This window comes from Brenneria sp. L3-3C-1, assembly GCF_016456245.1.
GTDB lineage: Bacteria > Pseudomonadota > Gammaproteobacteria > Enterobacterales > Enterobacteriaceae > Brenneria.
Genome location: NZ_JAEMHF010000012.1, coordinates 1 through 96,071, shown reverse-complemented (window position 1 = coordinate 96,071; position 96,071 = coordinate 1). Strand labels below are relative to the sequence as shown.

85 protein-coding genes, 2 tRNA genes, 2 rRNA genes and 3 pseudogenes are annotated in these 96,071 nt (G+C 51.7%); 58 read left to right on the top strand and 34 right to left on the bottom strand.

The features are described from left to right. The first annotated feature begins 170 nt into the window (after positions 1-170). The 3 genes from rrf (JG725_RS18580) to rrf (JG725_RS18570) all read left to right on the top strand — a co-directional run bounded on the left by rrf (JG725_RS18580) (position 171) and on the right by rrf (JG725_RS18570) (position 672). Positions 171-286, top strand: a 5S ribosomal RNA gene (gene rrf / locus JG725_RS18580). A 156-nt stretch (positions 287-442) separates the two neighbouring features. After that, positions 443-518 (top strand) — tRNA-Thr (locus tag JG725_RS18575). A gap of 38 nt (positions 519-556) precedes the next feature. After that, a 5S ribosomal RNA gene (rrf, locus tag JG725_RS18570) occupies positions 557-672 on the top strand. A 316-nt stretch (positions 673-988) separates the two neighbouring features. Here the strand turns inward: rrf (JG725_RS18570) and pssA are convergent. The 4 genes from pssA to trxC all read right to left on the bottom strand — a co-directional run bounded on the left by pssA (position 989) and on the right by trxC (position 6,454). Beyond that, a complete protein-coding gene (pssA, locus tag JG725_RS18565; protein ID WP_172291642.1) occupies positions 989-2,344 on the bottom strand; it encodes a CDP-diacylglycerol--serine O-phosphatidyltransferase in 1,356 nt (451 codons plus the stop codon). 165 nt (positions 2,345-2,509) lie between these two features. Beyond that, entirely contained in the window at positions 2,510-5,158 is a 2,649-nt protein-coding gene (locus tag JG725_RS18560; protein WP_199379346.1) for a bifunctional acetate--CoA ligase family protein/GNAT family N-acetyltransferase, read from the bottom strand. 50 nt (positions 5,159-5,208) lie between these two features. Continuing rightward, positions 5,209-5,907 (bottom strand): tRNA-uridine aminocarboxypropyltransferase, encoded by a 699-nt coding sequence (locus JG725_RS18555; protein WP_199379344.1) that lies wholly within the window; start codon positions 5,905-5,907, stop codon positions 5,209-5,211. A gap of 127 nt (positions 5,908-6,034) precedes the next feature. Beyond that, positions 6,035-6,454 carry a thioredoxin TrxC gene (gene trxC / locus JG725_RS18550; protein WP_172291645.1) on the bottom strand — a complete coding sequence of 140 codons (420 nt, stop codon included), beginning with the start codon at positions 6,452-6,454 and terminating at the stop codon, positions 6,035-6,037. Positions 6,455-6,725: 271 nt separating this feature from the next. Here trxC and JG725_RS18545 point away from each other — a divergent pair, with 271 nt between their 5' ends. Continuing rightward, on the top strand, positions 6,726-7,886 hold the full coding sequence (locus JG725_RS18545) for a tRNA/rRNA methyltransferase (RefSeq protein ID WP_199379342.1): 1,161 nt from the start codon (positions 6,726-6,728) through the stop codon (positions 7,884-7,886). 94 nt (positions 7,887-7,980) lie between these two features. After that, complete coding sequence (locus tag JG725_RS18540) at positions 7,981-8,424, top strand: DUF3574 domain-containing protein (RefSeq protein ID WP_199379340.1); 444 nt, start codon at positions 7,981-7,983, stop codon at positions 8,422-8,424. A 39-nt stretch (positions 8,425-8,463) separates the two neighbouring features. Here the strand turns inward: JG725_RS18540 and emrB are convergent, their stop codons facing one another. The 13 genes from emrB to JG725_RS18475 form a co-directional block, all read right to left on the bottom strand. After that, positions 8,464-9,999 carry a multidrug efflux MFS transporter permease subunit EmrB gene (gene emrB / locus JG725_RS18535; protein ID WP_172291648.1) on the bottom strand — a complete coding sequence of 512 codons (1,536 nt, stop codon included), beginning with the start codon at positions 9,997-9,999 and terminating at the stop codon, positions 8,464-8,466. A gap of 17 nt (positions 10,000-10,016) precedes the next feature. After that, positions 10,017-11,192: a multidrug efflux MFS transporter periplasmic adaptor subunit EmrA gene (gene emrA / locus JG725_RS18530; RefSeq protein ID WP_172291649.1), complete on the bottom strand. Its 1,176-nt coding sequence runs from the start codon at positions 11,190-11,192 to the stop codon at positions 10,017-10,019. 296 nt (positions 11,193-11,488) lie between these two features. Next, positions 11,489-12,004 (bottom strand): transcriptional repressor MprA, encoded by a 516-nt coding sequence (gene mprA / locus JG725_RS18525; protein ID WP_172291650.1) that lies wholly within the window; start codon positions 12,002-12,004, stop codon positions 11,489-11,491. A 188-nt stretch (positions 12,005-12,192) separates the two neighbouring features. Continuing rightward, positions 12,193-12,522 (bottom strand): L-valine transporter subunit YgaH, encoded by a 330-nt coding sequence (ygaH, locus tag JG725_RS18520; RefSeq protein WP_172291651.1) that lies wholly within the window; start codon positions 12,520-12,522, stop codon positions 12,193-12,195. Further along, entirely contained in the window at positions 12,519-13,268 is a 750-nt protein-coding gene (locus tag JG725_RS18515; RefSeq protein ID WP_370541773.1) for an AzlC family ABC transporter permease, read from the bottom strand. Before JG725_RS18515 ends, ygaH begins: the two co-directional genes overlap by 4 nt. A 99-nt stretch (positions 13,269-13,367) precedes the next feature. Continuing rightward, positions 13,368-14,576 (bottom strand): MFS transporter, encoded by a 1,209-nt coding sequence (locus tag JG725_RS18510; protein WP_199379338.1) that lies wholly within the window; start codon positions 14,574-14,576, stop codon positions 13,368-13,370. Positions 14,577-14,933: 357 nt separating this feature from the next. Beyond that, a complete protein-coding gene (proX, locus tag JG725_RS18505) occupies positions 14,934-15,938 on the bottom strand; it encodes a glycine betaine/L-proline ABC transporter substrate-binding protein ProX (RefSeq protein WP_172291653.1) in 1,005 nt (334 codons plus the stop codon). Between the two features lie 97 nt (positions 15,939-16,035). Beyond that, entirely contained in the window at positions 16,036-17,274 is a 1,239-nt protein-coding gene (gene proW, locus JG725_RS18500) for a glycine betaine/L-proline ABC transporter permease ProW (RefSeq protein WP_172291654.1), read from the bottom strand. After that, on the bottom strand, positions 17,267-18,469 hold the full coding sequence (gene proV, locus JG725_RS18495; RefSeq protein ID WP_172291655.1) for a glycine betaine/L-proline ABC transporter ATP-binding protein ProV: 1,203 nt from the start codon (positions 18,467-18,469) through the stop codon (positions 17,267-17,269). The genes proW and proV overlap by 8 nt, the downstream gene beginning before the upstream one ends. A 774-nt stretch (positions 18,470-19,243) precedes the next feature. Then, positions 19,244-19,630, bottom strand: a complete 387-nt coding sequence (hpxZ, locus tag JG725_RS18490; RefSeq protein ID WP_172291656.1) for an oxalurate catabolism protein HpxZ — start codon at positions 19,628-19,630, stop codon at positions 19,244-19,246. 27 nt (positions 19,631-19,657) lie between these two features. Then, positions 19,658-21,034: an AtzE family amidohydrolase gene (locus JG725_RS18485; protein ID WP_199379336.1), complete on the bottom strand. Its 1,377-nt coding sequence runs from the start codon at positions 21,032-21,034 to the stop codon at positions 19,658-19,660. After that, positions 21,031-21,228, bottom strand: a complete 198-nt coding sequence (gene hpxX, locus JG725_RS18480) for an oxalurate catabolism protein HpxX (RefSeq protein ID WP_172291658.1) — start codon at positions 21,226-21,228, stop codon at positions 21,031-21,033. The genes JG725_RS18485 and hpxX overlap by 4 nt, the downstream gene beginning before the upstream one ends. A 24-nt stretch (positions 21,229-21,252) precedes the next feature. Then, positions 21,253-22,839 (bottom strand): gamma-glutamyltransferase family protein, encoded by a 1,587-nt coding sequence (locus tag JG725_RS18475; protein ID WP_199379334.1) that lies wholly within the window; start codon positions 22,837-22,839, stop codon positions 21,253-21,255. Positions 22,840-23,067: 228 nt separating this feature from the next. Between JG725_RS18475 and JG725_RS18470 the strand changes: the two genes are divergently transcribed. From JG725_RS18470 to hpxK, 8 genes are all read left to right on the top strand, one after another. Then, on the top strand, positions 23,068-23,907 hold the full coding sequence (locus JG725_RS18470) for a MurR/RpiR family transcriptional regulator (protein WP_172291660.1): 840 nt from the start codon (positions 23,068-23,070) through the stop codon (positions 23,905-23,907). Next, positions 23,907-24,278 carry a hypothetical protein gene (locus JG725_RS18465; protein ID WP_199379332.1) on the top strand — a complete coding sequence of 124 codons (372 nt, stop codon included), beginning with the start codon at positions 23,907-23,909 and terminating at the stop codon, positions 24,276-24,278. Before JG725_RS18470 ends, JG725_RS18465 begins: the two co-directional genes overlap by 1 nt. After that, entirely contained in the window at positions 24,220-25,005 is a 786-nt protein-coding gene (locus JG725_RS18460) for a transporter substrate-binding domain-containing protein (RefSeq protein WP_199379352.1), read from the top strand. Before JG725_RS18465 ends, JG725_RS18460 begins: the two co-directional genes overlap by 59 nt. Positions 25,006-25,017: 12 nt before the next feature. Beyond that, positions 25,018-25,686 (top strand): amino acid ABC transporter permease, encoded by a 669-nt coding sequence (locus tag JG725_RS18455; RefSeq protein WP_172291662.1) that lies wholly within the window; start codon positions 25,018-25,020, stop codon positions 25,684-25,686. Beyond that, entirely contained in the window at positions 25,686-26,339 is a 654-nt protein-coding gene (locus JG725_RS18450) for an amino acid ABC transporter permease (RefSeq protein WP_172291704.1), read from the top strand. The genes JG725_RS18455 and JG725_RS18450 overlap by 1 nt, the downstream gene beginning before the upstream one ends. Further along, positions 26,320-27,063 (top strand): amino acid ABC transporter ATP-binding protein, encoded by a 744-nt coding sequence (locus JG725_RS18445; RefSeq protein WP_172291663.1) that lies wholly within the window; start codon positions 26,320-26,322, stop codon positions 27,061-27,063. The genes JG725_RS18450 and JG725_RS18445 overlap by 20 nt, the downstream gene beginning before the upstream one ends. Before the next feature lie 175 nt (positions 27,064-27,238). Next, entirely contained in the window at positions 27,239-28,483 is a 1,245-nt protein-coding gene (locus JG725_RS18440; RefSeq protein WP_199379330.1) for an alanine--glyoxylate aminotransferase family protein, read from the top strand. Further along, positions 28,480-29,754, top strand: a complete 1,275-nt coding sequence (hpxK, locus tag JG725_RS18435; RefSeq protein WP_199379328.1) for an allantoate amidohydrolase — start codon at positions 28,480-28,482, stop codon at positions 29,752-29,754. Before JG725_RS18440 ends, hpxK begins: the two co-directional genes overlap by 4 nt. Here hpxK and JG725_RS18430 read toward each other — a convergent pair. Together JG725_RS18430 and JG725_RS18425 are read right to left on the bottom strand one after the other, a co-directional pair. Continuing rightward, positions 29,744-30,511: an amidohydrolase gene (locus JG725_RS18430; protein WP_199379326.1), complete on the bottom strand. Its 768-nt coding sequence runs from the start codon at positions 30,509-30,511 to the stop codon at positions 29,744-29,746. The genes hpxK and JG725_RS18430 overlap by 11 nt on opposite strands. Next, positions 30,499-31,656, bottom strand: coding sequence for a pyridoxal phosphate-dependent aminotransferase (locus JG725_RS18425; RefSeq protein ID WP_199379324.1), 1,158 nt, complete (start codon positions 31,654-31,656; stop codon positions 30,499-30,501). The genes JG725_RS18430 and JG725_RS18425 overlap by 13 nt, the downstream gene beginning before the upstream one ends. Before the next feature lie 151 nt (positions 31,657-31,807). On the opposite strand from JG725_RS18425, the gene JG725_RS18420 reads away from it, so the two are divergent. The 3 genes from JG725_RS18420 to JG725_RS18410 are packed head-to-tail and all read left to right on the top strand — an operon-like array spanning position 31,808 to position 33,665. Continuing rightward, a complete protein-coding gene (locus tag JG725_RS18420; protein ID WP_199379322.1) occupies positions 31,808-32,422 on the top strand; it encodes a methylthioribulose 1-phosphate dehydratase in 615 nt (204 codons plus the stop codon). Then, positions 32,419-33,123 carry an acireductone synthase gene (gene mtnC / locus JG725_RS18415; protein WP_199379320.1) on the top strand — a complete coding sequence of 235 codons (705 nt, stop codon included), beginning with the start codon at positions 32,419-32,421 and terminating at the stop codon, positions 33,121-33,123. The genes JG725_RS18420 and mtnC overlap by 4 nt, the downstream gene beginning before the upstream one ends. After that, positions 33,120-33,665, top strand: a complete 546-nt coding sequence (locus JG725_RS18410; RefSeq protein ID WP_199379318.1) for an acireductone dioxygenase — start codon at positions 33,120-33,122, stop codon at positions 33,663-33,665. Before mtnC ends, JG725_RS18410 begins: the two co-directional genes overlap by 4 nt. 194 nt (positions 33,666-33,859) lie before the next feature. Here JG725_RS18410 and mtnA read toward each other — a convergent pair whose 3' ends face one another. Continuing rightward, on the bottom strand, positions 33,860-34,888 hold the full coding sequence (mtnA, locus tag JG725_RS18405; RefSeq protein ID WP_199379316.1) for an S-methyl-5-thioribose-1-phosphate isomerase: 1,029 nt from the start codon (positions 34,886-34,888) through the stop codon (positions 33,860-33,862). Positions 34,889-35,031: 143 nt separating this feature from the next. Here mtnA and mtnK point away from each other — a divergent pair, with 143 nt between their 5' ends. Continuing rightward, positions 35,032-36,234, top strand: coding sequence for an S-methyl-5-thioribose kinase (gene mtnK / locus JG725_RS18400; RefSeq protein ID WP_199379314.1), 1,203 nt, complete (start codon positions 35,032-35,034; stop codon positions 36,232-36,234). Between the two features lie 35 nt (positions 36,235-36,269). On the opposite strand, the gene yajD is transcribed toward mtnK, so the two are convergent. After that, positions 36,270-36,620, bottom strand: coding sequence for an HNH nuclease YajD (gene yajD / locus JG725_RS18395; RefSeq protein WP_172291673.1), 351 nt, complete (start codon positions 36,618-36,620; stop codon positions 36,270-36,272). Between the two features lie 145 nt (positions 36,621-36,765). After that, positions 36,766-39,216 carry an acyl-CoA dehydrogenase FadE gene (gene fadE / locus JG725_RS18390; RefSeq protein ID WP_199379312.1) on the bottom strand — a complete coding sequence of 817 codons (2,451 nt, stop codon included), beginning with the start codon at positions 39,214-39,216 and terminating at the stop codon, positions 36,766-36,768. A 302-nt stretch (positions 39,217-39,518) separates the two neighbouring features. Between fadE and lpcA the strand changes: the two genes are divergently transcribed. Together lpcA and JG725_RS18380 are read left to right on the top strand one after the other, a co-directional pair. After that, positions 39,519-40,106, top strand: a complete 588-nt coding sequence (lpcA, locus tag JG725_RS18385) for a D-sedoheptulose 7-phosphate isomerase (RefSeq protein ID WP_172291675.1) — start codon at positions 39,519-39,521, stop codon at positions 40,104-40,106. A gap of 41 nt (positions 40,107-40,147) precedes the next feature. Then, positions 40,148-40,915, top strand: coding sequence for a class II glutamine amidotransferase (locus JG725_RS18380; protein ID WP_172291676.1), 768 nt, complete (start codon positions 40,148-40,150; stop codon positions 40,913-40,915). On the opposite strand, the gene dpaA is transcribed toward JG725_RS18380, so the two are convergent. Further along, the gene (dpaA, locus tag JG725_RS18375; RefSeq protein WP_199379310.1) at positions 40,886-41,617 is read right to left on the bottom strand and encodes a peptidoglycan meso-diaminopimelic acid protein amidase; all 732 of its coding nucleotides are present in this window, start codon (positions 41,615-41,617) and stop codon (positions 40,886-40,888) included. The two genes, JG725_RS18380 and dpaA, sit on opposite strands and share 30 nt — an antisense overlap. 326 nt (positions 41,618-41,943) lie before the next feature. Here dpaA and dinB point away from each other — a divergent pair, with 326 nt between their 5' ends. Further along, positions 41,944-43,002: a DNA polymerase IV gene (gene dinB / locus JG725_RS18370; protein ID WP_199379308.1), complete on the top strand. Its 1,059-nt coding sequence runs from the start codon at positions 41,944-41,946 to the stop codon at positions 43,000-43,002. A 44-nt stretch (positions 43,003-43,046) separates the two neighbouring features. On the opposite strand, the gene pepD is transcribed toward dinB, so the two are convergent. Both pepD and JG725_RS18360 read right to left on the bottom strand, forming a co-directional pair. Further along, on the bottom strand, positions 43,047-44,507 hold the full coding sequence (gene pepD / locus JG725_RS18365; RefSeq protein WP_199379305.1) for a beta-Ala-His dipeptidase: 1,461 nt from the start codon (positions 44,505-44,507) through the stop codon (positions 43,047-43,049). A gap of 274 nt (positions 44,508-44,781) precedes the next feature. Beyond that, a complete protein-coding gene (locus tag JG725_RS18360; RefSeq protein ID WP_199379304.1) occupies positions 44,782-45,165 on the bottom strand; it encodes a hypothetical protein in 384 nt (127 codons plus the stop codon). A 232-nt stretch (positions 45,166-45,397) separates the two neighbouring features. Between JG725_RS18360 and gpt the strand changes: the two genes are divergently transcribed. The 12 genes and pseudogenes from gpt (at position 45,398) to JG725_RS20915 (ending at position 55,048) form a co-directional block, all read left to right on the top strand. After that, entirely contained in the window at positions 45,398-45,856 is a 459-nt protein-coding gene (gpt, locus tag JG725_RS18355) for a xanthine phosphoribosyltransferase (RefSeq protein ID WP_172291681.1), read from the top strand. Positions 45,857-46,060: 204 nt separating this feature from the next. Beyond that, positions 46,061-47,311: an esterase FrsA gene (gene frsA, locus JG725_RS18350; protein WP_172291682.1), complete on the top strand. Its 1,251-nt coding sequence runs from the start codon at positions 46,061-46,063 to the stop codon at positions 47,309-47,311. Positions 47,312-47,370: 59 nt separating this feature from the next. Beyond that, positions 47,371-47,745 carry a sigma factor-binding protein Crl gene (gene crl, locus JG725_RS18345; protein WP_172291683.1) on the top strand — a complete coding sequence of 125 codons (375 nt, stop codon included), beginning with the start codon at positions 47,371-47,373 and terminating at the stop codon, positions 47,743-47,745. Between the two features lie 116 nt (positions 47,746-47,861). Beyond that, positions 47,862-48,965 (top strand): glutamate 5-kinase, encoded by a 1,104-nt coding sequence (gene proB, locus JG725_RS18340; protein WP_172291684.1) that lies wholly within the window; start codon positions 47,862-47,864, stop codon positions 48,963-48,965. A 10-nt stretch (positions 48,966-48,975) separates the two neighbouring features. After that, positions 48,976-50,229: a glutamate-5-semialdehyde dehydrogenase gene (gene proA / locus JG725_RS18335; RefSeq protein ID WP_199379302.1), complete on the top strand. Its 1,254-nt coding sequence runs from the start codon at positions 48,976-48,978 to the stop codon at positions 50,227-50,229. A 190-nt stretch (positions 50,230-50,419) separates the two neighbouring features. Next, positions 50,420-50,495, top strand: a tRNA-Thr gene (locus JG725_RS18330). Positions 50,496-50,670: 175 nt separating this feature from the next. Beyond that, positions 50,671-51,885 (top strand): integrase arm-type DNA-binding domain-containing protein, encoded by a 1,215-nt coding sequence (locus JG725_RS18325; RefSeq protein ID WP_199379300.1) that lies wholly within the window; start codon positions 50,671-50,673, stop codon positions 51,883-51,885. Positions 51,886-52,211: 326 nt separating this feature from the next. Next, the gene (locus JG725_RS18320; RefSeq protein WP_199379298.1) at positions 52,212-52,412 is read left to right on the top strand and encodes an AlpA family transcriptional regulator; all 201 of its coding nucleotides are present in this window, start codon (positions 52,212-52,214) and stop codon (positions 52,410-52,412) included. 150 nt (positions 52,413-52,562) lie between these two features. Then, entirely contained in the window at positions 52,563-52,847 is a 285-nt protein-coding gene (locus JG725_RS18315; RefSeq protein ID WP_199379296.1) for a hypothetical protein, read from the top strand. A 72-nt stretch (positions 52,848-52,919) separates the two neighbouring features. Next, entirely contained in the window at positions 52,920-53,222 is a 303-nt protein-coding gene (locus JG725_RS18310; RefSeq protein WP_199379294.1) for a hypothetical protein, read from the top strand. A 68-nt stretch (positions 53,223-53,290) separates the two neighbouring features. Beyond that, the gene (locus JG725_RS18305; RefSeq protein ID WP_199379292.1) at positions 53,291-53,530 is read left to right on the top strand and encodes a DNA-binding protein; all 240 of its coding nucleotides are present in this window, start codon (positions 53,291-53,293) and stop codon (positions 53,528-53,530) included. A gap of 750 nt (positions 53,531-54,280) precedes the next feature. Then, positions 54,281-55,048, top strand: a pseudogene (locus tag JG725_RS20915) (hypothetical protein). A gap of 432 nt (positions 55,049-55,480) precedes the next feature. Here the strand turns inward: JG725_RS20915 and JG725_RS18295 are convergent. From JG725_RS18295 to JG725_RS18285, 3 genes are all read right to left on the bottom strand, one after another. Then, positions 55,481-57,214: a hypothetical protein gene (locus JG725_RS18295; protein ID WP_199379290.1), complete on the bottom strand. Its 1,734-nt coding sequence runs from the start codon at positions 57,212-57,214 to the stop codon at positions 55,481-55,483. Positions 57,215-57,273: 59 nt separating this feature from the next. Beyond that, on the bottom strand, positions 57,274-58,359 hold the full coding sequence (locus JG725_RS18290; RefSeq protein WP_199379288.1) for a DUF4297 domain-containing protein: 1,086 nt from the start codon (positions 58,357-58,359) through the stop codon (positions 57,274-57,276). Positions 58,360-58,804: 445 nt separating this feature from the next. Then, entirely contained in the window at positions 58,805-59,182 is a 378-nt protein-coding gene (locus tag JG725_RS18285) for a hypothetical protein (protein WP_199379287.1), read from the bottom strand. Between the two features lie 632 nt (positions 59,183-59,814). Here JG725_RS18285 and JG725_RS18280 point away from each other — a divergent pair. The 3 genes from JG725_RS18280 (at position 59,815) to JG725_RS18270 (ending at position 61,826) form a co-directional block, all read left to right on the top strand. Continuing rightward, a complete protein-coding gene (locus tag JG725_RS18280) occupies positions 59,815-60,369 on the top strand; it encodes a lipoprotein (protein WP_199379285.1) in 555 nt (184 codons plus the stop codon). A 16-nt stretch (positions 60,370-60,385) separates the two neighbouring features. After that, complete coding sequence (locus JG725_RS18275; RefSeq protein WP_199379283.1) at positions 60,386-61,045, top strand: hypothetical protein; 660 nt, start codon at positions 60,386-60,388, stop codon at positions 61,043-61,045. A 163-nt stretch (positions 61,046-61,208) separates the two neighbouring features. Next, entirely contained in the window at positions 61,209-61,826 is a 618-nt protein-coding gene (locus JG725_RS18270) for a hypothetical protein (protein ID WP_199379281.1), read from the top strand. 155 nt (positions 61,827-61,981) lie between these two features. Here JG725_RS18270 and mobQ read toward each other — a convergent pair whose 3' ends face one another. After that, the gene (mobQ, locus tag JG725_RS18265) at positions 61,982-63,379 is read right to left on the bottom strand and encodes a MobQ family relaxase (protein ID WP_199379280.1); all 1,398 of its coding nucleotides are present in this window, start codon (positions 63,377-63,379) and stop codon (positions 61,982-61,984) included. A gap of 692 nt (positions 63,380-64,071) precedes the next feature. On the opposite strand from mobQ, the gene JG725_RS18260 reads away from it, so the two are divergent. Further along, positions 64,072-64,329 carry a hypothetical protein gene (locus tag JG725_RS18260; RefSeq protein WP_199379278.1) on the top strand — a complete coding sequence of 86 codons (258 nt, stop codon included), beginning with the start codon at positions 64,072-64,074 and terminating at the stop codon, positions 64,327-64,329. Further along, positions 64,326-64,610, top strand: a complete 285-nt coding sequence (locus tag JG725_RS18255; protein ID WP_199379276.1) for a conjugal transfer protein TraD — start codon at positions 64,326-64,328, stop codon at positions 64,608-64,610. The genes JG725_RS18260 and JG725_RS18255 overlap by 4 nt, the downstream gene beginning before the upstream one ends. A gap of 88 nt (positions 64,611-64,698) precedes the next feature. Here JG725_RS18255 and JG725_RS18250 read toward each other — a convergent pair whose 3' ends face one another. After that, positions 64,699-65,148, bottom strand: a complete 450-nt coding sequence (locus JG725_RS18250; RefSeq protein WP_199379274.1) for an acetyltransferase — start codon at positions 65,146-65,148, stop codon at positions 64,699-64,701. A 206-nt stretch (positions 65,149-65,354) separates the two neighbouring features. Here JG725_RS18250 and JG725_RS18245 point away from each other — a divergent pair, with 206 nt between their 5' ends. Together JG725_RS18245 and JG725_RS18240 are read left to right on the top strand one after the other, a co-directional pair. Continuing rightward, on the top strand, positions 65,355-66,929 hold the full coding sequence (locus JG725_RS18245; protein ID WP_233356491.1) for a shufflon system plasmid conjugative transfer pilus tip adhesin PilV: 1,575 nt from the start codon (positions 65,355-65,357) through the stop codon (positions 66,927-66,929). Between the two features lie 151 nt (positions 66,930-67,080). Continuing rightward, the gene (locus tag JG725_RS18240; RefSeq protein WP_199379272.1) at positions 67,081-67,641 is read left to right on the top strand and encodes a type 4 pilus major pilin; all 561 of its coding nucleotides are present in this window, start codon (positions 67,081-67,083) and stop codon (positions 67,639-67,641) included. A gap of 121 nt (positions 67,642-67,762) precedes the next feature. Here the strand turns inward: JG725_RS18240 and JG725_RS18235 are convergent, their stop codons facing one another. Beyond that, complete coding sequence (locus JG725_RS18235) at positions 67,763-68,881, bottom strand: UvrD-helicase domain-containing protein (RefSeq protein WP_199379270.1); 1,119 nt, start codon at positions 68,879-68,881, stop codon at positions 67,763-67,765. After that, the gene (locus JG725_RS18230; protein WP_199379268.1) at positions 68,878-70,530 is read right to left on the bottom strand and encodes an ATP-dependent endonuclease; all 1,653 of its coding nucleotides are present in this window, start codon (positions 70,528-70,530) and stop codon (positions 68,878-68,880) included. Before JG725_RS18230 ends, JG725_RS18235 begins: the two co-directional genes overlap by 4 nt. A 303-nt stretch (positions 70,531-70,833) precedes the next feature. On the opposite strand from JG725_RS18230, the gene yafN reads away from it, so the two are divergent. Both yafN and JG725_RS18220 read left to right on the top strand, forming a co-directional pair. Then, a complete protein-coding gene (gene yafN / locus JG725_RS18225; protein ID WP_009111694.1) occupies positions 70,834-71,127 on the top strand; it encodes a type I toxin-antitoxin system antitoxin YafN in 294 nt (97 codons plus the stop codon). After that, complete coding sequence (locus tag JG725_RS18220; RefSeq protein ID WP_233356490.1) at positions 71,124-71,528, top strand: type II toxin-antitoxin system YafO family toxin; 405 nt, start codon at positions 71,124-71,126, stop codon at positions 71,526-71,528. Before yafN ends, JG725_RS18220 begins: the two co-directional genes overlap by 4 nt. A 251-nt stretch (positions 71,529-71,779) precedes the next feature. On the opposite strand, the gene JG725_RS18215 is transcribed toward JG725_RS18220, so the two are convergent. Together JG725_RS18215 and JG725_RS18210 are read right to left on the bottom strand one after the other, a co-directional pair. After that, positions 71,780-72,352: a DUF1349 domain-containing protein gene (locus JG725_RS18215; protein ID WP_199379266.1), complete on the bottom strand. Its 573-nt coding sequence runs from the start codon at positions 72,350-72,352 to the stop codon at positions 71,780-71,782. A gap of 136 nt (positions 72,353-72,488) precedes the next feature. Further along, a pseudogene (locus tag JG725_RS18210) lies at positions 72,489-73,214 on the bottom strand (PTS transporter subunit IIC); the annotation flags it as partial. Positions 73,215-74,217: 1,003 nt separating this feature from the next. Between JG725_RS18210 and tssB the strand changes: the two are divergent. From tssB to JG725_RS18125, 17 genes and pseudogenes are all read left to right on the top strand, one after another. Next, a complete protein-coding gene (gene tssB / locus JG725_RS18205; RefSeq protein WP_172291687.1) occupies positions 74,218-74,721 on the top strand; it encodes a type VI secretion system contractile sheath small subunit in 504 nt (167 codons plus the stop codon). A 32-nt stretch (positions 74,722-74,753) separates the two neighbouring features. Further along, on the top strand, positions 74,754-76,232 hold the full coding sequence (gene tssC, locus JG725_RS18200; protein ID WP_172291688.1) for a type VI secretion system contractile sheath large subunit: 1,479 nt from the start codon (positions 74,754-74,756) through the stop codon (positions 76,230-76,232). A 5-nt stretch (positions 76,233-76,237) separates the two neighbouring features. Continuing rightward, positions 76,238-76,669, top strand: coding sequence for a type VI secretion system baseplate subunit TssE (tssE, locus tag JG725_RS18195; RefSeq protein ID WP_172291689.1), 432 nt, complete (start codon positions 76,238-76,240; stop codon positions 76,667-76,669). A gap of 2 nt (positions 76,670-76,671) precedes the next feature. Continuing rightward, positions 76,672-78,438: a type VI secretion system baseplate subunit TssF gene (tssF, locus tag JG725_RS18190; protein WP_172291690.1), complete on the top strand. Its 1,767-nt coding sequence runs from the start codon at positions 76,672-76,674 to the stop codon at positions 78,436-78,438. Continuing rightward, complete coding sequence (gene tssG, locus JG725_RS18185) at positions 78,402-79,400, top strand: type VI secretion system baseplate subunit TssG (RefSeq protein WP_172291691.1); 999 nt, start codon at positions 78,402-78,404, stop codon at positions 79,398-79,400. Before tssF ends, tssG begins: the two co-directional genes overlap by 37 nt. 2 nt (positions 79,401-79,402) lie before the next feature. Then, a complete protein-coding gene (tagH, locus tag JG725_RS18180) occupies positions 79,403-80,623 on the top strand; it encodes a type VI secretion system-associated FHA domain protein TagH (RefSeq protein WP_199379264.1) in 1,221 nt (406 codons plus the stop codon). After that, positions 80,623-81,144: a type VI secretion system lipoprotein TssJ gene (tssJ, locus tag JG725_RS18175; RefSeq protein ID WP_172291693.1), complete on the top strand. Its 522-nt coding sequence runs from the start codon at positions 80,623-80,625 to the stop codon at positions 81,142-81,144. The genes tagH and tssJ overlap by 1 nt, the downstream gene beginning before the upstream one ends. 2 nt (positions 81,145-81,146) lie before the next feature. Next, complete coding sequence (gene tssK / locus JG725_RS18170) at positions 81,147-82,487, top strand: type VI secretion system baseplate subunit TssK (protein ID WP_172291694.1); 1,341 nt, start codon at positions 81,147-81,149, stop codon at positions 82,485-82,487. Positions 82,488-82,499: 12 nt separating this feature from the next. After that, positions 82,500-83,276, top strand: a complete 777-nt coding sequence (gene icmH, locus JG725_RS18165; RefSeq protein ID WP_199379263.1) for a type IVB secretion system protein IcmH/DotU — start codon at positions 82,500-82,502, stop codon at positions 83,274-83,276. Between the two features lie 13 nt (positions 83,277-83,289). Further along, a complete protein-coding gene (gene tssH, locus JG725_RS18160; RefSeq protein ID WP_199379261.1) occupies positions 83,290-85,887 on the top strand; it encodes a type VI secretion system ATPase TssH in 2,598 nt (865 codons plus the stop codon). Between the two features lie 2 nt (positions 85,888-85,889). Continuing rightward, positions 85,890-87,428, top strand: a complete 1,539-nt coding sequence (locus JG725_RS18155; protein ID WP_199379259.1) for a sigma-54-dependent Fis family transcriptional regulator — start codon at positions 85,890-85,892, stop codon at positions 87,426-87,428. After that, on the top strand, positions 87,428-87,991 hold the full coding sequence (vasI, locus tag JG725_RS18150; protein WP_172291698.1) for a type VI secretion system-associated protein VasI: 564 nt from the start codon (positions 87,428-87,430) through the stop codon (positions 87,989-87,991). Before JG725_RS18155 ends, vasI begins: the two co-directional genes overlap by 1 nt. Positions 87,992-88,003: 12 nt before the next feature. Next, positions 88,004-89,413, top strand: coding sequence for a type VI secretion system protein TssA (tssA, locus tag JG725_RS18145; RefSeq protein WP_172291699.1), 1,410 nt, complete (start codon positions 88,004-88,006; stop codon positions 89,411-89,413). Positions 89,414-89,437: 24 nt separating this feature from the next. Continuing rightward, complete coding sequence (gene tssM / locus JG725_RS18140) at positions 89,438-92,941, top strand: type VI secretion system membrane subunit TssM (RefSeq protein WP_199379257.1); 3,504 nt, start codon at positions 89,438-89,440, stop codon at positions 92,939-92,941. 41 nt (positions 92,942-92,982) lie between these two features. Beyond that, entirely contained in the window at positions 92,983-94,413 is a 1,431-nt protein-coding gene (locus JG725_RS18135; RefSeq protein ID WP_199379255.1) for a VasL domain-containing protein, read from the top strand. Between the two features lie 64 nt (positions 94,414-94,477). Continuing rightward, the gene (locus JG725_RS18130) at positions 94,478-95,851 is read left to right on the top strand and encodes a tetratricopeptide repeat protein (RefSeq protein WP_199379348.1); all 1,374 of its coding nucleotides are present in this window, start codon (positions 94,478-94,480) and stop codon (positions 95,849-95,851) included. Between the two features lie 110 nt (positions 95,852-95,961). Beyond that, positions 95,962-96,071: pseudogene (locus JG725_RS18125) on the top strand (type VI secretion system tube protein Hcp); the annotation flags it as partial.

Here is a 96,071-nt window from a genome sequence, read left to right as displayed (position 1 = left end):
AGCGTAGCGATACGTTGAGCTGACCAGTACTAATGACCCGAGAGGCTTAACCTTACAACACCGAAGGTGTTTTGGTGAGAGACGCAGAAGATAAATGATATTCAGCTTGTTTTGAGATTGGTTCTGATGGTTACAGAGAAAGCTGTAACGGTTGGAATAAAACAGATTTGCCTGGCGGCGATAGCGCGGTGGTCCCACCTGACCCCATGCCGAACTCAGCAGTGAAACGCCGTAGCGCCGATGGTAGTGTGGGGTCTCCCCATGTGAGAGTAGGGAACTGCCAGGCATCAAATTAAGAAGTTGCAGTGAAATCCTAGGGGCGGTTCTCTACTCGATAGAGAGTAGGAAAAAAGCCGCAGGCTTTTAAACGTTGCGGAGCAACGGCCCGAAGGGTGAACCATGAAATGGTTCATAAACTGCCAGGCATCAAATATTCAGGTGCGCTGATATGGCTCAGTTGGTAGAGCGCACCCTTGGTAAGGGTGAGGTCCCCAGTTCGACTCTGGGTATCAGCACCAGTAATTTAGGTTAACGTTTTCAGTTTAAAAAGAATTTACCTGGCGGCGATAGCGCGGTGGTCCCACCTGACCCCATGCCGAACTCAGCAGTGAAACGCCGTAGCGCCGATGGTAGTGTGGGGTCTCCCCATGTGAGAGTAGGGAACTGCCAGGTTTCAATTAAGACATAAGGCCAGCCTTTACAGGTTGGCCTTTTGTTTATCTTGTCTTTATAAAATTCGCCTGGAACAGCGGTAATATACTGTGCCGCATAGCAATTTTTCGGAATATAAACTGGAACAGCCTCGAGATGATTCGGCGCTGTTCAAGTTTATAAGGCCAGCCTTTACAGGTTGGCCTTTTGTTTATCTTGTCTTTATAAAATTCGCCTGGAACAGCGGTAATATACTGTGCCGCATAGCAATTTTTCGGAATATAAACTGGAACAGCCTCGAGATGATTCGGCGCTGTTCAAGTTTATAAGGGCGGGATTAAAGAATACGGCTGATCAGTCTGTCGATACGAATGCGGCGCAAACGTCGAATGAGCTTGCGGACTTTTACCGGATATTGCGCAATGCTTTCCAGTTCCATATAACTTGTGACGACCTGGGTATGGACTTTGATATTGTCCAACTCTTCCAATCGCTGTGCTAACAGAACCTGTTTGGGATCGTGAATTAATATGGCGTTTTCCAGATCCAGACGCCAGGCGCGAGGATTAAGGTTGTTTCCCGTCAGTAGCTGCCATTTATTATCAATCCACATACCTTTCAGGTGGAAACTGTTGTCGCCATCTTTCCACAAGCGAACGACGAGCTGCTGATTATCAATATAGCGCTGTAATCGGCTCAGGAACCGACGCAGGTTGATTTCATAGAGATAAGGCAGGGCGCCGATGATCTTGAATGGCTGATCTTCCGGAATATAAAAATCATTCGCGGTTTTATCACCGATGATGATTTCTACTTTCTTTCCTTCCCGTAATAACCGGATGATATTGCGAACCAGCAGAGCGGGCAGGTTAAAATAAGGTGTACACATCACCAGGTGCTCATCTGTGCAATACATCAGATGATGGATGGTTTTATTCAGTGGACTCTGTTTGCCTAACCCGACCAATGGCGTAACGGTCAGTTGATCGTTAACGTCGCCGCAGTCAGGCGTGTGATAGGTTGCCGTACGCAATGCCTGGCGGAATTGCCGGGTTTCGTTTTTGATTTCCAGGCTTTTAGGCCGATCGGTACGATCTAACCGGTTGATCGCCGGGGCCGACAGTATATTTTGAATATACTCGGCCATAGTATCAGCCAGTATTGGGTTATGAATTATCTGATAGCGATCATAGCGGTATTTATCGTGTTGATGCAGGTAGACATCGTTCAGGCTTGCTCCGCTGTAGATCACGGTGTCGTCAATGATAAAGCCTTTTAGATGCAGAACGCCCAGCGCCTCACGGGTGTTTACGGGGATACCGTAGATAGGGAAGCGCGTATCAGGATATTTCCGCGCCATATCGCAATACCAGTCGGCATTGGTATTTTCTGCCGCTGCGCCTATCCGCCCGCGTTGAGCGCGATGCCAGTCTACCAGGATACGGGTATCAAGTTCGGGATGCTGCCGTTTAGCCTCATATAACGCAGACAATATACCCATTCCGCCATCGTCATGCTCCAGATACAATGCCACAAGGTAAATACGTTTTCTGGCATTCAGAATGGCATTGACCAGCGCGGTGCGGAAGCGTTCAGGCGAATGAAGTGTCTGAACGTCATCAGCTGTCTGAGGGATTTTGGGTAATTGTGCAAGGTGTTGTTGGTATTTATTGCGTTTAAATTTTGACAACATCACAGTGCGTTTCTTCTCTCATCAGTTATGACCCGCAGGCCATCATCAAAAGTTAAGGAATTGCTGAATCGGCGATAATACCATTAGTTGCCTGCGGTTGTGAGCAAGTTTTGCCATTGACAGCCAGATCGTCTCTTGATGCGGGAGCTATATCACGTATGGTGATTAATTTTCCAGCGGTAGTTCCAGCGTGACGATCCCTTCTTCCAATTGGACGTCGACACTAAAGCCAAGTTTCTTCGCCAGCGTAATCATTCCCTGATTATGCGGCATGGTGATGCCATTCAGCCTCCCCAGCCCATGTAATCTGGCATACTGGATGAGCTTTTCCAACAGGCGCCGGCCCAGACCTAATCCCTTTAAATCGGAACGAACCAAAACGGCGAATTCAGCGCTGGTATTATCGGGATCGGAGATGGCTCGCGTAACGCCAATAATCTCCGCGCCTTCTTCCGACTGGCGTACGGCAACAAACGCCATTTCCCGATCGTAGTCAATCTGGGTCATATTGGCTAAGTCTTCGTGATTAAATTCATTAATTTCGCTGAAATAACGGTAATACAGGTCTTCCTTGGTGACTTTGGCGATAAATTTACTCAGCAAAGGTTCATCTTCGGGCAGGATAGGGCGGAATAGGCAGATAGCGTTGTTTTTAAGCGTGACGGTTTCTTCCAGCTCCTGCGGGTAAGGGCGGATAGCCAACCTTGACTGTGGATCTCCGCTAAACGGCGTCAGATGGAGAGTGACGTCCAGTAAGGTAAATTCATCCCCGGAGGCCAACAGAGGATGGATATCCAGCCGGGATATTTCCGGGCAATCGAGAATCAGGTTTGAAACCTGTACCAGTAAACGGCTGAGCGCCGGAATATCCAAAGGACGCAGCGCGCTGCGGCTACGAATTTTCCCCCCTTTTACCGCCTGCAACACCAGATAGCGGGCCAGCGTCATATTCAGCGGCGGCAGCGCCACGGCGGCCTGTTTCTCCCGCCATTCAACGCCGCCTTCCCCCAGCATGATTAACGGCCCAAATACCGGATCCTGTTCGACAGCGATCCGTAGCTCCTGAGCTCCGGCCCGGTTCGCCATGCTTTGTACCAACAGACCGTGAATGCGCGCTTGGGGATAGGTCTGTTTTACCCGATCGAGAATCGCATCGGCGGCCTGCTGAACTTCTCTGGCCGTTCGTAAGTAAAGCATGACGCCCTGAACTTCCGACTTATGGGGAATATCCGGCGAGCGTAGCTTAATGGCGACCGGATAGCCTATCTGCTCGGCGATGTATACCGCTTCAGTGCTGCCATTGGCGATCCAGGTTGGTAGGGTGTTTAAACCGTAAGCCTGTAGGATAGGCTGGACTTCATGAGTATCCAACTGAGTGACGCCATCGGCCAGTGCCTGGTGAATCAGCGTATGGGCCTGGCTGGCATTGACGGTTAAATCCTGCGGCAGCGCGGGGGTTTCCATCAGTTGCTTCTGGTTACGGCGATATTCAACGATGTGCATAAATGCCGTCACCGCGCCTTCCGGCGTGCGGTAGGTGGGGATGCCCGCCTCGTTGAATAAGCGGCGCGCTTCCTGTGACGAAAACTCGCCGCACCAGTTTGTCAGCAGCGTAATACGTTTGCCGCGCGGGTGTTGCCGGAAAAGCGTAATCAGTTGTTCGGCGCTTTCGGTGCCGGGTGCGGCGGCGCTGGGAGCATAAATGATAAGCAGCGCATCAATGTCATCGCTATCCAGTAAAACAGTAACCGCGGCCAGATAGGATGCGGTTGTTGCGTCTTCACGCAGATTAAGCGGGTTACCAATAGCGATGTGTCGCGGTAATTTTTCCCGCAGCATTTGCTGCGTGGTTTCACTGAGGATCGCCAGTTTTCCCTGTCTGCTCAGCAACCGATCGAGAGCCTGTGCCGCCGGCGCAGCGCCGTTGCTGACGAGCAGCAAACGCTCGCCACGCAACGGACGCAGATGGCTAAGGGTTTCCACTGCCGAAAACAGTTCATGCGTGTCACGTACCCGCAAGAGGCCCGCGCGTTGGATTGCGGCGTCGTAGGCGGCGTCTAATCCCTGATGCCGGCTGTTGAACAATTGTTGCGCCTGCTGGCTGCGTCCGCTTTTTATCACCAGAATCGGTTTGTTTCTTGAGGCGCTCCGGGCCGCCGAAAGGAAACGACGGGCATCGCTGATATGCTCGAGGTGTAACAGGATCGCGCTGGTTTTGCCATCGCGAGCCAGGAAATCCAGCAGGTCGTCAATATCAATATCCAGGCTGTCGCCCAATGCAATAAAATAGGAGAAGCCAATACCCCGCTGCTGCGCCCAGTCCAGAATCGTGTTGGATACGGCCGCGGATTGAGAAATAAACGCCAGTTTGCCTTTCATAATGGGAACGGGCGAAAAGCTGGCGTTAAGTCCCTGCCAGGGGGCGAGCAGCCCAAGACTGTTAGGGCCTAATAAACGCATGTGATAACGCACCGCACAGGCTTTTAATTCACTGAATTGAGCGGGCTGGGCCGATAAGATAATGACGGTTTTACAACCGCGCAGCCCGAGATCTTCCAGCAACGCCAGATTGCGCTCGGCGTTGGTACAGATAACCGCAAGATCGGGTGTCATGGGCAGGCTGGCGACATTCGGATAGGCCAGCACGCCGCAGACGGCGCGATATTTCGGGGTGATGGGGAGCACCGGCCCGTTGAAGTTCCCATCCAGCAAATTCCGCATCATCAGAAAACCCGCCCGTCCCGGTTTTTCTGACGCGCCCAGAACCGCTATCGACTTGGGACGTAATAGTGCTTCCAATCCGCGCTGGCTCATAAGTCACCTTTTTAGAAGAAGACGATTTGATACTAAACGTTTTCGGCGGTTTATGCTGTGATGATGGGTAGAATTTCCCGTAAGGTATGATGTGGCTTCCCGGCCAGATAGCGTTCGCGGAAGCGATCGAAATGAACGGAGAGCGACGCGGCGGCGGTATCGTCTCCGGCTTGTGCAAGCAGGGCTATCGCAATTTCAGCGGTGCAATGTTGTCCGGCGTGGCTGGCTTCCCGTAGTTGATAGCGGGAAAGCGCATCGACATTCAGTGACAGAATGGGTAATCCATCCAGATAGGGGCTTTTGCGGAACATTTTCCGCGCTTCCGGCCAGGTGCCGTCAAGCAAGACAAACAAAGGCGGTTTCCCCGAGGCGGGCAATTGGCGGAACACCTGACGCCCTGGTTCGGCGTCGTCGGCTAAAAAAACCAGATAAGGTTGATAGTCCGAATTTTTTAAGGCGGTGAGCAACTGCGGATCGGGCGATGTGCGGGACCAGAGAAATGCCTGCGTATCCGGCAGGATATCGGCGATCAATCGCCCGGTGTTGCTCGGTTTCAGCGGTTCGGTATCGAACATCACCAGACAGAAACGACTGTGGGAATCCTGCGGCCGGATGGTATGGCACAGACAGGCTGTAGCCGGCAGCAGGCAACGCTGACACCGTACCACACGGCAGCCGCGGGCGCGGAACGGTTTGGTTGATTGCTCAAGACGCTGCTGGCGCAGACGAAGAACGGCATTGTTGATCATGAAATATTGAGCATCTCAGCATTCTGCCAGGAGCCTGTTTACGACCTGCGGCTTTAGGGAATATCCGCAGAAACAGGCTCCGAAAGGCGTTATTCTAATCGAGATGCCGCCTGACCAAAAGGCGCGTTTACAGTGACTCGTCCAACCAGCTTTCAAAGGGGGCTTTAGGCAGCGCGCCGTTGAGCATGTCGACCAGTTGTCCTTGTTTAAACAGCATCAGTGTTGGAATCGTGCGGATGCGGAAACGCGCGTTGAGCGCAGGTTCCGATTCTGTATTAACTTTAATAAAGCGTATTTTTTCGCTGCGTTCCTGTGCGACACTTTCAAACACTGGCGCAAAGTTGACGCAGGGACCACACCATGGCGCCCAGAAGTCGACGACGACGGGCAGATCATCCAGTAGCAGTTTATCCAGTGTCGCTTCGGTGGCATTGATAACCTCGCCCGTGAACAGAGATTCTCCACAGCGGCCGCATTTTGCGTGGTCATTAATATGTTCTTCGGGCAGACGGTTTGTTGTGTGGCAAGATGCACATACCGTATTCATAACGAGGCCTCAGATAAAAAAGGGCTAAATAATGTGCTGTTGATGAAAACCGTTGCGGGTAGGCAATTAGATGTCGACAGCATGTTAAATAAATAGAGTATTACTTAAGCAATATGTTACTTATTGGTTGATTAAGTATGGCGGGCAGGTCAGTAGTCAACAACGTGGTTTACTCAATAGCTACGATAGTTTTTGGCTTTTATGACAAGCAGGTAGCTAAGCGGGTGTACATAAGGTAATCTTCGCGCCCAGCGCGTAGGTGGAGAGAACGATGAGCGATTCATTTAATAGTAAAAGCGGCAAAGTCCGCGTGATGTACGTCCGTAGCGATGACGAGGGCGATAAAGAGAATAAAAACAAACGTCCGGCAGATAAAGATCGTCGCAGTGAAAGCGGACGCGGTCAGCGTGAAGGCGGCAGTTCGCGGGATAGCCGCGGCAAACCTCAGAATCCGCGCGATAAGAACCCGCGTCATGCCCGCGAGAACCCTTCCCGTGAAGGCGATGCCCGTGAAAAAAGTCCGTGGGGCAAAGAGCGCAACGATCGCGGCGCTGAGCGCCCGCGTCGTCCTCGCAGCGAAGAGGGCGGCTATGCGGATTCACCGTGGAAGACCGTGTCTCGCCCTCCGAGTGAAGAGGCTGAACCCGATCATGGCGGTATCAGCGGTAAAAGCCAGATAGATCCCGCGCAGATCCGTCGTCAGCGTCAGGAAGAAACGCGCGTTTATGGTGAAAATGCCTGTCATGCGTTGTTTAAAAGTCGTCCGGACGCGATTGTTCGCGCCTGGTTTTTGCAGGAGGTTACGCCGCGTTTTCGTGAAGCGTTGCGCTGGATGGCGGCTAACCGCAAGGCTTATCATGTTGTTGAAGATGATGAACTGATCAAAGCGTCCGGCACTGAGCACCACGGCGGCGTTTGCTTCCTGATTAAAAAGCGTCAGGGGCTGGATGTGAGTGAATACCTGCAAACGGCCGGCGAAAGTGATTGCGTACTGGCATTGGAAGATGTGGGTAATCCGCATAACCTCGGCGGCATTATGCGAAGCTGTGCGCACTTTGGCGTGAACGGCGTGCTGGTTCAGGACGCGGCGTTGTTGGAGTCCGGGGCGGCGGTGCGTACCGCTGAAGGCGGCGCCGAGCATGTGAAAGCCATCAATGCCGATGATTTCCTCTCTGTGCTGGCCGAGTTCCGCAAGGCCGGGTACACCATCGTGACCACCTCCAGCCATAAAGGGACGGCGTTATCAAAAACCTCATTCCCGGCCAAAACCGTGATTGTTCTCGGGCAGGAAGGCGGCGGTCTGTCGGATAGCGCCTGGCAACAGGGCGACGTCAAGATCTCGATTGAAGGAACCGGTAAGGTTGAAAGCCTGAACATTTCAGTGGCGACGGGGATTTTGCTGTCCGAATGGTGGCGACAGAATCACGCCTGATAAAAGAAAAGTCGCTTACGCTAGGGTTGCGGGAGAAAGTCGATGCCGCGCCTTTAGCCGTAAATTTGCGATGATGAATATGGGATGTTCTTTGATGACACGGAAAAAATCAATTCACACAGCGACATCGTTGCTCCTCGGGGCGTTTTTTATCAGCGGCTGTACTCAGACGCCGCATGTTCCCGATACCGCTCGCTCGTCGTCCCAGGCCTGCCATATCGGAGATAGGCAGGTGCAAACCACGCTGTATTTCGGCCTCAATCGTCCTTCCGGCCCGCCGGTTTCCGATGCGGAATGGAAAGCCTTTGTGGATAACGACGTCACGCCGCGCTTTAAAGCCGGCTTGACCGTGTTCGACGCCAACGGACAGTGGTTAGGGCAGGATGGGAAGATTGTCCGGGAAAACAGTAAAGCGTTACTGCTTATCCATGGACCCGACCACGAAAACGACATAGAAACGCTGCGCACGCGCTACAAGGCGCGTTTTGCGCAGGAGTCCGTAATGCGGGTTGATGCGCCGGTTTGCGTCGCATTTTGATGTTTCCCGTCCCCCCCGTAGCGGGAGGGACGGAAAAAACTAGTGCGCGCCGCCGCCTTTACCACCTGAGGTGAACGGCGGACGCGCAAACCACACCAGCACCATCAGCACAAGAAATATTCCCGCCGCGGCCCAGAAGATTTCGTTGGCGGAAATAATCAATCCCTGTGCGGTAATTTCTTTAGCGATATACGCCGAGGCCTGCGACTGGCTCATTCCCAGCGCCTGTAGCTGCTGATAGGTTTCCTGAGCTAGCGGATTATAAGGCGTCACCGATTCCGCGAGGTGCTCATGGTGTAGTGATTCACGCTGCGCCCATAATGTGGTGGTGATGGAGGTGCCGATAGAGCCCGCCAGCGTCCGGGTAAAATTGGACAAACTGGACGCCGCCGCCATGCGTTCCGGCGGGAGACCGGATAACGTAATGGTGGTCAGCGGCATAAAGAAACAGGCTACGGCAATTCCCTGTACAAACTGCGGCCACGCGGAGGCGCCAAAGTCCATTCCCGGTTCAAAAGTGTAAGCGCGCCAGTAAAAACAGACGGCATACATAATGAAGCTGAATGTGACCAGTTGACGCATATCCAGACGCGGGGCGAAGCGACCGATAATCGGCGACAACAGCACGGGCATCAAGCCGACGGGCGCGGAAGCCAGTCCCGCCCAGGTTGCGGTGTAGCCAAAGACCGTCTGTAATAGCTGCGGCAACAGAACGATCGCGCCGAAATAAAACATATAGGCCAGGCTGAGGCACAAACAGCCAATGGTGAAGTTGCGGGATTTAAACAGGGACAAATCCACCACCGGGTGGTCGTCGGTCAACTCCCAGACGATCAAAAACGCCAGTGATATGACGGCAACCACCGTGAGGACAATAATCTCACGGGAGTTAAACCAGTCCAGTTCTTTCCCCCGATCCAGCATCATCTGGAGACTGCCGATACCGACAATCAACAATGCCAGACCGATGGTGTCAATGGGCTTGATTTCGGTTTTAGTTTCCCGCCCGCGCAAGGTTTGCAGGGTAATGATCACGACCGCCACACCCAGCGGAACGTTGATAAAGAATATCCAGCCCCAGTGGTAATTATCGCTAATCCAGCCCCCCAGAATCGGCCCGCAAATCGGGGCGACCACCACGGTCATGGACCACAGCGCCAGCGCGATGCTGCGCTTGGCGGGCGGGTAATTATTGAGCAACAGGCTTTGCGACAGCGGGATCAGCGGTCCGGCGACAATCCCCTGTAGCACGCGGGCGAAAATCAACATCTCCAGACTGGTGGAAACGCCGCACAGCCAGGAGGTGAAGGCAAATAAAATGGTAGACAACAGGAAAAGACGGACTTCCCCGAAGCGTTTGGCCAGCCAGCCGGTGATGGGAATAGAGATGGCGTTGGCAACCCCGAAAGAGGTGATTACCCAGGTTCCCTGCGAATTGGACGCCCCCAGGTTACCGGCAATCGTCGGGATGGCCACGTTGGCGATTGTGGAGTCCAGAACCTGCATAAATGTCGCCAATGATAAAGCAACAGTCATCCAGGCCAGGCTGGCGCCCTTAAGCGGTGTTCTCTGCACGCTGCTCTCCTGACAGATTAACCGGCATTAGCCTGAATGATGTCGCCAATCATCTGGTTGACCGGGGCGAGATCCAACGCCAGCGCGTCGCTTTGATAAGCCGGCGTGCTGCGCGAGGTTTCGGCCAGCGCTTTACCCTCGGTATTCGCGGTATCTACGTTAACCAAGGCGGACAGGCCGATACGCAAGGGATGTTCGGCAATCTGCTGTGGATCCAGCTCAATACGCACAGGCAAACGTTGCACGACCTTTATCCAGTTACCGGTGGCATTCTGGGCCGGGAGCAGTGAAAACGCGCTGCCGGTGCCCATATCCAGACCGACGACTTTGCCTTGATAAACCACATCATCACCATAGATATCGGAAATGACGGTTGCTGGTTGACCAATGCGCATATTGGCCAACTGGGTTTCTTTAAAGTTGGCGTCAACCCACAGATGATCGGCGGGCACAACGGCCATTAGCGCCGAGGTGGCGGAAATTCTGGCGCCGACCTGAACGCTGCGGCGTGAAATATAGCCATTTACCGGGCTGACGATTTTTGTCCGTTGCAACGCCAGCCAGGCGTCACGCATTTCCGCCGCCGCCTGTTGTACCGCGGGTTGCTGCTCTAACGGCGTGTTCAGGATCATGGCCTGATTGGCCTGATACTGTTGTTTGGCGACCTCCAGAGACGCTCTGGCGCCCGCTACGGCATCCCGTGCGTGCTGGACTTCTTCACGACCGATGGCATTCGCGTTGCCCAGTGTTTCACGACGGTTTAAGTCGCTCAGGGCTTTATTCAGCTCGGTCTGACGTAATTCAATATTGGCCTGATACTGTTTGCTGTTAATAATGAGCTGATGCGTTTGGCGCACGCTGCTGGCGAGTGCGGTCTTGGCGCGTTCAAAGGCTTGTTGCGCATCGGTCGGATCCAGTTCGACCAGCACGTCGCCTTGTGTAACAAAATCAGTATTGTCAACATTCACGCGCGTGACGCTGCCTGTCACCTGCGCCATAACCTGAATTTGATTACCGGCGACATACGCATCATCCGTGTGCTGGTGATGTCTGAGGATCAGGAACCAGTAAATAAACCAGATGCAGCCGAGGACGATAAAGATAAAGGTCAGTAGCATCAGTATCCGTTTGCGCTGTCTTTTCTTGTTTTTCCGTACTGGCAGTGGGGCCTGATTTTCTACGTTTTCACTCATTGTGTTCTCTCTCTTCTTATTCTTTTCTTACCTGGCATCAAGATATTTTTGTTCCTGACAACAACGCCGTCATGGATGGCGATGTCGAATCGCTCCGCAGGTGACACATCGGTAGTTCTCAGGTGACCGACCGGTAGTGATATTCAACCGCGACGCATCGTTAAGCGACGGCATGACCGGCTACTGAAAAGTAAACGGCATTGTCCGTGGTAAACATGGACGCCCCAATGAAATGAACAAAGGGGAATGTCGGCTACAACGAGGGTGGTGATATTATTATTTTTTAAATTAATCGGTTATGAGTTTTCGAGCTCGTCCATTTCATCCAATCGGGTCAGCAGTTTTCGCATTAATGTTTCAAGCTGTTTTTGCTCATCGATATTGAGGGTGGACCAGAGAAAATGCAGGCTTTTATGCTGCGGGGGAATGAGCTGGTCAAGGAAAGCCTTACCTTCTTCTGTCATATGCAGGTGAAGGCAACGTCTATCGCTATGGCTTTCTCGCCTTTCTATCCAACCTCTTTTTTCCAGATCATCGGCAATGCGGGTGGCATTGGTTCGTGATGATCCCAGCGCGGCACTGAGTTCTGAAGGTTGAATACTGTAAGATTCCTGTGATTCCAGAGTAATTAACGCCATGAACAAGGTTTCATTAATACCTTGGTCTTTAAGGATTTTATTTCTGTGTTCCAGTATCTTGCTCTGCATATGCATACATAAACGCAACAGCAGAACCTCCTGGCGTGGAAAATCCGGCTTGCGTGAAGCGCGCAGGTTTAACATTTTTTCTATTGGTGCAAACGAACTATCCATTTGTATTAACCTCAGTAATCACGGTCTGCATAGTAACTAAAGTTACTACTTGGGTAAATGACCTTATGTTAGATAAGCTCGCCTATTCTGTGACAGAAAGTAAACAACGAACGGTTGGAAATCGGAACAATACCCGGTGGGGGGAAAGAGAATATCGTGATGGTAGAGAATGATGGCGCGCGGAGAAATCAGAAAAATTTGATTGCGAGTCCGTAGCAAAATGCACCAAGCAAGGTCGAAAATACGATACTGCGGGTTTTATAGAAGCAACCGGTCAGTACGATGAATCCGACCAGCGTAGGCAGCAGTTTCTCATGGTGTTTGAGGATGTCCGGTACGCTGGAAACGATCAGTAGCGCACAGATCGAGGCAATACCGATGCTGTCCAGCAGCAGCGCGGTTTTGCCGCGCTGCAAAGAGCCGGAGGCCCGGGAAGAACCCAGCTTCAGCGGCAAGTAACGGAAAAGGTAATTCACCAGACCGACGATCAGTCCGATAAGGATAATCTGTGTACTCATGATTTTACCTGGGTAGATGAGGCGGGTTGGAAAAGCGCGGCCAGACAACCACCGCCGATGCCGATCAGAATCGCCGCCGGAATGGATGAGATCAACAGACCGAATAACGCGCCCCCTAATGCACAAATGACCACCAGACTTTGTCTCCGCTTGAATGAAGCCAGCAGGAAACTTAGAAACAGGGCCGGCAGCATGAAAGAAAGGGCGGCTTCCACCGCGGGATAATCCTCCAGCGGGCCGTTGCCGGATAGCGCGCCAACGGCCGTTCCCAGGCACCATGACAGCCAGGATGAAGCTGCGACGCCCAGCATCCAGTTTTCCGACCAGCATCGGTTATTGCGCGCCAGTCGCGCCGCCGCCGCCGCAAAGACTTCATCGGTCAGACCAAAAGCCCATAGCGCGGTTTTGCCGGTGGGAATGCGCTGTAGAATACGGTGGCGCAAGGCCGGGCCATACAGGACGTGACGCACATCCATCGCCATCACGGTTAATGCCGCAACCCATATCGACATGCCTGCGCTGAGCAGCGCCGTGATGACGAACTGACTGGCGCCGGCATAAATAATGCAGGATAGAAAAATCCCCTCCAGCGGTGTGAAACCTAATTTGACCGCATTCATGCCAAAGGCAAAGGCGACCGGCAGATAGCCGATAACAATGGGCAGGCTGTCAAACACGCCTTCGCCAAAGGAGGCGCTAGCGAGTAAGGATGACGTCGGCTGCGCCAGTTGGTCGGATGCGTTCACAGTGCTCACAGGGTTGATGGCTGATTTGCAAAACCTTATCAAAGCGTGATGGAAATTTCACGCTCCGTTTTCGTCGGCCGATACGCGCAGCAGTACGCTTTAATGGCCTGATGCGGCGGCCGTTAGCTGACGTTCATAATGATGTCCTTTCCACCATACCAGCAGGTTTAACAGGCTGGTAATACTGCCTGCCGTACAGACGCCGAGCCAACCCCAGTGCTGATAGGCCGATGCCGAGATCAGCGAACCGAGCGCGCCGCCGATAAAGTGGAGGGTCATATAACCGGCCGTCAGGCGGTTACGCGCCTCAGGCATCATGCGATAAATCACGCTTTGGTTGGTTACATGTACGCTCTGAACGGCCAGATCCAGTACGATGATACCGATTAACAACAGCGCCACCGACTGAATGCCAAAAGCCACAAACAGCCATGACAGCAACAACAGTATCAGGCCGACGCTGGTTGTTTGTCTGGCTTTACCCTCATCGACCAGACGGCCCGCGCGTGAAGCCGCCAGCGCGCCGGCGACCCCGGCTAGCCCGAACAGACCGATAACGCCTTCTGAATAATGGTAAGGGGGAGCGGCCAGCAAAAAAGCGATGGAGGTCCACAGGATGCTGAAGTTGGCAAAGGAGAAACAGCCCAGCAGCGCGCGGGTACGTAATAACGGCGAGGCGGCGAACAGGCTGAATATTGAGGATAAAAGCTGCGGATAATTAAGCGTATTTTGCTGTTGAATCCGCGGCAGGGCACGCCAAAGTATCAATGCCATGATGACCATCAACGTACTGGCGACCCAATAGACCGTACGCCAGTCGCCGAGTGAAGCCAACGCGCCGGCGACGGTTCGGGCCAGCAGAATGCCCAGCAGCAGGCCGCTCATAATGGTTCCGACCACTTTCCCTCGGGTTTCCGGAGTGGCCAGCGTGGCCGCTAACGGAACCAGGAGCTGTGCAACGACCGAGAATAGACCTGTCAGCGTGGTTCCGGCGATCATCGGCCACAACGTGGAGGAAGAGGCGGTAATCACCATACCGCCCGCAGCGAGTAATGTCATGCCGACAATCAGCCTCCGCCGTTCAAACATATCGCCGAGCGGCACCAGAAACAGCAGACCGACGGCATAGCCTAACTGTGCCGCCGTAACGATAAAACCGGCCTGATTGACCGAGAGCTCAAATGCTTTGGCGATGGTATCCAGCAAGGGTTGAGCGTAGTAGTTGCTGGCGACGGCAAGGCCGGTGGCCACTGACATTATGAGCGTCAGGGACAGGCTCAGACCCGATTGTTCTTTGGGAGACGGCATATTCAACGTGGGTTATATACTAATAAAACGGCAGTATCGGACAGGTAGTGAAGAGATGCCAGAAAATATTCGATTGCGTTCGGCTGGCGTACCGACGGGATGTGGTCAGGGAACGGAAAGCTGATGACCGAAAAATAAAGGCGGCAAAGCCGCCTGAGGTTGCTGACAAAGCCTGGTGAGCGGCGATAATGGATGGATCGTAAAGACGCTGCAAGTACGTCCCTGTAAGCTCGAACCGCGCCATCCCTGGCGCGGACGCTTTACTCTTCCATTCCATTATCACCGTTCGATAAAGGGTGATAGGTTTGTCAACGGTCTGAGGCGGCAAAGCCGCCTTTGAGGTGTATGGCAAATAACTTACTTGGCTGCTTCGGCCGCCGTTTTGACCCAACCGTCAAACAACTGCTGGTGGGCTTTGATCCAGCCGTCAACATGCCGTTCAATATTCTGTTGAGAACCTTCGCCTTCATGCATACGCAGATTCTGCGCATTAACATCGGCCAGCGGCAGTTTCATGATGGAAAACAGCTTCGCCGCCGCCGGATTTTTCTCGGCCCATTGTTTATTGGCGGCGATCTTCATGCTGTTGACCGGGAAACCGTAGTCGGCGCCATTGGGTAATTTGGTGCTTATACCCTGTTGAGCGCCCGGTAGGGATGAGAACGGCACCTGTAGCCACACCACGTCACGTCCCGGAACCAGCACATCGCTGACCCAGTAAGGCGTCCAGGTGTAGTAAAGAATCGGTTTGCCTTCTTTATAGCGGGTAATGGTGTCGGCGATCATCGCGGCATAGTTACCCTGATTGTGTTCCACGGTGGCCGAGAGGCCGTAAGCCGGCAGATGGTGATTAATCGCCGCCTCGCATCCCCAGCCCGGCGTGCAGCCGGTCAAATCCGCTTTACCATCGCCATTGGTATCAAACAGTTTGGCGATGTTCGGATCTTTTAACTGTGCAATGTTGGTGATTTTGTATTGATCGGCGGTTTTTTTATCGATCAGATAACCCTGGGCGGCGCCGGAAACATACTCGCCCTGACGGTAGAATTTCGCATCGCCGCCGGCGGCTCTGTATTGATCGGCATGCAGCGGATCCCAACTGACGGCAATGAAGGTGGCATCGCCGGAGGCGATCGAGGTATAGGCCACGTTATAATCCACTTCTCGGATCGGCTGAACGTCGTAGCCCAGTTTCTCCAACGCTTTATTGACCAGCATCGTCTGGAAGGTTTCTTCGGAGATGGTGCTTTGCACCGGGATAACGGTGACGCCTTTACCGGGCAGGTCGCTTTGTGCGGCGTAAAGCGGCGCGCTTAGCAGCGCGGTGGTTAGGGCGGCGGCCCAGATTCTGGTTGTGCGCATAATTCTTCCCTCTTTTCTGTTTTAGTGAAGTAGGTATATTGCGTAAGTCTGATACCGCCAACGGTCTGACGGCTGCCAGACCGTTGGGGCAAATAAATTACTGCTTGATGAAAGGACGGGTCACCAGGCCGATCGGGCCGACGGTATACCAGCTTTTACTGCCTTTGCTGCGTCTGTCACGACCCAAAGATTGAGTCAGACGATCGAGGATAATGGCCAGAATAACGATACCGACGCCACCGACGGCCGCCAGTCCCATATCCAGTCGGCCAATGCCGCGTAGCACCATTTGGCCTAAACCGCCAACCGCGATCATGGAGGCAATAACCACCATCGACAGCGCCAGCATCAAGGTCTGGTTCACGCCGGCCATAATGGTTGGCATCGCCAGCGGCAACTGGACTTTGAACAGCATTTGACGAGGGCTGGCGCCAAAGGATTCGGCCGCTTCAATCAAGTCGGCCGGCACCTGACGGATACCCAGGATTGTCAGACGAATAATCGGCGGCAGGGCAAAGATGATGGTCACCACCACGCCCGGCACATTACCGATACCGAATAACATGACGATCGGCACCAGATAGACAAAGGCCGGCGTTGTCTGCATGGCGTCCAGCAGCGGTCGGATGATTTTGGCGGCCCGTTCGCTGCGCGCCAGCCAGATCCCCATCGGTAGCCCAATCAGCATGCAGAAGAACAGGGCGGTCAGCACCAATGCCAGCGTCACCATCGCCTGCGACCATGCGCCAATAGCGCCAATGGCCACCAGTGAAATCAACGTGGCGATCCCCATGCTGAAGCTGGACATCTGCCAGGCGATCAGTGAGAACACCAGGATCGCGATCGGGGCGGGCATGCCGAGCAGCAGTTGCTGAAAGCCGCTCAGAATAAAATCGACCGGCACACGGATCCCCTGAAATACGGGTCTGAAGTGCAGCACCACCCAGTCGATCCCGTTGGTTACCCAGTGATCCAATGGGATGAGGGTATCCTTGAATGGATCGAGCAGGTTGAAATGTTCCGGCTCGGCAGGCGGGGCGCTGTTGAGCCAGTCGCTGCCCGACTGCGCCGCGTCGGGCGCTCCCTGTGCCGGCGGCGCGGCATTCCAGGCATCCGCGCCGTTGGCGGGCGCATCCTGAGCGGCGCTACCGGTGGACCAGGGATCGCTCTGCGTGCCGGCATCAGGTACGGCGGTATTTTCCCCCTGAGGGGCGTTTGGCGTCGTTGCCGCCCAGGGATCGCTTTGCGCGGCAACGTCATGCTGGCCGACGGCTTGATCGGCGCCTTGCTCAGGCGCGGTGCTGTTTTCCCATGGATTTGCGGTTGATTTACTCATTGGTCACTCCTTCCTTATCCAGCGCCTGTAGCAGCATTCCTTTTGAAATGATGCCAATGTACTCGTTGTTTTCACCGATCACAGGGACAGCGCAGGGGGCTTGCGCGACCTGCGAGATCAGTTCATTGAGCGACATATCTGCGGGCACAGGAGCCGGATCGGATAACAACGCATGTTCCAGCGGCTGTTGTTCCTTCAAGGCCTGTTTCAGTGAGTCGATGGAGACGACGCCGATAAATTTTTGTCCTCGCTCCAGCACGTAGCCGTAATCGCGGTCTTCGTCTTGCAGTATTTTCAACGCGGAACGCGGCCCGACGCCCGGTGTTTTACGGATAAGCGTGACCGGACGACGGCGAGCGATATCCTTGGCGCTGAAGACATGGCTGATATCCACGCCGCGGAAAAAGGTGCGAACGTAGTCGTTGGCCGGGTTATTCAGAATCTCGTCCGGCGTGCCGACCTGAATCACTTCACCGCCATGCATAATGGCGATACGATCGCCGATGCGCATGGCTTCATCCAGATCGTGCGAAATAAACACGATGGTGCGTTGGTTACGTGACTGAAGCTTGATCAGTTCATCCTGCATTTCCGTACGAATAAGCGGATCGAGCGCGGAGAAAGCTTCATCCATCAGCAGGATATCCGGGTTATTGGCTAGCGCCCGCGCCAGCCCGACACGCTGACGCATCCCGCCGGAGAGTTCGTCCGGGTATGAATTGGCGTAATTCTCCAATCCCACCTGTTGTAGCGCATCCAGCGCTTTCTGTTCGCGTTCGGCTTTCGGTATTCCGGCCAACTCCATGCCAAACGCCGTATTGTTGAGAATATTCAGATGCGGCATTAACGCAAAAGACTGAAATACCATACTGATTTTTTTACGCCGCACGTCGCGCAGCGCTGCGTCGGATATCTGAGCGATATCTTCGCCATCAATCAGAACCTGACCGCGAGTGGGTTCTATCAGACGATTGAGAAGGCGTACCATGGTTGATTTGCCGGAACCGGATAATCCCATGATGACAAATATCTCGCCTTCTTCAATGGCCAGACTGGCATCTTTCACACCGAGTGTCAGACCCGTTTTTTCAAATATCTGATCTTTGGTTAAACCTTTATCAATCAGTTTAAATGCCCGGTTAGGATGCTCGCCAAATATCTTATAAAGATTCTTTACTTCAAGTTTAATTGCCATGAAATTGTTGTTTTCCTATGGTCATTTATAATTCTATAACGTTTGTCCTGGTAATGATTAAACGCCACATACCCTACCATAATGAGATTCTGAGACAACCCCCCGCACTCCGAATTGGTTGTAATCGCTACAGGGTGATTAGTGTGCTTTTAATACTATTATTGTCATATAACTGGATAAGATTTTTTGATTTGAATATTGCTGGTGTTTGTTTTTTTATGTTTTTAAAACAATGTATTACCATGCTGTTGTGTTGTGATTTCCACCGGTGTGAAATAAGCGCTTTTCATAAGCGGGAAATCGATGATTATTGTTTGTTTTATCAATAAAATACGGAGCGATATAAAATAATGATTCTGCCTGTCAGGCAGCGAAATAGGTCGATTTCCGTGCACAATAATTTATGCAAATCGCCGCCGCGACGATAATTATAGCAAAAATAGGCGAGATGATTTTGTGGCGTAAATGGATGTGTGGCGTACAGCTAATCCTGGCGAATATTGTGTGCGCCGATAGTGTGATTCAGCTAACACTATTATCCTTTCTCTGCGGATAATTTTTTGCCAATCGCGGTGACTGGGGCAGTACGTAATGAACGGCCGACAAGGCGGATAATCAGCATTATTTCCACGTCTTAAGTAAGACGATATCCCCAACGAATTTCAACAGGCGGACAGCCAATATGCCCGCAAGCGCGTAAGTAGATGAATGGCGCCATGACACCGCTATCCGCCAGAGGCGTAGCAGGATGTCATCGCGGCCATGTATTTAAAATTACTCGGTCATCAGGCTGACGTGCGCGGCAATGATGCGCCATCCTTCAGGCATTTTCATCCAGGTTTGCATCTGGCGGCCGGTTTTGGCGCTGCCCTCCCGCCGGAATTCAGTACTGGCTACCGCCATATCGTGACCATATGTGGTGATCACCGTATTTTGCAGTTGCCGATCCAGACCGGCGGACGGGCGGGCATTGCGGAACGCGCGAATTTCATCAATGCCGTACAGATTTTCACTCGCGCCATAGCGAACGGTCAGACTGCTATGCCAGAACAGTTCATCTAATACGTCGATATCGTTACCGGTCAAGGCTTTCTCATAACGATAAAAGGCCTCGGTCACTTCAGCCAACACGTCGGGCTGATTAATGTCATCAGGCAGCATCAGTAAGACTCCTTAGAACAACAAACATTATAAACAACAGCCCTGCTGCTCCAGCACCCAGGCGGCACGCAGGCAGAGGTCTTCGCGCCAGGGCGCGGCGATGATTTGAATACCGATTGGCAGCCCGCCGGCGGTCTTTATCGGTACGGTGACAACCGGCAAGCCGACGAAAGAAATCGGCTGGGTAAGCATGCCCATGCTGGCGCGTACCGGCAGATCGACGCCGTTGATGCGCATCGTTTCCTGTCCGATAAGGGTTGCACAACAGGGCGTCGCCGGGGCAATCAGCAGGTCGGTGTGTTCGAACAGCGGCAAAACCTGTTGACGGAAATAGTCGCGAAAACGCTGCGCCTGTACATACCAGGCGGCGGGGATCATGGCGCCGGCCAGCAGGCGTTCACGAGAGTGGGGTTCAAACTGCTCCGGCGTATCGCGCAGGGCGGGGAGATATTGATTCCCGCCTTCGCTGGCGGAAAGGATAAATGCCGCGGTACGCGCCAGGGCCGCTTCCGGTAGGGTCACGCTGGCCTGGGCGTTCAGCGCCCGAGCAACCTGTTGCACCGCGGTTTTGGCTTCGCTGCCGCTCCACTCGGAGAAATAGCCATCCAGCACGGCGCAGCGCAGGCCGGTATTTCCTTCGGCTAATTGTTCGGCACATGTCAGGGGCGGCCTTTCGGCCTGAAAGCGGTCTGATTCATCCTGACCTTGCAGCGCATCAAAAACCAGCGACAGATCTTCGGCGCCGCGGGCCATCGGGCCGATATGATCGAGGCTGGCGACGAACGGGTGGCTGCCGCTACGCGACAAACGGCCGAAAGTGGGCTTCAGGCCGAAAATACCGCACAGCGAGGAGGGCACCCGAATCGATCCGTTGGTGTCGCTGCCCAGACTGAAATTGACCAGCCCGGCAGCCACCGCCGCGGCGGAGCCGCCGGACGATCCCCCGGCAATACGCTGTTTATCGAGCGGATTACGCGTTGCGCCGTAATAACTGTTTTCCGTGGTGAAGCCGTAGGCGTAGGCATCCATATTGAGCATACCGGACAGAAGCGCCCCCTGACGGGCTAACTGCCGTATGGCGAACGCGTCCTGCGATGCGGACGGGCGCCGGCTGAATAACTGCGCCCCTGCCAGCGTGGTTTCACCCGCAACGTCAAACAGATTTTTCACGGCGTAAGGCACACCGGCCAGTGCGGGCAACGGCTCGCCGCGCCGGCGCTGACGATCGAGCGTCTCGGCCTCGTCCAGCATGCGCTGGCGGGTTATCTGCGTATAGGCATTGATTGTGGGGTTGGTCTGCTCAATGGCGTCCAGCGTGCGTTGCGCCAGCTCTCTGGCCGAGAGTTCGCCCGCCAGCAGCGCCTGTTGGATCTGTCTGATGGACAAGGGCTGAGGATCGTTCATAGCTGGTAGACTCCGGCGATTTCCTGACGCTCATTGAGCGGAAAATCCATCAACGGCTGCGCCATCGCATGAATTCGGCTGAACTGGATCAACAACTCCTGACGTCGATCATCGGTTAATGGCAAGGCCAGCAAGGTTTCCATTTGTTGCAGATACGCCGTCAGTACGGCGTTATCGGTTGATTTTGCACTCATTGGTTTTCTCTCCCGCGAGATGAATTAAAAGCCCGCCGCACTGCCGTTGCTGCGCGGATCAAATGCTCCTTCCAGCATACCGTTGGTATGGCGGACGATAGCCCCGGCGTGACCCACGGTTTCACTGAAGCTGCTCAATAATTCGACGTCATGGCCTAATGCGCGCAGCGCGTCGAGGGTGGCGGGTTTAAAACGGTCTTCAAGCTTTAAGGTGTCGGAAGACTGTCCCCAGGTTCTGCCTAATAACCAGCGTGGGGCCGTAATGGCCTGTTGCAGGGGCAAGCCCTGAAGGATATGGCGGATAAACAACGCCGCCTGTGTCTGAGGCTGTCCGTCGCCTCCCATTGATCCATACACCATGGTACGACCGTCGGCCAACCTCGCGGCCGCCGGATTCAAGGTATGGAACGGTTGCTTGCCGGGTTCCAGCGCCAGTAAATGCTGGGGATCCAGGCTAAAAGAGGCGCCCCGGTTCTGCCACAGTACGCCGGTTCCGGGCAGCACCATGCCGCTGCCGAATTCGTGGTAGATACTCTGAATAAAGGACACGCACAGCCCGCTGCTATCGCAAACGCCCATCCATACCGTGTCGCCGGGGCCTTTTCCCGCTCCCCACGGCGCGGCCTGCCGGGTATTAATCCGCTGGGTCAATACGCCAAGTTGGTCAGGCTCCAGCAGTTCCTGAACATCCTGCGTCATCATTTTCGGGTCGGTAATAAAACGATCGCGCAGTCCGAAAGCCAGCTTGGTGGATTCGACGATACGGTGAATGGTCTGGCTATCGTTTAAATCTTCCATGCCAAGATGATCGGTTAAGCCGAGGATCGCTAATGAAACCAATCCTTGCGTCGGAGGCGCGAGGTTATAAATATCGCCCTTGCTATGTTTCAGCCGCAACGGCGTGGTGCGTTTGGCGCGATAGTTCGCCAAATCATCATACGTCAGCGGCATGCCTAAGCGCGCCATCTGAGCGGCAAAACGCTCTGCCAGCGAACCGCGATAAAAACTGTCCAATCCTTCCTGCATCAACGTGGTTAGGGTTTCGGCCAGATCCGGCTGGGTGAAGCGCCCGCCCGCGCGAGGAATAGCGCCCCGCGGCATAAAGATCCGGCTAAACTCCGCAAAGCAGGACAATTCGTGATGGTGTTGCGTCAGGGCATCTTCCTGCGACTGGGTGACAGGAATGCCGCCGGCGGCATAGCGAATCGCATCGGCGAGCAAACGGGCGAGGGGCAGCGGGGTTCCGCCCAGTTCCTGCGAGAAGGCCAGCGCTTCCTGCCACCCGCCCACCGTACCGGCGACGGTCAATGCCGCTTTGGGGCCGCGGTGCGGGATCTGCTTTTCTCCCTGATAAAAGTCGCGGTTCGCCAATGAACCCGCCGCGCCGCTGGCATCAATGGCGATCGGTTCTCCGTCCGGGGGAAGAATTAGCCAAAAACCATCGCCGCCTAGCCCGTTCATGTGGGGATAGACCACGGCGATAGTCGACGCCGCGGCCACCATTGCTTCAATCGCATTGCCGCCTTCACGCAGAATAGCTTGCGCACTGGCGCTGGCTAAATGGTGTGGCGTTACTGCCATACCCAGTGGCGCGGTATTACTTTGCATCATGCCGAGGTTCCTTTTTTTTGTCCGGCGGTAGGGGAGTTGTCAGACGACGTTATTGCGTCATGCGCCGTTATTTTGTGTTGCCGAGTACCGCCTTGTTAAGCAACAGTCGTTTTAAGCAAACGCTGTTCCAGTTTTTCTATCTGTCTAATCATCACTGGCTTATGTTATGTTGCGATGAAACAAAAGACAAAACTGAAACGAAAGTTACAGCCGACAGGTGACAGCGTTATGAAACAGATTGATGAACGATTGCGAGGCCGTTATAGCGAGCTTTCTCCGCAGGAACAGCGGGTGGCTGATTTTATTTTCGATCACTTCGACGATCTGATCAGCTATAACAGCGCTGAACTGGCGCGGCTTAGCGGCGTATCCAAAGCGACGGTCAGTCGTTTGTTCAAACGTCTTGACTATCCCAGCTACCGTGCCGTGCGCGAAGAACTGCGCACGTTGCGTCAAAGCGGCATGCCGCTGGCGGATAACCGTGACGCGGTGCAGGGCAACACGCTGTTGGCGCGGCATTACAAGCAGGAAATGGCGAATCTTACCCAGTGGATTAACCAGATTGAACCGTTGCGATTCAGGGCGGTTATTGACGCCATGATGCAAGCAAAACGCTTGTGTATCATGGGGTTAAGAAACAGTTATCCGGTGGCGTTGCATCTGCGCCAGCAACTGTTGCAGATCCGCCGGCAGGTGACGTTGCTGGCGCAGCCGGGTCAAACGTTGTCGGAAGAACTGGTGGATCTGGGCGCACAGGACGTGGTGATTGTTGTGGCGTTCCGCCGCCGTCCGCGGCTGATTCAGCCCTTGTTGACCGAATTGCATGCCCGGCAGGTTCCGGTGCTGCTGTTGTGCGAGCCGCAGGCGCACAGCTTGTTATCGCTGGCGAAGTGGTCGCTGTGCGCGCCGCTGGATAGCGTTTCCGCTTTTGACAGCTACGCTTCCGCCATGAGCCTGGTCAATCTGCTGAGCAATGCGTTGTTGCATGAAATGTTGCGTGACGGCCGTCAGCGTATTCACCATATTGCCGATCTTTACGCCGAGCTGGATGAACTGGAACAGCGATAATGGGGCGCAAAAATGGTGCTTTGCACTATTTTGGTGCTTTTAAGGTTCTATTTATCCCACCTGTTGTTTCGTTTTTCTGTCGTACGCCTTTCTCCTCATGCCTGCGCTGGCGGGCATCTTATCCCCTGAACCGCGAGCGAATGCTGCTTTTTGATGACCCGCTCTTTCCACGGCGCGGCGCCGGCGCCACAAAATCCACGCGTTTTGAGACTGGCATGTTCCTTGCTTGGTTTATTGCAACAATAGTTTCACCGTTTGCTGTTAGAGAATTTTTCGTTTCAATAAAAAACCAACTGGGGGCAGAATATGAGCATCAAAAAATGTTTGCTGGCGATAGTAGGCGCAGCGCTGTTACTGACTCAGGCCGGTAACGTGATGGCCGATCAATTAAAGGATATCGAGCAGCGCGGCGTATTGCGCGTTGCCGTACCACAAGATTTCCCGCCGTTCGGATCGGTAGGAACGGATTTACAACCGCAGGGTTATGACATCGATATTGCGCGTTATCTGGCGCAAGAGATGAAACTGAAGTTGCAGTTGGTGCCGGTGACCAGCGCCAACCGCGTGCCTTATTTGCAAACCAATAAGGTCGATCTGGTGATTTCCAGCCTGGGTAAAAACGCCGAGCGTGAAAAGGTGATCGACTTCAGCCGCGCCTATGCGCCGTTCTTCCTGGGGGTGTTTGGCCCGCAGGGCAGCGAATTAAGTTCGCCTGAAGCATTGCCGGGTAAAAGCGTCGGCGTAACGCGCGGGGCGGTGGAAGACATGGTATTGACGGAGATCGCGCCGAAAGACGCGCAGATTAAGCGTTACGAAGACAACAACACCACGCTGTCCGCCTATCTGTCCGGTCAGGTGGAATATATCGCCACCGGCAACCTGGTGGTGGCGGCGCTTGCCGAGCAGAACCCGACCAAGGCGCCGGTGGCGAAATTCATGCTGCAAGATTCTCCGTGCTACATCGGCTTCAAAAAAGGCGAGCCGGCCCTGAAAGCGAAAGTGGATGCATTGATTGAGCAGGCGTTGAAAGACAACACGCTCAATAGCCTGTCTGAAAAATGGCTGAAAGCGCCGCTGCCAGACAGCATCAAAGCATAAGGAGGGTTTGCCATGACCTATCAGCTTAATTTTACCGCGCTATGGCCGTTCTGGCCTGAGCTGTTGGCGGGTTTACGGGTGACCATTGAGCTGACGGCGATGGCGACTATCGGCGGTATTGCTATCGGTATCTGTGGTGCGGCTTTGCGTAGCGGCAAGCCCACCCTGCTGAGCAAACTGTGGGGTATGTATGTTGAGTTGATACGCAATACGCCGTTTGTGGTGCAGCTGTTTTTTATCGTGTTTGGTTTGCCGAGCCTGGGGTGGAAATTGACCGCCGGCGAGGCCGCGTTGCTGGCGATGCTGATCAACCTGGGCGCCTACAGCACGGAAATTATCCGCGCCGGTATTCAGGTGACGCCGAAAGGCCAATGGGAAGCCGCCCGGGTTCTCGGGTTGACGCGCAGCCAGACCTTCTTTCGGGTGATTCTGCCGCCGGCGTTGCAGCGGATTTACCCGGCGCTGGTGAGCCAGTGCATTATCGTGATGTTGGGATCGTCGGTGGTCTCGCAGGTTTCCTATGAGGAACTGACCTTTGCCGCCAACCTGATCCAATCGCGTACGTTTCTGAGTTTCGAGGTGTATCTGGTGACTACGTTGTGTTATCTGGCGTTGTCCGTCCTGATGCGCCAGTTATTACTGCTGGCGGGCCGGCGTTTTCTGGGGAGTCAGCAACCATGATGACATTTACTGACTGGGATATTGTCCGCAACCTGCTGCTCGCGGCGCGCTGGACGCTTCTGCTGTCGCTGACGGCGTTTATCGGCGGCGCGCTGGTGACATTGCCGTTGATGTTGCTGCGCTTGACCAAACGCAAATGGCCGACGCGTATTATCCGTCTGTATTCCGAACTGTTTCAGGGTACGCCGTTGCTGATGCAACTGTTCCTGGCGTTTTTCGGTTTGGCGCTGTTTGGTATTGATGTCAGCCCCTGGACGGCCGCCGCGGTGGCGCTGACGCTGTTTACCAGCGCGTTTTTGGTGGATATCTGGTGCGGCAGCGTCGATGCATTGCCGAAAGGGCAGTGGGAGGCTTCACGCTGTCTGGGGCTGAGCTTCAGACAAACGCTCTACCGGGTGATTGCGCCGCAGGCGATGCGTATCGCCATCGCGCCGACGGTCGGTTTTTCCGTACAGGTGATAAAGGGAACGGCGCTGGCGTCGATTATCGGTTTTATTGAGCTGACGAAAGCGGGAACCATGTTGAACAACGTGACGTATCAACCGTTTAAAGTTTTTGGACTGGTGGCGCTGGGTTATTTCCTGATGTGTTATCCGCTTTCTTATTACAGCCGCTATCTGGAGAGGAAATTCAATGCCGCTCATCACCATTAATCAGGTTCAGAAGTATTACGGTCAGAACCATGTCCTGAAAGGCGTGGATCTGGATATTGAAATGGGCGAGGTCATTTCCATCATCGGGCGCAGCGGCTCCGGTAAAAGCACCCTGCTGCGCTGCATGAACGGCCTGGAAGGGTATCAGGAAGGCAGCATCAAGCTGGGCGGCATGACGGTGACTAACCGCGACTCGCAGGCGCGTGAGATTAGCCGCTCGGTGGGGATGGTGTTCCAGAACTTTAACCTGTTTCCGCATATGACCGCGCTGGAGAATGTGATGCTGGCGCCGCGTCGGGTGCTGGGCAAAAGCGCCGCGGAATGCCGTGAACTGGGCGAGCAGGTGCTGAACAAAGTCGGGCTGGGCGAGCGCATGGATTATTATCCCGGCAATCTGTCCGGCGGCCAGCAGCAGCGCGTGGCGATTGCGCGGGCGCTGGCGATGAACCCGAAAGTGTTGCTGTGCGATGAAATTACCTCGGCGCTTGACCCCGAACTGGTGGGCGAAGTGCTGAAAGTGCTGGAACAGCTTGCCGCCGAGGGCATGACGCTGATTCTGGTGACGCATGAAATGAACTTTGCCCGTGAAGTCGGCGACCGGGTGGTGTTTATGCATCAGGGAAAAGTCTGGGAACAGGGCGACAGCAAAACCTTGTTCGCCAACCCGCAGACCGCTGAGTTGAAGCAATTTATCGCCTCGGTTCGCGGGCTTTCCGAAGCGTAAAGCCCGATTAAAAATAGTTATCTCAGTTGGTTGGATTATTTCTCGGTTTTGGTCGGGTGTGGCAAAAAAGCGCATAAAAAACCACGCTTTATCACGTCCGAAATTTTCTCGTAATCGACATGGTTTTTCTAAGTAATACGGGAGCTAAGGTTCTCTCGGTGAGGAGCAAGCCACAATGAACAATGAACTGTACGCGCAAATCAATCCCCCTTATCGGCTGTTGATGGGGCCGGGGCCAATCAACGCCGATCCGCGTGTATTGCGGGCGATGGCCAGTCAGTTGATCGGGCAATACGACCCGGCGATGACCAACTATATGAATCAGGTGATGGATCTGTATCGCCAACTGTTTCGTACCGAAAACCGCTGGACGATGCTGGTGGACGGAACATCGCGTGCGGGAATCGAAGCCATTCTGCTGTCGGCGATCCGCCCCGGCGACAAAGTGCTGGTGCCGGTGTTCGGGCGCTTTGGTCATCTGCTGTGTGAGATTGCCCGTCGTTGCCGCGCCGACGTCCATACCATTGAGGTGCCCTGGGGTGAAGTCTTCACGCCGGATCAAATAGAAGACGCCATCAAAACCGTGCGCCCCCGCCTGCTGCTGACGGTGCAGGGCGATACCTCGACCACCATGTTGCAGCCGCTGGCCGAACTGGGCGATATTTGCCGCCGCCACGGCGTGCTGTTTTATACCGATGCGACCGCTTCGTTCGGCGGCAATGCCCTGGAGACTGATGCCTGGGGGCTGGATGCGGTTTCCGCCGGTCTGCAAAAATGTCTGGGCGGGCCGTCCGGTAGCTCGCCGATTACGCTTAGCCCGCAGATGGAAGCGGTGATCCGCCGTCGCAAGTGTATCGAACAAGGTATTCGCACCGACGCTCATCAGGACGGCGATGACGAAATGATCTACTCCAACTATTTCGATCTCGGCATGGTGATGGATTACTGGGGGCCGGAACGCCTGAATCACCACACGGAGGCCACCAGCATGCTGTTTGCCGCCCGCGAATGCGCCCGGGTGATTGTTGAGGAAGGGTTGGATCGGAGTATTGCCCGCCATGAATTACACGGTAAGGCGCTGGTTGCCGGTATTCAGGGCATGGGACTGGACACTTTCGGCGATCTGGACAACAAGATGAATAACGTGCTGGGCGTGGCGATCCCGCCCGGGATCCACGGCGAGCAGGTTCGCAAGATGCTGCTGGATGATTTCGCCATTGAAATCGGCACCTCGTTCGGGCCGTTGCAGGGCAAGATCTGGCGTATCGGCACCATGGGCTACAACGCCCGTAAAGATTGCGTGATGCAAACGCTGAGCGCGCTGGAAGCGGTGTTGAACCGTCTGGGCTTCCGTTCGGTTCAGGGCGCGGCGCTACAGGCTGCCTGGGATTGCTACGCTACCGATGAGGGCCGTGCATGAGTCATGCCCTGATGTCGGAGTCCGCCGCGCTGGCCGCTGCTGAACAAGTCATGAGGCGCTGCGATGCGCTGGCGGAAATCAGTGAAACCGTCGGACAGCTCACGCGGGTGTATCTGTCGCCGGAACAATTGCGCGCCAACGCGCTGGTCGGCGAATGGATGCGTGAGGCCGGTATGCGGGTCTGGCAGGATAGCGTCGGCAACATTTGCGGCCGTTATGAGGGGCTTGCCCCGAATGCGCCCGCGCTGCTGATGGGGTCGCATCTTGATACGGTGCGTAATGCCGGGCGCTATGACGGCATGCTCGGGGTGTTGACCGCCATCGAAACGGTGCGTTTTCTGCATCGGCAACAGATTCGCCTGCCGGTGGCGCTGGAAATCGTCGGATTTGGCGATGAAGAGGGGACCCGTTTCGGCATTACCCTGCTGGGCAGCCGGGGACTGACCGGCACCTGGCCCGACAGCTGGCTTGGCTGTCAGGACGCGCAGGGCATCACCGTTGAACAGGCGTTGAAAAATGTCGGACTGGATCCGCGGGCGATCGCGCAGGCGGCGCGTCCGGTCGGCGATATCGTCGCCTATCTGGAACTGCATATCGAGCAGGGGCCTTGTCTGGAACAACAGGATTTGGCGTTAGGCGTGGTGACGGCGATTAACGGCGCCCGACGCTTGAACTGTACCTTTCACGGGCTGGCCGGACATGCCGGTACGGTGCCGATGACGCAGCGTCACGACGCGTTGGCGGCCGCGGCCGAGTGGATGGTGCGGGCGGAAAGACTGACGAAAGAAAGCGATCCTTATCTGGTCGCCACATTCGGCACGCTGCAATGTTTGCCGGGGGCCGCCAACGTTATCCCCGGCGAAGTGCGGTTAACGCTGGATATTCGCGGGCCGGAAGATGTGGCGCTGGATGCGTTGCTGCAAAAGCTGCTGGCGCTGGGTAACGAGATTGCCGGCGAACGCGGGTGTCGGTTTGCGGCCGAAGAGTATTATCGGATTGCCGCCACCCGCTGCGACGCGGCGCTGCAACAGCGTTTGAGCGAGGCGGTGATGCAGGTTCAGGGACGAAATCTGTTGCTGCCCAGCGGCGCGGGGCACGACGCCATCGCCATCGCCGAACGCTGGCCGGTCGCGATGCTGTTTGTTCGCTGCCGGGGCGGGGTCAGCCATCACCCTGACGAATCGGTGACGGCGGCGGATGTGGCGCTGGCGCTGAGGGCGTGGTCAAGTACGGTTTTTGGCTATCAGGGCGAGCGCTTGTTTATAGCGTAAACCGGTCCGCATCACGCCATGCCGGGAAGGATTCCCGGTAGCTTTGCAATACTTCCAGCGACAGTTCGGCATCCAGACGCGCAGGTTGGTTGGCGGGCGCCGACGCCAGAATCTCTCCTTGCGCGTTAACGATCAGGCTGTCGCCCCGGTAGCTGTGGCCGTTGCCGTCGCTTCCCACGCGGTTGCACCCCGCGACGTAGGCCTGATTCTCAATCGCCCGCGCCGCCAACAGCGTTTGCCAGTGCGGTGAACGCGGCGCGGGCCAGTTAGCCACGTACAGCAGCAGATCGTAATCCTGGCGGTTACGCGACCACACCGGAAAGCGCAGGTCATAGCAAATCAGCGGGCAAATCCGCCAGCCGCGCCATTCAATAATCAAACGCTCCACGCCGGCCTGATAATATTGATGCTCGTTTGCCATGCGGAATAAATGGCGTTTATCGTACTGGTAAACCTCACCATGCGGATCGACCAGCAGGAAACGGTTCACCGCGCCTTTGGGCGTGCGCACGGCAATGCTGCCGCCGATTAAGGCATTATTTTTCTGCGCCCATTGATGCAGCCACTTCTCGACAACCGACTGTTCCAGACTGTTCTTTGCCGACTCCATGGCGAAACCGGTGGTAAACATCTCGGGCAACACGATCAGATCGCGGCCCGTAAGGTCGGCCAATAGCGTATCAAAGTGGCTCAGGTTGGCTGCGCTATCCAGCCAGACCAGCGGTTGTTGCAGCAATGAAATTTTTAAAGTCGACATAAACGCTCCGCGGCCGCATCTAATGTAGGTTCCTGTTTGGCAAAGCATAGCCGAATTAATTTATGGGGAAAGGGATCGGCGCAGAATACGGAAAGCGGAATGGCGGCCACGCCCACGTGCTCGGTCAACCAGCGGCAGAAGTTGACATCATCCAGATCGGAAATCGCACGGTAATCCGCCAGCAGGAAATAGGTGCCTTCGCAGGGCAGAATGTCAAAACGGCTGCTCGCCAGCGCATTGACGAAGCGATCGCGGCGGGCGCGGTAAAAATCCGGCAGTTCGCGCCAGTGCTGCGGCCGTTCACGCAACATGTCGGCAATCGCTAACTGGGCTGGCGTGTTGACTGAAAAGGTCAGGTATTGATGGATCTTGCGTACTTCCGCGCTCAGCGCGGCGGGTGCGACGCAATAGCCGACTTTCCAACCGGTCATATGAAAGGTTTTGCCGAATGAGGACACGGCGATGGCCCGCTGACGCAGCGACGGGTGCGCCAGCACGCTGGCGTGACCTTCTTCGGCAAAACAAATATGCTCATACACTTCATCGCTCAGCACGTAGATCGCATGCGCGGCAATGGCCTGCCAAAGCTGATGGAAATCTTCTTTCTTCCATACGGTGGCGGAGGGATTATGCGGCGTATTCAGGATCACCAGCCGGGTACGCTCGCTGAGCAGTGCGGCGAACTCAGCCCAGTCAACGCGAAAAGCGGGCGGTTGCAGAGCAAGGCGCTTCAGCACCCCGCCTGCCAACGCCACCGCAGGGGCGTAGCTGTCATAGCTGGGATCGAAACAGATCACTTCATCGCCGGGACGCACCAGCGCCGTAATGGCGGCAAACAGGGCTTCCGTTGCGCCGGCGGTGACGGTCACTTCGCTATCGGCGTCAGGTTTCCAGCCATATAGCTCGGCGGTTTTCTCGGCAATCACGGTACGCAGCGGGGCCACCCCGGTCATCGGCGCGTACTGATTCGCGCCCTGACTGACATGGTAAGCCAGACGTTGCTTCAGATAATCCGGGCCGTCAAAGTCGGGGAAGCCTTGTGATAGATTGATGGCCTGATGCTGCTGAGCCAGAGCGCTCATCTGCGTAAAAATAGTGGTGCCCAGAGACGGTAGTTTACTTTCGGGAATAAGCGCGGCGCTCATGGCGGATTGGACTCCTGCAAACCTGTATTGCTTGACAATATAACACGATGTAGTATTTGGCAATCAAGACGCTTGGACGTTTAAACGGCTAAATGCTTTTAAATGCTAAGACATAACAAAAAGTACTAAGCACTCACAAATAGGAAGTTTTATGCCAGAAAACCTGCAACTTACGGCACTGCTCGCCGCCTGCCGCTGGATAGGGCAAAAAGGCTGGTGTCCGGCGACCGGGGGGAATATGTCCGTGCGCCTTGATGAACAACAGTGCCTGATCACTCAATCAGGCAAGGATAAAGGCAGCTTGCAGGCTGATGATTTCCTGCTGGTGGATATCGCCACCAATCACGTCCCCAGCGGGCGTTCCCCTTCAGCGGAAACCGGGCTGCACACGCTGCTGTACCGGACGTATCCGCAGGTTGGCGCGGTGCTGCATACTCATTCGGTCAATGCGACCGTACTCTCCCGGGTGGAAACCGGGCCGGAACTGGTGCTGCAAGGGTATGAAATGCAGAAGTCGCTGGCGGGGCAGAAAAGCCATCTGGATCGGGTGGCGATCCCGATTTTCGATAACGACCAGGATATTCCGGCGCTGGCCGAGCGGGTGGCGGGGCGTGCCAGGCATGAGCCGCTACGCTACGGTTTTCTGGTGCGTGGACACGGCCTCTATTGCTGGGGGGAGAGCGTACAAGAGGCGCGCCGTCATCTGGAAGGGCTGGAGTTCCTGTTTCAGTGCGAACTGCAACGTCGACTGCTGGAGGCCAAATGAGCCAGACCCGCGCAATTAAAGCGATAGTGACGGATATTGAAGGCACCACCAGCGATATTCGTTTTGTCCATAATGTATTGTTCCCCTATGCCCGTGAACGTCTGGCGGATACCGTGCGTCAGGGAGAAGGCAATCAGGAGATCGCTCAGGCGCTGACGCTTTTGCGTCAGGAGTTGACCTGGCCAGACGCTGATGAAGAGACGTTAATCGCGGCGCTCCATCAGTTTATGGACGAAGATCGTAAATCGACCGCACTCAAGCTGTTGCAAGGCATTATCTGGCGTACCGGTTATCATAACGGCGATTTCCGCGGGCATCTTTACCCGGACGTCGCCGAACGACTGGCTGACTGGCGGCGGCAAGGCATTCGTCTGTATGTCTATTCGTCGGGGTCGGTTGAGGCGCAGCAACTGCTTTTTGGTTACAGCGAGGCGGGGGATTTACGCCCGTTGTTCAGCGACTATTTTGATACCCGCGTCGGCGCGAAGCGCGAAACGGCGTCTTACCAGACCATTGCGCAATCCATCGATTTGCCCCCCGGGCAGCTGCTTTTTCTGTCGGACATCCGTCAGGAATTGGACGCCGCGCAGCAAGCGGGGTGGCATACCTGTCAGCTCATCCGTACCGATGCTGATGATTTGAGCCGTCACCGTCAGGTGACACGTTTTGACCAGATTGACGTACAGGAGTATTCCCAATGAGCGCACTGACTATTTTTAGCGATAGCGATGCAAGCCAGCCGATTTGGCAAAGTCAGGATGCGGAGGCTATCCGTCAGCAACTGGCCGACATCGGCGTGCGGTTTGAGCGCTGGCGGGCGAATCAGCCGTTAAGCGCCAACCCAGATTCTGAAGAAGTGCTGGCGGCTTATCGGCACGATATCGACCGGCTGGTGGCGGAAAAAGGCTATCAGAGCTGTGATGTGATCAGTATCCGGGCGGATAATCCGCAGCGCGCGGAACTGCGCGCCAAGTTTCTGTCCGAACACACGCACGACGAGGATGAGGTGCGTTTCTTCGTGGAAGGCGCCGGGCTGTTCTGCCTGCACTTGCAAGGCAAGATCTTCCAGATCCTGTGCGAGAAAAACGATCTGCTGTCGGTTCCCGCGGGAACCGCGCATTGGTTTGATATGGGCCCGAAACCGCATTTCACCGCGATTCGGCTGTTCGATAACCCGGAAGGCTGGATCGCGCATTTTACCGGCGACAAGATCGCCGATGGGTATCCGAAACTGGCGGGTTGAATTTGAGGGATTTTTGTAAAAGAGCTGCGCCAGCTTGACTGGCGCAGCTCAGACCATTGACAAAGCCTGTTATTAGGGAGAGCGTGGCGAGGGGCCGTAGCGGCGTAAGCCGCCGGAGCGCCCCTCGGTACGGTAGGCCCGGGTATCTCAGGCTTACAGACGACTTTGTCAGCAACCTCAGATGCGCCAGTTTTTTATTTCAGCGCCGAGTTAAAAATCCCCTCTTGCACCGCCTGCGGCGTCACGATGCCGGTATCCAGCACCCAACCGCTGATAAGCCGAGCCGGGGTGACGTCAAACGCCGGGTTATAGACCGGGGCGCGTTGCGGCGCCCACTGGCAGCTACCGAAGCTGCCGGATACGCCCGTCACCTCGGCGGATGCCCGTTGCTCAATGGGAATGGCGCCGCCGTTCGGACATGCCGGATCGTGCGTGGTATGCGGCGCGGCGACGTAAAAGGGGATCTGATGGTAGTGCGCCAGCACCGCCAGACTGTAGGTGCCTATTTTGTTGGCGACATCGCCGTTGGCGGCAATGCGATCGGCCCCGACCCATACCGCGTCCACTTTCCCTTGCGCCATCAGGCCGGCGGCCATCGAATCGCAAATCAGTTGATAAGGAATACCTAATTCGCCCAGTTCCCAGGCGGTTAGCCGCCCGCCCTGAAGCAACGGCCGGGTTTCATCAACCCAAACCCGGGCGACTTTTCCCTGCTGGTGCGCACGCAGCAGTACGCCGATGGCGGTGCCGATACCGGCGGTAGCCAGTCCGCCGGTGTTGCAGTGGGTCAGCAACTGGCTGTCGGGGCGCACCAGCGTGGCGCCATGATCGGCAATACGTTCGCACAGCGCCCGATCTTCTTCAACCAGCCGCAGCGCTTCCTGTTCCATCGCAGGGATAAATTCCGGCTGCGCCAGCGCCTGTTTCATCCGATCCAGATTATTCATCAGATTCACCGCGGTGGGACGCGCCGCACGCAGCGTCTCCAGCGCCGACGTCAGTTCGGGCCGGCTTAGCCCTTGCTTCGCCAGTAACGCCAGCAACAAACTGGCGGATAAGCCAATCAGCGGCGCGCCACGCACGCGTAACGCCTGAATATGATCAACCAGTGTCGCCACCTCCGGGCAGGGACACCAGCGTTTTTCCTGTGGCAGCGCCTGCTGATCGAGGATCCAAAGTTGGCCGTCAACAATTTTCAGACTGGTTGTGTTAATTCTCTGCATTAGTGGTTAAATCCATGTTGCGTTATTGCGTCAATTTTCTTATTCTGCCAATATGTTGAATGGATGTATAGACGTCCAAACGCTTTTATGTCCAAAAATGATTTTTCACCATCGGGTGAGCGCAGAATAATAAGGGGTTGGCAATGTCACTTTACCGCACCTTTACGGCGGACGATGCCGTAGAATACGCCCGCCGGTATGGCGGGATAAGCGATCCGCACTCGCTGGTCGCTGCCGAGGAAATTGGCGACGGTAATCTGAATTTAGTGTTTAAAATTCGCGATACGCAGGGCGTTAGCCGGGTGATTGTCAAACAGGCTTTACCTTATGTGCGTTGCGTCGGCGAATCCTGGCCGTTGACGCTGGATCGCGCCCGTATAGAAGCTGAAACGCTGCGGACGCATGCGCAGTTTTGCCCTCAGCATACGGTGAGCGTTCTGCATCATGACGCCGAACTGGCGGTGATGGTGCAGGAAGATCTTTCCGATCACCGCATCTGGCGCAGCGAGTTGATTCAGGGACGCCACTACCCACAGGCGGCGGCGCAGTTAGGTGAATATCTGGCGCAGACCTTGTTTCATACGTCGGATTTTTATCAGTCTCCGCAGGTTAAAAAAGCGTCCGTCAGCCAGTTCACCAACCCTGAGCTGTGTCAGATCACCGAAGATTTGTTTTTCACCGATCCCTATATTGAGCACCAAAGAAATCGCTTTGACGCGGTGCTGGCCGCCGATGTGCAGGCGTTGCGTGACGATCGGGCGCTGAAGCTGGCGGTCGCGGGATTAAAGCACCGTTTTCTGAGCAAAGCCGAGGCATTGCTGCATGGCGATATTCACAGCGGTTCAATCTTTGTGGCGGAAGGGCGCTTAAAGGCGATTGATGCCGAGTTTGGTTTCTACGGGCCGATAGGGTTCGATGTGGGAACGGCATTGGGCAATCTGCTGCTGAACTACTGTGGGTTGCCGGGGCTGTTGGCGCCGCGTGAGGCGGCGGCGGGACGCGAGCAGCGTTTTGAAGATATCCGCACGTTGTGGAATACTTTCGCCGTGCGCTTTTTATCGCTGAGTCAGCGTCATAGCCGCGAGCCTTCTTTGGCTGAATCAGGTTATGCCGAAATCTTTTTACGGCAGGTATGGCGGGATACGGTTGGCTATTGCGGCACGGAACTGATTCGGCGCACCATCGGCCTGGCGCACGTCGCCGATCTTGACAATATTCAGGATGACGACGCCCGGGCGGAATGCCAGCGTCAGGCGTTAAGCCTCGGCCGGAGGTTAATCCTTGCCGCGGATCACATCGCCAACGAGGATGAACTGCTGGCCCGCGTGCGTCAAAGCGGCGCGTAACATACCGATGCGGGGCGTATTGTCGCCCCGTATGCTTATTTCTTCCCTTTTTCCAGCATCGCTTTCAGATCGGCGAAAGGGTTGTGGGTGGCAAGCCCCACGTCTTTCTGGGCGTCTTCGCCTGCAACCACGGTAGAGCCGTAAGTATCCGCCTCGGTGTATTTGGAATGCTCATGATCGTGGCAATACAGGCACAACATTTCCCAGTTGCTGCCATCTTCCGGGTTATTGCTATGATCGTGATCGATATGGTGCACGGTTAATTCGCGCAGATTGGAATAAACGAATTCGCGCGAACAGCGACCGCAAACCCAGGGAAAAAGTTTGAGGGCTTTTTCACGATAGCCGCTTTCAAGTTTCGCGTAGTTTTTCGGGATATATGCCATGGGAGATTGCCAGTCTTAAAGGGGAACAGCGCCCAGTTTAGCGCAGGTCATGGGGCGCGCAAACGGGTTTTGCGCAAATAAAAGGCCGGAAAGTGAACGGTTCCCTAACGCTGGATAGTTCAAATACCGGCCCTGATAGGCTGCATCATGCCGCCTGCGTTTTCTTCTGCGGCGCTTCGGCGACGGTTTTCTGTGGCTGGGCCGCCAGCGAATCCGCGGCAAAATCGTCCACATTGATCGAACGTAAACGACTGGCTTCCGCTCTGGTCAATATCCTGGCTTCATCCGCGGTTATCTTGCCTTCCGCCAGCGCCTGTTCCGCCAGCCGATCCAAGCGCATAAAGGGCAGGTGCTTACCGCTGGCTTTCGACAGGCGCAGGTAGATGGGTTCGGCCGCGATAATGTCCTGTAGCGCTTCTTCCAGCAGGCCAACAGGATTATGCTCGCTGGCGACCAGATATTGTCCCCGGCCCAGACGGCTGCGTGTGGCCGAGGGCGTTTGCAACAGCTTCGCCACCTGGTGATCGAGGCGGTCGGACGGCGCATCGCAACGGCGGCCCAACGGCAGCAGGATGAAAGTGAGTAAACCGGCGACGGCGCGGTTCGGAAAGTTGCGCAACAGATCGACCACCGCCTGCTCCGCCTGATGGAGGCAATCCTGAACCCCCCAGTGAACCAGCGGCAGGTCGGCTTGCTGGCGGCCTTCGTCGTCATAGCGTTTCAGGGTGGCGGACGCCAGATAAAGCTGGCTGAGAATATCCCCCAGGCGGGCGGAAATCCGCTCGCGCCGTTTCAGGCTACCGCCCAGCACCGCCATGGAGACGTCGGCCAGCAGCGCCATATTGGCGCTGAGGCGATTCAGACGCTGATAATAATGACGGGTGGCGTCATTGACCGGCGAGCGGCTCAGGCGTCCGTTCGTCAACCCGAGCCACAGGCTGCGTACCGCGCTGCCGCCAATATGACCGATATGACCGAACAGGGCGCGGTCAAAACGCGCAACGTCTTTGGCTTGTGCCGCCGCCATCTCTTCCAGCACATACGGATGGCAGCGAATCGCCCCCTGGCCGAAGATGATCATGCTGCGGGTCAGAATGTTGGCCCCCTCAACGGTGATGGCAATCGGGGAGCCTTGATAGCTGCGCGCCAGGAAATTGGATGGGCCAAGGCAGATGCCTTTCCCGCCGGTGATGTCCATGGCGTCCATCACCGCGCGCTGGCCGCGATGGGTACAGTGATATTTGACGATGGCGGACAACACCGCCGGTTTTTCGCCCTGCATAATCCCGCTGGCGATCAGCGTGGCGGCGGCATCCATCACATAGGTGTTCCCGGCGATCCGCGCCAGCGGCTCTTCAATCCCTTCCATCTTGCCGATGGAGACTTTGAACTGACGGCGAATATGCGCATAGGCGCCGACGCCCAGCGCGATGGATTTGAGGCCGCCGGTGGAGTTGGACGGCAGCGTGATGCCGCGCCCGACGGACAGGCACTCCATCAGCATCCGCCAGCCTTGTCCGGCCATTTTCGGGCCGCCGATGATGTAATCCAGCGGAACGAAAATATTTTCACCCTGTGTCGGGCCGTTCTGGAATGGAACGTTGAGCGGGAAATGGCGGCGACCGATTTGTACGCCATCGGTGTCGGTGGGGATAAGGGCGCAGGTAATGCCGATATCTTCCGTGTCACCCAGCAGGCGATCCGGGTCATACAGCTTAAACGCCAAACCGAGTACGGTGGCCACCGGGGCCAGAGTGATATAGCGCTTATTCCAGGTCAGACGCATGCCCAGCACCTGTTCACCCTGCCAGTCGCCGTAGCACACCACGCCGCTATCCGGGATAGAACCGGCATCTGAGCCGGCTTCCGGACTGGTCAACGCAAAGCAGGGGATTTCCTGCCCGCGCGCCAGACGGGGAAGGTAGTGATCTTTCTGTTGGTCAGTGCCGTAGTGTTGCAGCAGTTCACCCGGGCCGAGTGAGTTGGGCACGCCGACGGTAATCGCCAAAATACTGGAAACGCCGGCCAGTTTTTGCAGCACCTGCGCCTGAGCGTAGGCGGAAAACTCCAGACCGCCGTACTGTTTTTTGATAATCATGGCGAAGAACCGGTGCTGTTTCAGAAACGCCCACAGTTCCGGCGGCAGATCGGCACGTTCATGGGTGATTTCAAAGTCGTTGGCCATACGGCAGGCTTCTTCGACCGGCCCGTCGAGAAAGGCCTGTTCTTCGGCGGTCAGCCGCGGCTGCGGGTAGTCATGCAGCTTTTTCCAGTCCGGCGCGCCGCGGAACAGATCGCCTTCCCACCAGGTGGTGCCGGCGTCAATGGCTTCTTTTTCCGTATTCGACATCGGCGGCATGACTTTCTGGAACAGCGGCAGCGCGGAAGACGAAAAGAGCGTGCGGCGTAGCGGCAGGATGTTGAACGGTATCAATAAAATAGCCAGTGTGATCGGCAGCCAGACCGGCCACAGCAACATGGCCGCCATGGCCGCGAAGTAGGCCAGCAGGATTGCGCTGCTGAGTAGTAAATTGAGCCGGTGGTAAAATAGGGCACCGATAATAAGCAATAGCAGAAGAATGCTGACAGCAACCATAATGTATCTCCAGCGTTGTCGTCGACTTCAGAAGGCCGCCTGGCGTTCATACCCGATGGACAGCGTTAACTCATAAGAGGTCTGACCTGTTTGTCTATAGTTGTTGTAGTTTATCTGCTTATTTTTATCAATTTATTTACATCATAATTACAACTTAACTCACAAACCGGGCGGCCGTTCAGTGTTTTCTGATTGCCGTCGGCGATCCTGGCGATCGTGACATTGCGCGCTTCTCGCTGTTTCGGCAATCCGCTACACTGCATGACAGAGTATGATGTCACCGGACAAATTGAGAGGATGCTATGTATCAGGACTTAATCCGTAGTGAATTGAAAGAAGCGGCGGAAACGTTGAATATGTTTCTGAGTGATGATAAGAATATTCAGTCTATTCAAGATGCTGCGGTATTACTGGCTGATTCGTTCAAAGCCGGCGGAAAAGTGATTTCCTGCGGCAACGGCGGTTCGCACTGTGATGCAATGCATTTTGCCGAAGAGTTGACCGGGCGCTACCGGGAAAACCGTCCGGGCTACCCGGCGATTGCCATTTCTGACCCCAGCCATCTTTCCTGCGTCAGTAATGACTTTGGCTATGACTTCGTTTTCTCGCGTTATATTGAGTCGTTGGGCCGAGAAGGCGACGTGCTGCTGGGGATCTCAACCTCCGGTAATTCCGGCAATATTATCAAGGCTATCGCCGCCGCCAAGGCAAAGGGCATGAAGGTTATCACGCTGACGGGTAAAGACGGCGGCAAAATGGCCGGTTCGGCGGATGTGGAAATTCGCGTGCCGCATTTCGGCTATGCCGACCGTATTCAGGAAATCCATATCAAAGCGATTCATATCCTGATCCAACTGATTGAAAAAGAAATGGCCGCCAGCGCCAACTGATAACGCGTTGCGTGTGCACAAGAGAGGTTAAGAGATTTACGATGTGTGAACTGCTTGGGATGAGCGCAAATGTACCGACGGATATCTGCTTCAGTTTTACCGGGCTGATACAACGCGGCGGCCTGACCGGGCCGCATCGGGATGGTTGGGGAATTACCTTTTATGAAGGGCATGGCTGTCGGACGTTCAAGGATCCTCTGCCAAGCTATAACTCGCCGATAGCCCGGTTGGTGCAGGACAATCCCATTAAATCTTGTGCGGTGATTTCGCATATTCGCCAGGCGAACCGGGGAGCCGTGGCGCTGGAAAACACCCATCCTTTCACCCGCGAGCTGTGGGGCAGAAACTGGACGTTCGCGCATAATGGGCAGTTGAGGGGATATCGCTCGTTAAAAACCGGCACATTCCGCCCCGTCGGCCAGACGGACAGTGAGTTTGCTTTCTGTTGGCTGCTGTATCAGCTGTCACAGCGCTATCCGCGTACGCCGGGCAACTGGCCGGCGGTATTTCGCTATATTGCCGAGCAGGCCGATGTGCTGCGCAAAAAAGGCGTGTTCAACATGCTGCTGTCCGACGGGCGCTTTGTTATGGGGTATTGCTCCAGCAAACTGTATTGGATTACCCGGCGCGCGCCGTTTGGTAAGGCGACCTTATTGGATCAGGATGTGGAAATCGATTTCCAGCAACAGACGACGCCAAATGATGTGGTCACGGTGCTGGCGACGCAACCGCTGACCGGAAATGAAACCTGGCATCAAATCATGCCAGGTGAATTCGTGCTATTTTGTTTCGGTGAACGCATAATTTAGTTCAGGCTGACTGGTCATCAACGGTGGATTAACGACATATTGCCCGTTAAATACGGTGATGGCCGGCGGCTGATTATGTTGGTTGAAATGGGCGTAACCCGGCTGTAGCTGACGCCAGAAACTGTAATAGCGGGAATTGCGGTGGCGCTGCATATTCTGTTCCGTCATGCGGAACGGGTAAATGGCGAGATCGATTTTCACCTGCCCGTTGCGCAGCGCCTGTTCCGCATAACGATAAATCTCATCCATATAATTATTGGTCATGGCATAGCAGCCGACCGACACGCATTCGCCGTGGATCATCAGATAGCGACCCGAATAGCCTTGCGATTTATCATATTCATTAGGAAAACCGATATTAATCGCCCGGTAATATTGGCTGTCCGGTTTCAACTGGCTCAAATCGACCTGATAGAAGCCTTCCGGACTTTTCAAATCACCTTCAATACGTTTTGGCCCGAGACCGCCCGAATATTTACAAATAGGATACTGTTCCAATAAGCGATATTCATTTCCGAGTTTGGCGTAGAGTTCTAATACACTCTCTTCCTTAAATATCTGAATATAAATCGGCGAGCCCAATAATTGTTGTTTTAATTCTTTTTTTATCGGTGTTAGCGGCGCGGGTTCGCTGGCAGCGCTGGTAACAACAAGAGATGGCAAGAAAAACAACATCGCAAATGACAGCGCGATTTTTTGCATTGTGGATCCTGATGAATAGAAGCGGTACTACCTATACGGTATAACGATTATCGTCCCGTATTCCTCTGCCTTTAGGCGCATATAAACGTTGTCACATTATCATCGCCTTAATTTTAATCAAGAGTGAAAACCGATAAAAAAATTATTTTCATGGCGAAAGTGTATCGGAGTACGTTTTTCCGATCTTTTAGCGACAAAAAGCGGTGTTTAACGGGATAGCTTCGGGGACGGGCCGGCGATCCCGCTCGAAAATAACCAGCGCACTTCCCAAACTTGTATGCGTTGCGACAAGCCTGTATATTTATACAGTCTTGCCGGGGGTGCGTATGCGCAAAATTATTCATGTCGATATGGATTGCTTCTACGCTGCAATTGAAATGCGTGATAATCCGCGCCTGCGCGATATTCCAATCGCCATTGGCGGCAGCGCCGAACGCCGCGGGGTGATCAGTACGGCAAATTACCCGGCCCGCCGTTATGGGGTGCGCAGCGCGATGGCGACGGCAACCGCGCTGCGCCTGTGTCCGCAGTTGACATTGCTTTCGGGGCGGATGGATGTCTACAAAGCGGCTTCCCAGCAGATCCGTGAAATTTTCGCCCGTTATACTGCGCTTATTGAGCCGCTTTCTCTTGATGAAGCCTATCTGGATGTAACGGACAGCCCCTATTGCAATGGTTCCGCAACGCTGATGGCGGAGGAAATTCGTCAGGCTATTTTTGCTGAGCTGAGTCTGACGGCTTCCGCCGGGGTTGCGCCTATCAAATTTCTGGCCAAGGTCGCCTCTGAACTGAATAAACCTAACGGTCAGTTCGTTATCCCGCCGGATCAGGTCGATACATTTATATTGCAATTGCCGTTAGCCAAGATCCCCGGCGTCGGGAAAGTGACGGCGAAACGACTGGCGGAGAAAGGGCTGCTTACCTGTGCCGATGTGCGCAATTATGAACTGGCAGAACTATTGAAAAGCTTCGGTAAATTTGGTCGTATCCTGTGGGAGCGCTGTCATGGAATTGACGAACGCGCTGTTTCCCCAGACCGATTACGCAAATCTGTCGGGGTTGAAAAAACGCTGGCGCAGGATATTCATCACTGGCATGAATGCGAAGGTTTAATCGAACAGCTCTATCAGGAGCTGGAGCTGCGCTTAAAACGGGTAAAGCCCGACCTGCATATTGCCCGGCAAGGGGTAAAGCTGAAGTTTGATGATTTCCGCCAGACCACGCAGGAACACGTGTGGCCGGTATTGAATAAACAGGATTTGCTAACGCTGGCGCAACAGACCTGGAAGGAGAGACGCGAGGAGCGTGGCGTTCGGCTGGTGGGATTGCATGTCACGCTGCTCGATCCGCAAATTGAGCGCCAGTTGGTGTTGGACTGGGAATAAACCGGTTTAAAAAGGCGGCTCAGGCAAGCCGCCCGCTAATTAGGTTAAGCGCGTTCGGGAATGGTTTTCAGCAGCGCGGTCAGTAATTGCCAGTATTGACCGACGCTAGCGATATGAACCTGTTCATCCGGCGAGTGCGGCCCTGTGATGGTCGGCCCGATTGAAACCATATCCATATCGGGATACGGCTTCTTGAACAACCCGCATTCCAGACCGGCATGAATCACCATGATGCTGGGGGTTTTGTTAAACAGTTTCCGATAGGTTTCGCGCACCAGTTGCATAACCGGCGAGTGGGCATCAGGTTGCCAGCCGGGGTAACCGCCTTTCGGCGACGTGTCGGCGCCGGCCAGTTGACCCAGCGCGGTTAGCGTACCGACGAGGGCGTCCTTACCGCTGTCAATCAGAGAGCGGATCAGGCAATTAATCTCCGCGTGTTTGTCGTCCAGCGCCACCACGCCGATATTGAGTGAGGTCTCCACCACGCCTTTCACTTCGTCACTCATGCGGATCACGCCATTCGGCATGGCGTTCAGCAGCGCCAGCAGGCGATCGCGGCAGTCTTTGGTCAGCGCTTGCGCCCGACGGTCGCTGTTTTCCACCAGCACGGTCAGATTTTTCTCCACCGCCGACAGTTCATTTTTCAGCACCGACAGATAGTCTTGACTTAGCGTCTTTAACTGCTCGACATTGGCCGCGGGCACCGCCAGCGTGGCAAACGCCTCGCGCGGGATGGCGTTGCGCAGCGTACCGCCATGCAGATCCAGAATACGAAGATCCAGCTTATCGGCCTGTTCAAACAGAAAGCGCGCCAACAGTTTATTGGCATTACCTAAACCAAGATGGATATCGCAGCCGGAGTGCCCGCCTTTCAGCCCTTTGATGGTTAGCGTCAGCGTTTGGTAACCGGTCGGCGGCGTTTCACGCTCCAGCGGCAGGCGGGTGATGAAGTCGATTCCGCCCGCGCAGCCCATGTAAATCTCGCCTTCTTGTTCTGAGTCGGTATTGATCAGAATTTCACCCTGCAACCAGTCAGGTTGCAGACCGAACGCGCCATCCATGCCGGATTCCTCAGTCATGGTCAGCAACACTTCCAGCGGGCCGTGCTTTACGTTGTTATCCGACAGCACCGCCAGCGCCGATGCCATGCCGATACCGTTATCCGCGCCCAGCGTGGTGCCGCGGGCTTTAATCCATTCGCCATCAATATAGGGTTGAATGGGATCTTTGGTGAAATCGTGCACGGTGTCGTTATTCTTCTGCGGCACCATATCCAGATGCGCCTGCAAAACGACGGGCTTGCGGTTTTCCATGCCTGCGGTTGCCGCTTTACGCAGCAGAATATTGCCTACCCGATCGCGTTCGGCATAAAGGCCTTTCTCTTTCGCCCATTCAAGGATATGCGCGGCAAGCGCTTCTTCATGGTAGGAAGGATGCGGAATGGAACAGATCTTGGCAAAAATGTCCCACAGCGGTTGCGGGGCCAGTTGAGACAATTCAGACACTATTAAAGTCTCCTTTTCAGCAGGCCTGTCTTCGCGTCTGGCGCGTAGGCGCTACAGGTTGAAAGTTAATCACGGTCAGCCATCCAATATGGCGTGTCGAAACAGAATATCACTTTCCGCCGGAGGTGGGGGAGGTCGCTGTTAAAAACAAAAAACCGCCTTATCCATTGGGCCAGAGGCGGTATAAGCAGTGAAAAGGCCGGATGAACCGGCCTTATGGGACAAAATGTACGATAGGAAAATGCTATGGCGGAAAAATCAAGGCGCTGATGCGTTAAATCGTCTCGTCAGCATGGTGGTGAATGACCACGCTGTCGCCAATGGACAACGCACGGTATTCCGCTGCGGTGGTTTCAACCTGATAACGTTTGCCATTGGCCTCCACATCCAGAATAAAGCGTTCGCTTTCCATAACATGCACCGGGACGTAGCCATAAAAATTATCAATGAGCGTCAGCGTTTTTCGCGCGGGTGTCAGCGTTTTTCGCGCGGGTAGATAGGCGCGATGCACAATTTTTCCCCGCAGCGCCTGCGGCTTTTTCCACAGCAAACGGAAGCTGGAATTTAATTCCACACCAAACCACGCCGTTAATCCAATGATTAGAATCGTGCTGATCGTCGTGAGCTGTTCCTGAATCAGAACATAAAATTCGGCCATGGGCGTCTCCTCCGGCTGATTTCTGTTGTCTTGTTTAATATATTTTTCCGCCGCAGGCGTCCAATCTCTTTTTATGCTTAGTTATCACCAAATTTTTGTTTAGACTGCACGGAGACGGAGGAAACTCAGTTATAACGCTGGTTTTTGTGTTGTCGGATATCTATAATCCCGCGCAACCTTTTTCCCCCTCAGACTCAACGTGAGCCATTTCTATTCGGCTGGGATATATTTTATGAGCGAAAAGTACGTCGTAACCTGGGATATGTTGCAAATTCAGGCCCGCAAACTGGCGCAGCGTTTACTGCCTGCCGAACAATGGAAAGGCATCATTGCCGTTAGCCGCGGCGGATTGGTGCCCGGCGCGCTGCTGGCGCGTGAACTGGGTATCCGTCATGTGGATACGGTTTGCATCTCCAGCTATGACCACGACAACCAGCGTGAAATGAAAGTGCTTAAGCGCGCAGAAGGTGATGGCGAAGGCTTCATCGTGGTGGACGATTTAGTCGATACCGGCGGCACCGCGAAAGCGATTCGCGACATGTATCCAAAAGCTCACTTTGTCACTATTTTCGCTAAACCTGCCGGTAAGCCGCTGGTTGACGACTACATCGTCGACATCCCGCAGGATACTTGGATCGAGCAGCCGTGGGATATGGGCGTGGTATTTGTCCCGCCGCTGTCCGACCGCTGATCGCCGCCGGTTTATTCCCTCCAGTGCCCGGTTATGCCGGGCATTGTCGTTTATGCCTGTCCTGTTTTATTTTTCTATTCGCGGCTGATTTGATCCGATCGCGCGTTTCTGTGCTCTGTCGTTTGTCTTCGCAGTGATGAGTTGGTTACACTCGGTATCAAGTTTAGTTGTCGCTGACGGCGGCTTACATTAACGGAGACTGCTGTGGTTCAAGCTAACCTGTCTGAAACCCTGTTTAAACCGTCCTTTAAACATCCTGAAACGTCTATGTTAGTGAAGCGTGCGACGCATACCCAGAGTGTATTGGGGACGCAATCGGCTTTGGAAGGCGAAAACAGCCGTAGCTGGTATCGGATGATTAATCGTCTGTTGTGGATTTGGCGCGGCGTTCATCCGTGGGACATTGAAGAGGTGCTGGCGCGTATTGCCGTCAGTAAGGCGGAAAGAAGCACCGAGCATTTACTGGATACGGTTATCGGCTACCGCAGCGGAAACTGGATTTATGAGTGGGTCAGGCAGGGAGCGAACTGGCAGCAGCGGGCGATGGACGACGATAACCCCGAACAGAACGGTCAGTATTGGCTGAATGCCGCGAATCTGTACAGTATTGCGGCCTATCCCCATATTAAAGGCGATGAACTGGCGGAACAGGCGCAGACGCTGGCCAACCGGGCATACGAAGAGGCCGCGAAGTATCTTCCCTATGAGTTAAAGGAACTGACTTTCCAGATTGAAGGCGGCGGGGCGCTGACCGGATTTCTGCACCTGCCGCAAAAAGGGAAAGCGCCTTTCCCGACGATACTGATGTGTGGCGGCCTGGAAATGCTGCAAAGCGATTACTACCGTCTGTTCCGCGACTATCTGGCGCCGGCCGGGATGGCGATGCTGACCATCGATGTTCCGTCGGTCGGCTTTTCCTCGCGCTGGAAATTGCATCAGGATTCCAGTTTTCTGCATCAGCAGGTGTTGCGGGCATTGCCGGATATACCCTGGGTGGATCATTGCCGCGTGGGAGCGTTTGGTTTCCGTTTCGGCGCCAATATCGCCGTGCGGTTGGCTTATCTCGATGCGCAGCGTTTACGTGGCGTCGCCTGTCTGGGGCCGGTGGTGCACCATCTGTTGTGCGATGCGCAGCGTCAGCAGCAGGTGCCGGATATGTTTATGGACATGATGGCAAGCCGCCTGGGGATGCCGTTTTCTACCGACGCGGCGCTGAAAACAGAGTTGTGCCGTTATTCTCTCAAAACACAAGGTCTGCTGGGACGGCGTTGTCCGACGCCCATGCTGGCCGGATATTGGGATAACGACCTGATGAGTCCGAAGGAAGAAGCATGTCTGATCGTCAACTCATCACAGCAAGGGAAACTGCTGCCGGTGAGTTTTTCACCGGTCTATCAGAATTTCCACCAGGCGTTACAGCAAATCAGTCATTGGTTGAGTCATAAATTAGCCTAGTTCATTGATAAATTGTCATTCTCTGCTAAAAAGAATGTTCATACCGAGGAGATTGCCGAATGATGTTACCGAGTGGACACCCGAAAAGCAGACTCATGAAAAACTTTGCTTCCCTGGGGCCGTATTTGCGTGAAGCACAGTGTGAGCACGACCATTTTTTCTTTGACTGTCTGGCGGTATGCGTCAATATCAAACCTGTCCCGGAAAAACGTGAATTCTGGGGATGGTGGCTGAAGCTTGAAGCGCAAGACCAAACCTTTACTTATGAATATCACTTTGGTTTATATGATAAAAATGGTAATTGGTGTGAAGAAAAAATCAAAGATAAAGACGTGATGGATAAGCTGGAAAGTACTAAAAAAGCCTTCCATGTTCGTTTGGAAAAACTCCTGCAATCGTTGGAGCCAGCCTGTGCATTAACCGCACGACCGTGACGCTTCCTGTCTGATTTCCGATTTATTCGCGGGTTTTCGCGTTGCGCCTGTTGGCATAGCGCGCCTGTCCTGTTACAACGTTGTCTTTTTTGATGACTTTCAACGGCAGAAAAATTATGAGCGGCAGCCAGACTTTGGTTGTGAAACTAGGCACCAGCGTGCTGACCGGCGGTTCGCGCCGGCTGAACCGTGCCCATATTGTTGAACTGGTGCGTCAGTGCGCGCAGCAGCATGCGGCAGGGCACCGGATTGTTATCGTAACCTCAGGGGCGATTGCCGCCGGGCGTGAACATTTGGGCTACCCGGAGCTTCCGCCGACGGTTGCCAGCAAACAACTGCTGGCGGCGGTGGGGCAAAGTCGCTTGATTCAACTGTGGGAACAGCTGTTTTCCATCTATGGCATTCATATCGGACAGATGTTGCTGACTCGCGCCGATCTGGAAGACCGCGAGCGTTTTCTCAATGCGCGCGACACACTGCACGCACTATTGGATAACCATATCGTGCCGGTGATTAATGAAAATGACGCGGTAGCGACGCTGGAAATCAAAGTCGGCGACAATGATAACCTCTCTGCGCTGGCCGCCATTCTGGCCGACGCCGACAAACTGCTGCTGCTGACCGATCAGGCTGGCTTGTTTACCGCCGATCCGCGTAAAAACCCGGATGCGGAATTGATCCGCGAAGTGAATGGTATTAATGATGCGTTGCGCAGCATTGCGGGCGACAGCGTTTCCGGTTTAGGCACGGGGGGGATGTCGACAAAATTGCAGGCCGCCGATGTTGCCTGTCGCGCCGGTATCGACGTGGTGATTGCCGCAGGCGATAAGCCCGGCGTGATTGGCGATGTGATTGCGGATATCTCCGTGGGAACGCGCTTTCACGCGCTGGAAGCGCCGCTGGAAAACCGTAAACGCTGGATCTTCGGAGCGCCCCCGGCCGGTGAAATCACCGTGGATGACGGCGCGCTCTCGGCGATCCTGGAACGCGGCAGCTCTTTATTGCCCAAGGGGATCCGTGAAGTCATGGGGGATTTTTCCCGCGGTGAAGTCATCCGTATCCGCAGCCTGACGGGCCGCGATTTGGCGCATGCCGTCACCCGCTATAACAGCGATGCGCTGCGTATGATTGCCGGCCACCACTCTCAGCAGATCGCTGACATTCTTGGTTACGAATACGGTCCGGTGGCAGTCCACCGCGACGACATGATTATTAATTAAGGAGTACGCGATGCTTGAACAGATGGGCAAAGCGGCAAAGGCAGCCTCTTATCAGTTGGCGGTGCTGAGTACGGCCGAGAAAGATCGCGCATTGGCGGTGATTGCCGATTTGCTGGAATCAGAAAGCGCGGCGATCCTGGCGGCCAATGAGCAGGATGTGGCCCAGGCGCGGCAGAATGGCATGAGCGAAGCATTGCTCGATCGGCTGTTGCTGACGCCGGCGCGGTTGACGGCGATTGCCAACGATGTACGTCAGGTGTGTCATTTGACTGACCCGGTTGGTCGGGTCATTGATGGCGGCATGCTGGATAACGGTCTCAAGCTGGAGCGCCGCCGTGTGCCGCTCGGTGTCGTCGGCGTGATTTATGAAGCGCGCCCTAACGTTACCATTGATGTTGCATCACTCTGCCTGAAAACCGGCAACGCAGTGATTCTGCGCGGCGGCAAGGAAACTTATCGCACCAACGCCGCGACGGTAAAGGTGATCCAGCAGGCGCTGGCGCAATGCGGCCTGCCTGAGTCGGCGGTTCAGGCCATTGAGAACCCGGATCGTGAGCTGGTGAACCAGTTATTGAAGCTGGATCGCTACATCGACATGCTGATCCCCCGCGGCGGCGCGGGTTTGCACAAACTGTGCCGCGAACACTCGACGATCCCGGTCATCACCGGCGGAATCGGGGTATGCCATATTTATGCCGACGAGAGTATCGATTTTGACAAAGCCCTGACGGTGATCGAAAGCGCCAAAGTTCAGCGCCCCAGCGCTTGTAACAGCCTGGAAACGCTGCTGGTTAACCAGAGCATTGCGGCTCGCTTTCTGCCGGCGCTGAGTCAGAAAATGGCGGCCGCTGGCGTCACCCTGCATGCCAGTTCATCGGCAATGCGGTTTCTGACCGACGGTCCGGCGAAAGTCGTGGCTGTAGAAGCAGCCGACTATAATGACGAATGGCTGTCAAACGATCTCAACGTCAAGCTGGTGGACGGTCTGGATGACGCGGTGGCGCATATTCGTCAGCACGGTACACAGCATTCAGACGCCATCCTGACCCGCTCGCTGAGCAACGCGGAGCGCTTTGTGCGTGAAGTGGATTCTTCGGCGGTTTATGTCAATGCCAGCACGCGCTTTACCGATGGCGGACAGTTCGGCCTGGGGGCGGAAGTGGCGGTCAGTACGCAAAAGCTGCATGCACGAGGCCCGATGGGATTGGAAGCGCTGACCACCTATAAATGGATTGGTTACGGTGACGATCTGGTTCGCCCATAACGCCGTTTTTTAATCCAGAAGGTTATAGGGGACTCTGTTATTAGTTTGGAAAATTATCAGAGGCTCCCTATCACCGACGCGACGATTATAAAACCAGCAGACGGCAGCCAAACGCTTGACTTGCCGCTTCGTTTTCAATAGTTTGTCACCCCGTAGATCATCGTCATGCATTCGCCAAGACGATCTCAACGCCGATATAGCTCAGTTGGTAGAGCAGCGCATTCGTAATGCGAAGGTCGTAGGTTCGACTCCTATTATCGGCACCATCCTACCTATTTTAACGTCTCCCCAAGTCTACTCAAATACCCTTTAAACCCTTATAATACGCGGTTTCACGGCCCTTATTGTCTCTGCTCGTCTACTCACGTTCACAGAAATCTACGGTGAGTTGGGGGTATCAATAGGGGTATTCGCTGTTCGGTCTAAAGGAGATACCCCCAGATGAAGCTCAATGCCAGACAGGTCGAGACTGCCAAGCCCAAAGAGAAACCCTATAAGATGGCTGATGGTGGTGGCCTCTACTTATTGGTTAAAACCAACGGGTCACGCTACTGGCGTTTAAAGTATCGCATCGATGGAAAGGAAAAGTTATTGGCGCTGGGGGTATATCCCGATGTGTCCTTGGCTGATGCCAGAGCAAAACGTGATGAAGCTCGAAAGGGTATCGCTGGGGGTATCGATCCTTTAGAGGTGAAAAAAGAACAAAAAGTTGAGCGTGAAGCGCAGGTCAAAAACACCTTTCAAGAAATTGCGCTCGAATGGCACAACATGAAAGTGAAGAAATGGTCTGCAGGGTATGCCTCTGACATTCTTGAAGCCTTCAACAAAGACGTCTTCCCGTTCATTGGTCAACGTCCTGTTGCAGACATTAAGCCGCTGGAATTGCTGAACGTGCTGAAAAAGATGGAAGACAGGGGAGCAACCGAAAAAGCCAAGAAAGTGCGTCAACGCTGCGGCGAAGTGTTTCGCTACGCTATCGTCACAGGCAGAGCCGAGTATAATCCCGCACCAGATCTCACCAGTGCCATGCAGGGCCATGAATCTACACATTACCCATTCCTGACCACTGAAGAGCTTCCCGCTTTCTTTAAAGCCCTTGCTGGCTACTCTGGTAGTGAATTGATGGTGCTGGCAGCAAGATTGCTGATCATTACTGGTCTGAGAACAGGGGAATTGCGCGGTGCGTTATGGTCTGAAATCGATACCAAGAAAGCGCTATGGGAAATTTCTGCTGAACGCATGAAAATGCGTCGTCCCCATATCATCCCGCTATCTACCCAAGCGCTAGCCATTATCGACCAAATCAGAGCAATGACGGGGCAATTTCCTTTACTGTTTCCGGGCCGCAATGATCCAAGTAAGACCATGAGCGAAGCCAGTATCAATCAGGTATTTAAGCGAATTGGCTATACAGGCCGGGTTACGGGTCACGGCTTCCGCCATACCATGAGCACCGTTCTTCATGAACAGGGCTACAACACCGCATGGATTGAAACCCAACTGGCGCATGTTGATAAGAATGCTATCCGTGGCACCTACAACCATGCGCAATATCTCGATGGCAGACGTGAGATGCTGCAATGGTATGCCGACTACATGGTAAGTCTTGAGAACGGAAGCAATGTGGTGCAGGGAGCGTTTAATCGGCGTGGGTAAGGATAACTGCTGATGAAAGAAGGGCTATGTCTTAACGGGCATAGCCCTTTTTCTTGGCTAAAGCAGATAAGAATTAAGTCAGAATTTAAACTGATATTTATTAACTAATTGATTAATATACAAATTATGAAATACCTTAAAACAGCAAAATTAATAGCACTTTTTGCTAAATCACTCTACACCCCGCCCAGTGACAGCTCTCCCGCCATTTCATCTGTTTTTGTATGAAAAACACTCAATTCAAGTTCAATTCTGATTTTCCGAGGCTTGAACGTCATAAGCGATCTGCAGATACTACATTCATCAAAACAACAACGGAGAAATATATGACAACAAGAAGACTTATTCGCCTGCCGGAAGTGATGAATAAAACAGGATATAGCAAAGCATGGATTTATCGACTTATTAGCAGGGGCGTATTCCCAGAACCGATAAAGATTGGAATAAGAGCCAGAGCTTTTGTTGAAAGTGAAATCGATGAATGGATTGAAAACATTATTCAGTTTTCACGTAAACACGTTGATTAATGAACAATACACTATTAATGCGATGAGGGGGTTTTATGTAAAACGTTAAACGCTGTGTTTTTTACAATATTAAAAAATAAAAACTTAAATATTTTATGCATTAATAATGCAGGGTATTTATACACTATAAACAAAGAAAAGGAAAAATAAATGAATAAGAAAAATAATGGTTTTGATAGGATCGCTACTGAGATGTTTCTACTATCAGCGATGAAAGAGTATTACCGTATCTATTGGGATATAGTCAAAAAAGGGCCCAAAGAGGCATTTAATTTACTTACTGATAATCATCATATGGAAACAGTCTATGACCAAGTAATCGAACGAGCTAAAAAGGGTGTAGCCAAAAATAAACTCTATCTTATCGATTTCGAAGGGGTGAGAATGGAGGTAATGACGCTGCATACCAAAGCATTAGTGTTAGCCTATATGTAAATCTATTTGGCCCCTTCTTGGGGCTGAAAATAAACTAAATATTAAATAATCATATAAAAGTGAGGGTTAATTATGTCTAAAAATAATAAAGTTAAAAACAAATCTACAAAACTGTTCCTTGATCTTGCTAAAAGATCGTTTGAGGCAAGTTGGATCAGTTTACAAAATGATCACGATGGAGATATAAGAGAGTATATTAGTGATCATGATTTTATGAGTGCAACTATCATGTGCGTGATAATGCATATTAAAAATAGCTTTGAGAGTTTAACACAGAGAGAAGGAAATAATGTGAATATTGACGAGGTTGATCTTAAAGTTATTGCTAATCTGTTGGTAAGGCATTCGTATTTATTTGTTCATAAATCTTTATAGTTTCCTTTGAAGATATATTTGCCCCGTAAGGGGCAGATAAAAACACTTATGACAATAGGAGAAAACTGATGATTGATGAGTTCCACGTTATGTTTATGTATAAAAAAATCCAAGCTGAAGCCGCTACTACTGATATCAAAACACTGAATCAGCTTTTGAAGAAGTTCCGAAAAGTGGTAGAGGAGCGGCGTGAGGAGTATTATCAGGAGATTGGTGAAAAGAAGGTGCGTAAGCTGAGGATGAAGAGGCTCCTCAAGTTGATGGCGCGAGATGGTATTTCACCACAGGAACTATGTGACTGGCAGTAGCCAGTCTACAAGAAATATACTCATTAAGTTCTATCGAAAAATTAGTAAAGTTGGTGTTTGTGAAAGTTTGGTGGCTATTAATATTTAAATTTTACATTTTGTTATTAGCGGCTATCGCCACGATCATTAATGAATAAATCCATCATTAACAGGGGCAAGCCCTGTCCAGCAAAGTGATTGTTGGCGACAATCACCAAGTGCTGCTTTGATAAATGGCTTTTGATCCAATAGGAAAAATATTTGTATATCAGCATTAGGGCGTAGCCGTGCGTCAGCACATGAGCGTTAGCTCATAGATGGTGGGGATTTTCAAAAAAAAGATTTTAGTTAAATAGAAAGGAATAATTAGCAATAAATTATTAGAAACCCTGTATGGCGATCATAAAAATCGCCCGGTTTCTTTTAATCCTCTTAAGTATTATCTCTTACTTCTTGCAAAATTAAGTTAAGACAAAAACGGCCTGTAGCCCTTGGGGAATAAGGCTTGTGTTGGAAAACAACGACTGACTATACGGTCAGTATTACTGACTCTATGGTCAGCATTACTGGCTGCACAGTAAGTTTTCCTGACTCTGTAGTCAGTTCTTATATCATTTTTACGCTAAAAAATGACAGTGATTTAAATCATCGTCACGGGAAAACTTGCGATTTATAAAATATTTTCGCAAAAAAATATGCAAAAAACTTGATATCTGTTTCATGCATGGTATTTACTTTATTATAAATAAAATAATAAAAGGTGATAATATGATTAAAGAAATGGAAGTTGACTTGGATTTAGGTTTAAACCCTTTTTGCTTTGAGACAGAACTAAAGATTGAGACAAGAAAGAAAAATCTGACTGTTTCAAGGGGAACGGAACTTATAGAAAGAAAAGATGCCAGTCGAAGCTACTTTGCTAATATTGTGCATACACAAGAGGTTGATAAAGAATAGTTCATCAAACTCTATACATCACAAATAAAAGCCTACTTTGATCTCACGAAAACAGGATACAAAGTATTTTTTATCTTTTTACGTATTTATCAGGATGCGATAGGCAAAGATCATTTCTACCTGAGTTGTAAAAAAGCAATGTCTCTTGCGGAAAAGATAGATCATTTTGTCTTATCTGAATCTATCTTTTACCGGGGGATAAAGGAACTCATCGAGAAACGTATTATTGCTAAAACTAATGAAAAAAACTGGTATTTCATAAACCCTGCAATTGTTTTCAACGGTGATAGGGCTCGCTTTGTTTCTGAGATTAGAAAAAAGAAAGAAACTATAGAGATTGAACGAGATGAAAGCGTTACTGATAGCGGAGGAGACTATACTAAAAATGAAGATAAGCGTAGGTCTATTGATTCAGTCATTGAAAATGTAAACAACAAAGAAGATATCGATGTGTTAATCGCCAGATTACAGGCTAAAAAGTCGCAAGGATTAGCGAAGCATGAAAGTATAAAAGTGAGCACCTCAGTTGAGAACATAAGTCTTGTGCCACCAAATGAACCGTTGGATTGGGATGAGATTTAGGTTGGCGATTTAAATTGCAAGGGTGATAAACAATATAAAGTACACATGAAAAAATCATATTAATGAGAGGAGATTTTTTTTAAATTATTGGTGTGAACGTATCTAAAAAGCAAATTATTAAATTTAAATTATAGAGTCGATTGTATTGTCTCAATTTTGCCTGACAGTTCATATTTGAACGAGATGCAAGAATTGATACTGTATGGCTGGCGATAAAATAGCCGCGCTAAATGGTAATGCAGATCACAGATTGCAGCATAAATATTTTTATAGCTCTATGTTTTAGAGTTATTAAATATCTGATTGAATCTACAAAAGATCCAGTAAATAATTACTTAGCGCTACGTCATGACCTTTGGTTAACGCTAAGCAAGATTCATGTATTGAATGACATGCCACTAGCAAAAATTAAGATCGAGTGATCAATATGATTTATTCCTCCTCATTTTTTCCTGCAACTGACTCTTGAATAAGTTTATATTCAGTCCTCAAAGATTCGTATTGCGAAGAATTTAAAAGTCTATTTGAATTTAACTCAATAACATTAGCATCATGTTTGAATTCAATTAATGCATCATTTTCCATCGCACACAGTATTATCTGATAATCATGAGGGACACTGTGCATTAGTTCTTTAATTATTGTTTCATAACGGTGTCCTGCCTGCTCTTGCTGATTCGGCGTATCAATAACAAAAGGAGGCACTATACAAGTTTTAACACCATGTATTTGTTGCAGTACAGAGAGTTGATAAGCAAGTAATCCTCTAGCAGCCTCCGCAGCACCACCACCAAGCAACTGTTTGTAATCGGTGGGTGATTTTACTTTGCTAAGGTTTATCCCTGTTGAACCTAGAGCATCAATATTTCCCAACAGTTTTGAGATAAAGGAGGAGTTCAGATCTTCTTTTTCTTTGGATGAAAGGATTTTTTTCTGGTCTTTTCTTAATTCGGTGATGGAACGGTCAGCTTTGCTGATTTTTAGATCTTCATTATCAATTTTGACTTGAATCTTTTTTGAGACATTTTCAGTGGATATAGTATTGATTACTTGCGCAATGAGATCTTGTTCACTCGCGTTGTCGTTGATGATGTATTTCATATTTATTCTTTCAATTTCATTAGTGGCAAACTGAGCATTTTCATTTAATTCAGCTAATGATAATTTAAGTCTCGCTATTTTAAATGCTATAGATTTTGCTTCATCAAGCAGCGAATCTTTTTCGGAAAGAAGCAGCGCTCTGTTAGGTAGTGAGTTATCATGAAGAGTACCACACAATGGACACTCTAAATTGTCCGTAGGTATGGATTCTACCGCAAACTTATAATCCTCTTCGAGTTCGTTTGCAGAATTGGCGGCTAACTCATACTGTCTTTCGAGATCATAAATATTTGAGGTGATCGTAGCCTGAGCATCATAAAGCTTCGTTTGGTAGTCAATCAATTCGTGAAGTTCAGTGTTTATCTCTTCTTGAATTTTACTGAACTCCCCATTATCTAACGCTATGGGGAAATCAGTCGAATTATCAACTATAACTTCAACTGCTCTTTGGAATTTATCTATTTTTTCTGATGATTCCTTTTTGACCTGACTGTATTCATAAATGTTTTCTTCAATGTCAAAATGTTCTGGTTTCAGATAACCAGTAAAGTATTTGATTAACGGATTTTTCCACTTAGAATATTGACCTAAGTTTTCAAATGAATCCCAAGGTGAACTCCAGCTTTTTATCTGATCTATATAGAATGGTAAAAAGTAATATGCTGGCGGAGGTGTCTCTAAATTTCCATCACTACGGTTAGGAAGCTTCATTTTAAAGTTAACAAGATCTGATAGATCTTTTGAAAAATCACCTGTTATATGTGTATATCTTCTCGCTTCACCACCGATAGCTCCCAAAATTATTGAGTGGCGACCGCGGCAAGAAAAATACTTTTTGTTATGTATAGTGAAATATAATATTGATTTGATGTCATTAGACTTCCATTCTTCATCGATAACAGGATCGCATCCCAGAGACCACAGTAAGCTTTTGGCTAGAGTGGACTTGCCAATACTGTTATCTTTTCCGGTAATTAGATTCAATCTCTTCGGGAACGTGAACTGATTGGCAAGTCTTTTCGAATCTGATATCAGAACCAATCGTTGAAATGTCAAGCTTCTCATTTTTCTTGTTCCTTAAGTTTCGAATTAATAATTTATAGTGATCTTTTTCGCTTCTTATATTATTCATGCATCACCTTTAAAAAACAATAAACTATTTCGCAAAGTATATCGTCATGTTCTGGTATTTTACTATCAATGTTAAGCTCTTTAGCTTTCACAATAACTGACTCAATATAATCACTGGTTTCTGTAAAGTCTTCCTCTGGAACGCTACTGAGTGCCTGCTGAGCTATTCTCATTATATTGATATCAAGAGCTGAAATGTGCCCGATTCGACGTAAGAAAAGTTGTTTTATTTTTTTATTGATTTTTCTATAAGTTAAGGTGTTCCATTTCATATCATTTCTAGCTAAATACTCAAAGTCTTTCTCGAAGTCTTCAAATTTTGGGCTTGTTGTGTTTACGGCTATGACATCCTTTACCTTATGAGAAGTGAGCGACTTATCTTCTACCATTTTCTCCCAGACAGTAAAGTCGTAAGTATTCTGTCCCTTGCGATGAATTTCATCGATGATTGCTCTATAAATATTGACAGCATTACAATGACTATTTGGAAATATTTCATTTACTAATTCAGCAAATCTGCCAATGACAAATTCTTCTTGATTCTCTAGCTTTATCTTTGGGACGATGAACTTTAGGTTTTCTGGCAGGACATCTATTCCAAGTTCAGCTTTTAATTTCTCGGTTAATCCCGATAGACAATCTACGCTAAGGTCTCCAGAAGTTATGATGTCTAGCTTTAACTTATTATCTTTTTGGTCAAATGAGAAACCACTTGAAGATACAAGACCTATTTCCGTAATGCGTGTTTCATAATCAGTGCCTATGCACGAACTTAATAGCTTACCTAAAATGGAACTCTTAGGCCCCTTAGCGCCTTGTTCCCGTTTAGTTAAGCCGTCAGAAGTGAAAGGACTTCCAGTATTCTTTACTTGGAAAAATTCAAATTTTGCCAAACTTCCATACATTGAGTCTGCTATAACAACATCCTCATGATATTCAATTAATAATGCATAGTCAGAATTTGATTTATGCTTTTCAATTATTCTGCATAAAGCCCAATGATATTGGAAATCATATTTTCCGAATGTGGTTGCCCCTGAGGTTTCTCTTTGAGCATGACCTAAAATATTACTTTCCATTGATAAGTCCATCCTTCAAGTGGAGATGAGCCGAATCACTACTGATTTTTCTACCAATTTAATTTAGGACGGACCCAAAGTCTATCAAATCGTGGGTTTCGCCAATTAGGAAGCAGGTACAAGGCGTGAGCGTACCGAATCCCAGCAGGTGCAACCGTGTTGCACCCAATGACTAACTCACGTAGGGGCACTGACCGTAGGGGATTTTTCTGCCTCCTAAAAGCTGTTCCTAATACCGCTACACCCTACACAAGCTTTGTGGCACAAGGGATAGTCAGTATCACGTCCCTGAACCCTTTTATATCAAGGCTCAAAAGTGGTAGTGATGAGCAGAAAAATAATCACCTATGGTTACCAAATAACCTACTTTTCGGAACAGCTATTTAGCACTTCTATGCTGATGTACTTGGTCTTGGCATAATGTTAAGACGTGGGCAATCAACAATCAATCCAACAACCCACGCGAGACTTTACTCGCCGTCTGGCTGAAATTATATCGGTCAACAACATTCCCTTTGAACCAGATCTCAAGGGAGTTCATGTGAGCTGTGTTGCTGTTCTTCAGCAGGGCCAGACCGGGAATGTAGTTTGAGATCTGGCTTTCGCCTGACATGCTGGAGTAGGACCACATTTCCCGACCGTCATTGGTAGCGCGCGTTTGTGGTTCCCCGAATGCGTTAATAACATCTTGCTGGGTCGTTTTCCCTTTAACGATTTTGGTTTTTACGGTTTGTTGGGATTCGTCTTTAAGGGATTTGTTGCCATAGGTGGTGCAAGCGGTAAGAGGCAGGATCACCAACGCAGCGATAAACAATTTTTTCATGTCAACTCCATATAAACAGTAAACGTAAAAATAGGCGTGAAGAAGCCGGAGCCAGCGTTGCGCCGCATCTGGCTATTAAGACTTATGTAAATCAATAGTGAAGAAAGCCGCTTATTAAAAGCCTGTGAGTTTTTTTATCTAATCAGCTAGCGGCATCCTTCACTGTTGTTTTCCCTGATGTTGCATTAATAAAACCTACGCTAAGGCCATTGAACAGTGCTGGCTGTTGGTCATAGGGTTTGACGCTCTATCCCTACAAACCAGCGCATAAATGGTCCAATGAGCCTTCTGTTCACTTTATCCAGTAACTATTCATCTAGCAAGAAAATGATCGGTAACTCAGATCGATAAAATGATATTGATAGCTTATATCGATGGATAACGTTTTTTCGATCGGTGTTTTAATTGATTTAATCGATCGATATATATTTAATGATAGCTAATAACTATCATTATTTTGATTTTGATCGTTACAAACGATATGACGGCCCACAAAAATAATTGAATCCTATCAATTGGTTAATCAGGTGGTTTTGCTGCGTTATGCCAGTAAGAACAAGCTTTAACGACTACAGGTGCGCAGCAGACTACCACTACATAACAGCATTTTGATTATCAGGATGGATAGGAAGATGAAGAAGATTTTACTAGCTGCTTCTGCAGCTCTTTTGTTGGCGGGATGTGGTGAGAAAGGCGACTTTGAAAAGGCTATCAACGCGAAAATTTCAAAATCAAAGGTGTGCTACTCACTGCAGAACAATGATTTCGATTTCAACAAAGGTTTTCCAGTAAAGGTTAATCATGGCTATCGTTCTGCTGGATACAATGCCAGCGATGAAATCCTGAAAGGGCTTGTTGAACAGGGATTGCTCACTGTTTCACAGCAGTCTAACGGCTTTAGCAGTGTTGATGTTCTGGAAGTCACCGACAAAGGCCAAGAGGTTGAGTTTTGGGATCGGGAAGACGGTGCCTGCGTTGGTCATCGGGTTGTCGCTGAGGTCACAAGCTGGACTGAACCAAGCGAGGGTAATGGCGCTAAAATCACGCAAGTGACCTATACATGGAAACTGGATGGCGTTCCGGGCTGGGTTGATAAAAATGCGTTCTCTGGCGTCAAGGGGATGGCTGAACCAGAAGAAGCCAAAATTGTTCTGGTGAAAACCAATAACGGCTGGGCAGCTCGGTAATTACAGGAAGAACGCTATGAACTCTATCTATGGGGTGCTTTTCATCGGTCTGCTGATGAACATACCATCACTGGCACCTGTGCTGTTTCTATATAAGATATCAAAGAAGGTGAAGCTATCGATGGCATTGAGGCTTTTTCTACTTAACGCCTTTTTGGTGCTATCGCTGGTGACGGTCTCGCAAAACAATACGCAAAAATACGGGCTGTTTCCTGTATGGCTGGTGTTTACTGCTATCGCGCTGTTTCTGGTCATGCTGGTGCCAACGGTAAAATTCATACGTAAGCATTTAACTGTAGGTAAAAGCCGTGCGGTTATCCTTTCATCATTCCTGATTGCCTATGCCATTAGGTTTCACGGCGTGTTCTCAGTTGGGAGCGGTAGTGGATATACGCTTAATGGATACAACGCCGCATGGACATTTTTTTTCTTGTTTGCCTGTCTGCTGGCTTATCTCGGTTGTGCTGGGAGTAAAACATATTCAGGTTATTCTGCGCCGTCATCTGCACCGCACTCCGATTATTTCAAACCGACCAAAGAGTACGAAATACAATCACAAATCGATTATGATATTGCTGTTAAGGGGTGGAGTGTTCTGTCTGATCCCAATCTGAGCATTGTTGAGCAACAGCGTTATAGAGACAGGATTGCTAAAAACAAAGCTGACAGTATGTAAATAACTTTGCGGATGTGTTAATAAATTGTATGGGGTGATGTGTCGTGTAATAGGAATATAAATATTAGCGTGCTAAATAATGATATAGAAAAAGCTTTTCAACTCTGAATAGCTGTGGCAAATTAGTAACACCTATATCGATATTCTAAGAAGATTATAGAAATTGGCACTATCATCAATAGCATTAATTGGCGCTGCAGCTGCATTAGCTGCAGTTATCTTTAAAAATAAAGAGAGCCGAACCAAAGAGGTTATTGACTTTGCAAAATTCAGTAAGGAGGATGTTGATGCATCACCGCAGTTAAAAATAATACAAAATGATATTAACACTTATCTTACCGGAGTTAAAGATACTCAATTTCATGAAATACTTTTGGACATTATGGCTAAGTATCACAAGCCAATTGGCTATTTTTCGAAATTAAATGATAAGTTAATATTAAACCACCCTTATTATATCTCAATAAAGAAGGAGAAGATGGGGTATAGATACATGAGAGAAATACGTGATTCAATATCCAGTTTTTTGCATTTTTTTGTTTTTGTTATACTGATTTTTATGTCAATGAAGTATGAAAGTAATCCAAGTGTTTGGGTGCAATCAACCGCACTGGTTTTGGCAGCAACATCGGGAGTAGTTCTCTATTATTGGCTTGCTAATATTGAGAGCAAACAAAGGCTTTTTTTTAATAAAAAGATATTTTCTGAATATGATAAATTATTTAAACATTATTCTAATGTTAAGAAGCAAGAGGTTTTCAAAACCCATAAAAGCACATAAATAAATTGGTTTGTTATTGGCTTTTTATCTCAGCATATAATTTATCTCAGATAAATTTCTTCTGATGATGGGGATATACCAGTATATGACTTTACTGATATTACAGTGAGTTAACAAACTAATAGTTGTTCAACTTATTTTTTCCAATACAGTTATTACCTGTCTTTATAGATATTATATGGTCTCAGTTTGCGTATTTGCGGTTTCCTATCAGCGGCTAGTGTTGGTATGTAGTCAAGATTGCTATCAGGCTGCGCTGGTTTAACCGGACGACTTGGGAAACGGCTGATCTCGTCTTTGGTTGGTTTATAGTTGTCACTGTTAAATCTGGCTCGTTTTTCATACTCAACGCGTGGAACATAGATACCCTGAACCTCATCAAACACATAGTTTTCGGCAATACGTTTATCGTGATCAGCTTCAACAGAAACCGGGGCCGGTTTCTTTCTTGCCCAGACAAATTTTTCCTTTATATATTCCACTACCAGTAAAGTGAAACGTTTAAAAATACCGTCCTGACGAGGTTTAGCCTGCTTCCTCATGCTTTTAACAGGAGCGCGTTTGACCGCTCTGGCAGTTGAAGAGGATAGGGTTTTCAATTTGGTACGTGTATGAGGCGCAGGGGCAACCAGAACAGGCTTTTGGTCATCTGATGATGCTGACTGCGAACCCGTTTCCGGTAATACGATTTCAACAGGCTCAGACAGTTCGGACACGGTGAAACTTCTAAGGTCAACAACGATCTGCAGATCCAAATCTTTGAAGGTGTTGTATGTGGCCTGAGCTTCTTGTTTCATCTCATCACGAACAGCCTGTTCAGCAGCACGATTCTCCTGAACGTGCTTACTGTTCCACTTGGCACGATGAACACGCTGCATTGGTGAACGGCTGGTCAGTGTTGCCTTGGCAAGCCATAACGCTTTTTCTTCTACATCTAAGGTAATAGTGGCGTTTTCGAGTGCTTCACTGTGTTGAGCATCAATAGAACGGTGATCAATACGCTCATTACTGCCAGCAGTGGCAAGATAGTGATTGGCAATCACAGACCATGATTCACGCCAAAGGATTACGTTTTTCTTGTCATTCCAGCTTCTTTCTTTTTTGCCGAAGCCATCAGCGGTGATCGGTTTTAATGTCAACATCACATGCGCATGAGGATTATTACTGTCAAGATCATGAAAAGCGATATCAGCAATCATGCCCTTATCAACGAAAATTTTTTGGCAGTATTCAACAACCAGTTTTATCTTGTCTTGATTGCTCAGTTCACAGGGAATAGCTACATCAAAATAACGGGCTGTTTGACCATCTTTCTGACGCTCAACTCTCTCAACTTCATTCCATAGTGCTGTTGAGCTTTCAACAATATGAGCAGGTGCTGAAACAGGGGCTAATATCTGATGATGGAATAAATCTGTTCTGTGGCTGAAATCATATGTATTACCTGTACGATCATCTGTTATTCTGCAACGCGCATGGTAGGCAGCTTTCCTACAGGAAGACATACCTTCAGAACGTTTCACAATTTTAAACTCCAGATGAAAAATCGCCATATAATAAATAACCTCAAATATAACTATGCTGCTGTTAGTTTTTCGCAAGAACAACTCAATGTGTTGACCTCGGTTTTGTTTTTAGCCTGCGGCAGGCAACCGTCGGTAGACCCCACACGCTCACGAAGTGAGTGTATAAGTGGGCATTGTTTTTTCTAACAATGTAAAAAACGCTTACTTAATTAATACGAAATATATGAATGTCTGTAAAACCAGAACAGAACAAAACGCCGAATTAAACGGCGCTATCTGGATGAAAGGGCGAAGTATTACGCGATATTACACAGATGGGTTTTAGATGGCGTCCGAAGGACAAGAATAGTGTTAATTTATCCCGCCGTAAGGCGGGAAAATACTAAAACAAGAAAATAGTAGCTTTTATCTGTAGTTTTCGTTGTTGCACGATTAACAGGTTAGTCATATAAATCAGAATGAAAATTTAACAGGTGAAATGAAAATCATTAACGAGAAAAATTAAGTAACGTGGTGAGTATTAGACAAAATAGTTAGTGATTACTATCGCATAGTGTTGCTATGAAATAGCATTAATTTCAATGAGCATTAATGCTGTAATGTGGGGTATTAATATCAGTCTTATGAGTTGGTATTTTATAAAATAAAATGAGTTGCTTGTATTGATAATTATCCAAAATATGGTAAAGGATAACCTATAACAAACATAAGGAGGTTTAATGTATAAAAATAATGATGAAGCCATTGATTGGGAAGCCAAGCGACTTCTTGATGATGGTATCTATACCGATACAGAACAAGCCTATTTAGAAGCAGAAAAGATAGTAATAAATATTAGGGAACAAGCAAAGCAGCGCCAGATAAAGCAACAGTTCAAGATGAAAATAAAATCAGTCAAGAAACAAATTGGTAATGGTTATGATTATGCTGACATCCCTTATGCCAACAAGAGAAAACATTTGGGAGATAAACAATGACAACAAAAACAATCAAACAGCAAATTGCTTCAGCACAGGAACGCCTATACTTCTTGGAAGCTAAAAAGAAACAACAAACGAAAAAAGAAAATACCCGTCAGAAAATTATTTTCGGTGCAGAGGTTGCCAAAGTCTTAGGATGTGATATTGGTTATGTAGATAAGGAACTGGTCTTTGGGATTCTGCTTGATATCCCGAATCTTCATGAAAGTGATATTGAAAGGTATAAAGCACAGGGCCAAGTCTATATCGAAAATGTTTTAAATAAATCCAAGTCCTAATCATGTTTTTCACGTCCGAACGGTGAACCGGCCTAAAACTCGCTTTTAGGTCGGTGAACTGTTGAGCAAGCCCCAGAGGGCGCGGTAGTCAATTTTCGGTATCCTTTCGATACCTGAGATGAAGCAATGGATAAGGACGGCCCTGACTGTCAAATTTGGAGTGTCCAATCTGGTCAAAACCAATGCGCGTATAGAAGCCTACTGCCTGCTGATTTTGTTCGTTTACATCTGTAGTCAATTGTGGGTATTGGGCTAGAGCTACCTGAATCATTGCTTTTCCTACCCCTTGTCCGTGGTAATCTGGATCTACAAAGAGCGCTTCCATATGCCTGTTATGCAAATACATGAAGCCAATAATGCTCCCTGAAGAACCGCAGGCAAGTGTGAGTTCTACTGTCGGGAAAAAGGTTAGGAGTTCCTTCTCTATAGCCAAGCGATCTTCCAATGCTAAAAAATGATGCGTAGCATCAATGGCTTTATTCCATATTTTCATTATATGTGGAATATCTTTCGGGGTAGAGGTACGAAAATCAATCATAGCTTAATATTCCATTTGGATTATTGTTTATTGTGTTCGATGATAGGTTATATCACAACAGCGATGTCAATGAATAATCTTTTGTTGGGTCATTATAACTCTGTTCATAAATGTTGTTGATTGTTTTTTAAAGTTTACCAAGCTCTTGACCACTTTTTTATTTTTGCTAATTAATAATTACGTGAAAATAAAAAAGGACTATGGAAATGAAAATAACAAATAAAAAAGGTTTTTCCTTATTGGAAATAACATTGGTTTTAGGTATTGGCACAGCAATGGCATTCATAAAGTTTCAGGACATGAAGAACGATCAGGAAACCATTACGGCGAATACCGTAGGATCACAAATAAAGCAGATAGGTGAGGCGACTAACCGCTATATCAGTATTCGCTTTGACAAACTTTCAACCCTCTCATCGAGTAGCAGCCAGAGCAGTGATCCGGGGCCAAGAACCTGTTCGGCTAATGGATGTGAAATCACTTACCAAACGTTGGTTAATGAAGGTTTGCTGCCTGCTACTTATACCGGCATCAACGTGCAGAAGTCCTCTTATAAGATTTTGTTAAAACGCGCTGGCATTGCGCCTAATTATGTCATCAATGGGTTAGTCATCACAACCTTGCCTTGGACCGAAGGAAGCCGTGTGCGTTATGACTTGTTAGGTAAAGCCATGCAAGCAGCGGGTATCGATAGCGGTATGACGCAATCAGCTTCTGTTGCATCTGGCACTGCCGGTCAATGGACGGAGAACCAAAGCAACTACGCCGCGATCAATGCTGTGGGGCTGTTGGCCTACCGAGTAGGGTATGACAGTTCTATGTATTCAGTTTACCTGCGTCGTGATGGCACATTGCCAATGACGGGCGATCTCAACATGGGAGGCCAAAGCATCAACAACGCCAAAGATATTACCGCGTCAGGTGATGTCAACGCAGTTTCATTCAATGGTTCCTATGGGCGCTTTGCCAAGAATGTCAGTGTTTCAGAAGATTTCACGGTGACGGGCTTCTCTACTTTTGGCAAAAACGTATCAATGAACAGCTACCTTACCGTTAAGAATGGCGTTGATTCGGATAGCTATGTAGCGGCTAAAACCAATAGCAGCCGTCTGCAAATTGGCGGCGGTGGCTCCAGCAATCAGAATGCGGTGCTGGTTAACGTATCTGGTGGCGCGGGTGATGGCTATCTCTCCATTAACGGCGATAACAACTCATCGGTTAAGCTGGATGTATGGGGAAGTCAAAAGCTACGTGGTGATCTTGCTCTATCAGCATCAAATGATGGTAAAGCCGAAGGTGGGATCAGTGCATCAGGAAATATAGCGGGTAGATACATACTACCCACTTCAATAGCCATTACCGGGGAGACATGCGCACCTAACGGGCTTATCAGTAAGGCAACCGATGGATCGCCAGTATGGTGTATCGATGGCAAATGGAAGGGGAATGAAGGGAACATGATTGTTTCGTCTGGGAGCATCAACAACAATTCGGCCTTTACCTGCAGAAGTGGCGCTTCTGGTAAAATACTGGTTCACGCTTACTTCAATTGGGTTGTTTACTATGCTGTTTATCAAATGACAGCCAACCTTTATGCCAATGGTCTACTTGTTGAATCTGATAAAACCGCTGCCTTTGAATATGATCATGGCAGGGCATCAGGTTCAAGTGTGACGCTATTCCACACCGTAGAGACGCCATCGGGCAGTGATTATACCTTTTCAGTTGCGGCTACAAGCGATAACCTTGTGAAGGTGAGTTATTCTTGTGTGGGCGTGTAAATATTTTTAATGTGATATCCTCGTTGTATCTGAATGGCTTTTTAAGGTAATCCATTCATCACGAAAATAACCAACAATATCCTTTGCGTGTTGATTAATTTTCTCAATGCCTTATCTCTGTATTTATCAATAACAAGTATGGAGATAATCAATGAAAATAAATAACGTAAACCAGAAAACCCAGCAAGGGTTCTCTTTGTTAGAACTGCTTCTTGTGCTTGGCACCATTGCTGCTTTAATTGTTGGTGCATTTATCGTGTATCCCAAGGTTCAGGCGGCACAACGCGCAGAAGCTGAATCAAAAAACATTGCAACTATTCAAGCAGGGATAAAATCACTCTATGCCGCTTCTGCTACCTATGCGGGGTTAACCAATAGTGCCGCAAACAAAGCCGGGGCATTCCCTGCCAATATGATTAAAATTGCAGGAGCAGGGACCAATATAGTCAATACGTGGAAGGGGTATGTTACGCTTGCTCCTGCTGCCTCTGGCCCATCGAGAACTGCGGGAAGCGCATTTACCATCACTTATACTGGTGTTCCTGCTGCTGAGTGCACAAAAATCATCTCAGCGGTAGCGGGTAATTTCTATCTGGCACAAGTTGGGACAACAACTGTAAAGGATGTGGAAAGTAATCTTGATGTTGAGGCTACGACTGAAGCCTGCAGTAATGGTGGAAACAGCAACGTACTTGTTCTTACGTCATTATAAATACCATAGTGGTAAACGTTCACGTTCTAAAGAATATTAATGTGGATGATAAATAATTAAAAAATGTTCATTATTGCTGATCTAAAGCTTAGGAATAAAAATCATATCTTCTAAACACTGACTAAGTGTTCAGATAGAGTTTAACACCATCAATATTCGGCAGCTCATTGCCCTCAAACACAATAGCTACACTTCGTGTAGGTCTTGTTAGGCCAACATAAAGCTTCGCTCTGGCATCGTTTGTTAGCGGCGAACTTGAATTCAGAATCCAACTGAGCATAGGCTCCGAAGGATAAATAACAACCCTTTCAAACGTAAGGCCTTTAGACTTACCAAACGTATAAACTGGATAACGTTCATCAACGGAGCGCTTAGAATTCCATCGTAATTGAATCGGCGAAAATTTTTCGAGATAGCCTGTTAGGAGATGCTTAGGTAATAAATAAACACCATCATGCCCACTTTCATTAAACTTATTAGAAACTGCAGCAACGACATTTGGATATAATTTATTTGCAAACTTATTTATCTCGTGAAAACACCGATGGTTCTCAACAAGAGTTGTATTATCGACATCTATATCAATTTTCTCATTCATAAAAAAATTTACAATCTCTGCCCTTTTGTATTTCTTGTTTTTTTCAGTATTAACAGTACTATAGGTAGCCTGTCTTGGATCACCAACAAGGATGACATCCAGTTGCGAGTCAAATAGCCTTTCAAGAATTTCCAAATCATAACCGGCAAGATCCTGCACTTCATCGACATAAATGTAATTGAAACATTTGTCTAATCGCCTAAAAACCTCGCCATTTGAAATTTCGTTACATCTGACCGCGAGTTTTGCTAATTTATCTGAGTAAACTCTGTAGCTTGAGTCGAAGTAATGTTCCTTAAAGTTTTTATTTTCTCCCCAGTAAACAGGCCTTCCTTTGATTAAGAAAGATCTTTTACCAGATTTTTCAGTACAAAGAACCATACCCTTTATGTCGTAATCAAAAAGGTGCCCCTGATAAGGTTTCACACAATGACGTATGAGGAAAGAAAACCATGTTATAATATGTATTCTCTCAGGAATACAACCACAGCAATTAATGATTTTTTTACAGATTTCTTCTTTACATGCGTCCGTAAATGTAGTTATTAAAACATTATTTCCTTGTTGCGTCTTATCAATGGCGTCATTCACAACGAAAGTTGTTTTCCCTGCTCCAGCTGATGCAATTATTATTTTGTTCATGCGATTGCATCCAAAATATATTGTGGATAGCTTACGCTCAACGCTGCTGTATTCTTGAAGTTAAACAAACATAAGCTGCATTCGGTTTTTTTAGATTTCATATACCGTCTCAGGTCATCTTCAGTTTTATGATCAGTACCAAGCATGGTATTTAGGTTAGCTAATCCATTCACTTTCAATAACTTCGGTTCCAATGTGTTATAATTATATGGTTTTGAACCTATAATCAAAGAACCTAGATCAACCGTTGAGTCATAACAAATTTTAATATGTGGCTTAATATTTGGTGGCAAATATTTGCTATATTTTTTCATTACTGCAGTAACATCACCATCATTATCCGTAACAACGCAGGTTGTCTTTTGAAGAATATCTGCGATTTCTAAAAATCTTAAAAATGATATACCGACTGAAATAACCTCAATTTCATCCTCAATTGGAAGTCTCCCAGCATTTGTATCCATGTAGGCCTTCTGCACTACCAATTCGTCAGAGTCTCCTTCAACTAATATGGCTTTTTTACATAAAATCAACCTTAAAGTATCATAGCCAGCAATTTTCTCAAAAAAATCTTTAGTAGTAGGTGATAAACCTGATAACTTCACTGTTTTTTTATTTGAAAGAAAAATTAAATCGCTTAGGCCTAATTTGTTTGCCACGAAACTACTATGCGTTGTAATAATTATCTGTTTTTTACCGCAATTATCTTTAATGGTCTTAATTAAATGATTCAGTTTGCTATGTGATAAATGATTTTCTGGTTCTTCAATAAGAATAACATTTGATTCCCTTGCTTTATTATGTGAAAGAGCTAAGTTTGTTTTTACAATACTTTGTTCCCCTTTTCCGATATAATTAAAAGGAACATCATCTAAGCAAGTAATTAAGCTAGTTTCCCATGCTTTCTGGGATGATAGTTCAACAGATATGGTGACATTTTTATTGGTGATTTTACTTGCAGTGATTATTTTTCTGTTTATCAGCGAAATAGAAGGATCCTCGATAAAGGATTCTTTCATTTTTCGATGGGATTGAGATACACTAATAATCTCATCCTCCGTGAGAAAATCCTTTATAATTCGACTAATATATACATCAGAACCATTATTTCCTCGCCCTGAGGTAGAATCTATAAATGCCGATTTTAAAGGTATATTTCTTGATGTAACTGATTCCCTATTAAAGCCTTTCCATTCTACACTATAATATTCAATTGGAAGAGTTTTGATATCATCAGTTGCTATCAATGTCTCATATGCTGCTTTATAATCATCATCGAATTTTATTTTGAATGAAACACCTGCCCCGGATACTTTTGCAAGGTTACCGTCACCAATAAGGAATGATGTCTCAGGGGTTTCCTTGAAATGGATCTCAATAATTAACTCCGGTGGGGCTAATTTGGCGGGCGTCTTAAGACTTTCAATATATTCTTTGACAAGAGTTTCATTAAAGAGATATTGCGTGATGTTGTTTTTTACAGGCTTTCCAGCATAAAGTCCAGTAAGCCCCATGTTTATAGCCTCAAGTATCGAACTTTTTCCAGCCTCATTATCGCCGACTATAATGTTCACGCTATCATTGAAATCAATACAGAATCTATCTTTGAAACCTTTCAATCCCTGAATTATGAGCTTGGTAATGATCATCTTAACCTCCTAATTTTTTTACTTTTATATAATGCCGAATTCTTTATTGCAATCGACGGATAAACAAACTGAAAGTCCTCGTATAGAAAGCATGATTTTAGTCAAGTTGGCCTGCTCGATTGATTAACACACCGTGGTACTTGTAATGCCCGCTATTGGACTCGCCGACCGTCATAACGCAGTGGGCTTAAATCGGTAAAACGCTAACTGGAGCACGGACCCGTACATTTTATAAACAAAAAATTGATGTACGCTTTGATGTGCATTATAATGTATGTAATAAAACACGCTTTCAGGTGAGATATGGAACGCATTCTTGCAGAAAAATCTATCAATATCACCGAGTTAAGAAAAAACCCGGCGAAATATTTTATTGATGAACCGGTTGCCGTTCTCTCCAACAACCGTCCCGCTGGCTACATGGTCAGTGCAAAGGTGTTTGAAGAGCTGATCGATCTGTTGGAAGAAAAGCAGGGCAGGGTTCACACCGCTGCGCGATTCAGGCCAACGGCTGAACGTTTAAGTGATATTGCGGATAGCGGGCAGAAACTGCTGCAAAACGCCTCTGACAAGGATCTGACCGAGTTCACGGAATGAGCATCAGGATTTTCAAGTCAGCACTGATTCGCCAGCAATTAAGCCAGCAAGAGCTTGACGCTTTGGCGGCGGATTTTCTGTCCTATAAAAAGGATGGCGTGTTGCCAGATACCTTTGGTCGTGATGCACCCTATGATGATGACCGCACCTATCCCTTAGTAAAAGAGGAGCAGGTGGCTCACATTCATCTTGCCGATGCAGATGCCCCTTTCCCTAAGTTTTTACGTCAGTTCAAACGAACCAGCGATCAGGCGCATTTGGTATACTGCCAAGGTGCGATGGATCCCGATGCCTATCTGTTGATTATCATCCTGAAACCCGAAGCCCATAAAATGGCACGCAACAATAACCATATGCACAAGATCGGGATGATAGCCGAAGCGTTCAGGATGAAGCATTAATCTGGTCAAAAAACACCCAGTCATTCGGGGCAGAAAAACATATGGGGGCATCATTGGGGGCATGTAGGTTGTTGAAACAGAATATTAATTAATACTATCAATGTGATATTCGTCAGGTGTGGTTCCTATTATCGAACCAAAAGCTGGCGCATGAAATAAGAAAACATATCTCCTCCGGCGTATCAGTATTAACACCCAATCAGGTGGTCGAGACGCTTTCCATACGTATCGAACCGCGCAGTCTCTGACGTTTAACTCAGGTCATGCAGCTCTTTATCCATCGGCGGGGTCAGCGTGATATCACGAAAATCCACTGACAACCCGTGACGTTCAGGCGTACAGCACATCACCCCTATCTTTGCGACGCCGCGTGGAAAATAGCATAAGCGCAGCAGTGGCCAGTGTTGACTATTCGTCGAGTACTGTAATCTCAGGCTGTCGCCTTTGCGGGTCAGGCGAAGCCAGAACTCCCGTGGGTTGCCTGTAAAGATGCCGGTTGCCCAGTCTGAATTTTCCAGCGTCAGTACGCTGCCGATGGCGGGCGTGCCATCGTTAAACTCGATACCTGCTTTAAGCCAGTGCTGGTCATCCGACATAAGCATGATCCCTGCCTGGTCATATAGTTTGTGGAAGTCCGCGCAAACTTTCACCTGAAAAGTGAAATCGCCGGTTACGTCAGTGGCGAAGATATGACCTGAGAAACGTTTAAACCCGTACCAGGTTTTTTGCCAGAAATCGGTTTTATCATCAGTGACAACAGCTAGCGTGCTGTTCTCAAGCCGCCATTGTTGAGGTTCATTAATCCAGTAAAAGGAGTTGAGCATTGTCTCTCCCGGGGACGGAAACAGGCATTCGCTTACAGCCTGTCAGTTGGGCCAGATCATTAACGTAAATTTCAAACCGCACAGAAGTAGTATAGATGATCATGGAAAGCGGATAACGGTTGCGCACTGAAGACGGCAGGCATCCGACTGGTGTGGTGGCCCCTCCGACCATATTGGTAATTTCAGACATCCCTTCCGGTACTGGAATGTTGGAGTTTACCGCCGCCTGGGTATACTCCTGCAAAATGTCCGTCCCGATGTATAAGATGCAGGTCACGATCAGCGTACCGCTAATGAACATGCGGAACATATTTCGCTTACAGAACGGCGTTACCATGGCCAGCAGAAACATTAATGAGGCCAGATCGACAAATGGCAGAACGCGATTGCCCGGTAGAATAATGGACAGAACCACCGCCATCGGAATTAACGGCCCCTGCATCAGTATCTCGATCATTTTCGGCAGCAGCATGGCGGCGGAGACCTTAATCGCCAGCGAAACCGCCGCCGAAGCGTCGTATCCGGCAAGGAACGCCAGCCCCAGCCCCAGCCCCAGCACAAAACCCAGCATCAGCGGTTCATCAAATACGCCGAACTTTTTATTAATACTTTCCGGGGCAAAATTGATTTTATTGATCAGTGGGAGCTTATCAATAATATAATTACAGACAATACCAAACGGCACGTAGGCTATACAGGTAAGATGGGGGAATGAAATCCCTTTGAGATTATAATTTTTTTGTAAATAGGGTGCGGTTAAATCCGCCGCCAGTAAGGTTAAGACAAATATACCGAAAGTGATTACGACGGAGAGCCAGTAGTTTCCGGTTCCGGCGTATACCACCGAACCCATAATCAGGTAAAAAGATAGCATAGCGGTCGTGCGACAGTATGCCGGCTGGTTAGGAGATTTTCGTAGTGAGGTTATTGTAGGTTAATTTATCGACAAAGCAGAATCCCGTCCTGCGTTGACTCATAAACCTACAGTTTATCGTTCCCCAGTTACTATACCGTTATTGTGTGAAGTGACCCACGCTTTTGGGAAATTTTGCATGGGATTTCTATGGTGGTTTGGTTACCGGAGATGTTACCGATATTGAGCCTATTTTGTATAAAGGGTTGGATGATTTTTATCATTTGTTAAGCTGTAAATTCACTTTTGGTTTACAAGACGCTGGATTCAGTTAATTATCATTATTTAAAATAAATTATTGATATAAAAATCTAATAATTTTACCAAGGGTGTGATAATTATTGTAATCTTCAATGTCAATATTTTCTATTGAGTTGATTTTTTCAGTTATTAACTCTGACAAAACTCAAAAAAATAGATAAAAAAATCACACAAAATAAAATTCAATTTGGGATATCCAATTTAAAATTTATTAGCATGTTAATTATTTATTTTTTAATGAAATTAAAACGCGCGAAATATAGCGTTTTTTGTTTAATTAAAATTGAAGGCGTCATAACGGTAACATAGACGCTTTACCTGTTTTTTTTACGAAAACTGGTTGTAATATTTTGTTTTTACTGTCTTTTTGTTGTGGGTGTTTACTTGGCTATATAGTCGTTGACCATTTATTAGCGTTGTGTGTATGATCCAACGACAAAACATAGCTGTATTAAATACTTTATCGAATGATGTTTTTTTGTTCGATTCAGGCTATGTTTCATCCGATTTAATAATAGCTTTAGTGAGTTCGCATAAAAATGCGGATGTTATTTCTTTATCTCTCGCTGGTCGAAAAACAAATAACCTATTTGTTCGTCGAATGGTCTGCCATTTATGGATTTTGGTAGGGTTTCGATAGGAATCGACTTTATTCATCCGGGCCAGAGCGCCCTTACGTTGGTATAGACATATGGCAAAAGGAACTGATGGTGCATCTGTCGCACCAAAAGAACGTATTAATATCAAATATGTCCCGGCTACCGGTGGTCAGCAGGCGGAAATAGAACTGCCGTTGACGCTGATGGTGGTGGGAAATATGAAGGGACGCACAGAGGAAACGCCTATCGAAGAGCGCCAGACGGTATCGATCGATAAGAACAATTTTACCTCAGTGATGAAAGAAGCCAATCTGGAACTGAATTTCAGCGTGCCTAATCGTCTTGAAGAAGACAGTCAGGACGATTTGCCCGTGAAACTGAATATTGATTCTCTGAATGATTTCTCCCCCGATCGTATTGCTCAACAAGTACCTGAATTACGTAAGTTATTGGAATTGCGCGAGGCGCTGGTGGCGCTAAAAGGTCCTCTTGGCAATATTCCTTCTTTCCGTAATCGTTTGCAGGATCTGTTGTCCAGCGAAGAGGCCAGAGAGCAGCTGCTCAAAGAGCTGGATCTGGTAAAACCCGCCGAATAATTGATGGTTACTGACGAGATAGGGAAACAAATATGTCAATAGTTGAAGAACAGGCGCAGAGCGGGGCGGCCAGTGCCTCTGGTTCATTGCTTGACGAAATTATGGCGCAGGCGCGCATTACCCCGGTGGACGAAGGATATAGCGTCGCCAAACAGGGGATCGCCGCACTGGTTGCCAACATTCTTGATAGCGGCAACGCGGCAGAGCCAGTGAATAAAGCGCTGGTAGACAGCATGATCGTCGAACTGGACAAGAAACTGAGTAAACAGATCGACGTTATTCTGCATGCGAAAGAACTTCAGGAACTGGAATCTTCCTGGCGTTCTCTGAAACTGATGGTGGATCGCACCGATTTTCGTGAAAACATCAAGCTGTTGGTGTTGCACGCCACCAAAGAAGAACTGCTGGAAGATTTCGAGTTTGCGCCTGAAATCACCCAGTCCGGTTTCTACAAACACGTTTACTCCAGCGGTTACGGACAGTTTGGCGGTCAGCCCATCGGCGGGGTGATCGGCGACTATGCGATGACCCAAAGTTCGCCGGACATCAAGCTGATGCAGTATGTCAGCGCGGTAGGCGCGATGGCCCATGCGCCGTTTATCTCTTCCGTCGCGCCGACATTCTTTGGCGTGGACAGCTTTACCGACCTGCCTTCCATTAAAGATCTGAAATCGGTGTTTGAAGGCCCGGCCTACACCAAATGGCGCTCGCTGCGCGAATCTGAAGATGCTCGTTATCTGGGGCTGACCGCGCCGCGCTTTTTAGCGCGCCTGCCTTATGATCCGATTGAAAACCCCATCAAGGGTTTTAATTACAAAGAAGACATCAGCTCCAACCACGATCACTATCTGTGGGGCAATACCGCTTACCTGATGGGAACCGCCTTGACGGACAGTTTTGCCAAATATCGCTGGTGCCCGAACATCATCGGCCCGCAGAGCGGCGGTGCGATCACCGACCTGCCGGTGCATGTTTATGAGGCAATGGGGCAGCTTCAGGCCAAAATTCCCACCGAAGTGCTGATTACCGATCGCCGCGAATACGAGATGGCCGAAGAGGGCTTCATTACGCTGACGATGCGTAAAGACAGCGATAATGCCGCATTTTTCTCCGCCAACTCGGTACAAAAACCCAAAGTGTTCCCGAATACCAAAGAGGGTAAAGAGGCGGAAACCAACTACAAGTTGGGTACTCAGCTGCCGTATATGTTCATTATCAACCGCTTGGCCCACTACATCAAAGTGTTGCAGCGCGAACAGATTGGTGCGTGGAAAGAGCGTCAGGATCTTGAGCGTGAGCTTAATGGCTGGATTAAACAGTACATCGCCGATCAGGAAAATCCGCCGGCGGACGTTCGTAGTCGTCGTCCACTGCGCGCAGCCCAGATCAACGTGCTTGATGTGGAAGGTGAGCCGGGCTGGTATCAAGTCACCATGTCGGTTCGCCCGCACTTTAAGTACATGGGGGCCAACTTTGAGCTGTCTCTGGTAGGGCGTTTAGATAAGGAATAAGACTGATGCCGTCGCTTTCTGCCTGGGAAAGGGGAACTGCGGCCAGCCTGTTTGATCGTATCCGGGGGGAAGAGCAACGAACTTCCCCTGAATCGGATGTTGAAGCGCTGATTGCGTCCGTTAAGCGTCAACTGGACAACGTGCTCAATACCCGGCCCGGGAATTGTCGCAGCGCACCTGAGCTTGGCGTGATTGATTTTAATGATGCGACTCAGGGCGGCGCGGATATCCGGGGCAAAATCCGGGAAGCGATCAAACAGTGTATCTGTCGCTTTGAACCTCGAATCGTTCATGTGGACGTCAGCGAGTCGGATTATCCGTCCAATCCGCTGGAGATGTCGTTTCAGGTTACCGCCCATGTCAGGTTGGAAGAGCTGGAGCAGATCGCCTCTTTCAATATTCACATGGATAGTCATCGCCATTACAGAATGATCTGATTATGTCACTGGAACATTTTTTCAGGGATGAACTGACCTATTTGCGCCTGCAAGGACGCGAATTTGCCAAAGCGCACCCTGAGCTTACCCGATTTTTGTCAGAACAGACCACGGATCCGGACGTCGAGCGGCTGCTGGAAGGGTTCGCCTTTTTGACAGGGAGCCTGCGGGCGAAGATCGAGGATGAATTTCCGGAACTGACACATGGTCTGCTGGGCATGTTGTGGCCCAATTACCTGCGTCCGGTGCCGAGTATGACGATTATGCAGTTTTCGGTACTCCCCGGCGCGATCGCACAACCGGCATTTGTCGCACGAGGCTGCGAACTGGATAGCCTGCCGATTGATGATGTGGTCTGTCATTTTCAGACCTGTCACGATGCCTGGATCTATCCGGCGGATATCCGGCAAATCAATGTGCAAAGCGGCAACGATCTTTCGACCATTACGCTGGATATCGGGTTGCACGGCCCGCTGTCATTGGGCGATCTGCAACTCGACAAACTGCGTTTCTATCTTGGCGGCGATACCTATACCGCCTACGAACTTTACTTCTGGATTGCCAGCCAGCTGTCGCACATTGAGCTGGAGATTGAGGGTAAACGCTTCCGTCAGGAAGCCGGCATACTGAAAACGGTCGGGTTCGAACGTGAAGATGCCCTGCTGCCGTACCCCGGCAACGTTTACTCCGGCTACCGTATTCTGCAAGAGTATTTTTGTTTTCCGGAAAGTTTTCTGTTTTTCCAGCTTTTCGGCGCCGCGTGGCCTGATTTGCCGCTGACGGTGACTGAATTCCGTCTTCATTTCTGTTTTGATCGGCCGCTGCCCGCGGAACTGAAAATCCGGCCGGACTCGTTCATGCTCAACTGCGTCCCGGCAATCAATCTGTTTCAACACGACAGTGAGCCGATCAATCTCAGCGGACGTCAGACCGAGTATCCGTTAAAAGCCAGTTACCATCAGGCCGATGGATTCGAAATTTTTTCCGTCGATCACGTGGAAGGCTGGGTGGAGGGGCATGCGGGCCGCGCACGCGGTATTCCGCGCGTCTACCAGCCGTTTGAAAGCTTCCAGCATCAAATTGAGCGGGCCAAAGGGCGGCTGGCGCTTTATTACCGCATTCGGGTCAGGGAAGCCGTCAACGGCGACGGTTTTGAACACTTGCTCTCTTTCGTGCGCGGTGATGAACGCGAAGCGATCGATCTGGATGAATCCATTTCCGTCAGTCTGACCTGCACCAATCGTTCTCGCGCGGCGCAATTGCCGGTTGGGTCGATCTGCGTGCCGACCGGGAATTCTCCGTCATTCGCCACGTTCCGTAATCTGACCCGGCCGACGCGTCCGCTGAGGCCCGCAATGGACGGTAGCCTGCACTGGACGCTGATTTCCAACCTGTCATTGAACTATGTTTCGCTACTGCGCCGCGATGCGCTGGTACAGATCCTCCGTACCTACGATTTCCCGGCGTTGCATGACAAGCAGGCGGAGCAGGCCTCGCGCAAACGGCTGGCGGGGATCGAATCTATTGAAACCACGCCGATTGATCGACTGGTGCGGGGGATGCCGGTTCGCGGTCTGAAATCGATATTGTCGGTTCGGCAATCGGCCTTTTCCAGTGAAGGAGAACTGTATCTGTTCAGCACGGTACTGGCGCATTTCTTCTCGCTGTACGCCAGCGTCAACGCTTTCCACCTGCTGGAGGTGGTTAACATCGATAACAAGGAGCGCTACCGATGGCCGGTGCAGATAGGTCAGCACTCGATGATGTGACGTTCCGCCAGGATGTCTCGCATTTTAACTTCTTCCAACTGGTGGAGTTGCTAAACCAATTGGAAGGTGTGGATCTGGAGCAGGAACTGGATTTTCGGCCCGATCAGGAACGGTTGCGTTTTCGATCCTCCGCCTCGATCGGTTTCCATCCCAGCGATGTTTTGCGGGTGGGCAGCGATAAGGACGGTCGGCAGGAGCTGGAAGTCGCTTTTCTGGGGCTGCACGGCAGTCAGTCGCCGATGCCTGGTTATTACCTGGAAGAGCTGGCTTGGGAATATGCGCAAGGCGAGCAAAAGCTGGGGGTGTTTCTCGATTTCTTTCACCACCGATTACTGACGCTGCTTCATCGCGCCTGGCGCAAATATCGCTATCACGTTCGTTTCCAGAATGATGGCGAAGATGGTTTCTCCCGGCTGATGTTCGCTTTGGTGGGGCTGGGGAATGACGCCGTACGCGACAGCTTGCCGGTCAACCGCGCCAAGATGCTTTCCTATGCCGGTTTACTTGCCAGTCCCAGTCGCTCTCCCGAAGTGGTGGCAGGCCTGGTGATCCATTGTTTTGATTTGGATGACGTGGAGGTCGTTGCCTGGCAGCGCCGCCGGGTGCCGATTCACGCCGGGCAACAGAACCGTCTGGGCGCCGCCAATATGGCGCTGGGCGGGGATTTTGTCATCGGCGACAGCGTGAATGACTGCGCAGGTAAGTTCCTGCTTAAGGTGGGAAACCTTGATTTCAGTCGTTTTCTCAGTTTTTTGCCCAACGGCGAGCACTTTCAGCCGCTGGTGCGTTTTGTCTCGTTCATCTTGCGCGACCAACTGGCCTGGGATTTACGCCTCGGTTTTGCCGAAGGCGAGGCTAAAGGTCTGAGCCTGGGCAACGAACAGAGCAGCCGCCTGGGATGGAGCAGTTTTCTCGGGCAGCCACCGGCCGACCCCTATGTGACGATTTGTGTGCAGGAGTAATTGTGAACGTAATCCATCCCCTTACGCTGGTTGTTCTCAACAGTGAACAACTGGATATCAACACGCAGGTGCAGCATCAGTTCGATCAGCACGGCGGCACGTTGGGCGCCTCTGAAAAGGATCAATGGCAACTGCGGGATCGGCTGGGCGCGGTGCTGCCGGAACATGCGGGCATTGAAATGCTGGATGGCCGTTTCTGCCTGTGTGATTTAAGCGGGCAGTCGTTTATCAACGGGGCGCTGTCGCCGATTGGGCGGGACCGCAAAGTCATGCTTTCGCACGGAGACGAACTGGTTATCGGGCCTTTTCGACTGGGGGTTTATTTCGGCGATCCCACGACGGAGCCGGACATCGATCAGGTATTGGGGCAACGCTCCGACGATGTGCTGGGAGGATGGCTGTCCGAAGAGGAACAACGCCAACCGGTCGAGAATACGGCCGCGAACGCTGTGGTCAATGACCCATTATGGGCGCTACAGCAGGAGCAGAGTCGCGCCCTGCTGACATCGGACAACGAACGAGCGGATGATTCGCTGTCAACGTCTCTTACTTCTTTTTCTGCCGCTGAGGACACCATGGATCAAAAATTTGTGGAATTACCGACCATCGATAACCCGCGTACGACGCCGGGAGACGATGGATACATCGACAACACTACGCTGACGCCGTTGATGCGCGGCTTGGGGCTTTCGCTTCAGGTTGAAGACGAGCAGCGGCTGCGCGAGATGTTGGAAGAAATAGGTAAAAGTCTGCGCGCCGTGGTGGAGGGGTTGCTGACGCTGCAAACCGAGCAGGTTGCGCTGGCGGATACCCATCTGCGTCCGATTGAGGATAACCCGCTGCGCCTGGGGCTGGATTATCCGGATACGCTGTCGCTGCTGTTCGCGGAAGGCAAAAGTCCGGTGCATCTCTCCGCACCGGCGGCGGTGGAGGAAGCGCTGAACAACGTGCGGATTCACCATCTGGCGAGTCAACAGGCCATCGCCGTGGCGCTGGAAAGTATTCTTCAGGCGTTTTCTCCGGCTGCGCTGCTTAATCGCTTTGAGCATTATCGTCGCAGCGGCGATCGGCAGGTCGCCGATGAGGGTTGGGCCTGGCAGATGTACCAGCACTATTACCGGGAGCTGACTTCTCCGCGCCAGCAAGGTTTTCAGAAGCTGTTCCATCAGGTGTACGCGCAGGCGTATGACCGCGCGGTGCGCCAGCAACAGGAGCAGCAATAATGCTTAGGGGCCTGTGGCTATGCGTTCTGATATCGCTGCTGCCGGGGTGCGCCACATTGGGCAAGATGGCTAAGGTGGCGGCGAACCCGGATATTCAGGTGGGCAGCAACGATGACCAGCCTTCCACAGCGGGCGTGAGCCTGCTGGCCGAACCTGACGTCAACCCCAATGAGAGCGGGGAAGCCGCGCCCATCGAATTTCAACTGGTGATGCTGGCGGAGGATTCCCGACTGCTGGCCACCGACTACGACCAGGTGACGACGGATATCGAAAAGGCGTTGGCCAAAAACTACGTCAATCATCAGGACTACACGCTGTTGCCGGGTCAGTTCAAATATCTGCCGCCGGAAAAGCTGGATGAAAAAGTTCACTACCTTGGGGTGATCGCCCGTTATGCCGATCCGGAGAGCGCCGAGTGGCGCAAGGTGATCAAGCTGAAAAACACCGGCCGTACCTACCAGATTCTGGTGCATCTGCGCCGGGATGAAGTCGAAATCAAAAAAGACCAAGAAGAAGAATAATCATGTCGAGCCGAAATCGGGTTATCTGGCGGGAAGGACTGTTTATCAAGCCGCAACACTTCCAGCAGCAACAAAGACACACGGACTATGCGCTTCATGCCCGCCTCAGCGCGCTTAGCGATTATTTCTATGGCTTGCAGTCGCTGGCGATCAATGAGGAGTACCTCAACTTTGGACGTGTTGCGTTGGTCAACGCCACCGGAGTGATGCCGGACGGTACGGTTTTCAATATTCCCGGCGACGATGCGTTGCCGCAGCCGCTGGAAATCACCGATGTGGCGCTGGCAAATCAGAAAGTCTATCTGGCCTTGCCGCTGGCGGTGAATGGCGTGAGCGAAGTCGGGCAAGCGGGACAAGGTATTGCCAGTCGTTTGCAGTCGCAGCGACATGATGTGCGCGATCTGCATAGCGAAGGCGGCGATGTGGTGTCGATGGAGGTTGGCAAGGTCAGCCTGCGGCTGATGCTCGACCGTGACGATCGCAGCGCCTATGCCTCGCTGGCGATCGCCAACATTCTGGATAAACGGCCGGACGGCGGGCTGGTGCTGGATCCCAACTTTATGCCGTGCAGCATCAGCGTAACGGCGATCCCGACGCTGAAACGTTTTCTGGGGGAATCCGCCGGGCTGGTCGCTGAAAGGGCGCGCAGTCTGGCCCAGCGCATTGCGACGCCGGGGCAACAGGGCGTGGCGGATGTGGCGGAGTTCATGATGCTGCAACTGCTTAACCGCGCTCAGCCCAGGCTCTCCCATCTGGCGCGTCTTGGCACCTTGCATCCCGAGAGGCTGCATGAAGCGTTAGTGGAACTGTGCGGCGAACTGATGACGTTTACCGATGAATCACGCCTGCCGCCGGAATTTCCGGCTTACCGCCATGAGCACCAGCAAGCCAGTTTTGAGCCGTTGATGATGGCGCTGCGTCAGGCGCTGAGCACGGTATTGTCGCCGCGCGCGGTCTCTATCCAACTGAAGAAGCAGCCTTATGGCGTAATGGTGGCCATGGTCGGCGATGCCGAACTGATGACCAGCGCCGAATTTGTGCTGGCGGTTCGGGCGCGCATGCCGCAGGAACACCTGCGTAAACAGTTGCTGCAACAAACCAAAATTGCCTCCAGCGACAAGATCCGCGAGCTGATCAGTCTGCAATTGCCGGGCGTGCCGTTGTTGCCGCTGCCGGTGGCGCCGCGTCAACTGCCTTATCACGCCGGCTACAGCTATTTCCAGCTCGATCGTCAAAGCCCTGCCTGGCGATCGTTGGTGTCCGGCAACACGCTGGCGTTCCATATTGCCGGCGAATTCCCGGAGCTGGATATGCAGCTCTGGGCCATCCGCAGCCAGTCGTAATGAGAGGAATAGATGAGCATCGAGGTCATTAAAAACGATCAAGTGGGCGACCTGCTTTACGACCATGCCCGGCAGTTGGATATGGATTCCGACTACTGGTTTCGTCTGCGCGGACACAGCATCAACCCGATGATTGATGCGGTCACGCCGCTGCTGGGCATGGTGGACCGGGTGCGCCAACTGTCCGCCCATAACGGCGTGGCGGATCTCTATCAGCGCGTGGTGTCCGAGATCCAGGCGATTGAACAGGAGTTGCATTCTCATGGTTACGAAAATGGCGTGATCCTGTCGTTCCGCTACATCCTGTGCACCGTCATTGATGAAGCCGTGATGGGGCGTGAATGGGGAGGCCAGAGCATGTGGTCGGCGCATTCGCTGTTAACCCGTTTCCACAACGAAACCTGGGGCGGGGAAAAGGTCTTTGTGTTGCTGGATAAGCTGCTGGACGACCCGGTACGTTACCGCGACATTCTGGAGTTTATCTATCTGTGCCTGTGTCTGGGTTTTGAAGGACGCTACCGGGTGATGGCGCAGGGGCGTGAGGAGCTCGATCGCATCGTGGGAAATCTGCATGCCGCGCTGCGTCCTGAACCGGCCAATCCGCCAACGGTGTTCCACCTTAATCTGGGACAGCAGGCTTCCCGCTACCGACTGCGCAGACAAATCTCGCTGCGCAGCCTGTTTATCGGCATGTGCGTGGTATTGGCCGCGGCATTCGGCCTGTATCGCTACCAGCTCACTCATCAGACCCAGGACGTACTGCGTCAGCTGGGAGAATTATTACAATAACAGGAGCGATTCCGTGATTCGAATTGAATTGCCGACACTGGTTGAACGACTCAACCCCGTGTGCCGCCATATGCTGGAAGAAGCGGCGGCACTCTGTATTCAGCATCAGGGCGCGGAAATCCGCATTGAGCACCTGTTGATGAAAATGCTGGAGACGCCGCTGAGTGACGTGCGCCAGATCCTGAAACGTGCGGAGGTGGACGTTGAGGATCTTTCCTCTCTGCTGCTGCCGTCCTCGGTGGACAAAGGCTTTGACGCGGGTTATCCCTCGTTTTCCCCGCTGTTGGTGGAGTGGTTGCAGGACAGCTGGCTGCTGGCTTCCGCCGAGTTTCAACATGCGCGCCTGCGCAGCGGCGTACTGTTGCTGGTACTGCTGATGACGCCGAATCGCTACCTGTCGGCCGCGGCATCACGGCCGTTGGCGCAAATCAACCGTGAGCTTCTGCGTCAGCAGTTTGATGAGTGGGTGAAAGAATCGGTCGAAACCGAGGTCGCGGTCGCCCGGTCAACGCCACAGGAACAGGCCGTCGCGGCCACCCAGCTTTCCCGCTATACCCAGAATGTGACCGACGCCGCCCGGCAGGGGCAACTCGATCCGGTGCTGTGCCGCGACCATGAGATCGATCTGATGATCGACATTCTCTCTCGTCGCCGTAAAAACAATCCGATCGTGGTCGGGGAGGCCGGCGTTGGGAAAAGTGCGCTGATTGAAGGGCTGGCGTTGCGGATTGTCGCCGGTCTGGTGCCGGAAAGATTGCGCGAGGTGGAACTGCTGACCCTGGATTTGGGAGCGATGCAGGCCGGCGCGTCGGTCAAAGGGGAGTTTGAAAAACGCTTTAAAGGCGTCATGCAGGAAGTGAAAACCGCGCCTCGTCCGGTGATCCTGTTTATTGACGAAGCGCATACCCTGATCGGCGCCGGTAATCAGGCCGGCGGTCTGGACGTTTCCAATTTGCTCAAGCCCGCGCTGGCGCGTGGCGAGTTGCGCACTATCGCGGCCACCACCTGGAGCGAATACAAAAAATACGTGGAGAAAGACGCGGCGTTGTCCCGTCGTTTTCAACTGGTCAAGGTCGGGGAGCCGAACACGGAAGAGGCGACCGTCATTCTGCGCGGGTTGCGCGGCATTTATGAAAAAGCCCACGGCGTACTGATTGATGAAGAAGCGCTGCAAGCGGCCGCTCAGCTATCCGCACGCTATATTTCCAGCCGTCAATTACCCGACAAGGCGATCGACGTGCTGGATACCGCCTGCGCCCGGGTGGCGATTAATCTCACCACGCCGCCGCGCGCGGTTAGCCAGTTGCAAACCCGCCTGCATCAGCAGGACATGGAGATCGCGCAACTTGAGCGCCAGGGGCGCATTGGTCTGGGCGATACGGCGGATCGGCTGGCCGAACTGCGTCATCTCCGTGAGACGGAAACGGCCGCGCTGGCGCAGTTGGAGGCGGACTGGCAGCGACAGACAACCCAGGTACGGCGCGTTATCGAACTGCGCACCGCCCTGCTGGATGAGGCGCGGCCTGATGATTTTGACGCAGACGCCGCCGCGGCGGAACTGGCCGCGTGCGAGAGCGAACTGGCGTCGCTACAGCAATCGTCAGTGCTGGTGTCGCCGCACGTGGATAAAAGCCAGATTGCGGCGGTGATTGCCGAATGGACGGGGGTTCCGCTCAACCGGATTTCGCAAGGGGAACTGGAGGTGGTCACCTGTCTGCCGGACTACCTGGGCGACACGATAAAGGGCCAGCAGTTGGCGATTGCCCAACTGCATAAACATCTGCTGACCGCACGCGCCGATCTGCGCCGTCCCGGCCGTCCGCTGGGCGCATTTCTGTTAGTCGGGCCAAGCGGCGTCGGAAAAACCGAAACCGTGTTGCAGATTGCCGACCTGATGTTCGGCGGGCGCAACTATCTGACGACCATCAATATGTCCGAATATCAGGAAAAACATACCGTGTCCCGGTTGATTGGTTCGCCGCCGGGCTACGTCGGATTTGGCGAAGGCGGCGTACTGACCGAAGCGATCCGGCAGAAACCCTATTCGGTGGTGTTGCTCGATGAAGTGGAAAAAGCGCACCCGGACGTGCTCAACCTGTTTTATCAGGCGTTTGACAAAGGCGAACTGGCGGATGGCGAAGGGCGGGCAATCGACTGCCGCAATGTGGTGTTTTTCCTGACCTCCAACCTCGGATTTCAAACCATCGTTAATTATGCCGAGCAGCCGGATAGGCTACTGGACGCGCTTTATCCCGAACTGGCGGCGTTTTTCAAGCCCGCGCTGCTGGCCCGTATGGAAGTGATCCCTTATCTGCCGTTGGATCACGCTACGCTGGTGGCGATCGTTCAGGGCAAACTGTCGCGCCTGGTTGCTCTGCTGCAACAGCGCTTTGGCGCCGAGGTGGTCATTGACGATACGGTGCCGGAGGAAATTTTGCGGTTGGCCAACCGTAGTGAGAACGGCGCGCGAATGCTGGAGTCGGTGATCGACGGCGCGCTGCTGCCGCCGGTATCGCTACAGTTGCTGCAACGAATGTCGTCCGGCCAGCCGGTCAGCCGCATCCATTTCCGCGTAGAAGAAGGCCGGTTCCAGACAGAGGTGGAGGGCTGAGTATGCAACAAGCCCTCGAACTGGCGCTTTCGCTTACCCGCCAGCAGGATGAGGCCGGTCTGTGCGGCTGGCTGCTGGATGCGATACAGGCCGCCTGGCGGCCGCAAGGCGTGTTGCTGGGTATGGTGGACGTCAGCGGCAGGCAACTGGTCTGTGACGGACGGGTGCATAACGCGCCTGTCTCGCTGATGCTGGGGGTGGATGATTTTAGCCACCCGCTGGCTTATGCGCTGCATAAAAATCAGGTGCGCACCTGGGATTCGCTGTATGGCGGCGCCCGCATCGAGCATCGGGAGTTTCGCCAGATTCTGGTCGCGGCGGGCATCGCCTGCGGGTTGCATGCGTTGCCGCTGCTGTCGGACAGCGGCAAACCGCTGGCGGTTCTGGCGCTGCTGGACACGCCGGATCGCTTGCGGCAGGTGCATCAAAACGGCAATTGCGCACATCTGGCCCAGATATTTTGCCGTCAGTTGATGTTGCTGCGGGAACTGGGGCGCATCCAGCGGGAGCAGACCGCGCTGCGCCATTCACTGCGTCAGATTAAAGATGAAGGGCAGCATCGGCGCGAGCGGGAAAAACGGGTTGAGGAAACGCTGATCGGCCGGTCTGCGGCGATCAAAGCGTTGCATCAGCAGATTTATCAGGCGGCGGGTCATCGGCTTTCGGTGCTGATTCAGGGCGAAACGGGGTCGGGCAAGGACGTGGTGGCGCGTTTGCTGCATCAGTGCTCTGAGCGTGCCGATAAGCCGTTCGTCGCCATTAATTGCGCCGCCATTCCGGATAACCTGATCGAAAGCGAACTCTTTGGTTATCAGAAAGGGGCGTTTTCCGGTGCGCAAAACAACAAGATTGGGCTGGTGGCGCAGGCTAACGGCGGCACGCTGTTTCTGGATGAAGTCGGCGATATGCCGCAAACCATGCAGGCCAAGCTGTTGCGGGTATTGGAAACCCACAATTTCCGGCCATTGGGGGCTGATAAGGAAAGCCATTCGGATTTCCGGGTCATTGCCGCGACTCATCACCCTTTGGAACAGCGGGTTTCTGAGGGCGTGTTCCGGCAGGATCTCTATCATCGGCTCTGCCAGTGCCTGCTACAGGTCGCGCCGTTGCGCGAACGCCCGGATGATATTCGTCTGTTATGTGAACATTTTATCGGTGAATTTGCCCGTCAGCAGCAGAAAAACGCCGGGCCATTGCATCGGACTTTCCTCAAACAACTGCTCGGGTATGACTTTCCCGGCAACGTGCGGGAACTCAAAAATCTGCTGGAAGTCGCCTGTGCGCAGACGCCGGACGGCGAGGCGTTGTGCCTGAGTTCATTACCGCCGGAGCTGCGTGAGCGGGTAGATGGCGGGGCTGCCGCGCTCAATAACGATTTTCAGCATATTTATGATTTGCGTATCGCCACACAACAATATGAAGCCGCGGTCATTGAAGCCCGCCTGCGCCAGTTTCAGGGTAACCGTCTGCTGGTGGCGGAAAGTCTCAATATTCCTAAACGTACGCTCGATCACAAATGCCAGAAGCTGGAGGTGAACTGATGTTCCTGACCATGGTTCCTCTGCTGCTGGCGGCGACAGCCTCGCCCGATCCCGCCTGGCGATCGCTATGGGAACAGTGCCGCAATGAAACCTCTCCGGAGGTTCGTCTGGCCTGTTATGACGCGCTGAGCCGGGAGGCCGGACGCGCCGGCGTCATTTCGCCGTCGGACAACGCTGCGTCTGCGACGGGGAGCGCTTTCCAACTCGGTCGTGAAGCCGACAGCGGAGATCTGACGCTGACGCGTGCGCTGGCGGACGGCAATGTGCTGGCGATCGGCTGCGCCAGCAGCATCACGCAGTTAAGGCTGACCCTCAGCCGGCCCTGGGCGGGGGAAACGGTGACGTCGCTGCTGGATGGCATGACGATATCGGACGGCTGGTTTGTGCGCAATCGCGGTTTGCTGCTGGAGTCTGGTCGCGGCCTGCCCGCCATTGAAACGTTAAAGCGCTGGATCGGACATCGCGAACTGGTTCTGAGCGGTGCGGACGGCGACGTACTGCGCATTGATCTCACCGGACTGGGCGAGGCGCTGACGCCGCTGCGCCAGCAGTGCCGCTGGTAGGGGGCGATAAATATGCATTCCCACCCCTGGTGTAAACGTCTGCTGACGCCGCTGCCTGACGAGGTTCTGCGCGCTGCGGTGGCGGCGGACGATCCGCTGTGGGAGACGGTGGAAACCGAACTGGTGAAGCTCGGTTCGCTGGCTCACAGCCAGGTGGATCTCAATGCGGTGGCCGGCCACTGTCTGACGCTGCTGGAAAGCCGCACCAAAGATATGCGGGTACTGGTGCAACTGCTGCGGTGCTTGCAGCATCCGGCCAAAGCCACGCCCTGTGCTACGGCGTTGATGCTGCTCGATAGCTGGCTGGCGACCTACTGGGCGCTGGCCTGGCCTGCCAGCCCGGTGCAGAAGCAGAAGCTGATGATTCAGATTATCCGACGCTTTGAGAGCGTCATGCCCCGCATTGCGGAAAGCGCGTCCGGGGCTGAGCTGGCGCAGTTGCAGCACCTGGCGGAACAGGTGGCGAATCGCTGGCGCGATCTGAGTGACAAAGCCGATCTGACGGATGAACTGGTGCAGGGACTCAAGCGCGCCCGGCAGCGTAATCAGGCGCAGGAGCAGGCCGATCAGGCCGCCGCGCCTCCTTCCGCCGGTCGCCGTGCGACGACGGAAACTCCGGATGTCAATGGCGACTCGGCCTCAGACTGCGCGATAGAGGTTAATACCGCCGATGAGCGCGGCTGGCGGCAGACCCAGTTGAAGGTGGCGGCGGAACTGGTGGAGCGCCAACCGGAGGCTCCGGTGGGCTATCGCTTGCGCCGTCATGCCATCTGGTCGGGGATCGCCACGCCGCCGCTTGCCTCACGCGGCAATAAAACGCAACTGGCGCCCGTCTCGCCCGATCGGGTGGATGAATATCACAGCGCGCTCGGACAGGCGGATTTGGGGCTGTGGGAGCGTATTGAGCAAAGTCTGACGTTGGCCCCTTATTGGTTTGACGGTCACATGCTGTCGGCCTCGGTGGCGACCCGTCTGGGTTATGCGCCGGTCGCCGGCGCCATCGCCGAAGAACTGTCGGCCTTTCTCAACCGCTTACCGGCGTTGCGCGAACTGACCTTCAGCGACGGTTCGCCGTTTCTGACCGCCAAATGCAGCCAGTGGCTGAACGCCGCCCCGGTGGGACGAGAGGGCGGCGAACGGCAGGACGACCTGGCGACGGAGGCGGCCGCCTGCCGGAGTGAGCAGGGCATGGCGGCGGCGTTGTCGTTGCTGGATGAACGCATGCGCCGTTTGAAAGAGCCTCGCGATCGTTTTTATGCCGAACTGGTGCTGGCGGATTTGCTGGCCGAGGACGGCATGAAAGCCCTGGCGACACAGCATTATCAACACCTGTGGCAGGAAAGCCAACAACTGAACCTGATGCAGTGGGAACCGGGAATGGTCGGCCGTTTGGAACGGTTGGCCGCTTCCCGCAAAAAATAAGACATTCGGAGTGAATGGTCACTTATGTTTAAAACAATCGTTACCTTTCTGCGGCAGCAACTGCCGAAACTGAAACCCTCCTGGCTATGGCTGGGCGCGATACTGTGGGTAGTGGCGCTGGTGCTGGCCTGGTGGCTGGGGCCGCGGTTGACGGTTGGCGACATGCGTCCGTTGCAGAGCGTTTGGGGGCGGGTGGTCTTCACCCTGATTTGGCTGTGGCTGGCTTTTGCCTATAGCGCCTGGCTGATATGGCGTCGCGTCCGGCAGTTACGCGCGGAGCGCCATGAACAGCAAACCCTCGAACAGGATCCGCTACAGATCCATGTCGACAGTCAGCAGACGTTTCTCGATCGCTGGCTGGCGGCTTTTCAAACCCAGTTCGGTAAAAGAGCGCTTTACGCCATGCCGTGGTATCTGACTATCGGACTGACGGGCAGCGGTAAAACCAGTCTGATTCACCGCGCCAATCCGGCGAATAAACTCAATCCGAAGCTGGATGCGGAGCTGCGTGAATTCGCCGGCGATCAGCAGGTCGGTTGCTGGGTTGGAGAGTCGGCGGTGATCTGGGATCCGGACGGTCAACTGCTTGCTCAGCCTGAAGCGGAGCAAAAGCAAGAGCCGACGGGGCATCGCCATGCCCGGTTGTGGCAACATCTGTTGCAGTGGCTGAGCCAGAATCGCCGCCGTCAGCCGCTCAACGGCCTGGTGATGACGCTTGATATTTCGTGGCTGGCGCAGGCGAGCGTCTCGGAGCGTAAAGCCTATGCCCAGGTGATGCGCGCCCGCTTGCAGGACGTTGCGGTGACCATCAATACCCGCCTGCCGATATATATCACGCTGACCCATTTGGATATGTTGAACGGATTCGACAGGATGTATCGCCAACTGAATCGGGAGGCGCGTCAGGCGGTGCTGGGCGTGACGTTTACGCCGCAGGCCAGTCATGGCAAAGGTTGGCTGGAAGAGTTGGACGCCTTCTGGGATGAGTGGATCACGCACCTGAACGATAACCTGCCTGAAATGCTGCTGAACCAATCCGACCGCGGCGTGCGCAATACGCTGTTTGCCTTTGTACGCCAGTTGGCCGGGCTGAAAGATTACGTGATGGACGTGCTGACGGAAACGTTGGCGAGCGGAGAAGACCGTTCGTTCATCGTGCGCGGCGTTTATGCCAGTTCCGTGTATCAGCGGGGCGTGCCTTTCGATGTCTTCGCCCAGTCGGCATCGCGACGTTATCAATTACCGGAACCGGTCAATGCCGCCATGTCCGGCGAATCCAATACCTTTTTCGTACAGCGCCTGTTCCCGGAGGTCATTTTCCCGGAAGCCAGTCTGGCGGGTGAAAACCGTTTGCACAGCCTTTATCGTCGGCGTCGGCTTAGTATCGGGATCGCTTGTATGGCGGCGGCCGGTCTGGCGCTGATTGGCGGTTGGCATCATTTTTACCGCGTCAATGAGGAAGCGGGACGTAATGTGCTGACCAAGGCGCAGGCATTTATCGGCACCAATGAGCTGGTAGGGCAGCCGGGCTTTGGCTATCAGCAGTTGCCGCGCCTGAATCTGATTCGCGACGCTACCTTATCGTTCGGCAATTATCATGAGCGAACGCCGCTGCTGGCCGATCTCGGTCTGTATCAGGGCGATAAGATTGGGCCTTATGTGGAAGGGTCTTATCTGCAAATGCTCAACCAGCGTTTCCTGCCTGCGGTAATGCAAGGCCTGCTGGAGGATCTGAATCAGGCGCCGGTCAACAGTGAGCAAAAGCTGACCATCCTGCGGGTGATGCGGATGCTGGATGATGCGTCGGGCCGTAACAAGGCGCTGGTGGAGCAATTTATGGCGCAGCGCTGGCAACGGGCGTTTCCCGGGCAGGGCAAAGTACAGGAACAACTGATGCAGCATTTGGATTATGCGCTTGAGCATACCGACTGGCATCAGGCCCGTGAGCGCAAGGACGCCGTGGCGATCGACGCTTTCGCGCCGTTTAGCGACCCGATCGTCCGCGCTCAGCGGGAGCTAAGCAAGCTGCCGATGTACCAGCGTGTCTACCAGAGTCTGGTGATGAAAGCGACACAGGTGCTGCCGCCGGATTTAGCGATCCGTGATGAAGTCGGGCCAACCTTTGATCCGGTGTTTTCCCTACGTAGCGACAAAGCGGGAAGCGTGCCGCGTCTGCTGACCTATCCCGGCTTCAGCGATTATTACCTCAAACAGGATAAGGCGCTGTTGGAACTGACGGCGCTGGATGCCTGGGTGTTGGGGCAGCGTGAGCGCGCGCAGTTCAGTGAAGCCGATCGGCGGGAGATTTTGCGTCAGGTGAATGACCGTTACATCACGGATTACATCAATCAGTGGCAGAAGGTCGTCGCCAACCTTGATGTACAGACCCTCGACAGTCCGGAGCAGGCGCTGGATGTATTGACCGATATTACCGGCAACGATCAGCCGTTCCAGCGCGTGCTGACGACGGTGAGCGACAACACCCGCATTCGTAAGCTGGCGGAAGATGATAACGATACGGCGCAGGGCATCAATACCCGTATCGGTCGCCCGTTTATGACGATCAACGCCGCGTTGAGCGGCCGCGGAGAGCAAGGTCCGCTGGTACAGGAGGTCAACCAGAAGCTGACCGATCTTTACCACTATCTTGATCAGATCGTAAACGCGACCGATCCGGGGCAGGCGGCGCTGAAAGCGGTACAGGTTCGGCAGGGTAATAAATTTGCCGATCCGGTATTCGCGTTGCAGCAGTACGCTCGCGGCCTTCCGGCGCCGTTGGACCGTTGGGTCGGACAACTGGCGGAAGAGAGCGCCAGTCTGGTGACCGGTCTGGCGATGTCTTCGCTGAATCAGGAATGGCTGGACAACGTGGTGACGCCATTCAACGAGAAACTGGCGGATCGCTATCCGTTCAATCCAGCGTCCGACAAGGATGTCCCGCTGTCGGAAATGGAACGCTTCTTTATGAGCGGCGGTACGCTGGATAGCTTCTATCAGGCCAATCTCAAATCGATGCTGGAAAACGGCATGCTGGATGGCGATAACGCCTCGCCGTTGCAGGCGGAATTGGTGAAACAGTTGGAGCGGGCCAATCGGATCCGCCAAACCCTGTTCAATGCCCAGGGCAGTCTGGAAGTGCATTTCGTGGTGGAGCCGCTGGAATTGACGGCCAATAAACGTCGCAGCGTGTTGAATCTGGACGGACAGTTGCTGGAATACAGCCACGGCCGTCGCCAGAAGACGCCGTTAGTGTGGCCGAACAGCATGCGCGACGGCGCCGAAAGCAAGCTGACGCTGGTGCCGGACGATCGCGAACGTTCGCCGCGCAGCCTGAGTTTCAACGGGCCGTGGGCGATGTTCCGTCTGATCAATAACGATCAACTGACGCAGGTAAACGACAACACCTTTGATGTGCGTTTCTCGCTGGAGCAAGGGGCGATGACCTATCGCGTGTATACCGATGCCAGCCATAACCCGTTTGCTGGCGGCCTGTTCAGTCAGTTCAGGTTACCTGACTCTCTTTATTAACCCTGAGGGGGCGCAACCGCCCCCGTTGCCGGATAAGTGATATGCAAGATGCACAACAGGCCCTGAAGGTAGGACGGGATCCGCGGATGCTGCCTGAGTATGAAGCGTTACGGGCGGAGATTAATAAATTGAGCCACGCTTCCCGCCCTGAGGTGGACTGGCGGCGGGTGCATGATCTGGCCACCGCCATTTTTGAAAAACAGGGGGTGGATCTACAGACCGCGATCTATTTTACCCTGGCGCGCTCTCGTCTGGCGGGGCTGAATGGCTTTACCGAAAGCTGCGAGTTTCTGGCGAATCTAATCGTAACCCAGTGGGAAAACTTCTGGCCGCCCGTCCATCAGGAACGGGCGCGCATCGAAATGCTGGACTGGTTTATCGCCCGCATCAGCGACGTCATTCGTCAGTATGCCATCAGCCATGAGCATAAACGGCTGGTCTATCGCTGTGAACGGGCGTTGCAGTTGATGAGTGAAAAGCTGCACAACTCGGGGCTAAGCCGTATTCCTCGGGTGGAAAATCTGCTGCATTTTATCGAGGGTTATACCCACCTGTTCGATGAAACCGAGATCGTGGTGGTGTCCGACGATCAGACGTTGCAAAAGCAGGATATGCAAATCCCGCCGATGGTGTTTTTTCAGTCGGATATGGAGTCCGGCGCGCCGGCGCAAGGCGCGGGCGGCGGCGGTCAGCCCGCATTGCCGGCGGGAAGTATTCTGGTCGGGCGGGAGAAAGGGCAGATAAAACCCACGGTGCTGAAGATCGAAGCGCACCGCAAACAGAAACCGGCCTGGTTGTGGTTTGCGGCCGGCTTACTGAGTTGTGCGTTGCCGGTGGCGGCATTCACCGGCTGGCAGTATTGGCAGCAACAGAAAACGGCGGCGTTGGCGTTGCTGCAACAGCCGGCCTACGCGCTGCCGGCGGCTCCGGATCATAACGATATTCGCCGGGTGCGCATCGTATTGGGCGAGCAGCGATTGCAAGGCATGGAAGGCGAGTTGATCAATCACTATCAGACCCAACTGGATCAGGTGAAAAATGCATCGCCATTCTACCTGTATCAATACGGGGAGGGGCTGAAAGGCGTCATGCGGCAGTTGTACCCGGATTCGCTGGCGGTAAAAGAGATGGAGCGCCAGTGGCAGCTCGCTCTCGACCGCCAGCAAGGGGAAAAGCCAAGCGCCGGGGGCTATGAGCAGGCCCAGGCCAAAGTCAATGACACATTGCAACAACTGCTGGAACTTGAGCGTCAGCGCCGCACGGTCACCCTCTCGTATCTGAAGTCAAAACTCTACGATATGCAGAAAGATCTTATGTCGGATGTGCCGTTCAGTATTCGTCTGCGCGCCCTGGAGGCGCGCAAATCGACCAGTCACGCGCCGACATCGGCGGAACTGCGCGCGATGGAAGATGAACTGCGTTCGTTCACTGTTCGCCTTTACCGGTTGCAGCAGGACGACATCGCTGACTGAGGGCGAATTCAGACATCCGATATTTCCGCAACCACGGCGATAAATAATGGCTAACAGCAATAACATGATGAAATATAAAAAATTATTGATAGCTCTGTCGGCATGCTGGCTGGCGTCGTGCCAGACGCCGGTTTCCTCAATGTCCGAACCGGATCTGCTGATGGCGGCCAATCGGGGAAATGGCGAGGCGCAATACCAATTGGCTAGGCAACTGGCCGCTCGCTCACAGTATACCGATGCCATGCAATGGATGCGGAAAGCGGCGGAACGCTCAGAACGCTCCGCTAACCGGGAAACCCGTGCGGCAGCCGCGTTGCAGGTGGGAGATTGGTATCAGAGCGGGCTGGGTGAACCGAAGAACAGCCCGCAGGCTCGTCGCTGGTGGACGCTATCTTCACGGCTGGGTAATGGCGAGGCGGGCTATCGGCTGGGGATGGATTGCCAGGCGCAGAATCAGGGCAAACTGGTAACAGGATGTATTGATGCCTTTGAAACGGCGGCGTCGAATGATTATGCCCCGGCACAGTTGGTGGTCGCCCAGTGGCATGCCGCGCATTCGGGCGGTGAGGCCGCGTCGGTAAGCTGGTTGAAGAAAGCGGCGGAGCTGGGTAATCGGGATGCGCAATACCAACTGGCGCAACGCTATGAACAAGGGAAAGGCGTGGTCATACGCCGCGATCTGGCCGAGCGTTGGTATTTTCGCGCGGCGGCGTTGGGTCAGCCACAGGCCCAGTTGTGGATGGCTGAGCATGACGAAGGGCGGAACGCGCTGGAGTGGTATCGGAAAGCGGCTTTATCGGGCGAGGCCGAGGCGCAACTGTGGCTGGGTAAAACATACCGGGAAGGCAAATTGTTGGCGCAGGATGAACAAAAGGCGGATGACTGGCTGGCGCGCGCCGCCGCCGCCGGATCGGGGGAGGCGAACTATTTGCTCAGTCTGGCGCAAACAGACAATGAACAGCGCGAACGCTATCTGCTACAGGCGTCCTCCGCGGGCTATATTCGCGCCCAGCGTGAACTGGGGGAATGGTTGTTCAGGCGTAATGAGTTAACCCGTGCGCGTGAGGAGTATGCGAAAGCTGCATCGGCGGGGGACAGTGCGGCGCGGCTGGCGTATGGCGAAATGCTGAGGTGGGGCCAGGGCGGCAAAGCCGACTTTGCGGAGGCCTTGAAACAGTACCGGCTGGCGGCCTACGACGGTAACCGGATGGCGCAATATCGTATGGGGATCATGCGTCAAGACGGCCTGGGCGCTTCCCGTAATCGTATTCATGCCTATGCCTGGTATTCGATGGCGGCGACTGAGGGTATGCCGGAAGCGATCCATGCCCGTAACGATCTGGAAGACACGATGCGGCCTGACGAAATCAAAAACGCGCAAAAACTGGCGATGTATTGGGAGCAAAAAATAAGTGCGACGCAACTGCCTGAAGAGTAGGTGCGTAAGGTTTTTCAGCAGGTCTGGATAGCGATTTTTTATGTACGGTAATTGATTACCATTTCAACTAACTGAAGTTAAACACGTGTTCAACAACAAGGAGCAAGACCATGCCAACCCCATGTTATATCAGCATCGAAGGGAAAACTCAGGGCAATATCACCGCCGGCGCCTTCACCTCTGACTCTGTCGGCAACATCTACGTGCAGGGCCACGAAGA

Coding starts and splice junctions, on each gene's coding strand:
- proV (WP_172291655.1), bottom strand. CDS start 18,469: ATGGCAATTAAACTTGAAGTAAAGAATCTTTATAAGATATTTGGCGAG.
- JG725_RS18475 (WP_199379334.1), bottom strand. CDS start 22,839: ATGATGCAAAGTAATACCGCGCCACTGGGTATGGCAGTAACGCCACAC.
- dpaA (WP_199379310.1), bottom strand. CDS start 41,617: ATGCAAAAAATCGCGCTGTCATTTGCGATGTTGTTTTTCTTGCCATCT.
- JG725_RS18285 (WP_199379287.1), bottom strand. CDS start 59,182: ATGAAAAAATTGTTTATCGCTGCGTTGGTGATCCTGCCTCTTACCGCT.
- JG725_RS18510 (WP_199379338.1), bottom strand. CDS start 14,576: ATGCCGTCTCCCAAAGAACAATCGGGTCTGAGCCTGTCCCTGACGCTC.
- JG725_RS18410 (WP_199379318.1), top strand. CDS start 33,120: ATGAGCGCACTGACTATTTTTAGCGATAGCGATGCAAGCCAGCCGATT.
- mobQ (WP_199379280.1), bottom strand. CDS start 63,379: ATGGCGATTTTTCATCTGGAGTTTAAAATTGTGAAACGTTCTGAAGGT.
- JG725_RS18250 (WP_199379274.1), bottom strand. CDS start 65,148: ATGATTGATTTTCGTACCTCTACCCCGAAAGATATTCCACATATAATG.
- JG725_RS18295 (WP_199379290.1), bottom strand. CDS start 57,214: ATGAGAAGCTTGACATTTCAACGATTGGTTCTGATATCAGATTCGAAA.
- mtnK (WP_199379314.1), top strand. CDS start 35,032: ATGTCACTTTACCGCACCTTTACGGCGGACGATGCCGTAGAATACGCC.
- icmH (WP_199379263.1), top strand. CDS start 82,500: ATGAGCATCGAGGTCATTAAAAACGATCAAGTGGGCGACCTGCTTTAC.
- JG725_RS18320 (WP_199379298.1), top strand. CDS start 52,212: ATGACAACAAGAAGACTTATTCGCCTGCCGGAAGTGATGAATAAAACA.
- pssA (WP_172291642.1), bottom strand. CDS start 2,344: ATGTTGTCAAAATTTAAACGCAATAAATACCAACAACACCTTGCACAA.
- JG725_RS18540 (WP_199379340.1), top strand. CDS start 7,981: ATGACACGGAAAAAATCAATTCACACAGCGACATCGTTGCTCCTCGGG.
- JG725_RS18445 (WP_172291663.1), top strand. CDS start 26,320: ATGCCGCTCATCACCATTAATCAGGTTCAGAAGTATTACGGTCAGAAC.
- yafN (WP_009111694.1), top strand. CDS start 70,834: ATGGAACGCATTCTTGCAGAAAAATCTATCAATATCACCGAGTTAAGA.
- JG725_RS18455 (WP_172291662.1), top strand. CDS start 25,018: ATGACCTATCAGCTTAATTTTACCGCGCTATGGCCGTTCTGGCCTGAG.
- ygaH (WP_172291651.1), bottom strand. CDS start 12,522: ATGAGTACACAGATTATCCTTATCGGACTGATCGTCGGTCTGGTGAAT.
- JG725_RS18555 (WP_199379344.1), bottom strand. CDS start 5,907: ATGATCAACAATGCCGTTCTTCGTCTGCGCCAGCAGCGTCTTGAGCAA.
- JG725_RS18155 (WP_199379259.1), top strand. CDS start 85,890: ATGCAACAAGCCCTCGAACTGGCGCTTTCGCTTACCCGCCAGCAGGAT.
- JG725_RS18260 (WP_199379278.1), top strand. CDS start 64,072: ATGTATAAAAATAATGATGAAGCCATTGATTGGGAAGCCAAGCGACTT.
- JG725_RS18470 (WP_172291660.1), top strand. CDS start 23,068: ATGAAACAGATTGATGAACGATTGCGAGGCCGTTATAGCGAGCTTTCT.
- mprA (WP_172291650.1), bottom strand. CDS start 12,004: ATGGATAGTTCGTTTGCACCAATAGAAAAAATGTTAAACCTGCGCGCT.
- tssK (WP_172291694.1), top strand. CDS start 81,147: ATGTCGAGCCGAAATCGGGTTATCTGGCGGGAAGGACTGTTTATCAAG.
- vasI (WP_172291698.1), top strand. CDS start 87,428: ATGTTCCTGACCATGGTTCCTCTGCTGCTGGCGGCGACAGCCTCGCCC.
- crl (WP_172291683.1), top strand. CDS start 47,371: ATGATGTTACCGAGTGGACACCCGAAAAGCAGACTCATGAAAAACTTT.
- tssJ (WP_172291693.1), top strand. CDS start 80,623: ATGCTTAGGGGCCTGTGGCTATGCGTTCTGATATCGCTGCTGCCGGGG.
- tssM (WP_199379257.1), top strand. CDS start 89,438: ATGTTTAAAACAATCGTTACCTTTCTGCGGCAGCAACTGCCGAAACTG.
- tssE (WP_172291689.1), top strand. CDS start 76,238: ATGCCGTCGCTTTCTGCCTGGGAAAGGGGAACTGCGGCCAGCCTGTTT.
- JG725_RS18255 (WP_199379276.1), top strand. CDS start 64,326: ATGACAACAAAAACAATCAAACAGCAAATTGCTTCAGCACAGGAACGC.
- JG725_RS18230 (WP_199379268.1), bottom strand. CDS start 70,530: ATGATCATTACCAAGCTCATAATTCAGGGATTGAAAGGTTTCAAAGAT.
- JG725_RS18420 (WP_199379322.1), top strand. CDS start 31,808: ATGCCAGAAAACCTGCAACTTACGGCACTGCTCGCCGCCTGCCGCTGG.
- JG725_RS18240 (WP_199379272.1), top strand. CDS start 67,081: ATGAAAATAAATAACGTAAACCAGAAAACCCAGCAAGGGTTCTCTTTG.
- fadE (WP_199379312.1), bottom strand. CDS start 39,216: ATGGTTGCTGTCAGCATTCTTCTGCTATTGCTTATTATCGGTGCCCTA.
- gpt (WP_172291681.1), top strand. CDS start 45,398: ATGAGCGAAAAGTACGTCGTAACCTGGGATATGTTGCAAATTCAGGCC.
- JG725_RS18380 (WP_172291676.1), top strand. CDS start 40,148: ATGTGTGAACTGCTTGGGATGAGCGCAAATGTACCGACGGATATCTGC.
- JG725_RS18440 (WP_199379330.1), top strand. CDS start 27,239: ATGAACAATGAACTGTACGCGCAAATCAATCCCCCTTATCGGCTGTTG.
- JG725_RS18215 (WP_199379266.1), bottom strand. CDS start 72,352: ATGCTCAACTCCTTTTACTGGATTAATGAACCTCAACAATGGCGGCTT.
- trxC (WP_172291645.1), bottom strand. CDS start 6,454: ATGAATACGGTATGTGCATCTTGCCACACAACAAACCGTCTGCCCGAA.
- JG725_RS18430 (WP_199379326.1), bottom strand. CDS start 30,511: ATGTCGACTTTAAAAATTTCATTGCTGCAACAACCGCTGGTCTGGCTG.
- JG725_RS18275 (WP_199379283.1), top strand. CDS start 60,386: ATGAACTCTATCTATGGGGTGCTTTTCATCGGTCTGCTGATGAACATA.
- JG725_RS18280 (WP_199379285.1), top strand. CDS start 59,815: ATGAAGAAGATTTTACTAGCTGCTTCTGCAGCTCTTTTGTTGGCGGGA.
- JG725_RS18245 (WP_233356491.1), top strand. CDS start 65,355: ATGAAAATAACAAATAAAAAAGGTTTTTCCTTATTGGAAATAACATTG.
- mtnC (WP_199379320.1), top strand. CDS start 32,419: ATGAGCCAGACCCGCGCAATTAAAGCGATAGTGACGGATATTGAAGGC.
- JG725_RS18130 (WP_199379348.1), top strand. CDS start 94,478: ATGATGAAATATAAAAAATTATTGATAGCTCTGTCGGCATGCTGGCTG.
- JG725_RS18450 (WP_172291704.1), top strand. CDS start 25,686: ATGACATTTACTGACTGGGATATTGTCCGCAACCTGCTGCTCGCGGCG.
- JG725_RS18485 (WP_199379336.1), bottom strand. CDS start 21,034: ATGAACGATCCTCAGCCCTTGTCCATCAGACAGATCCAACAGGCGCTG.
- JG725_RS18325 (WP_199379300.1), top strand. CDS start 50,671: ATGAAGCTCAATGCCAGACAGGTCGAGACTGCCAAGCCCAAAGAGAAA.
- tssF (WP_172291690.1), top strand. CDS start 76,672: ATGTCACTGGAACATTTTTTCAGGGATGAACTGACCTATTTGCGCCTG.
- JG725_RS18560 (WP_199379346.1), bottom strand. CDS start 5,158: ATGAGCCAGCGCGGATTGGAAGCACTATTACGTCCCAAGTCGATAGCG.
- lpcA (WP_172291675.1), top strand. CDS start 39,519: ATGTATCAGGACTTAATCCGTAGTGAATTGAAAGAAGCGGCGGAAACG.
- JG725_RS18360 (WP_199379304.1), bottom strand. CDS start 45,165: ATGGCCGAATTTTATGTTCTGATTCAGGAACAGCTCACGACGATCAGC.
- emrA (WP_172291649.1), bottom strand. CDS start 11,192: ATGAGTGAAAACGTAGAAAATCAGGCCCCACTGCCAGTACGGAAAAAC.
- hpxK (WP_199379328.1), top strand. CDS start 28,480: ATGAGTCATGCCCTGATGTCGGAGTCCGCCGCGCTGGCCGCTGCTGAA.
- proW (WP_172291654.1), bottom strand. CDS start 17,274: ATGAGTAAATCAACCGCAAATCCATGGGAAAACAGCACCGCGCCTGAG.
- dinB (WP_199379308.1), top strand. CDS start 41,944: ATGCGCAAAATTATTCATGTCGATATGGATTGCTTCTACGCTGCAATT.
- JG725_RS18235 (WP_199379270.1), bottom strand. CDS start 68,881: ATGAACAAAATAATAATTGCATCAGCTGGAGCAGGGAAAACAACTTTC.
- JG725_RS18310 (WP_199379294.1), top strand. CDS start 52,920: ATGTCTAAAAATAATAAAGTTAAAAACAAATCTACAAAACTGTTCCTT.
- JG725_RS18465 (WP_199379332.1), top strand. CDS start 23,907: ATGGGGCGCAAAAATGGTGCTTTGCACTATTTTGGTGCTTTTAAGGTT.
- JG725_RS18135 (WP_199379255.1), top strand. CDS start 92,983: ATGCAAGATGCACAACAGGCCCTGAAGGTAGGACGGGATCCGCGGATG.
- tssC (WP_172291688.1), top strand. CDS start 74,754: ATGTCAATAGTTGAAGAACAGGCGCAGAGCGGGGCGGCCAGTGCCTCT.
- tssG (WP_172291691.1), top strand. CDS start 78,402: ATGGCCGGTGCAGATAGGTCAGCACTCGATGATGTGACGTTCCGCCAG.
- JG725_RS18220 (WP_233356490.1), top strand. CDS start 71,124: ATGAGCATCAGGATTTTCAAGTCAGCACTGATTCGCCAGCAATTAAGC.
- tssA (WP_172291699.1), top strand. CDS start 88,004: ATGCATTCCCACCCCTGGTGTAAACGTCTGCTGACGCCGCTGCCTGAC.
- proX (WP_172291653.1), bottom strand. CDS start 15,938: ATGCGCACAACCAGAATCTGGGCCGCCGCCCTAACCACCGCGCTGCTA.
- hpxZ (WP_172291656.1), bottom strand. CDS start 19,630: ATGCTGCCTGATGACATTAATCAGCCCGACGTGTTGGCTGAAGTGACC.
- hpxX (WP_172291658.1), bottom strand. CDS start 21,228: ATGAGTGCAAAATCAACCGATAACGCCGTACTGACGGCGTATCTGCAA.
- tssB (WP_172291687.1), top strand. CDS start 74,218: ATGGCAAAAGGAACTGATGGTGCATCTGTCGCACCAAAAGAACGTATT.
- JG725_RS18305 (WP_199379292.1), top strand. CDS start 53,291: ATGATTGATGAGTTCCACGTTATGTTTATGTATAAAAAAATCCAAGCT.
- JG725_RS18315 (WP_199379296.1), top strand. CDS start 52,563: ATGAATAAGAAAAATAATGGTTTTGATAGGATCGCTACTGAGATGTTT.
- JG725_RS18545 (WP_199379342.1), top strand. CDS start 6,726: ATGAGCGATTCATTTAATAGTAAAAGCGGCAAAGTCCGCGTGATGTAC.
- proB (WP_172291684.1), top strand. CDS start 47,862: ATGAGCGGCAGCCAGACTTTGGTTGTGAAACTAGGCACCAGCGTGCTG.
- JG725_RS18290 (WP_199379288.1), bottom strand. CDS start 58,359: ATGGAAAGTAATATTTTAGGTCATGCTCAAAGAGAAACCTCAGGGGCA.
- yajD (WP_172291673.1), bottom strand. CDS start 36,620: ATGGCATATATCCCGAAAAACTACGCGAAACTTGAAAGCGGCTATCGT.
- JG725_RS18425 (WP_199379324.1), bottom strand. CDS start 31,656: ATGAGCGCCGCGCTTATTCCCGAAAGTAAACTACCGTCTCTGGGCACC.
- mtnA (WP_199379316.1), bottom strand. CDS start 34,888: ATGCAGAGAATTAACACAACCAGTCTGAAAATTGTTGACGGCCAACTT.
- proA (WP_199379302.1), top strand. CDS start 48,976: ATGCTTGAACAGATGGGCAAAGCGGCAAAGGCAGCCTCTTATCAGTTG.